Raw genomic sequence first — 115,343 nt, 5'->3', positions numbered from 1 at the left:
CCTACAGGTCCGCCGTCAAAACGGTGAATGATTGCTTCGAGCAGTTTTCTGTCCATGAGATCAAGCCCTTGCGGGTCGACCTCTAGCATGGCCAGCGCATTGCTGGCCGTAAGGGTATTGATAATACCTTCTGCCTTTACGTCGGCGTAATCGCGGACTCGCCGCAATAAGCGATTGGCAATGCGAGGGGTGCCGCGAGCACGCCTGGCTATTTCGAGGGCACCGTCGTCAATGCACTGCACGTTCAATAAGCTGGCACTGCGCTCGACAATATGTTGAAGATCGGCAGTGTTATAGAACTCGAGTCTGGAAACAATACCAAAGCGATCCCGCAAGGGGTTTGTGAGCATACCTGCCCGGGTCGTCGCACCTACCAGCGTGAAGGGCTGGAGGTCAATCTTGACGCTGCGCGCCGCAGGCCCTTCACCAATCATGATATCAATTTGAAAGTCTTCCAGCGCCGGGTAAAGAATTTCTTCGACGACGGGCGAGAGTCTATGTATTTCATCAATGAACAGTACGTCGTTTTTTTCCAGATTGGTCAGAATGGCGGCCAGATCGCCAGGACGTTCCAGGACTGGTCCTGAAGTCTGGCGCAGGTTTACCCCCATTTCGTGGGCCACAATGTGGGCCAGCGTGGTTTTCCCTAAACCGGGAGGGCCGAATAACAGTACATGATCAAGGGCTTCACTACGACCGCGAGCGGCCTGAATAAAGATTTCAAGCTGTTCACGAACACGGTGTTGCCCAACATAGTCGCTTAGGCGTTTAGGCCGTAAGGCGCGCTCTATAGACTCTTCGTTAGGAGAAAGCGGAGATGCATTCACCACACGAGTAGGGGCGCCCAGGCTAGCGAGAGAATCTGAAAGTATGGCCATGTTGCAGTCACTGATTGAATACACAGTATGGTACACCAAGCCAGCCCTCTGCGTGCAGTGTTCGCCAGGGAGCCGCTGATGCATAATAGGAGATTCTCTGTTTAATCCACGCTCGGGATTTATATTGTATGACACAGCAACGTCAACCCGCATATGATGCGATCGAACGCGCTTCACGGCGGTTACATGGGGTAGCGCACCGTACGCCCGTATTGACATCAGCCACCCTAAACCAGCTGTCGGGCGCTGAAATTTATTTTAAGTGTGAGAACTTTCAGCGCATGGGCGCCTTTAAGTTCAGAGGTGGTTTTAATGCAATTTCCTCCCTGAGCCCAGAGCAGCGCCAGCGCGGAATTGTCACTTTCTCCTCGGGTAACCACGCCCAGGCCGTGGCACTGGCCGCTAAGCTTCATGGCATCAGTGCTACCGTCGTAATGCCCAGCAACGCTCCGGCAGCAAAAAAGCCGCAACGCTGGCCTATGGGGCTACCGTCATCGAGTACGACAGGCAAACTGAAGATCGCGAAAAAATCGCGGCCTCATTGGTTGCAGAGCAAGGCTTCAGTTTAATTCCGCCTTTTGCTGACGCTGAGGTGATTGCAGGACAAGGTACTGCTGCTAAAGAGTTGCTTGAGGAGGCAGGGGGCTTGATCTGCTTTTTGTGCCTTTGGGGGCGGGGGCTATTGTCGGGCTCGCTAATTGCCGCGCACGCGTTAGCTCCGGGCTGCAAGGTATACGGAGTAGAGCCCGACGCCGGCAATGATGCTCAGCAGTCACTCCAGAGCGGTAAACTGGTTTCTGTGCAGGCGCCTCAGTCCATCGCTGACGGGGCTTTGACACCATCCCTGGCGCCACTGACCTTCGAGATTATTCAGCAGTTCGCAGCGGGCGTGCTGACGGTTGATGATCAGGCATTAATGAATTTAATGCGATTTTTTGCCGAGCGCATGAAAATGGTGGTGGAGCCTACAGGATGTCTCGGTGCGGCAGCAGCCCTTAGCCAGCAAATAAATATCAGAGGTTTGCGTGTGGGGGTAATTATAAGTGGTGGCAACGTTGATGTTGCCACCTTGGGGCGCTACCTAGCGCTTGGACAAGCTTTGTAAGGCCAGGCGGATGCCGTCCGACACACTGACGTCTTCAGCCAGCTGTTTCAGGGCCTTGTTAGCCTCGGTGCTGTTATAGCCCAATGCCAGCAAGGCGTTCAGGATATCGCTTCGGTCGGTATTGCCAGCACTGAGCACCGTAACGTCACCTGTGTCGGGTTCCAGCTTGCCGCGCAGTTCTAGCAGCAGGCGCTCTGCGGTTTTTTTCCCGATACCAGGAACGCTGGTTAGCAGGGCAGTTTCCTGTTGATTAATTGCCGCTGACAAGTCCTGCACACTTAAACCAGAAAGAATCGATAGTGCAGTACGGGCGCCAATACCGCTTACTTTTATGAGTGTTCTGAACGTGCTGCGTTCGGAGGGCGTAGCAAAACCATACAGAACATGGGCGTCTTCACGTACGCTGAGATGGGTAAACAAACTGACCTTCGAGTTGAGGTCTCCTAAACCATAAAAGGTACTCATCGGCACGTCAATGTCGTAGCCCACGCCATTGACGTCAATGCATACAGAAGGAGGCAGCTTTTCAATAAGTGTGCCGCTAATACGTCCGATCATAGTTTCCTCGTTAGCGTAATACGCGTCCAGCGCGAACACGTAATCCGCTGAAAGTTACGTGGCCACTTTGGGCCAACTGTGCAGACAGGGGCAGGTGATGGGCGTGACAAATGGCACATGCCAGGGCATCAGCTGCATCGGCTGCTGGCGCACCGTTCAGGCGTAATAAATGTTGAACCATGGCCTGAACCTGTTCTTTGTCTGCGTGTCCACGGCCAACAACGGTTTTCTTTACTTGCAAGGCCGTGTATTCATGAACAGGAAGATTGCTGTCGGCTAAGGCGCAGATAGCAGCTCCACGCGCCTGGCCCAGCAGTAATGTGGAATGCGGATTGGCATTCACGAAAACCTGTTCGATCGAGGCTTCGTCAGGGGAGTGCTGGGCGGCCACGTCTCGAACGTTGTCTAATATGACTTTTAAACGTTCGCCCAGGCTAAGCTCAGTCGGGACGACGATGGTGCCGCTGGCAACATACCCCAGAGAGGAACCGGAAACGTCAATAATGCCGAAACCAGTTCGACGCAAGCCGGGATCGATGCCAAGTATACGCATTAGTGGTAGAAGTGACGCGTGCCGGTAAATACCATCACCATATCGCGTTCGTTTGCGGCAGCGATGACTTCGTCGTCGCGGATGCTGCCTCCTGGCTGAATGACCGACGTTGCGCCTGCTTCGGCAACCACATCCAGACCATCGCGGAAAGGAAAGAAAGCATCAGAGGCCACTGCAGAGCCCTGGAGTGTAAGGCCAGCGTTTTCTGCCTTGATCGCTGCGATGCGTGCGGAGTCTACGCGGCTCATTTGTCCGGCCCCTACCCCTAATGTCATGCCGTTAGCGGTAAACACAATGGCGTTCGATTTTACATATTTGGCAACTGACCAGGCAAAAAGCAGATCTTGCATTTGTTGGCTGCTGGGTTGTTTCGCACTCACCACCTTGAAGGCCTCAACGTTGTCGCGGAAGGTATCCGGTGTTTGCACAAGCCAGCCACCGCCTACACGTTTAATGTTGAAATCGTTGTGGGAATTTCCTTCAGGTACCAGCAATACCCGTACATTTTTCTTGAGCGCTAAAATATCCAGTGCCTCGGGAGTGTAGGCAGGCGCAAGCAAAACCTCGAGAAATTGTGCACTGATTGTTTTTGCTGCGGCGGCATCTACCGTTTGATTCAGCGCGATAATGCCGCCGAAAGCCGACGTGGGGTCAGTTTTTAGTGCTTTCAGGTAAGCGGCTTCAGCCGTCTCACCGAGTGCTACACCACAAGGATTGGAATGCTTAACAATGACACACGCTCCGGCGTCGAAACTACGTACGCACTCCCAGGCTGCATCCGCATCGGCGATGTTGTTGTAGGAAAGCTCTTTGCCTTGAAGCTGCTGGTAATTCGCCAGCAAACCTTCAGCAACCTGGCCGTCAGTATAAAAAGCGGCATGCTGATGAGGGTTTTCTCCGTAGCGCAAGGCTTGCGACTGTTTTAGCTGCAAGTTCAAAACAGAAGGCCACTGCTTGCGGGCGGGCGTCTCCAGTTGCGCGGGCTCTGGCTGGCTCAGGCTGCTGAGGTAATTAGCAATGGCTCCGTCATAGGCAGCTGTATGGGCATAAACCTTGGTAGCCAGCTCAAGACGCAAGGCATACGACGTTACGCCGGCAGGGCTGTCAAGATCAGCCAATACACGTGCGTAATCAACAGGGTCTATAACAACCGTGACGCCGCCTTGTTCGGTACCGTGATTTTTTGCTGCGGCACGAAGCATGGCAGGCCCACCGATATCGATATTTTCGACGGCATCGGCAAAATGGCAGTCGGCGCGCGCGATAGTCTCACGAAACGGGTACAGGTTCACGACAAGCAGGTCGATGCGATCAATGCCGTGCTGCTCAATGGTGGCTAAATGCTTTTTGTCATCACGACGGGCTAACAGGCCACCGTGAATCTTAGGGTGCAAGGTTTTAACACGGCCATCAAGGATTTCGGGTGAGCCTGTGTGCTCAGCGACCTCGGTAACTGTCAGGCCTGCTTGTTGCAAAAGTTTGGCAGTGCCACCGGTAGACAGCAGCCGTACTCCGCGTTGGGCAAGGGCTTGGGCGAAATCGACGATACCGGTTTTATCAGAAACCGAGAGCAGAGCGGTCTGGATCTTCATGAGAATAAATGTCGTGTAAGTAAAAAGTTAGGGTTGAATATTATGCGATTGCAGCTTTTTACGCAGGGTGCTTCGAGTAATACCCAGCATTTCTGCCGCTTTTGATTGATTGCCTTGAGTGCGCTCCAGAGCGACCTCAAGTACAGGGCGTTCAACGCAACTGATAACCATCGCGAGCATGTCGCGCGGTTCGGATTCGCCAAGGTCAGCGAAATAGCGTTCAAGGCGATCTCTAACAGATTGCTCTAGTGGATTGATATTAGACATGTTCTTTTAAAAAAATGGCGTAACTAACAGAGATACAGCTGTTTAAGCCGCTACAGGCTCGTGAATAAAAGGCGCGTGGGCGTCTTGCTGTTCGAACCATTGCGATATGGTTTGAAGCTGTTCCTGCGTGCTTTCAATTTGGTTTACCGAGGCTAACCAAGCTTTGGCATCAGGGAGGTGGGCGAAATACCAGCCAATGTGCTTGCGTGCTGTGCGTACACCGGTGAATTCGCCATAAAACGAATAATGGTCTTCGAGGTGGTCCAATAGTAATGCTTGCAACTCGCCAAAAGTAGGCGGAGCAAGATAAGTGCCATGTTGCAGAAAATGGTCGACTTCTCGGAAAATCCAGGGTCGTCCCTGGGCGGCACGACCAATCATTATTGCATCGGCCTGTGTGTACTCTAGTACGTATTTTGCTTTTTCGGGACTATCGATATCCCCATTAGCGATGATTGGGATTTTTACGTTGGCTTTGACTTCTTTAATGTTTTCGTATTCGGCGTTACCCGTGTAAAAATCGCATCGCGTTCTGCCGTGCAGGGTAAGGGCGGCGATACCTGACTCTTGGGCCAGGTGGGCGATACGCAAGGCGTTGATTGAGTCGCGGTCCCAGCCAGTTCGGGTTTTCAGGGTAACAGGTATGCCATATGGCAAGCAGGCCTCGACCACACTTTCAAGTATTTCTGCAATACGGTTTTCGTCGCGCAGCAGAGCTGAACCTGAAACTACATTGCACACTTTCTTGGCAGGGCAGCCCATGTTGATATCAATGATCTTCGCGCCCTTTTCGATATTGAAAATGGCAGCCTCGGCCATCATGCCCGGATCGGATCCCGCAATTTGTACTGATACCGGCGCTGGCTCGCCTTCGTGGTTGATGCGCCTTGAGGTCTTGACGCTATTCCAGAGCCTGGGGTTGCTGGCAGCCATTTCTGATACAGCATGTCCTGCGCCAAGGGCTTTGCAAAGCCGGCGGTAAGGACGATCTGTCACCCCAGCCATGGGAGCAACGAAAACCGCATTGGGAAATGACCAGGAGCCAATATGCATGAGACCACTCATCCCCAATCAAGGGGCATTCCAAAGTAAGTTAGGTACGAGTACCTTGAAGTAAATGCCTAGCCAAGGGTAACCGAGCTATTTCGAGCACATCCATCGCCAATAGGCCAAGCCCGCAGGTATGTTGAACCAGCGGATTGGAAGTAGCAAAAATTCTGGGCAATACGTCGGTGACCGAAGCGGTCAAGCAGCGATCCAGTCGGCGCTTGTTGGCATAAAGCTCAAGTATTGAGCCTACATCAGATTGGGGCATGGCCAACCATGGCCGTAAGGCTTGGCTAAGCTGTGCAGCATCGCGAAGCCCCAAGTTTAACCCCTGACCTGCTACTGGATGCAAGGTTTGGGCTGCGTTCCCGATGGCGACCGTGTGGCGGGCAGGCAACGATGGCCCGGCATACATGCTTAACGGAAAGACGAAACGGTCACCTGCAAGCTTAAGCCTGCCCAGACGCGAACCAAAGGTTTGCAGCAGCTTTGCTTCAAAGTCGGCATTGTTCAAGGCCTCCAGTGTAGCTGTCTTTTCGGGAGGGTTGCACCATACTAAAGCGTAGAGGTCCGAAGCAGAGGGGTGTGGTAGCAGTGCGAATGGCCCATCGCTGGTAAAGCGCTCGTAGGCCCAACCCGTGCGAGGCCTGGAGCTGCGCAAGGTTGCCACCAGGGCATGCTGGTTATAGTCGCGCTGTATGCCTACCGGTTTTGCGCCATCAGAGAGAACTTTAGCCCTGCATGTGATCAGGCCTTCGCTTGTCAGTAAAGGATCGGCCTGTAGCGAAGCATCACCCTGGGGAAGTGCAGTGCTTAACAGGCACACACCGCTGGCTTGCAGCGCCGATCCGAGTGTTTTGAGAAGGGTGTCGTAACCCACTACGCCGCCCAGCCTGTCCACACCAAGTTCTGTTGCCGATATCAGGGTGCGCCCCAGTCGCCCTTTCTGGGACACATGGACCGTTGAGATTGATGCCGCTGCGCCAGGCCACGCAGCTACGCTTTTCAGTAACTGGATGCTGCCGTAATTTAACGCCAAAGCGCGCGGATCCAGTGCCTTACTGGCTTTGCTTGGTGGCGACGGTCTGGCAATCAAGGCAATTCGGTGAGGCGAAGGAGCGTGCCGCGCGAGCAGCAGTGCGAGGGCTGAACCCACAGGGCCGGCACCACAAATGGCAATGTCGAAGTCGGTTTGCGGCATAACGAAAAATAGTCACACGTAAAGTAGGGCGTTTGGGGATTGTAATGGATGCTTCTCGTTGGCATATTGATAACTCTGCACAGGAGGGCGTATATGGCCGAACAGCGAACAGTCTTTCGTTCAAAACTTATTGCTGCACTACTGGCTCTGGTAGGAGGGACCGTGGGCTTGCACCATTGGTATTTGCGACGCCGCTATGCATGGGCGGTATCCCTGGCCGCAGCGGGGCTGATTTTTGGGCATTGCTGGCTGAGCCGTGGTGGGACAGTGTTGCTTTCTGGATTTTAGGTCTGTTTTTCACTGTGGGAGCCGTTGAGTCGGTTTATCTGTGTTTGCGAAAAGACAGTGGCTTTAATCAGAAATATAACGCACACAGTTCCGGCCGCTCCCGGACTGGTATTGCCACAGTACTGCTGGCAATTGCTGCCACACTAGGTGGAGCTTCCATCTCTATGGCGTGGTTGGCGCATGTGGTGTTCAGAAGTTTCCACTACCTGGGCTGGCTCGAGGGACTTAACTACTGACTCCTTATGCCATCTTAAAGGCCGCTGCCGTTATGCCAGCAATGTTGTGGTTTTTCAACGCTCTCACACAAGGCGTAGCGTCTCTTCCTGCCTATCGGGTTGTGTAATTAATGCATGATGGTTAAAATATGGCCACTTCAACTTAAAAAGGACTGTGTGGTGAATCCAGACCCCGGTGAAAGTTTGAGCCAGCATTGGCTGGCAAACTCATAACCAGGCGCGTTCAGGCTTAGGCTAGTCCTACACACAGCTTTCACGCCCTGGTGGTTAAAACCATAGGGCGTGGTTATTGGTCGCGCATTCGTCGCTGACCAGTCATCCCGTCGTACTCCTATTTAGCTTATTGCGATTTTGCAGTAGTGGCGTGCGCATGCGCGTTTATTTAGTAAAGGGGATAGCGATGAAAATCTTCAATCTTTTCTTGCGTCGTGCGGGTGTGCAGCCCGCCATGGTGCGTCCCAGCACTGTTTCGGTTTCACGCTTATCCGTGATTTGTCCACGTAACGATATGGCTGCGGTACGAAAGCGCATCTACACCGGTTTTGAAGCAGCGGGTCTGCGGGTTACCAATTTAAGCGTAGATCACACTGACTCTCATGAAACCGCCAAGGCTTGCGTAACCATTAGCTGTCCTCCTGAAATGCGCTCGGTTCTCATGACTCAGGCCAGGCAGGTGCGAGATTACCCTGAAGTGCTTAATGTACAGTGGGAGCGCCGTCAGCGTAATGCATTAAACTAAGGGCTCGCTGTCTTTTGTGCTTGCTCTATGACTCTGCTTAATTGGCTGACACCCTGGGAATTTTCGCCAACACTCATTCTGATGTTTGTGGTCGGATGCATGTTGTTCTGGCGTGGTACGCGTTGCCATAAGGTTACGCGGCGCAGGCAGTTTCTGTTTTGGTTCGGCGTAGTGATGCTTTATTTGTCGCTACATACGCGTGTTGATTACTACGCCGAGCGTATGTTTTTTATCCACCGTCTGCAGCATCTGGTGCTGCATCATCTGGGGCCCCTGATCGTTATGGCGGCCTATCCAGGTCAAGTAATGCGGGCCGGCCTGCCAATGGCCTGGCGCATCAGGCTACGTGACTTCAGACGCAGCACGTCCGGAATCATTCTCGAAAAAACGCTGACCAACCGCTTCCTGATTCCGTTTTTATTTGTGTTTTTTGTGCTCATTTGGCTATTGCCGACGCCCCAGTTCTACTCAATGATCGATTGGCGCTTATATCGCCTCATGAACTGGTCGGTAGTGATCAGCGGTTTTCTGTATTGGAACTTAATACTCGATAGACGGCCTCATCCTCCTGCAGTGATGTCTGCCGGAGGCAGGATCATCTCGCCTATCATCACTATGGTTCCGCAAATTATCGCTGGAGCGATCATTACCTTCGCTGAATTCGATCTTTATCCCATTTTCGATTTATGTGGCCGGGCAATTACGTCAATGAATGCTCTCGAGGATCAAGCAATGGGCGGCTTGATTATGTGGGTGCTTGCAGGTCTCGTTGAGGCGTTTGGAGTTCTCTATGCTTTGGGTACACTGATGCGGCTGTCATCTAAAAACCGACTGTCTCATCCCGGCAAAAAAATCGACTTCCTGCGCAGCCACAGTCAGGTGTGGCCTCGTTGTAACTTGCCCGGAGAAAGCATGGCTATTTCGGTATCAAAGTTTTTACGGCTTACATTGCTAATGCTGTCGCTAACGACAGCATTACCGCCATCGGCCGGCGCGCAGCCAGTCGGAATTCCTACTATGGGTTCGGCCTCTGGTGCCGAACTCTCTCCATCGCTTGAGCGCACATTGGGCAATGCCATCATGGAGCAGGGCAGGCGTGATCCCACCTATATTGCCGATCCGTCAATTCTGCAATATTTAGGTGATGTGGGTCGCAGGCTTGCCCAATATGCTCCAGATACCCTGCAGCAAGAGATTAATGTGTTTGCTGTGCGCGACCCTTCAGTCAACGCCTTTGCGTTACCTGGAGGCTATATCGGCATTCATAGCGGTTTGATTGTCACGGCGCAGACCGAAGCCGAACTGGCTTCCGTCATTGCTCACGAGATCGGGCACGTATCTCAGCGACACGTAGCGCGCGGTATGACTCAAAGCTCCCAGACAGGCCACATCATGATGGCAGCCCTGGCCGGAGCCTTGCTGGCAGCCTTGTCTGGAAGCGGTGATCTGGCGATGGGTGTGGCAGCCTTCGGGCAGGCTGCAGCGGTCGACCGTCAACTGGGTTTCTCCCGTCAGGCAGAGCAAGAGGCAGACAGGGCGGGTTTTCAGATGCTTCAAAAGGCAGGTTACGATCCGGCTGGCATGGCCGCCATGTTCAAGCGCCTGATGGAGGGCTCCAGGCTCAACCAGGGGCCAGGTAATGTGTACGCCAGCACTCATCCTCTGTCGGTACAGCGCATGGGTGATATTGAAAACCGTATAGGCAGCACTGTCGTTAGCAACCCTCGTCAAGACCCTGAGTTCTGGTACGTAAGGGCGGCGTTAAGAGTGATTCAGGCGCGTGGTGGAATGGCCCTGCAAACTGCAGTCCAGACCTTGACTAGCGATGCTTCAGCCAAAGAGGGTGTAGAACAGTCCGCAGCCTGGTATGGCCTGGCCTATGCCGCATGGCAGCGTAAAGATTATCCCGCAGCCCATGAGGCACTGGAGCAGGCGCGAGGAGAGGGCGTATATGACAATGCAACTCTGGATTCACTGGCTATCAACCTTGCCCACGCTGAGTCGAGGCTAGACGAGGCTGCCAGCCTGGCTAGCGAAGCCTGGAAAGCCTGGCCTAACCATCAGGGCATAGCTTTGGCTTATGTTCAAGTGTTGCAACAGCAGGGAAATGACCAGCAGGCTATCGAGTTTTTGCGTGAGCGTAGCGCACAATGGCCGCAAGTCCCGCGATTTCAGCAATTACTGGCTCAAAGTCTTGAGCGCTTGGGCCAGCCCATCGCTTCGCGTAAGGCCATGGCTGATTACTACGTGATGGTAGGGGCTCTGCCCACCGCCGTAGAACAGCTGCAGCAAGCCCGTAATCGAAGCAGTGATTTTTACGAGCAGTCGCAGCTCGACGTACAAATACGAACGCTACGAGAACGACTCGAGTCTGAGCGTTTATTGCTTGAACGTTTTAGGTCCTGATAACCGACCTTTTAGCGCTTGGTGTCAAAGAAGTGGGCAAGCCGTGAGGGTAGCCAATTAATATTGCCTGGAAATGTTCCGGTGGTAAAGCCTACATGGCCGCCGTACGAGGGCTGATGCAGCAAGACTTGCGATGACGTATCGTTAAGGCTCGGCAGAGAGTTTAAGGGTACGAATGGATCGTTCTTTGCGTTGAGTACAAGGGTAGGTACAGCTACGTCTTTTAGAAACTGCTTGCTTGAGGCTTTTGTCCAGTAATCTAAAGCATGTTTGAAACCATGCATCGGAGCGGTATAAATGTCATCAAAGTCGCGTAGGGTACAGGCCTGACCTAAACGCAAAACGTCGATCATCCCGGGGAAACGACGTGATTTGTCGAAGATCTTTATCTTCATGCTACGCAAAAAATGACGGCAATAAACTCGGCGGCCAAAGCGGCTGTTAGAAAGAAGCTCTCCGCAGGCCACAAGGTCGGTGGGTACTGATATAGCTGCGCTGGCAGTGATCCAGTCGCAGTTGGCCCCCTGTTCGCCCAAATATTTAAGCATGGCATTGCCCCCAGTGAAACGCCGGCACAATACCAGCGTGCGTTGGGAAGGCGGCTACGTACCGAATCAAGGCAGAAAGCAATTTCTTCGCTATCGCCTGAGTAGTAAGCACGGGCCATTCGATTAGGAAAGCCTGAGCATCCCCGAAAATGAGCCACCACTACAACCCACCCCCGCGCCCGGAAGTACTGTGCAATAGCCTGGGCGTAATGGCTCCGGCTACTGCCTTCAAGCCCATGAAACAGTATCAGGGCTTGAGTATCGGCTGATTGCGGAAGGCTGGACCAGTCGTCGTCCTGCATCCATCGGCGGGCCGCTGTCTGGTTCAAGTGTGCGTCTCGTACTGCACTGGCACCATTAGCTAGACGGTCGGCAAACAGCCCCGGGCCTGTCCAGTCCAGATCAAGGAAGTCGCCGTCAGGGGTATCCACGCGTTCGCGTACGAAAGCAATACGGTGATGACGGGCAAAATAGGCGGCATAAATGGTCTGTGCGTGACCACCGGGCAGCCAGACAGGAACAGGGCAGGGAGATAAATCGATCTTAGCGGTCACGAATCGATTGAGGCATAAAATAGATAATTAAGTGGATGTGGGTAGTCGGCTGCGAAGGCTGGACTGATCGACTTAATGGCTATGCAGCTTCTCACCTTCTTTTAGTTTATAGGTGGCACTGCAGTAGGGACAGCTGCCCATACCTGTCTTGCTGATGTCGATATAAACGCGGGGGTGCATGCTCCATAATGGGGCATGAGGGCCAGGGCAATACACGGGTAGATCGTCCGCACTTAATTCGATGATATCGATTTGGGGAACGTTTTTTTCACTTGCGCTGCTCATTTGATGTCCTGTAACAAACAAGATTGTTTCTTAATTTCAAGCCCAATTGTAGCAAGCTCACCGTAGGAAATGCGCATCAATGCAGATTACATGCCCAGCTTTTGTGCATAGGTGACAAAGCCCCGCTAAACATTGCCATAAGTACTGTTAAGTGCGCTACCATTTGAAGCGAATGATTCTCAATGATTGGGAGTGTTTGCATCAGTGATCGAGCGCTTTAAGGCAGGTTTGGCCCACCGTTTGCCAACACCAGAGCAGCGGGGTGATTTTGCGTTGGGCTTTCGCGATCTGATGCCCACTCTGGTGGCGACCACCGTTTGGGGTTTTGTTACCGGCGTGGCCATGTTGAAATCGGGTTTGAGCGACTCCATGGCGACCTTAATGACGTTGCTGGTGTATGCAGGCTCTGCTCAGTTGACCGCGCTACCGCTAATCGAGTCGGGGGCGCCACTGTGGTTAATCTTCGCAGCGGGCTTTATTGTCAATATACGCTTTATTATCTTTGGTGCAGCCTTGCATCCCTTTTTCAGGCATATGGCATGGCGAAAACGGTTGCTGCTTGGTTACATCACGAGTGATATTGTTTTTGTCTTGTTTATGGGGCGTTATGCCGACAGTCCGGAGCGCCGCTCTTCAAAACATGTCTGGTATTTTTGGGGGTAGTGGTCCCCGGTTGGCTGTCCTGGCAGATATCGTCGCTGGCTGGCGTGTATTTTGGCTCCATCGTCCCAGACTCCTGGTCGCTTGAATATGCTGCTGTCTTGGCCTTGTTAGCTATTCTGTTGCCCTTGGTGGTGACGCGCCCGTTGCTGATTTGCTTAATGGTGGCAGGAGTCATCGGATGGTTCGGACAGTTGTTACCGCTACGGCTGGGTTTAGTGGCGGCAGTTATAGGCGGAGTGACCGCGGGCGTGGTAGCTGAACAACTGCAACGCAAAAGGAAAGCCCCATGAATGCCTATTGGCAGTATGATTGGTACCTGTTAGGTGCCATTGGGTTATTAACCCTCTGTAGTTTTTAACGCGCGCAGGCTACTTGCTATTTGGCGATTATCTGCCATTGCCTGATTCAGTGCGTCGAGCACTACGTTATGCACCTGTCGCTGCGTTAATTGCTATCATTGTGCCAGAGCTGCTGCCTTGGAAAGCGGGTACTGAACCTGTGTTCGATATCAGAATTATCGCCGCATTTGTTGCCGTACTGGTTTATATGCGTACACGAAGCACTGTGCTGGTTATTGTCTCCGGAATGGTCTCGCTTTGGATACTTAAGGCGCTCATCGGCTAGCTACATTATGCAACCCCATCGGTCTCAATCGCGAGACCGTCTTCGTAGGGCTGCATACACAGCCTTGTTGCAAACGCTCGGTAATTGCTAATATCGGGCTTAAAGCTTTTTCAATGAAAGAAACAAATACCTCTGAAGTAAATCATAGTTTTGCGGATTTCGGGTTACATCCTGACATTCTTGCATCGGTGCTGGCCGCCGGTTACAGCACTCCTACTCCCATTCAAGCTCAAGCGCTTCCGCCAGTTATGGAAGGGCGCGACGTCATGGGGGCGGCCCAGACAGGCACGGGTAAAACTGCTGCGTTTTCGTTGCCAATCTTGCACCGTTTAATGCCGATGGCTAACAGCAGCGCATCGCCTGCCAGACACCCGGTGCGTGCGCTCGTACTGACACCCACGCGCGAGCTTGCTGATCAGGTGGCAAATAGCATCGAGCTCTACGCCAAAAAGACGCCGTTGCGTTCAACGGTAGTATTTGGCGGTGTCGATATTGGCCCCCAGCGAGAACAATTACGTCGCGGTTGCGAAATTTTAATTGCAACGCCTGGCCGGCTGCTTGACCACATCGAACAACGTAACGTCAATTTATCCCAGGTGGGTATTTTGGTTCTGGATGAAGCCGATCGTATGCTCGATATGGGTTTCATGCCGGATCTGGACCGTATTGTCCGTTTGCTTCCCAAGCAGCGGCAAAGTTTGCTTTTCTCGGCTACTTTTAGTCCTGATATCCGCAAGCTGGCCTCCAATTTCCTGCAGAATCCTATCAGCCTGGAAGTCGCAGCACGTAATGCTACCGCCGAAAACGTCAGCCAGATTGCCTATCAGGCAAAGGGCGATGCAAAGCGTGCGGCCGTACTGCATATTGTTAAATCCAAAAAGCTGCGTCAGGTAATTGTCTTTACCAACACGAAGGCGGGCGCTGCGCGTCTGGCTCGTGAGCTTGAGCGTGATGGCCTGAAGGCCGAGTCCATACATGGTAATAAAAGTCAGCTGGAACGCATGAAGGTGCTGGATGCGTTCAAGGCTGATGAGCTCGAGGTTCTCGTGGCTACAGATGTAGCGGCACGTGGCCTGGATGTAGCGGGTGTGCCATGCGTTATTAACGTTGATCTGCCGTTTAATGCCGAAGATTACGTGCATCGTATCGGACGTACAGGCCGCGCCGGTGCCAGTGGGGAAGCCATCGCTCTGTATGCACCCGAAGAACTGCATTTGCTTGAGGCAGTAGAAAAGCTTATAGGTAATAAAATTACGCGGGGCGAGCTGCACGTTGCTCCCGCTCCGGCTCCGGTCAGGGCACGCCCGGCTCGTCGTTCATCTTATAGCCACAGTGGTTCTAAGCAGCCGATTGACGAATTCTTTTTAAAACCCTACGAGCCATCGGCAGGTGCCAATACTACGCCGCGTAGCAGCCGGCCTGCAAATGGCGGCACTAAAAAACGTTCGGTCGGGGTGTTATTGGGCGGCGGCAGCTACTAATGCCTTAAAGTCGCCAGGGCCGATGTTATGCTGAACCGGGGTTTCAGCAGCATGTTCCAGCAGGCGCTGTAAATGCTCGATATGGGGCAATAAGGGACCAAAAAACAAGGTCCCTTTTTTGTTTTGTATCAAGACAGTGGGGAAATTATCCACATCCTCATCGCCCAGTAGCTCTTCGTTTTCTTCAATATCTACCCATACAAAGCAATGTTGGGGGTGTAGAGCCGATAATTCGTCAAATTGTGGCTGGTAGGCTTTACAAGTGTTGCACCATGCAGCACAGTAACAAACGATGGTTAGTGAGTCGTCGGCTTGTTCTTGTAAGGTGAGGTGAAGCGAGTCTAACGAGTCGGGCAGGTTATATGTAGTCATGTCAGTAAATTAAGGCTTAAGGCAAGATTGCCTTTATCATAGCGCTGTCTAGTAAAAATAAAGCATATATCGCTATGGATGTGTACTCCTCTACTTATTCTGAAAACATCATTCAGCGCGTAGGCATCGCTTTGAAGCGGGCGGCCCTGTCACAGTTGCACCCTAAGATGTTGGCTGCACTGCTTTTGCCTTTGTTGATCGCACTGGCAGGTGCCTTTGTGCTGGTGTGGCTGTTCTGGACGCCCCTGAGCAACTGGTTGCTGGTGGTGCTTGGAGACGTAGGGCTTATCGAGCGCGCGGATCAGTGGATGATTGACGTGGGCCTATTCTCGCTTAAAGCCTATATCGTGCCCATTGTCGTCGCCTTGATAGTGTTTCCTTCGTCTGGGGTGCTGGGTCTGATTATTGCAGCTGTGTTTGTCATGCCCATTGTGTTGCAGCATATTCAGAAACGAAGTTATCCACAGCTTAGGCGGGCAGGTGAAAACTCTACTGTATTAAGCGCCACAAATGCCTGCTGGGTAGGTTTGTGTTTTGTCATTGGCTGGCTGGTGACTCTGCCTTTCTGGTTAGTCCCATTTCTCGGTGTGTTGTTACCCGTTTTTTGGTGGGCTTACGCTTTTACGAAAATATTGCGTATCGATTCAATGGTAGAGCATGCCACTAAAAATGAACGTATGGTGCTGCGTAAGCGATACCGTCGAGACTACTGGGCACTGGGTATCGTGATGGCTCTTTTAAGCTTGTTGCCGCCGGCCTGGCTCATAATGCCTGTATTCTCAGCGTTGGTATTTGGGCATTTTTCACTTAGGCAACTGGAATTGATTCGTTCGGAAATTCCCGCTGTAGTACCCCATGTCGAGCTAATTGAAAAGGATTAAGTCGTATGCCCATTTCTGTAGACCCTGTGCCCGCTATACGTTTGATAATTATTGGGGATGAAATCTTATCGGGGCGGCGCCAGGATAAACATTTTTCCAGCCTGGTTGAAATGCTGTCACAAAGAGGGATGCGACTTTCTGCAGCTGAAATCATTTCAGATGATCCCGTGGATATTACCGCTACGCTGAAACGCAGTTTTGCCACCAGCGATATTGTTTTTTGCTGTGGTGGCATTGGTGCGACACCTGATGATCAGACCCGTCAGTCCGCAGCCATAGCCCTTGATTTGCCGCTTGTCCTGCATCCTGACGCTGCAGCCTTGATTGCCGAGCGTTGTGCCGACAACGAGCGTGCGGGTCAAGGAAGCGCTGACATGTCATTGCCAGAGAATCAGCAGCGCCTACAAATGGGTATGTTCCCTGACGGCGCAGAAATTGTTCCTAATCCATTTAATAAAATACCTGGTTTTTATATTAAGAATCATACCTTTACCCCTGGTTTTCCAGTGATGGCATGGCCCATGATGCAGTGGACCCTGGACGAGCGCTATAAGCAGTGGCATCACCGCGAGCCTACGGTTGAACATTCATTTCTGGTTTTTGCGATGCCAGAATCCAGGATTACGCCCGCTTTGGAAGAGCTTGAGCTGAAATGGCCCGGAGTAAAAGCTTTTAGCTTGCCTAGTGTGGGCGAAGCAGGCGATCGGCCGCATATCGAGTTAGGGGTCAAAGGGGATGCGCAGGCGACGGTGCCAGCGCTGCGGTTTTTGCGGGATGAAGTGCTGCGTCTGGGCGGAGAACTCAGCGCAATATAAAATCACTTGATTGAACACAGGATATTTCATATTATGGAATTGTTGCGCCGCGTCAAATAAGACTATGTCAAGTATAACCACTCCTACTATTCCTACTGTTCCCGTCTCACCATTTGGTGCAGGGCTTATTACTATTCAGGTCCTCGAGCGTGCCATGATCCTGCTCGACGAGCTGGCACGGCAATCTGAACCTGTCGCGCTAAAAGACCTCGCCAAATCAACGGGACTCCACACCTCCACTACCCATCGAATTCTGAATGACCTGGTCGTGGGTCGTTATGTTGAAAGGGTTGATAGCGGACTCTATCGTCTCGGTATGCGTTTGCTAGAGCTGGGCTCCCTGGTAAAAGGCAGACTGAATGTACGTGCAGTGGCAATTGAGCCTATGCGTGAGCTGCACAAGGTAACAGGTCAGACAGTAAATCTGTCGCTACAGCAGGCTGACGAGATTGTCTACGTAGAACGTTCCTGGAGTGAAAATTCTGGTATGCAGGTGGTACGGGCCATTGGTGGCCATGCTCCTTTGCATTTAACCTCCACTGGTAAGCTGTTTTTATCCGAATGGGAGCCCAGGCAGGTTCGTGCCTATGTGATGCGTACCGGTCTGGCCGGAACGACCCGCAACAGTATTACGCAGGTTGTTGATCTTGAGCGTGAACTGGCTTTGGTGCGTCGCCATGGTTACGCCCGTGATAACGAAGAGCTGGAACTCGGGGTACGCTGTATTGCAGCGGGCATACACGACGATACCGGGAAATTGCTGGCAGGCTTATCACTGTCAGCACCGGCTGAACGCCTGCGTGACGACTGGATCCCGCTATTACAGAAAACCGCCAGACAGATATCCGAGGCGCTGGGCTACGACATGTAGCAGGTGCTTTGTTTTGTTTCATAAAAAAAGCGAGGTCACGTTGAACTCGCTTTTTCTTATGGGTGTCATATTCAGTGCCTATGCTGTGGGTAGCGTTGCCTCTGCTCTGTTGATTTTCCGAGCTTTCCGGTTGGCGAGCTATCCACGTACAAGCAATATAAGTATTTGATTACTTTAGTCTCTTTATAATCACAAACGAGTTGCTTCTAGCTAACTAAGCCTTGACCTAATGGCGCTTAACGGTAAAATTACCGTATGTTGCACCGCAACATAGAGGGTTCAGCCGTTGTGTAGCTTAATCGCTCAGCCTTCATAGTCGTTGTCCTTATTTTTGTTGTAGACATTATCAAGGGGTATTTTATGAGCTCATCACAACAGCCGTTTTTTGCAAACAACCAGGCCAATCTAAATAATATCGTCGCTGCTCAAAACCGTTTGTTTTCTGGTTTTGAACAGTTAGTTGACCTGAATCTTCAGGCGTTTAAGTCGTCTTTGGATGACATTGCGGAAAAAACTCAGCAAGTCGCTTCTCTAAATGACGTCGAGCAGGCTAATCAATTCGCTATCGGTCTTGCTAAGCCTTCATCTGATCAGGCCCTGCACTATGGCAAGCAGCTTTTCGATATCGTGTCTGGTGTACAGCGTGACCTGGGACAAATTGCAGAAGCACAAATTACTCAAAATCAACAGCAAATTACTCAATTGGTCGAACAGGCCGAAAAAAGCGCTCCTGCTGGTAGCGAAAGCTTTTTTGCGCTATTTAAAGCGAGTGTCTTGAATGCGACCAATGCCGCAGACGGAGTGGTTAAAGCCACGCGTCAGTTTACCGAGGCTACTGAGTCAAATGTAGCAGCGGCAAGCAGTGCTGCGGCTAATGTTAGCCAGCAAGCAGCGGGTGCGGTAGAGAAAACCATTGCTCGCGCAGCCACTGCGGCATCACAGCCTCGCACCGCTTCGTAGGTCGATACAAGATCCACAGCGCTGTCTGAGCGTAGTTTTTAAACGCCTCTTAATCATTGAATGATTAAGAGGCGTTCTTTATATTTGATTCAGTGCGTGTATGCAGTCATGCACCAGTTTTGGGCCTTGATAAATAAGCCCGGTGTAAAGCTGTACTGCGCACGCGCCGGCCTCGATTTTTTCTACGGCATCCTGCGCCGAGTTAATACCGCCAACGCCAATAACAGGAAAGCTGCTTCCCAACTGCTTTCGTAAGCCCCGTATGACTTCCAGAGATAATGCATGGACGGGGGGCCTGACAGGCCACCTTGCTCTTGAGCATGTGCTAAACCTTCTACTGAAGCGCGGCTTAGGGTGGTGTTAGTGGCGATCACGCCGTCAATATCGTTTTGGATTAAGACATCCGCAATGATCTTGACTTGTTCCTGACTAAGATCAGGTGCAATTTTGACGGCAATTGGTACATAGCGCTGATGCTGGTCGCTAAGCTGCTTGCGCTTTTCGTTCAGCGTAGCCAGCAGACCGCCTAATTGATCCTCACCCTGTAATTCGCGCAAATTCTGCGTGTTGGGTGATGAGATATTGATCGTAATGTAATCAGCATGCTCGTACACGCCAGCTAAGCCTAGCAGATAGTCTTCGACGGCGGCTTCCATGGGGGTTAGCGCATTTTTGCCAATATTCAAGCCTAGTATTCCACCGTTTTTTCGCCAGGCATTATCTTTTACGTTATCAAGAAAGATGTTCAGCCCGTCGTTGTTAAAACCAAAACGGTTAATCAGCGACTGTCGCTGAGGCAACCTGAATAATCTGGGTTTGGGGTTACCCGGCTGGGGAAGGGGAGTGACTGTACCTACTTCCAGGAAGCCGAACCCAAGGCTTCCGAGCGCGTCTATGTAGGCGCCGTTTTTGTCCAGACCGGCTGCTAGACCGACGCGATTACGACAGCTCAGACCCATGAGGCTAAAGGGGTTTGCTACGGGCGCCTTAGGCAGAAGTTGTTTGCCTAGCTTGCTTTGATGGACAGTATTAAGCCCTTTCAACGTGAACTCGTGTGCCCGCTCTGCGTCCATTGAAAATAATAATGGACGCACGACTGCATAGCTGCTTAATAAAATGGACATAAATTAAAAATAAATCAAAGGCTTGGGGCGGACCACTTACCTCGCTCTAAGAGCTGATACGGGATGAAGCGAGTTTTGTATGCCATTTTACGGCTTTCTTCTATCCAATAGCCTAGATACAGCCACGGCAGGCCTAAATTATGGCACATCTGTATTTGCCACAAAATGGCGTATGTCCCTAGACTTGCTTTGGACTCCGGGTTGAAAAATGTGTAGACCGCCGAGACCCCGTTATCCAGGAGATCAATAATTGCGACAATCTGTAGTTTGTGGTTTTCATCTCGAAACTCAATCAGCCTGGAGTCCACGTGACTTGAAAGCAAGAATTGCGAGTACTGCGACGCGGTATCCTCATCCATCCCCGATCCTGGGTGGCGCTTCTGCTGATAGCGGCGGTAAAGGACGTAGTGTTCGTCATTCCACTGCAGCGGTAAAATACGGCCTTGCATACCGGCCAAGCGTCTTAAAATACGGCGTTGGCTTCGATCGGCGCTAAAGTTGGCGACATCGATACGAATGGGAATGCAGGCCTGGCAGTCGTCACAATAGGGCTTATAAGTGAAGGTGCCACTACGTCTGAAACCTTGGTCTACAAGTTGGGAGTATGTTTTGGCATCGACCAGATGCGAGGGCGCCGCAACCATCGAGCGTGCCTGTTCGTTTTCCAGATAACTGCAGGCGTAGCTTGCTGTCGAATAGAACTGGATGGCTTGCGGCTTAATGTCGGTGGGATGACTCATTAATCCTCCATAAGACTCGTAAGGCTACGGTCTATTATTTATTATGGGATTGGTCGTCGATTGGGGCAAGGTCTCCGTTGGCCAAAAGTTGCCCTGGCTTCCAAACCGGAGAGGGTAGATTCTTGTGCTTTGCCAGAAGCTGATTAAATTGAGAACGAGGAATGGACTCCGCTCCCAAACTTGAAAGATGCCGGGTTTCCTGCTGGCAATCTACGTGCGAGATTTGATTCTTTTTCAGGAACTGCACCAAATAGTACAGGGCGACCTTGCTGGCGTCGGTTTGCGAGGCAAACATCGACTCACCAAAAAGAATCGGCCTATGCAAACTCCGTATAGACCACCGACCAACTTGCCGTTGCTCCATGTCTCGACACTGTGTGCGTAGCCTGCCTGATGAAGATTGAAGTAGGCGCGAATAATTTCAGGAGTTATCCACGTACCTTCGTTTCGAATCCGGGTAGCGGCACATTGCATAATGACGTGCAGAAAGCTGGTGTTGGTCAGTATCTGTGTGTCAGCATCGGCCAAATGTTCGTTCCTGGCTATTTGACGACAGCGCTTTGCCAGCGAACGCGACACCTTGAGGCTATTGCAATCGAGGACCATCCTGGGGTCAGGGCTCCACCACAAAATCGGATCTCCCGGGCTATACCACGGAAATATACCCTGATGATAGGCATCCAGCAGGCGGGCTAGGGACAGGTCTCCTCCTACAGCCAGCAATCCATCTTCTGAGGCAAGCGCTGTATCTGGAAAAGGCGTGTCTTTCTCTAAGAAAGCGATGCTGAATTCCATCATCCCTTCTTCGAAAGATCACCCGTGGCCAAGGCATAGTAATGAGGTTCGAATACCCCTTTTTTAAGTCTTCGCAATAGTGCTCCAAAGTGGTGCTGACGGTTCTGAAAGCCAGTTCGTCCCATGGAATCTCATCGGGTGATACAAACATGGTTTCAGAAGTTTCTGGTCCGGGGTTGAGCTCGTCATTACGCAGGTAGCCTAAGTAATAAAAGTGTACCTGTTGGGCGTAAGGGACATCAATAATCGTATAGAGGGGGCCTAAGTCGAGTTGCGCACCCGCTTCTTCATCCGTTTCGCGCAAAGCACCTTCAACAGTGGTTTCGTTGAGTTCCATGAAACCCGCGGGTAATGTCCACCATCCGTGCCGGGGATGAATGGCGCGTCGGCAAAGCAAGATTTTTCCTTCCCATATTGGCAATACACCCACTACATTTCTTGGATTCTGATAATGCACGGCCCCACAGCTTTCGCAAACGTCACGGACGCGATTATCGTCCGGGGGAATGAGGCGAGTTAAAGGGTGTGCACATTGACTGCAAAAGGCTTGAGCGCGTGGAGCAGGAAAATAAAAATTTGAAGGGGGAAGTCATGAGGGAAATTCTTTACGTGGTTACGCTGCAGGGCAAGGGTATCGGGTGAATGCGAGTTGCTGTGGCAGTTTGCTGTCTAGAGTAAAACAAAAGGGAGCACTGCGGGGAAAGTCCAGGCCTTTTCCTCCCCATAATAAGTGGGTGGCAGACAAATGCTCATTATGTTTTATGGGAAGCAACTCAAGAATATTCCGTCCGTCCCCGGTATGCAAATTTGCGCAAACCTGCTCTACGTCCTGGCTGGATACTAACGCTGTTCCAAGGTTCCCGTTTGCATACAGCTCGCCCAGATCGGTGAGCCACCATGACGAGACCGATGCGATAGGCTGTTGGGTATGAGTGTGAAGCCTGGTTTCATGATCAAGATAGGCAATATAGGGAGCCTTTTCTAGCTGCACATAGACGCGTTGCGGGCCATTCTGGAAATACCAGTTGCCCTGCTCATCTGCGGCATAGTTGCGGCTGATGAACTGCAACATGGTTGACGAGCTAACCACGGTATCGGGCGTGGGCTTACCGTGATCCGAGTCAAAAAGATGCCACTGACCACGCGCTGACAGATGTAGCCGATTATAAATGGCAGGAACGTTCGGCCATTTTTTAAGCGCAGCATGTACGAGTTTGTCCATGGGGTCTGGGTTCTTTGAGCATGTTCAGGGTATAGCCATCAGTATAGCGGAGTGCCAGGATGGTTTTCCGGTGTGTCACAATCTCAAGAAAATAACGTCCCCGTTTTAGCGAACGGGGACGTGTACATGGATTTAGCGGTACCCCTTCAGATCTAAAGACATTATGCGCGTTTAAACGGTTCTTTAACCTCTGCAGATACTTTCGATGGCCGTCCCTTGAATAACGCTCCGCTAAAAAGTCTGGGCGTTAACGTTGGCGGCCGACCAAGGCCACCACCATAGCTTTTGGTATTGATAATCTGTTCGATAAAGCCTACACCGATCCGCAAGCAGGTTATGCTGTGAATAATCCGAGCTCATGGCAAGGTCGCGGTCGCAGTGCGAAAATAAATGTTAGCTGGCGATATGGGAAGTAATCGCAGGCGGTAAGCTAAAGCTTTCGCGCACAAAAAAGCCGTTTTCATTAAAACGGCTTTTTTTAGTATCTGGAGGCGCAAGCCGGAATCGAACCGACCTACACGGATTTGCAATCCGGTGCATAACCACTCTGCCATTGCGCCAATTGTTGCATCACTTTAGTTGGCGATGCGCTTTTAAGCTGTTTGCGCTGACTTTTTTCAGCTTAGCGCTTAGCATTTGCATGCTATGGAACTTGCTGTTTTCTGTAGCTTGTTTTTTTAGCTTATATTATTTAGTTAAGCTCGCTGGTTTCACAAAAGTGCTTTAAAAAGACGATGGACCTAAGCGTGAATAACCAAAGAGGATGACTATAGCTGTATTAGAGTATTTTGGCAAGGGGAGGCACAGCGTTTTCTGTCGTTAGCGACACAGCATTCCAGAAAAAACCATTATTCAGCAAAGGATACAAGGGAGACAAGAATGAAGGCTTTTTTTCACGATGAGCAGTTGAGGCATCGACCATTGACTTATTTTTCTCGGGGCAAAATGCGTATACCGCAGGAAGTGCCTGAGCGGGTGCTTGAGTTGCGTAGCGCCTCCGCGCTTTCTGGCCTGATCGTAAGTGAACCCGCAGATGCAGGGAGTGAGCCCTTATTGGCTGTGCACACTTCAGATTATTTGCGTTTTCTCCAGGAAGCACATACAGATTGGAAAGCATTGCCCGATGACTGGGGTGAAGAGGTAGTGTCGAATATATTTGTTCGCACACCGCATGCGTTACGAGGTGTATTAGCCAGGGCGGCGTATTACCTGGCTGATGGCAGCTGTCCGGTGGGAGCGCACACATGGGAGGCTGCTTATTGGTCAGCGCAATGCGCAATTGCGGCAAGTCGTGAAGTGCTCGCAGGCGAGCGATTTGCTTATGCGGGATGCAGGCCTCCCGGGCATCATGCGCGTAAGGATGCGGCGGGTGGTTTTTGTTATTTGAATAACGCAGCGATTGTGGCCCAGGAATTACGTCAGCGATACCAGCGCGTGGTGGTGCTCGACACAGATATGCACCATGGACAGGGAATTCAAGAAATATTCTATGACCGGGATGACGTTTATTACATATCGATCCACGGTGATCCGGAGAATTTTTATCCCGTAGTGGCGGGTTTCGAAGATGAGCGAGGTGCAGGCAAAGGAGAGGGCTATAACCTGAATTTATGTATTCCTCATCATTCCAGCGAACGGGTGTTTTTTGAAAAACTCGAGACAGCTATGCATGCTATTGAGTCTTTTGGTGCTGACGCCCTGGTGCTGTCGCTAGGTTTCGATATTTATGAGCACGACCCACAGTCTTTGGTGGCGGTTTCTACTGAAGGCTTTGAGCGTCTGGGATCATCGATTCGGGCTTTAAACCTGCCCACCGTGGTGGTACAGGAAGGCGGCTATCATGTGGAGACTCTTGCCGAAAATGCGGTCAGCTTTTTTAACGGACTCCTTGCCCAGCGCACCTAGGCAGCGATAAGAAGCTTTTGGGGCGATGCGACCGTAGTGCCGTGTTTTTGAACAAAGCCTACAATCTGTTGCATTGCCCGGTCTTTTATATTGTTGCCGGAAATCAGGGCCTTATACCGTTTTTTGCGGGATTGCTTTTTTATAAGCGGGACTTGCACTTGGCAAGCTAAGCTGGATGTGTTCAATTATCATTATCTTTTTGTGATACAACCCGCGCTCATCGTCGGATGCCGCTTAAATTACTGCCTTCATGCTAACGCTATCCACTACTGTTTCTTTCCTACGTCGTATTTCAGTGATGTCCCTGATCGTCATATTGGCAGCGTGTGGCACCACGAAGTCGGTGCCCGAGGGCCAGTACCGTGTTCAGAAAGGTGACACCTTAACAAAAATAGCCCGTCAGCACGGTCAAAGCGTATCAGCGCTAATGAGCATGAACAGCATACGCAATCCAAATCAAATTAAGGCGGGGCAAGTACTGAAAGTGAAAGGCGGAGCTTCATCGACAGCGGCTCCGGCGGGGGGCAGGCAGTACCGCAGCTTTGCCTGCGCCACAGGCTTCGTCAGCTTCGGTGGCCGCGCCACGTAGTATCAACCTGGTGTGGCCTGCTGCGGGAACATCCAGGCGCGGGGTGTCGGCCTCGCATTCTCAGGGTGTTTATATTGCAGGTTCAGCCGGTGCTCCCGTTAAAGCCGCCGCGGCAGGTAAGGTCATTTACTCCGGCAATAGCTTGCGAGGTTATGGCAATATGCTGATTTTAAATCACGACGCTAATTTTTTAAGTGTCTATGCCCATAACCAAAAGCTGCTTGTCTCAGAGGGGCAAAGCGTGAAGCAGGGGCAATCTATCGCCGAGATGGGAAATACCGACACCAATGCCGTGCAGCTTTATTTCGAGTTGCGATATAACGGCAAACCGGTAGATGCGCTTCGCTATTTACCCAAGAAATAAAAAACCACCGCTATAAAGACGATTCATCAGGAGCAGCTTAGGGTCTGAGCCTGATGAATCGCCATATAGTGGTGGCGTACTACCTTAACGCTTTAGAGGACTACGAAGGGCTTTGGGTCTACAGCCGTTCGATGGCCAGGGCAATTCCTTGGCCTACTCCAATACACATGGTACACAATGCATAGCGGCCCTGTGTTCGTTCAAGCTGGTATAAAGCGGTGGTGACCAGTCGGGCTCCGCTGGCTCCCAGGGGATGACCCAGGGCAATGGCACCGCCATTTGGGTTCACGCGAGGATCGTCATCGGCGATACCCAACATGCGCAAGACGGCCAGGCCCTGGCTGGCAAATGCTTCATTCAGTTCAATCACGTCAAACTGATCGAGGCTCATGTTTAGCTGGGCCAGCAGTTTTTGGGTGGCCGGAGCCGGACCTATACCCATGATACGCGGTTCGACGCCAATAGTCGCCATTCCTAATACGCGTGCCCGCTTGCGCAGACCATATTTCTCGGCAGATTTCGAGTCAGCCAGCAGTAGCGCAACCGCACCGTCATTAATGCCGGATGCATTGCCGGCTGTCACGCTTCCTTCTGGGGAGACAACGCCGCGTAGTTTCGCGAGCGCTTCCAAGCTCGTGCTGCGCAGGTGCTCGTCATTGCGAACTTCGATAGGATCGGCGCGTCGCTGGGGAACCCAGACGGAAGTGATTTCCTTGGCGAAAATGCCTTCCTGTTGTGCAAGGGCGGCTTTTTCCTGACTGCGTAAGGCGAAGGCGTCTTGATCGGCGCGGCTGATTTTATATTCAGTAGCCACAGTCTCGGCGGTTTCCGGCATGCTGTCGACGCCATAAGCGGCCTTTAGAGCCTTGTTGACAAAGCGCCAGCCCATGGTTGTGTCCTCCATGGTCTGAGTCCGCGCAAAGGCGCTGGTGGCTTTGCCTACAACGAAGGGAGCACGGCTCATGCTCTCTACGCCTCCGGCAATAATCAGGCTGGCTTCTCCGGTGCGGATGGCACGCGCTGCGCTGCCGATGGCGTCCAGGCCGGAACCACATAAGCGGTTAAGGGTGGAACCGGCCACGCTGGTGGGCAATCCGGCTAGTAACGATGACATTCTGGCTACATTTCGATTGTCTTCGCCGGCCTGGTTTGCACAGCCGTACAGCACATCGTCAACGGCGTTCCAGTCTACATCAGGGTTACGCTCAATCAGCGCTTTAATAGGCACAGCACCTAGGTCATCAGTACGTACCTGCGAAAGTGCGCCACCATATTTACCAAAAGGGGTACGGATAGCATCACAAATATAAGCATCAGACATTAAACGGCTCCGGTTTGTGTTAGAGGCTCATAGCGCATGTGCACACCACTGAGCTTTTGTAGCTCGTCAAAGCTCAGATCGGCGAAAATCTGTCTGACGGCCAAGCCAGTATCAGTTACATCAATGATAGCAAGGTCTGTATAAATGCGATCTACGCAGCCTACCCCTGTGACGGGGTAAGAGCAGCTATTGACCAGTTTGCTTTCGCCTTTCTTGGTTAAATGCTCGGTCATCACATAGACTTTCCTGGCGCCGATAGCCAGATCCATTGCCCCACCGACGGCGGGAATAGCGTCAGGTGCACCTGTACTCCAGTTGGCTAGATCGCCAGTGACAGAGATTTGAAATGCGCCGAGCACACAGATGTCTATGTGGCCCCCCGCATCATGGCGAAGGAGTCAGCATGATGAAAATAAGCGCCACCATCCAAGAGTGTCACATATTGCTTTCCGGCGTTGATGAGGTCTTCGTCTTCTTCACCCTTGGCCGGCTCGGGACCCATGCCCAGAACACCGTTCTCGCTGTGCAACAGGACTTCCCGATCGGCCTCAAGGTGATTAATCACCATGGTTGGCATCCCGATGCCCAGGTTCACAATAGCACCTTCCGGGATATCAGCTGCTACAAGAGCGGCCATTTCATTTCGACTAAGCTTTTTCATTGGAATCTCCTGCGGAAGCAAGTGCTACAACCCGATTTACAAATAAGCTGGGCGTCACGATGCTTTCCGGGTCAAGTTCACCCAGCTCGACAATATCAGTGACTTGTACAATGGTGGTCTTGGCGGCAGTAGCCATGATAGGACCGAAATTGCGTGCGGTTTTTCTATACACCAGATTGCCCCAGCGGTCGGCACGATGCGCTTTGATCAGTGCAAAGTCGGCATGTAAAGGGGCTTCCAGAACATAGTGCTTACCGTCAATTTCACGTGTTTCTTTACCTTCGGCCAGCAAGGTACCATAGGCTGTTGGAGTAAAGAAGCCGCCTATGCCTGCCCCTGCAGCACGTATGCGCTCAGCCAGAGTGCCTTGAGGTACCAGTTCAAGCTCGATTTCCCGGGCATGGTAGAGTTCATCAAAAACATACGAGTCGCTTTGCCTCGGAAAAGAGCAAATTATTTTACGTACACGCTTTGCTTTTAATAGCGCAGCCAGCCCTGTATCACCGTTGCCGGCGTTGTTGTTGATAATGGTTAGGTTGCCGGCCCCATTATCGATAAGAGCGTCAATCAATTGAGCAGGCATACCGGCCAGACCAAAGCCACCAATCATAACGGTGGCGCCGTCGTGAACCGGAGCAACGGCCTCTGCCGCTGTCTGGCAAATTTTGTTAATCATTTTCGTTTCTCGCACATAGAGGCTATATCTACGATAGCCGCCGGATTAATGATAAAGGCAGTAGTGCTGCGGACGCCTTAGGTAGATTCTTTACTTACGATGATGAAAATATAGTAGGTATGAGCTTTTTTATTGTCAATAAAATAGAACGTACAGTGAGAATGCAGTCTTTTGTTCGTCCGTCTAACGGACGTTTTTGGTCTTGGCTTAGCGATGCCTTGCGTGATTTTGGCTTCATCGGAGAATAGAGGGGATGGGTATAAACAGTCAGTCTCCAAGCAAGTACACTCTCAGTATGCCGTTACTCTTTCTTTTTGATTGCTCTTGATCCCATGTCTTCAGCTCCCCGGCGCAGCGCCTCGCCCCATGCTCGTACACAAAGAACTGCACCCTCATCGAATGCAAGGCATAAGGCCATGCAGGCAAAGCCCGATACGGTGGGCACCTCAATGCTTATTGTGCTCAATAAGCCCTATGATGTGTTGACCCAGTTCACCGACGAGGCGGGGCGTAGCACCTTAAAAGATTATGTTGATGTGCCGGGCGTCTATCCCGCCGGACGGCTGGACCGCAACAGCGAAGGCCTGCTTTTGCTGACTAACGATGGCCGGCTGCAAGCCCGAATTGCTGAGCCTAGGTACAAAATGCCTAAAACATACTGGGTACAGGTTGAAGGGACGGTGCTTCCTGAGCATCTTCATTTGCTGGAAAGCGGGGTGAGGCTTAGCGATGGATTGACCTTAGCCTCAAAAGTCAGGCTACTTGATGAGCCTAAGCTTTGGCCGCGGAATCCTCCTGTACGATTTCGGGCGCAGATACCCACCTCGTGGCTGGAGCTCGTTATTACTGAAGGAAGAAACAGGCAGGTGCGTCGCATGACCGCTGCGGTGGGCCTACCAACCTTGCGTTTGGTACGTGTCAGTATCGGGCCGTGGTCGCTGGATGGGCTGCTTCCGGGTGAGTGGCGAAGAGATAGCGGGCTCTGAAACGAGGCGCAGCCCTATTTAGCATGGGGCTTAGCGCCGTCTGTCACGGCATACATGATATTCTTTCGCAACGGGGTGTAGGTCCCTGTTCTGCTTACGCCTGCCAGTACGGCGTCTCCTGTTATTCTTCAATTTGGACGTTTCCCCATGTCTACTTGCATGCTCAAAGCTCGCCTGAGCCGGAAATATAGTTTTCTCATGGCGGCGGCTTCCCTGGTTGCTTCTACCCCTGTCGCTGCCCAGACGTCGGCTCCTTCAGGGGCTCCCGATGCTGCATCTATAACGGCTGAGCCCGTTATCAGTACGCTTAAACCCGTGGTCGTAACCAGTACCCAAATCGAACGTCCAATTTTCGAAGTACCGGCCTCAGTTAATCTGATCGACGGCGCAATGATGCGCGAAGGCCAGATGCAGGTCAATCTGTCCGAAGGCCTGGGCGGTGTACCGGGCATGCTCATTCAGAACCGGCAGAATTTTGCTCAGGATCTACAGATTTCCGTGCGAGGTTTTGGCTCGCGCTCTACCTTCGGTGTGCGCGGAATTCGCTTGTATGTGGATGGCATTCCGGCCACGATGCCTGATGGGCAAGGACAGACATCCAATATTGATATCGCCTCCTTAGACAGGGTGGAAGTATTGCGCGGGCCGTTCTCAGCTTTATACGGTAATTCGTCCGGGGGAGTGATTCAGGCATTTACTGAGGATGGCAGCGGACCGCTGACGATTACCCCGAGCTTTACCATGGGCAGCGATAGCCAGTATCGCTATGGCGTGAAGGCCAGCGGTGCAACGGGCACCCAGGCTGGTGATATGGATTATGTTCTGAGCACCAGCCGCTACACCACAGAAGGTTATCGCGATCACAGTTCGGCTAGAAAGAACCTGGCGAATGCCAAACTGGGCCTGGAGCTTGATAACGACAGCAGGCTAACGGTGGTTCTCAATAGCGTAGATATCAGTGCGGATGATCCCCAGGGCTTAACGTACGATGAGTTCAGGAATAGCCCGCGCAACGCAGCGCCGAACGCCCTGACATTCAATACCCGTAAAACTGTCAAGCAGACTCAGGGTGGGCTTGTATACGAGCAGCGCATCAATGCCGATAATGACTTGCGCGTGATGGGCTATTACGGTCAGCGCAAGACCGAGCAGTTTCAGGCGATTCCGGTGTCAACCCAGGCTCCGGAAGGCCACGCCGGGGAGTCATTAATCTGGGCCGTGATTATGGCGGAGTCGATGCGCGCTGGACCTCACGTTTGTCCTTTGCCGACCGGCCCCTGACTGTGATTGCCGGGGTTGCCTACGATGCCTTGAAGGAAGATCGGCGAGGCTATGAGAATTTCACCGGCAGTGGCGCCACCGAACAGCTGGGCGTTAAAGGTCAGTTGCGGCGCAAGGAAAGCAACGAACTATGGAACATAGACCCCTATCTGCAGGCATCCTGGCAGTTTGCAGAGCAGTGGACGCTGGATGCCGGCCTGCGGTACAGCACTGTGCGTTTCAAATCGGATGATCGTTACATTACCGCTGGCAATGGCGACGACAGTGGCTCTGCTCGCTACAGCAAAGCGTTACCTATGGCCGCTTTGCGCTATCAGGCTACGCCGGGTCTTAATCTGTACGCCACGGCCGGACGAGGTTTCGAAACGCCTACCTTTAACGAAATCTCGTATCGCTCTGATCAGTTGCCAGGACTTAATTTTGACCTGCAGCCCTCGGTCAATACCAGCGTGGAAGTCGGCGCAAAGGCCAAGCTTGGCGATGGCCTCTTTACAGCCGCTGTATTTCAGACACGCACTGACGATGAAATAATCAATGCGGAAGCCAATGGAGGCCGCACTACTTATCGTAATGCCGGGCGTACCCGCCGCAATGGTCTTGAGCTTAGCTGGATGGGAGAGGTCGCGCCTCACTGGCATGGTGCCTTTGCCTACACCTTCCTGGATGCGAAATATCGAGATGATTTTTATAGCGGTGCCACAGAAGCTGCCAACCTGATCCCTTCGGGTAATCAAATCCCAGGCATTGCCAGGCAAGCCCTGTTCGCTTCGCTTGACTGGGCGCCTCCGCAGGGCTGGCGTGCAGGTGTGGAAGGTCGCTTATTAAGTAAATTTCATGTGAACGATGCCAACGATGAGGCGGCACCGGGCTATTTTACAGCGGCGGTGCATGCGGGCTATTTGTGGCAGCTGGACAGCTGGAAAGTAAATGCCTTTGCCCGGGTAGATAACGTTTTTGATCGTAACTACGCAGGCTCGGCTATCATCAATGCGGGCTTTCGCCGCTATTACGAACCAGCTCCGGGCCGGAACTGGATAGCCGGGCTTAGTGCTTCGTATCAGTTTTAAGTCAGCAGCCCGACGGGCCGACTATAAAAAAGCCCCGACGTTTGAGCGCCGGGGCTGAATATCAAATTACAGATGTACGATTAGCGGCTTTAGGGCAGGCTGTAGGCGATCACGTAATCGCCACGGTCAGGCGATTGTCGTGCGCCGCCCGCTGAAATAACCACATATTGTTTGCCGGTTTTAGGCGACTTGAAGGTGATGGGGCTGCCTTGGCTTCCAACAGGCAGTCGTTCTTTCCACACCTCTTTACCATTTGCGGTGTCGAAAGCTCGCAGATAGTAGTCCTGGGTACCTGCAAAGAACAGCAGTCCACCCTGTGTGGCCAGCGAGCCGCCCAGGGTGGGCATGCCCACTTCGAAGGGCAAGCCTATTTTGATGCCCATGGGGCCGGTGTCTTTCACGGTGCCAACAGGAACTTGCCAAGCGACTTGTTGAGTCTTCAGGTCCACGGCTGTCATGGTGCCAAAGGGCGGTTTTTGGCACGGAATACCCAGCGGCGACAGGAATCGATCCTTGATGACCGAGTAAGGCGTGCCGCCCAATGGTACTTGTCCCATGCCAGTGTTGGGGGCTTCGCCGCCGTCTGACATCTGATCGCCAGCCTGTTGTGGGACCATGCGTATCCACAGCCCCAGGCGCATGTCGTTCAGGAAGATGAGATCGTTGTTGGGGTCATGCGAAATCCCACCCCAGTTCATGCCACCCAGCGAACCGGGAAACGAGAGGGAAACGTCGGTATCGGGTGCCGTGAACAAGCCTTCGTAGCGCATGGCCTTGAAGTCATTGCGGCAAAGGAGCTGATCGAACAGCGTGGCGCCCCACATATCAGATTCGGTTAGTGTCTGCGTACCAATTTGCGGCATGCCTACAGAAACAGGCTGAGTCTTGGCGTAATCTTCGTTGGGGATGCTGGCCGGCAGCACCTCGCGTTCTTCGACTTCGGTCAGCGGTTGGCCTGTCAGGCGGTCAAGCACGAAAATTTGTCCAGCTTTGGTAGCTACCACCACCGCGGGCACTTTGCTTCCATTTGCTTCAGGGAAGTCGATGAGCGCTGGCGCCATGGGTACGTCGAAATCCCACAGATCGTTGTGCACAGTCTGGAAGTGCCATTTTTCTTTGCCAGTGCTAGCGTCAAGTGCCAGTATAGTGGCGCCATATTTCCTGTCGAGAGCGGTGCGAGTCGCGCCGTACAGATCCACCGAGGGTGACCCTAGCGGCAGGAACACGGTGTTCATGTCTGCATTATAGGAGATTCCAGCCCATACATTCGGTGTGGAGCGCTGGTAGGTGTCGTTGTCGCCCAAAGACGCATTGGGATCGTCGGCGCCCGGGTCAAAGTGCCAGCGCATTTCGCCGGTAATGACATCAAAACCCCGCACAACGCCACCAGGCATGTCTACCTGCACGTTATCGGCAATGCGTCCCCCGACCACCACGGTTGTGCCCGCTACGGTCGGAGCGGCCGTCATGGTGTAGAAGGCCTCGTTGGCGATGGGGCCAATGTTAGCCTTCAGGTCGACAATGCCGTTGTCGCCGAAGTCGTCGCACATCTCGCCATTGTCAGCATTAATGGCTACCAGACGTGAATCAATGGTGTTCATCAGCACGCGGCGCTGGCAACTGCTGTTGGCGGCCAGGGTGACGGGCGGGACCGGGGTAGAGCCGGGCACCGTCGGCTGAACCAAAGGAGCTTCCGCATCAAAATACGCCAATCCACGACAACGCTCCCAAACGCCGCCTACGTTAGCATTAAAGTCGCGTCTCCAAAGCTGTTCGCCGCTGTCAACATCTAATGCAATAACGTTATTCTTAGGTGTGCACAAAAATAGCTTGTCACCAATTTGCATGGGGGTCAGCTGGTCTTCAGCACCGGAACCCGTTGACTCGGGGATGTCGCCCGTTTGGAACACCCACGCCTGTTCAAGCTCATTGACGTTGCCGACATTGATTTGGTCCAGTGCGGCAAAGCGGCCAGTGCCAGCATCGTTACCGTAGTGAGCCCAGTTCTTTTGTTCCTGCTCTGGTGCGACAGCTATTTGGCGACTGGCCGGGGTTGTGGCAATAACTTCGGGGTGACTGCTGAACATAGAGCCAAAGCCCACTAGCCCCAGAATACCCAGTACAACACCAAGAAGGACACCGGGCTTGCCTGAAGCGCTGCTGCCTTCGGCCTTGCGCAGCAAGGGCAGGGTGATTGCGACTACGGCAGCCAGAAATGTCATGGCGAGCAAGCGTGAAATCAGGCCCCAGTAGTCCAGACCAACATCTGCCAGAGCCCAGACCACAGTGCCTGCGAAAACAGCCAGGAACAGCCACGCCCCGGTAGAGCGGCCACGCGCTATTTCTATGGCAGATGCACTGATCACAGCACCAGCGATCAAGAAGTACCAGCTGCCTCCGCGCGATATGAGTGTACCGCCGCCAATGACCAGAAACAGGCCGGCAGCAAGCAAACCAAGTGCTAAAACATAGAGCCAGATTCGGCCAATGCCCAGCTTGGGTTTAAGGGGTGAGTTCAATGGAATGCTCCTTTACTCGTGATTCGATAGTGGTAGCGTAACTTGTCTGAGCGCCTGCAGCCGGTCAATGACGTGCTGCTTTCGCCTTAACGCTTTTCCAACGTTGAAATTATAACTTTTTAGCGTTCAGAAAAAGGGCTCGCCGGCATAAAAGAGACGTTACGTTTTTTTGCAAGACATTTACCCTTGAACGATCAAAGTGAGCGTGCATTGTCTTCTCGGCCGAATTCTATTAACTTACAGAGTCAAGGTCAGGACACTAAAGATAAGGGGCAGCATAATGAAAGTTGGAATTATAGGTGCCGGAGCAGTAGGCAGTGCATGCCTGCTATCGCTTGTGACAGGACAGGTAGCACGGGAAATCGTCCTTGTGAACCGTACGCGTGCACGAGCCGAAGGAATGGTGGCGGATCTGCAGTACGGCGCAACCCTGGGGACAACAGTCGACCTGACTGCCGGCGACTATGCCGACCTTAAGGGCGCTGATGTAGTCCTGATTACTGCAGGTGTCAATGAAAAAGACGGTGGCGCGACCGATCGTGACGACACTGATGGCCGCCTGCGATTGCTTGAGGAAAATGCGAAAGTCTATAGGGACATCGTCCCGCAGATTGTTGCGGCTGCGCCTGACGCCGTGCTGCTGGTGGTAACGGACCCACCCGACCCGCTAGCCGAGCTGGCCTTGAATCTTGCCGGACACGACAAAGTCGTCAGCAGCGGAACTTTTCTGGATACCCAGCGTTTGAAGTTTCATGTGGCGCGCTATTTGGGCGTACATGCAAGCGCTGTAGAGGGACTCGTGCTTGGCGAACATGGCACCTCTCAGGTTTTTGTCTGGTCTAGTGTACGAATAGCAGGAATTCCGCTAATGGATGTGCTGGGCTACGGCGAAGAGCAGTGTGAGAAATTCCAGAAGGAAATAGAGGAAGAAGTACGTCATGCCAACATCACCATTATCGAAGGAACTGGCGCGAGTCAGTTGGGCATCGGTGTGGTGGCGGCACGGTTGACCCGGGCAATACTCTACGATGAACGATTGGTGCTGCCGGTGGGATCGCACGTTCCTGAGTACGGAACCACTCTTTCGGTGCCCAGTATCGTTGGCCGTCAGGGTATTGTGCGCAGGTTGACACCGCATTTGTCCGAGTCCGAGAAACAATTGCTCGCCGAGAGTGCCCGGAAAATCGCTCAGTCGATGAAGGATGCATGCTAGGTGATAGTCTGGCATGCCTGAGTTGTGTAGAAATTTTACGCCAGCTCTGCACTTTGTGTACGGGTCTGCCGTTATGTGAGTGAATGAAAGTTAATTTTGTCGGGCACAGTTCTTGCTATGATAAAGCAGCGCTATGCGCATTCGATCACTCATCAAGGAGTCAGCCGATGTCGATTTTCAAGAATATTTTGGCCAAGATTTTTCCTTCAGACAAACCGGAGGAAAATCCTGCCTCCACCTCTGCGGCCACAAGCTCAGATTCTATTAATCCCGCAGCTTCTGATGTTCCGCCTTCAACAGGCAGCGTAAACCCATCGGCCCAGCAAGAGGTAGCTCGAGCAGCGGCACAAAGGGTGGATGTCACGATGGTGCTTAGCGAAATGCAGTCCAAGCACCCGGAGCAGCTGAACTGGCAAACGTCAATTGTCGACCTTTTGAAATTGCTGGGTCTGGACAGCAGCCTTGCTGCACGCAAGCAACTTGCCGCCGAACTCGGTTACGCCGGAAGCACTGAAGATTCTGCCACTATGAATATTTGGCTGCATAAGGAAGTGATGCGAAAGCTTGCAGAAAATAATGGTCAGCTGCCAGCCGATTTAGGTCACAACGTCTAAACGGCTTATCTTGCCAGAAAGAAGCGCAGCAGCTGTGCCAGGCCCAACCTTCATCGGTTGGGCTTTTTTCCCCTATGGCTGATCGTCGTCGTTCTCGTTCTCGTACTCGGTATCGGCGAACATTTCACGCAGTGAGCGCGGCCGGTCTGCGATCGGAGCGAAACTCTCCAGACGTAGCTGTCCGTGCAAGACGGCTTGTTTTTCGTCATTGCTCTGGGGCAGCAAATGGAATGCTGTCATGCGTCGCTGGTTAAGCTGTCGCACATAGCGCATAAGGTGTTTCATAGTCATCTCGCGTTGAATTCAAATTCTACCCGTATTGCCTGGGCGAATCCAAGTGAGTCCATTAAGATCAGCAGATCCGGGGAATACATTTTTTCTAAGCCGCATTCGGGTGTTTTCTACAACCCGGGAAGCGCATATTTCTGTACGATGAGAAGCTGGCGTGTATTGGGTTGAGTGACGAACTATGTATAGAGCTGAAGGGTTAAGATCGCATTATGTGATCGGGCTGTCCATTGTCTCGATTCTTGCTGTGTTGTTGCTGGCTGCGATACATGCCGATTGGGGACGCAGGGACCCTCAGATGTGGGGGCCCTGGTGGGTGGTTCAATGGCTGCTTTGGCTACTGCGCTGGGCACCTTTCCTGTTGTCCTTGCGTTTCGGTTTTCTCAGCGTGTCTATGACAGCCTGCTCGGTTTCGGTGCCGGAGTCATGCTCGCAGCCAGTTCTTTCTCCCTGATTCTTCCGGCTCTGTCCGTAGCACAGGAGCAAGGCGCTGGCCCATGGGGCGCCGGTGCTCTTGTCGGAACTGGTATTTTGATTGGTGCGTTTCTTTTGCTGCTGATTGACAGGCTGGTCCCGCACGAGCATTTTGTGAAAGGTCGCGAAGGAGTGCAAGGGAAAAAGCTCAAGCGTGTATGGCTTTTTGTGCTTGCCATTAGTCTCCATAACCTGCCTGAGGGGCTGGCGATTGGGGTTGCGTTTGCCGGACCAGATGCCGTCGGTGCAAAGGCGCTCGCATTGGGGATATCAATTCAGGACATCCCCGAGGGCATGGTCGTTGCCCTGGCTCTGAGTGCAGTAGGCTACAGCCGCAGCGTTGCCGTTGCGGTAGCTGTTTTGTCGGGGCTGGTTGAGCCTTTAGCCGCTGTGCTCGGTGTGGCGGTCATTGGCTTGTCGTCCAACTTTTTGCCGTGGGGACTCGCCGGTGCAGCGGGGGCCATGCTGTTTGTGATCAGCCACGAAATCATCCCCGAATCCCATCGGCAAGGGCACGAAGCCTATGCGACGGTGGGTCTCATGCTCGGCTTTGTGCTTATGATGATTCTGGATACGGCGTTGGGCTAACAGGCTGGCTTTAGTTCCGCTCGTCAGTTCTAAACCAGCCGCTCAGGCTAAGACGTGGTTTGTTGGCGGGCAGTACGGCATGAGGAAACACATCGCTGCGAAAAAGCACCAAGCGGCCTGGCTGGGGCAATATGCGATGAATTTCAAGACTTGGGTCGTCGGGTGAATACAGGCAGAGTTCACCTCCATCTTCAGGACCCCAATTCCGGTTTAAATACAAAACCAGAGAGATACGCCGATGTGGGTTGCCCCGATGCTGATCCATATGCGTGGTGTATCCCTGCCCGACTGCATAGCGTGCAAAGTGGAATTCCTCGCTTTTCAGGCCGGTATAGAAGGCAGCGTTCAGTTCCAGGCGCAGTTTTCGGGCCCATTCTAGGAACTCGCTTGCGCTGGATGCGGGATCGCTATTGTCCAGCCACGAGATGGCATCCCCCGGATGCTGGCGACGGCAGCTGGGCTGTGCTCGTAACCCACGCGAGCAGGTTGAAAGCGATTGCTGGACCAGACTGTATTGCAATACTGAAATAGTCCTTCGTGCAGGGCGGGCTCGATTACATCGTCTGAGCATGCCCAGCTATGCTGGGAAAGCTGATCAAAAAGCTGTTTATGCGTCTCCATGGTGCCCTGTTTTCATGTTGTCTGGCCTGTTATAGATAATAAGTTTTTGGCTATGTGGGTGGGGCGGGGCTACTTGGAAAATCTTGCTGTACTACTTCAGATTCCGGGTGTTGCAGATGGCGTCTGGCGATATCAAGAAACGCTGCGCCCGCAGGTGTAAGAGCGTGCTCACGCGTGGCGGCAAGCACCATTTTTTGTGTGGGAAAACGGCCGAGCAAAGGTTTGCAGACAATGGCCTTGCCGTCGTAAGTGATATCGCTGTTTGGCCGGGTGACGAGTATGGATACGCCATGGCCATTGGCCACCATGGAGCGCACCATTTCCAGCGAGCTGGTCTCGGCCACGATATTAGGCTTGACGCCGTCGAAATCAAGAATAGAGAGAAAGTATTCCCGGCTATGGGGCAGATTGATCAGGATGAAAGGTTCCTGATCAAGTTCGGAGACGTGGACACTTTCCTGACCGGCCAAATAATGATCCAGAGGCAACAAGACATAAGGTACATGCTCATCAAGCAGATGCAGTGTGACGCGGCCAGCGATACCGGTGTCGTACATCAATGCCAGATCAAGCGTGTCGCGCTCGATACGGTCAAGCAAGGTTTCAGTATCGGCTTCAAATAGCCTGACTTTTATTTGTGGGTAAGCCTTTTGGCAGGCCCGCACCAACCCCGGGAAATACCTGGGGCCTAATGTAGAGAAGCACCCTATCTTAAGCTCGCCAGCGATATCCAATTCGCTTTTCTGGCTAAGGGCTTGCGCCTGCTGCAAAATACGCCGGGCACGCCTGTATCTTTTTACGCCGTCAGCGGTAAGTTGCATCCCCTGGGCATGCAAACGTACAAACAGCCGGGTTTGCCATAAGGTTTCGAGGGCGCTGATGGCGTTGGAAATCGAAGGTTGCGACACGTGTAAGAAGCGTGCAGCCTGTAGCGTGCCGCCCTGCTGGGCAGCGGCAACAAAATACTCTAGCTGGCGAAGTGAGAATTGAATCAAAATAATTAATTCATATGATCAGTTTTTAGTATTTTTAATTATACAGAACAGTGGCTAGTATTTATCTTCAATGTGCTGATTAGTTCAGTGTGCGTTCTACACCTCAACAGCGTTGCAGAATCAGGAGAATAGTATGGATGACGTACAGCGGCCGCTAACTGGCGTGCGTATCGCCGATTTCACACGGGTTCTGGCGGGCCCGTTCTGTACGGCGCTCCTGGGCGATCTGGGTGCAGAGGTCATCAAGATCGAGCCACCACAAGGCGATGATTACCGGGCAATCGGACCTATGAAAAATGGGGCCAGTGCATTATTTACGGTTATGAACCGAAATAAAAAAGTATCGCACTGGACCTGAAGCACCCTGACGGCCTCGCACTGGCGCGCCAGATTGCCGGGCAAGTTGATGTGGTGGTTGAAAATTTCAGGCCTGGTGTCGCCGATAAACTGGGTATTGGCTACGAAGCCTTGAAGGCCATTAACCCCAAACTCATTTACGTGAGTGTCTCTGGCTTTGGACAGGACGGGCCTGCAGCGCATCGGCCCGCTTACGACATCATTATCCAGGCCATGAGCGGGATGATGGATGCAACGGGCTTTCCAGATGGCCCGCCCACCTTGATCGGCGAGGCTATCTCAGATGTATTGAGCGGTTTGTTTGCTTCGTGGGGCACGTTGGTGGCACTGTACTCTCGCGAGCGTACGGGCTTGGGCACACACGTAGATGTTTCGATGTTTGATTCGACACTGGCCTTTGCCGCAACATCGGTATCACGGTTCGTATTTACCGGGCAGGACGCCCACCGCGTAGGCAACCGACATCCGTTATCGGCACCGTTCGGAGCTTACCGAGCCCGTGACGGATACTTCGTGCTGGCCATTCTGAATAACAAGCTATTTCATCAGTTTGTTGCATTCATTGGGCACCCGGAGTTTATTGACGATCCCCGTTTTGCCGACGATGTGGCACGTTCTGCACACGAACCCCAATTGCGCGCTTGTATTGAAAGCTGGGCAACGCAGTTCAGCGTAGAGGAAGTCTGCGAAATCCTTGAGACGGCACATATTCCGGTCGCTCCGATCTGGAACGTACGACAGGCCCTCGCGTCAGAGCAAAGTGTATACAGGGGCGTCTTGTCCCCGGTTGACGATCCTAACCTTCCAGGAATGAAGCTGCCTTCTCAGCCGGTCAAGTTCTCAGCCTATGACGGCAATCGCGTTACACGTGCGCCGGGGCTGGGTGAGCATACTGACGCGACTCTGGGGGAGTTGCTGGGCCTGGCTCAGTCACGCATCGAAGAGTTGCGTGCCGCTGGCGCTTTTGGAGCTGCGGGCTGAAGGCCGTGGACTGGGACTTATCGCCTGAGAGCTACAAGTTATTTCTGTAACCGTTTACCGATTATGTCTTCATATAGAGAGCGAACATGACAAAAAAACGTTTAGGTGTGACCGAGGAAGATCTGGAGATCGCCGCGGCAGTCGGGCGCTATGCCGAGACTGAGCTGGGGCCGTATGCGCAGCAGGTTGATGAGGACGAGATATCGACGGTGCGCTATGTTCCTGGCTTGGCAGCGTTAGGGGTAATGGGGATGAACTTGCCAGAAACGTGGGGTGGTCCGGGAATTAGTCCGGTTGCCCTGGTGCTGTCACTGGCAGAAATAGCGAAGCGATGTGCGTCCACAGCCTCGATGGTCGGCGCGCATTATCTGGCTACTGACTCGATTTTGCTGAGTGGTAACGACGACATCAAAAAGCGTTACTTACCTGATGCCGCCACAGGAGCGCGACTTGGTGCTTTTGCCTTGACTGAACCCAGAGCGGGTTCAAATCCGGCAGATATGTCGACCCGGGCTATACGCCAGGGTGAATCCTACCGGCTAAGCGGGGTGAAGCATTTCATCTCCAATGCTGATGAGGCGGACTTCATCGTTGTCTATGCAAAAACAGACACTCAGGCAGGTCACCGAGGCATTAGTGCCTTTGTACTCGACCGGAATTCGCCTGGTGTTCAAGTGTCTTCACATGAAAAATTGATGGGGATACGAGGAGGCCACGCTTTTGAACTGGCACTCGATTGTGAGGTTCCATCCGGGAACCGGCTCGGGGACGAGGGAACGGGTTTTCTTCTGGCCATGAAGGTTTTGGATAACAGCCGTCTTGATGTGGCGGCGAGCAGCTTGGGTATTGCAGAAGCAGCCTTTGAGGCAGCGGTCGAATGGGCCAGGCAGCGCCAGATAGGCGGTGAACCTTTATCGAGCAAGCAGGGCATTCAGTGGATGCTGGCAGACATGAAAGTTCGTCTTGAGGCAGCTTGGGGCTGACCCTGCAGGCACTTGCACTGCGTATGGAAGCTAAGCGCTTTACGCTTGAAGCGTCTATGGCCAAGTTGTATGCCTCGGAAGCGGCGGGTTTCATCACCGATACGGCGCTGCAGATCCATGGAGGCTATGGATTCAGCCGTGAGTTGCCGCTGGAACGTTATGCGCGCGACGCGCGCATTATGCGTATCTATGAAGGATCTTCGGAGATTCAGCGTACCGTTATTGCACGCTCGGTTCTTGGCTAAGGGGGGCGTGCATTACAGGTATTTTCCCTAGTTTTATAGGGGCGTGCCCTGATTGTGATTCTCAATCGTTGACAGCCAAAAGCTAATGTATATACTTTTACTGAGTCATATAAAAAAGCCCTGCTAATTAAAACAAGTGGTGCTGCATATTGAAAGCCGGTTTCACCGGTCTTGTGTATCGCCTAAATTGAGGAGTACAAGATGCGCTTTTTCCAAACCCTGAAATTATGTTTGGCTACGGCCTGTCTCGCTGCATTGGCCATGCCAGCCTATGCAGCAGACCAGCTCGATCGTATCAAGCAAGCGGGTGAGCTTGTGGTCGGCACTGAAATGCAGTTCGCGCCTTTCGATTTCATGGAGAACGGCAAGCAGACCGGTTTTAACAAGGATTTTTTGCTGAAGTAGGCGAGGCGCTGGGCGTAAAGATCCGCTTTATCGATCTGCCCTGGGCCAGTGTCTTGCCCGGTCTGGAAGCCAAGAAATTTGACCTGGTGGGCGGCCCGTTAAATGTGACGAAGGCTCGGATGGAGCGTTATACCTTTACGCTTCCGGTTGCGGACGGCACTGTCGCGTTTCTAAAAAGCGCCAAGAACACAGAGCTGACTGATTCCAGTCAGGTTGCAGGCAAAGTCATAGGTGCCGGTAGAGGGTCCTCTCAACTTGAGCAAACGAAGCAGTACGTAGACACGCTCTCGCCACGTCCAGAGATCAAGGAGTACATCGATAACAATCAGGCCTACGCTGACTTGGCTGCTGGACGTATCGTGGCAGTCGGTAACTCGATTACGAATATTGCTTATGTGGCACAACAGCGTCCCGAAATGTTTGCCGTGTTGCAGCCGCCGTTTGGCAATAAGGTTTATTTTGCCTATATGGGCCAGAAGACCGAGGACAGCCAGTCATTGCTTAAAGCGATAGATGAGGTGATTCTAGCCATGCACAAAGACGGCCGTCTGGCTGCATTGCAACAGAAATGGTTTGGCATGGAAATGGAAGTTCCCACTGAAACTTTCGTTCCTACCGTTTAAATCTGCCGAGGCCGCGGGGGCCCGCCGACGCATCGGCGCCCCGGGCAAACGCGGCTCCCAGTATTTGGCCTCTCATATCAATTACGTTTTGATTGAGATCGGGGCCCTTTAGCAAGAGCGTCCATGTTTGATTATCAGTCTGCTTTCGGGGCATTCCCCCTGCTGCTCCAAGCCGCGCAAATGACGATTTACGTCTCGGCGGTAGGGCTGCTGGTGGGCTTCATCATTGCAATTGGTGTGGCCAGCGCCTGCATGTCATCGGCGGCCAGTCTCAGGCACTTGGGAAACTTCTACGTTTTTTTCTTCCGCGGCGTCCCGCTCATCGTGCAGCTGATGCTTGCCTATTATTTTCTGCCGTTTATTGGTGTCAATGTCGCGCCCATTGTGGCGGCCATCATTGCTATTTCCTTGTGTGAAGGGGCTTATCTGGGCGAGATATTGCGGGGCGGATTTATGGGTATTCCACGCGGTCAAATGGAGGCTACCCAATTGTTGGGCTTCTCTCGCTTCAGTACGCTGACAAGAGTTCAGGTCCCCCAGGCTTTGAAGCTGACCACCCCCTCACTGATCAATGAAATGATTTTACTCGTCAAGGCCTCATCACTCATTTCTGTGGTGGGGGTAGCGGAAATCACACGCACGGCCCAAAACATTGTGGCCACCACGTTTACACCGCTTGAGATCTACCTTGCTGCAGGCTTCGTCTATTTAATTATTAATGGATTATTGTCCATCGCTGGCTATTTCGCTGAGCGTCGCTTCGGAAGGTCGTAGGACATGAATCTTAATTTCTCTGATATTGCTGATTATTGGCCGGATATCCTGAGCGGCTTTTTTATTACGATTGCCACGTGGATGGGCGCAGTGTTACTGGGTCTGCTGTTGGGGTTTTTTATAGCGGTATTGCAATTGTATGGCGGACGATGGGTACGCGGTGTTTTGCGCGTGTATATCGAAGTGCTGCGTACCACCCCCTTTTTGATACAGTTATTCATACTGTATTACGGCGGACCCAGTCTTGGCCTGGAACTAAGTGCCATGTCTGCAGGCGTATTTGCACTGGCCATTTATGGCAGCGCCTATTTTGCGGAGATATTTCGTGCCGGGTTCATATCGGTTTCCAAGGGGCAGCTAGAAGCGGCACAGTGTCTTGGGTTTTCGCGCCTGACGGTAGTGTGGCGGGTGCAGTTTCCGCAAATGCTGGTCATCATCACACCAGCCTTGATCAACATGGTCATTATTCTCAGTAAAGAAACATCGATTTTATCTATTGTGACTGTGCCCGAGCTTACTGCTGTGCTCACCCAAATTGGAACCGAGCAGTTCTTGTACATGGAGACTACGCTTATCTTGTGTGCATGCTATTTGTTGTTGGTCGCCATTACCCAGCGCTTTGGCCGTTGGGCAGAGCAGCGGGCGAGCCATTATCTGGCGCGTTAAGGCGCTGTATGCTTGTAGGAATGAAACAGGAGTCGCTATGAATACGAACACCACTCAGGCCAGCGGGGCATCTGAATATCTCATCGAAGCCCGTGCCGTCAGCAAGCATTACGGTCAGACTCAGGTGTTGAAAGGTATCTCGATGGGCGTGCGCAAGTCGGAGGTGACCTGCATTATTGGTCCTTCTGGCTCAGGAAAGAGCACCTTGCTGCGCTCCCTGGCATTTCTCGAAGAATATGACAGCGGAGACGTCCTGATTGAGGGTGAACTTCTTGGGTACGTTGACAAGGGCGGGCGTCGCGAGAAAGCGTCCCTGTCTGAACTCAATCGTGTGCGCCGTCATGTAGGTATGGTCTTTCAGCAATTTAACCTATGGCCTCACATGACGGCTTTGGGTAATGTGGCTGAGGCTCTGATCAGGGTCAAGAAGATGTCCCGTACGCAGGCTCGTGGAAAGGCTTACGCCATGCTCGAAAAAGTCGGGCTGGCGGAAAAAGCTGATAGCTATCCGATACGGCTGTCTGGCGGGCAGCAGCAGCGCGTGGCTATAGCCAGGGCGCTGGCCATGGAGCCGCATATCATGCTGTTTGATGAGCCCACGTCCGCACTTGATCCAGAACTTGTCGGTGAAGTTCTTCAAGTGATGAAGGATCTGGCGCGTGAGGGAATGACCATGGTGGTGGTGACCCACGAAATGGGCTTTGCAGCGCAGGTTGCTGACCGGGTGATCTTTATCGACAAAGGCGAGATAGCAGCGAGCGGCGCTCCAGAGGACATTTTTCATGATGCCGAGCAGCCCCGCTTAAAGCTGTTTTTGCAAAATTATTTCGATAGAAATGCCTTTTGGAGCCGGGATGCGGCTCCCACCGTCGATGAGGTCGTTGCCTGAGCTTTTGCTTATGAATTCCGGAGGCTCAAAACCTGAGCGCCAATCCACACATGTGAGTCTGATTTATGTTTCCTGATCTTAAGTCCCTGAGCACCACAGTGTCATGCCTGTTGCCGCAAGACGGCCTGCAGGCCTATTTGGGGATGCCAGCGGGCTGTGCAGTTCGGCTGATCCATCCATGGTGTTTCGCCCTGCAACGACCGAGCAGGTAGCCGACATTGTGCGGGCCTGCACTGCTGAGGGCCGGGCCCTGACGATTCAGGGAGGGCTTACCGGATTGGCTGGTGGCGCTGTGCCAGCTCCGGGTGACGTTGTTATTTCGTTAGCCCAGATGAATCGGCTCGAGGATTTTGATACCGTGGGCGGCACCGCGACCGTCCAGGCTGGGATGGTACTGGAAACACTATGTGCTTTGGTGGAAGAGCAGGGATGGTATTTTCCGCTGGATTGCGGTGCCCGCGGCTCGTGCCAGATAGGCGGAAACGTGGCAACCAATGCCGGAGGTAACCGTGTCCTGCGCTATGGAACAATGCGTGAGCTTGTGCTGGGGCTCGAGGTCGTACGGGCAGATGGCACTGTGCTTACCATGCTGAATCAGGGTTTGAAGAACAATACGGGTATTGACCTAAAGCACCTCTTTATTGGCTCGGAAGGGACGCTTGGTGTCATTACGCGCGTCGTCTTGCGCCTGTTTCCCAAACCAGAGCGGCGCTACAGCGCCTTGCTGGCATTGGATACCTTCGAGCAGCTTACAAAAATTCTTAAGCGCGCGCGAGGGTCACTTCCCGAGCTTTCGTCTTTTGAGGTGATGTGGAAAGACTACCTGCAGGCGGCTGCTGCGGCCCTCGATAAGACGCCGCCGTTTAATGCAAGTTTCCCCCTATACATTCTGCTTGAGACAGAAGGCAGGAACAGCCCTGAAGAGGCCGCAAAAATACAGGATTTTTTGGGCGAGCTGCTCGAAGCGGAGCTGGTGCAGGATATTATCGTTCCTCAAAATGAAGAGCAGGCGGCTCAGCTTTGGAAATTCCGGGATGCTATCGGTGAGATCTTGCGCGATATGCAGCCTTACGTGGCCTTTGACGTGGGTATTTCATTACCGGCTCTGCCCGCATTCATTGATTCAGTAACCGCAGAGCTTTCCCAAACCTGGCCGGAGGCTCGAAGCCTGCTGTTCGGGCACTTGGGCGATGGCAATCTTCATTTGTCCACGGGTCCGCACGCTCCTGAAAATATTGTTGCGGTCGAAGAGTTAGTCTATCGTGCGGTTCAGAAAGTGCAGGGCAGCATATCAGCCGAGCATGGTATAGGCAGGGTAAAAAAGGCATTCTTGAAATACAGCCGCAGTGAAAGTGAACTCGCGCTGATGCGTGAACTTAAACAGGTACTTGACCCCACCGGTTGTCTGAATGCCCAGCGAGTTATTGATACGCCCTGATCAGCCTAGAAGCTGTTCATTCAAGCTGGAGGGCGCTTTCAAGCCGTTTTATGTCTATAACCCTACTCGTTCTAAAAAGAGTTACCTTTTGCCTTAATGTTAGACGGTTAAGTCACACCCAGATCCAGGCATGGCTTAATGCTATAAAGGACGACATCAAGCGGGGCCGAAAAGCAGACCCGTGATTGCGTCTTTAAAGGTATATGAATGTCTGGTTTCAATGCAGCTTACGCAAAAACATTTAGATCAGGACGCCTAACCCTGGGGCTGATGACTCCGTTTGCTCAGTTGCGTGGGCAAATGGCGCATCCGGACGAGGCGCTGGAGTTGGCGGCGCTTGCAGACGATCTCAATTTTGCGGCGCTATGGGCGCGTGATGTTCCGCTGATGATTCCTCAGGGCCACGATAATATGGTCAGTGCCCTCGATGACCCTTTCTTGTGGCTGGCGGGGCTGGCGGGTGCTACGCAAAGAATTGCAATGGGCGCGGCGGCAATTGTGCTGCCCCTACGGCATCCTTTACATGTAGCCAAGGCAGCGCTGACACTGGATCGATTGAGTTCTGGCCGCTTTATCCTGGGGCTGGGTTCGGGCGACAGGCCTGAAGAGTTTGACCCGTTTGGCGCCGATCTTGAGTCGCGTAAAGAAGCCTTCAGCAACGGCTGGTCTTTGTTGCGAGCGGCGCTGTCCCCGATGGTTGAGGAACGTGCTTCATTGTTGGAGGCTACCGGAGGCTACGAGCTGATGGCGATTCCTGAATTCCGGATTCCAATGATGGCAGTGGGTTCGGCACGTCAGTCTATACAATGGATTGCCGAGCATGCCGATGCGTGGGCAACTTATCATAGGCTGGAAGAGCGGCAGCAGGGCCGTATCAGAATGTGGCAACAGGCGCTTGAGCAACGTGCAGAAGGAAGCCCAAAGCCTTTTGTGCAGTCACTACAGCTTGATTTGCTTCAAGATCCTGTTGCGGCGGCTGAACCCATAAACTTAGGGCTGCGATGTGGGCGGAATGCGCTTCTGGATTACCTGCGCCGTCTCGAGGCTTTAGGCGTAGGGCACGTTCTGATTAACCTGGCCAGAAATGAACGGCCCGTACGCGATGTGATACAAGAGCTTGGCGAAGAGGTGCTTCCCCTGCTTTAAGTCATGGTTCCTGTCTACTCTACCGCCTTGACCATATCTTCCAATACCTTCTTGGCATCACCAAAGACCATCATGGTTTTGTCCATATAAAACAGCTCGTTATCCAGACCCGCGTAGCCAGCGGCCATTGAGCGTTTATTTACAATAATGGTACGTGCCTTGTACGCTTCCAGAATGGGCATGCCAGCGATGGGCGACTGCGGATCGTTCTTGGCGGCGGGGTTGACGACATCGTTGGCACCTAAGACCAGCACCACATCAGTCTGGGAAAACTCACTGTTGATGTCGTCCATCTCAAAGACCTGATCGTAGGACACCTCGGCTTCGGCAAGCAGCACATTCATATGACCAGGCATCCGGCCAGCAACGGGGTGAATGGCGTACTTTACCGTGATACCCTGCTCGGTGAGCTTATCCGTGAGTTCTTTTAGCGCATGCTGTGCACGGGCCACGGCCAGGCCATAACCGGGCACAATGGTGACCGTATCAGCGTTGCTGAGCATGAACGCCGCATCATCTGCACTGCCGGATTTAACATTGCGCTGCTCCTGCGAGGCCTGACCGGCTACGCCTGCTTCTGCACCGAAGCCACCCAGGATTACATTGAAGAACGAGCGATTCATGGCTTTGCACATGATGTACGACAGAATAGCGCCTGACGAACCCACCAGTGAACCGGCAATGATCAGCATGGGGTTATTTAACGAAAAGCCGATGCCTGCCGCTGCCCAGCCCGAATAGCTGTTAAGCATGGATACCACCACCGGCATATCCGCGCCACCGATAGGGATGATGATCAGTACGCCCAGTACAAAGGCGATAACCGTCATGATGATGAACGGTGTCCATTGCTGTGTGGCAATAAACCAGATACCTGCAGCCACCATGGCAATACCCAAGAGCAGGTTCAGAATATGCTGGCCTGAAAAAACCACGGGTGCGCCTTGAAACAGGCGAAACTTATACTTGCCAGACAGCTTGCCAAAAGCAATAACCGAGCCCGAAAAAGTGATTGCCCCAACGAAGGTACCAATAAATAGCTCGAGGCGGTTGCCTAGAGGGATGCTGCCGTCAGGATTGGCAATGCCAAAGGCGGTAGGCTCACCGATGATGGCAATGGCAATGGCTACTGCAGCCAGGCCGATCATGCTGTGCATGAAGGCAACGAGCTCGGGCATTTTCGTCATTTCGACGCGCTTGGCCATGATTGTGCCAATGCTGCCGCCCACCAGTAAGCCTATTAGTACCCAGACTAAACCTATACCAGCCGCCCCTTCGCGAGCCAGACCGATGATCAGTACCGCTGTCGTTACAATGGCAATACCCATCCCTGCCATGCCGAATGCATTTCCGCGACGTGAGGTAGTTGGGTGTGAGAGCCCTTTCAGTGCCTGGATAAAGCAGACTGAGGCGATCAGGTAAAACAGTGTGACCAGGTTCATGGAGATCATTGTTGAGCTCCCTTGCGATCTTTCTTCTTGAACATTTCAAGCATGCGGCGAGTGACCAGAAAACCGCCGAACACATTGACGGCAGCCAGCGCCACGGCGAACACCCCCATATAGCGGGAGAGGCTGCTTTCAGTCAAGGCGGCAGCCAGCATGGCGCCCACGATCACGATGGCAGAAATAGCGTTAGTGACTGCCATCAGGGGCGTGTGCAATGCAGGGGTGACGTTCCAGACCACATGGAAACCGACGTAAATAGCCAGCACGAAAATAATGAAATTGATGAGAGTAGGGCTAACTACGTCCATTAGGCGCTCCTGGTGACGTGGCCATCTGTAGTGACCTGGCAGGCGACGACAATATCGTCGTCTTGGGGGATGGCAAGATTGCCCTCCGCATTGATGATCAGTTTCAAAAAATCCAGCACATTACGCGCATACAGCGCTGAGGCGTCTGTTGCCAGTAAAGCAGGAAGGTTTGACAGCCCGATCAGGGTAACGCCGTGTTTTTCTACAACGTGGTCTTTTTCGGAGAGCGGGCAATTGCCGCCACGCTCAACCGCCAGATCCACAATGACGGAACCGGGCTTCATGGCCTGGACGGTGTCGGCCGTAATTAACGTTGGAGCAGGGCGCCCTGGAATCAACGCCGTAGAAATCACGATATCAGCTTGCTTGCAGCGTTCTGAAACCAGCACGGACTGCCGGGCCATCCAGGACTCGGGCATGGCACGGGCATAGCCACCCACACCTTGGGCGATCTCGCGTTCTTCATCGGTCTCGAAAGGAACGTCAATGAACTTCGCGCCCAACGATTCCACTTGTTCCTTGGCGGCAGGACGTACGTCAGAGGCTTCTACGATTGCGCCCAGCCGTCGAGCGGTAGCAATGGCTTGCAGGCCGGCGACGCCTACACCGAGCACGACGACACGAGCGGCTTTGACTGTTCCGGCCGCTGTCATCATCATGGGCATGAGCCGGCCGTAATGATTCGCGGCCAACAGTACGGCTTTATAACCCGCCAGGTTGGCCTGCGACGACAAGACGTCCAGGCTTTGGGCGCGAGTCGTGCGTGGAGCAGCCTCTAGTGCAAAAGAGGTGAGTCCGGCGGATGCGAGCGCCCTTAGGCCTTCGGCGTTGTAGGGATCAAGCATGCCCACCAGAACCGAGCCCGATGTCATGTATGGCAGCTCATTGCTGTCGGGGGCGCGTACTTTTAATACAAGCTCAGTGCTAAAAGCTTGAGAAGCGTCGACCATTTGGGCGCCGGCTTGTTCGTATGCATCATCGCTGTAGCGAGCGGCTTCTCCTGCTGCGCGTTCAACGAAGACGGTGTGCTTGGCAGTGACGAGCTTTTTCACCGTTTCAGGTGTGGCTGCCACTCGGGTTTCCCCTGCCGCTGTTTCCTTTGGAATTCCGATTCGCATAGTTTTATGTTTAATGGTCAGAGTCGATGTGCAGTTAGAGTCCAAGCTCGCTCAGGCCCGGGTGGTCGTCGGGGCGACGTCCTTGATGCCAGTGAAACTTGCGATCCGCTTCGTGTATAGGAAGATCATTAATGCTGGCGTAGCGCAACTGCATTAAGCCTTGATCGTTAAATTCCCAGTTTTCGTTGCCATACGAACGGCACCAGTTAGCTGAGTCATCGCACCATTCGTAGGCAAACCGTACCGCAATTCTTGAACCTTCAAAAGCCCAAAGCTCTTTAATCAGCCGGTATTCCAGCTCTTTAGTCCATTTTCGCGTCAGAAAATCCACAATTTGTTGCCTGCCAGTAACGAACTCTGAACGATTACGCCACACGCTTTCTGAGGTGTAAGCCAAAGCAACGCGTTGCGGGTCACGGGTATTCCAGCCATCTTCTGCAAGACGTACTTTTTGTATTGCCGTTTCACGTGTAAACGGTGGCAGGGGCGGACGACTCTCAACATTTGCAACCATGTTCAACTCCTTTCTTAAGGGGGGCCAAACTATCCTAACGTAGATAAGGGCAATCGTGTTCGGCATACCATCCTGAATCTTCGTCTTGGCCAGTTTAACGATTGCTGGCGTGAATGGCAGGTATTGAATCCGTTGTACTGCGATTTTAGAGGGTGCTTTCGCAACTTCGGTATTGGGCACCGAAGCGTTCGGCTCTTTCCTGCACTTTGGCGGCAACCCCTTTTAGCCATGGCTTGCGGTCATAGCTGCGGTTGCGATAGCCCGTCCAGCCTTCGTGATAATTCAGATACTGCCCGTAGGCATCCCATTTGGACGTGCCATTCAGCCTTTGAGCCTTGCTCATGTACCAACCCATGAAATCCAGAGCATCGCCAAAGTTATCGCGGCTGACTAACCAGGCATTTGTCTCGCGCTTATAGTCAGCCCAGGTCTCGTCTTTAGCCTGAGCGTAGCCGTAGGCTGAGCTAACACGACCCCAGGGAATGAAGCCCAGGATATAGCGGCGCGGTGGCAGGGCGTCGTGCTTGAAGCTGGATTCCTGATACACCACAGACAGTGCTACCTGAGGCGGCACGCCCCATTTTTTCTGCGTTTTCTTGGCGGCCCGGTGCCAGCCGGACTTTTCGCGAAAGATCTCACAGATGTTTTCAGGGTTGCCGGGTGGCACGGTGGCGCAGCCGGTAACGAGCAGAAGTAAGGCCAGCATCGTAAAGATGCACAACTTCCTGCCAGGCAAGGCAGGAATAGCGAAGGCTGAAAATAGGGGCTGGGTTTGATGGCCTTGGTAAAATCGGTGCTTCGGTTGCGAATGGGCTGGGTGCAGGACTGTTGTGAATTTCATCTGAAATTTGCAGCATGTAAGTATTCAAGCTTCAATCTTAGCGTTTACGCTCCACATTGTGTTGGCCGCCCAGCCCATAGCAGCGATAAGTTATAGGCCCAGGCAGGATTTTTGAATCAAATCGTACTGCAAAAGCATGATGTCCACCTGCAAGTGGCTCTCTTGATAAAGAAGCTGTATGAAATGAGTTTTGAAAGGCTTTGTCTTTATAACCAAGTAGAAGGTTATATTTACATTTATAAATACAAATGCTTATCATTTGTGATTAAGATGGGGGAGCCACCTTTATTGGAGGGCGTCACAGCCGCCGCACCTATGCCGAGTTGACACGTTTTATGAAACGTCACCCCGGACGATCTGCACGCATGCGCCATACGTGGGTTTAGGCGCAGCCGGATCTACACGCGAGCAGCGCAGACAATGATCTTCAGAACGCTAATACACCGGGCGCATGTTTGTTGGCGCCTGTTCTCAGACTATTTTGTCCCTTGCTCACTTGAACTTCCAAACGGAGTTGTCCTATGTCTTATACATTGCCCCCATTGCCGTATGCCTATGATGCACTCGAGCCAAATATTGATGCGCAGACAATGGAAATCCATTACACCAAACACCATCAGACCTACATCAATAATGTGAATGCAGCCCTAGAGGGCGAAGGATTGGCATTTCCTCCAGTGGAAGAACTGGTGGCCGATATCAGTAGCCTGCCGGAATCAGTCCAAGCTGCTGTGCGCAACAACGGCGGCGGCCATGCCAATCACAGTTTGTTCTGGACGGTGATGTCGCCGGAGGGAGGCGGGAAACCATCTGGCGATATCGCCTCGGCGATTGAGAACGAACTGGGCGGTCTGGAAAAATTCAAAGAGGACTTCACCAAGGCGGCGCTGACACGCTTTGGCAGCGGTTGGGCCTGGTTGAGTGTAACGCCACAGAAGAAATTGCTTGTCGAAAGCACCGCTAACCAAGACAGCCCGCTTATGAACGGCAATACACCTGTTCTGGGCCTGGATGTCTGGGAACATGCTTATTATCTGAAGTATCAAAACCGTCGCCCCGACTACATTGCTGCTTTTTATAATGTCATTGACTGGCCCGAAGTTGAGCGCCGTTACCAAGCTGCGCTGGGTTAATTATCCACGGATTGCACCAGTCTTCTGTCAGGCTAAGGCCTGCAACCGCCTTGCCTGACAGAGAGATCATATTGATTCGAGGTAGCGGAGCAGGGCCTCACGATCATTAGCTGGCGCAATGACCCAGGATTGACGAAACAGGCTGCGCCCGCGTCTGAACATGTCCTCGTGCAGCAAAGCTGTGTTAGCTTCAGGCGCATTATCATGTTCGAAATTGGCGCCAGATAATCTCAATGCGGCTGCTGTATTGACTAAAAACCTATGAACAGGATTGGCTGGGGGGCAGCGGTGCTGGCCAAAAATCGTCTAGTAGCGATTGCTCCGGCACGTCATCAAAGAGACCTGGCGATTCTTCAGGCAGGCACTGAGGCAAAGCCAGGCATACCTTCTCTAGAGCAGCGGCGCCCGTACTACCTTCGGTTACGCGATCCCACCATAGTCTGTGTACAGCGCGTACCCGGACCGGAATTGACGGCAAGCCGATATGCTGCGCCATGGCCAGACGGTGCAATCCGCGATTGATCTTCAAAATACGGCCTTCGCTGGAGATGGCCACACCTAATGGGTCTTTGCCACGCGTTGGATCAAAGCCATTGGTGGCCATGTCGTCCAGGAAGCCGATATAAATGTTCAGATAAGCATGAATTTTTTCAGGCGTATTGAGGCATACACCTTGTTGATGAGACCTCCGTGGCTTGCCGCTTTCGATAAGAGCCATTAGTTCCTGGAAACGTTCGGTGCATTCTAGCTGATCGCGGTTTTTGTCCAGATCGCGTATCAGCTTATAACGTGAACCGAAGCGCAAGTCTTCCCGGCGCTGATCCCAAGTGCCGTTCCAAATGAAGGCAAGCGACGACGGACGTTTTTCAACGCTGCGCGGAGCATGTGCAGTGATTCGAATTAGCTTGCGTGGATCGACATGCAAGGTTAGAGCGGCGTCGCCCAGCACTTCCTCGACAATGTGGCGTGGCAGGCCGAAGGATTCAACGTGGTGTTTTCCTGCCTTGTTATGCATCCAGCGGTGAAAAGCCAGACGCCCTAGCGGGAATCCAGCGTATCGCTGAACAGCATGGCGGTAGCGCTCAGCCAGATGCGCAATCAGGACTCGACGTTTGATTTCGGGCGCTGCCAGCGGGGCTAATGCTATGTCTGCTCCGGGTCCTAGTATCCCTGATAAGCGGCTATCTTTGTATTCTATCCAGAGTTTGTGCATAGTTGGCAAGTGTCCTGTCACCGCATATAACAGCTGCTTGCTCTGTGACCGATAGGAAAAGGAGGTTTGCTGAACGACTCATGGCCGGATTGTATTGAATTGTTTTTTCAACCTTCGGACTCTTGCCGATGTCGCCAAGAATAGTTATCAGTAATCTTGTTTTGAATGGCAATTTGAAATGATACATTACTATACCATTTAATGCATTTATGTATGGATTCTGTAAAAGAGTACGTCGCGGCGCGAACGGGTTACCGGCTGCCTTAGCTGGCGCAGGGGGCTTTTTGTATTATTTTGGCGGGTTTGCGCAATGCGTATTGTACGTGTTGATGTGATTGAGTCCTGAGTTCTAAATAGCGCATACAGGTAACTCGTAGAAACGATGCGAAGTTAGACGTTTCACCGCGAAAGGCAAACACCTCGTCGTGCAGAGTTGCTATAAGTTCGTTAGTGGTGACGTTGCCTTCGGTTGCCAGTTCGGCCAGGGTATCCCAGAATAAGTTTTCCAGCTTAATACTGGTGACAACTTTAGAGATGCGCACCGAGCGGCTACGGGACTCGTACATGATGGGGTCGGCGTGAGAGTAGATGTGACACATATTGCCTCCAGAACGCCCTGGTCGAGCGATAGTTTTTTATATGTGCACATACGCTCGTCTTATGAACGTATGTGCATATCCATAGTAGCAAAACAACGTGCGGCTGATGGGTCAAAGTTCTTTTTGCGCCATGCTGTCGGCAATGAATTCTGCTTGCCGGATGGCAAGTGACACAATGGTCAAGGTCGGGTTTTCGGCAGCACTGCTGGTGAACTGGCTGCCATCTGAAATAAACAGATTAGCGACATCATGTGTTTGCCCATGCTTGTTGCAAACACCGTCGCTCGCGTTCTCGCTCATTCGGCAAGAGCCCAAATTGTGTGTTGAGGGATAGGGAGGCGTTTGAAACGAACGTTTGGCCCCCGCCGCTTCGTAAAGCGCCGTGCTTTGCTTGAAAGCGTGATTTCTCATGGCAATATCGTTGGGATGGTCATCGTAATGGACATTTGCCGCTGGCAATCCGTACTGATCTTTGGCCTCGGGGTCTAGGGTAATTCGATTGCTTTCCTGTGCCATGTCTTCTCCTACTATCCATAAACCTGCTGTATGGGTGTAGTCGTCCATGTACGAGGCGAATTCTTCGCCCCATGCGCCTGGATCAAGAAATGCAGCATAAAAAGCCAGGCCCAAACTAATGGTTTCCAGTTCGTAGCCGCCTACAAAGCCGCGAGAAGGGTCATGAATCGCTTCGTCTTGCACAATACCAGCCATCGTCGTGCCCCGGTACATATGTACAGGTTCATCAAAGACAGCGTAGACCGAACCCGTTGTATGGCGCATGTAGTTGCGCCCTACCTGACCAGAGCTGTTTGCCAGTCCATCTTTAAATTTGCCTGATTCTGACAACAGTAATAGACGTGGTGTCTCGATGGAGTTGCCGGCCACACAGACAACGCGGGCTGCTTGCCGTTGTTCTTTACCGTCTTTGTCAAAATAAACAACAGCGTTGGCTTTCCCATCGTTGCCGTGTTCGATTTGTGAAACGTGGCATTCGGAACGTAGCTCTAGCTTGCCAGTGCGCTCGGCATGGGGGATTTCGGTATAAAGCGTAGACCATTTAGCGCCCATCTTGCATCCCTGAAAACAGAAACCCTGCTGGGTACAGGCAGAGCGTTCGTCATTGACGACGCTGTTAATAGCCATGTGTCCGGTACTGACTTCCTTATAGCCCAGCTTAGTGGCCCCGTCGTACATAACCTTGAAATTATTATTACCGGGCAGCCCTGGCAAGCCATTGGTGCGGGTCACCCCCATTTTCTTTTCGGCACGTTCATAATAGGGCGCCATGTCGGATAGGCTAATAGGCCAGTCCAGCAGGTTGGCACCCTGAACTTCGCCATAAGTACTGAGCGCTTTGAACCCATGTTCAGGGAAACGTAATGATGCACCAGCCCAATGTGTGGTTGTGCCACCCACTGTCTTGCAGATCCAGGCGGGAAGATTAGGGAAGTCTTTGCTTAGACGAAATGAACCCGAGCTGATTCGATTATCGAGCCATGCTAATTGTGCAAATGACTTCCATTCGTCTTGAATGAAGGTGGCTGGGCTTTGTCGTGCGCCTGCTTCAAGTAATACAACACTAATGCCTTTCTGGCAGAGTTCATTGGCTAGTGTCCCGCCGCCCGCACCTGAGCCGATGATGACGACCACACTGTCGTCGGTATGTTCATACTCTTTCATAATGATCTCCTCAGCTGATTTTTTATATGATTTATATGACTTCTGGGGTTCTACAGTGATGGACTGGCGGCTTCAGACGGGTTTGGGAGCCAGGTCAGATCGCTAAAGCCACGCCTTAAATAGCCACCTTTGCTCCATGACTCACCTTCGTAGCCAAAATGCGCATAGGCCATTTCATTGTCATAGAGGGAGTGGATACATTGACCACGTATCATCTGAAAAAAAGGATCTGACTCCATGGTCTTTAATGCTGCCACCTGTTCGGCCGCTGTCGAACCTGCCCAGTCTCCTTGCGTAGCGGCATTCAGTTTGTCGATACCGTCAGTGACGAGTTTGTTATTTGCCGGGTCTGCACAGGCAGCGTCAATATCCTTGACCAGCACGGCATAGACGGCATCTGAGAGATTTTTGTGTGGATAAAGGCGTTTGGCCATGAGCAGAAGGGCATTGGCTTGTTCAGCGTTCAGATGCTGCGCTGTCAGAGCCCAGGACCTTGAGGGGGCCAGCACGGCAAGCATTGAACCGCTGCTTAAGAGCCCGGTCAGTACGATAGAACCCTTGAGAAATTGTCGTCTCCCGTTTTTTACATCACGCGCTTTAGGCAAAGAAATTATTTTTAGCGTGTCTTTCATGTTGTTCCTCCTGGAATAATTATTAATGGCTTGATGCCTTAGTAATGTCCCCCACTTTGCAGGACTTCAATCTTGTAGCCATCAGGATCAGTCAAGAAGAAGAAACGTGCTGCGTGCCCGTTTTGCTCAAGCTGCTTAATAGGCGTAGGTGAAAGACCCATCGACTCCAGAGCGGAGTGCGAGGCTTCAAGATTCTCCACTGAAAAAGCGACATGACCATAGGCAGTACCGTGCTCGTACGGCTCACTCTGGTTTTTGTTGTAGGTAAGCTCTATTTCTGCCGGGCTTTCTTCATTTCCCAAATACACAAGAGTGAAGGTAGGGAAATCAAGCCTGTGTTTTTCGTGCAGGCCAAGCGCATCGCGGTAGAACTTGATGGAGATGTCTAGATTCGAAATTCGAATCATGGTGTGTATAAGTTTTGCCATTCCGGCTCCCTGAAAATAATGAGCATTGTTGTCATTATTGTGCTCTGACAGGGGAGCCGGTGGTAATAGCCTAGTGCTACATGGCTAGGGATTAACCCTTTGGGTTGAAGCTGATTTTAAAGCTGACCATTCCCGATACCCCTGCGCACGTAGCGTGCAGGCTGGGCATTCTCCGCAGCCGTAACCCCAGTCGTGCAGAGAGTCACGGGTGTTTAGATAACAGGTGTGGGTGTCAGTCCGTACTAACTCGACGAGTGCCTGGCCGCCAAGTTGTTGGGCGAGTTCCCAGCTGTCGGCCTTGTCCATCCACATCAATGGGGTTTCGAGTGTCAGGGGGCGATCAATACCCAGGCTCAGCGCCACCTGCAAGGCTTTGAGAGTATTATCGCGACAATCCGGGTAGCCGGAGTAATCTGTCTGCGACATCCCTCCTACCAGTACGTCGAGCCCACGCCTATAGGCCAAGGCGGCGGCCAGGGTGAAAAACAGCAGATTGCGTCCTGGCACGAAGGTATTAGGCAAACCATCGGCTTGCATGGCAATGGCCACGTCGTCAGTCATGGCCGATGTGCCTAACTGTCCGAGTACATTCACATCCAACAGGTGATCATCGCCCAAACGCGAAGCCCAGTCGGGTTGCAGTGCAGGCAGGTTGCGGCGAAGTGTAATGCGACAGTCAAGTTCAGCCTGATGGCGCTGGCCGTAATCAAAACCAATCGTTTCTACATGACCGTAATGCGCCAACGCCCAGGCCAGGCAAGTAGCGGAGTCCTGGCCGCCGGAAAACAAGACCAGGGCACGGCGCTGGGGTTGCCAGGGTATCGTCATGCCTCAGCCAACGTGGCTTCACGCTGTTTCATGACTCGGATGATGGCGTTCAGGGCAACGCCGTACATGGGCACGAACAACAGCAGGCTGACGGCCAGTTTGATTACGTAGTCCACGACGGCGATTTCTCCCCAGTTTGCAGCCATGAAGGGGTTACTGCTACGCCAAAAGGCGATGCTGAAGAAGGCGGCCGTATCCAGCGCCTGTCCGAACACAGAAGCTGCCGCCGGAGCTACCCACCACTGTATATGGTTACGACGCATACGGTCGAACACTTGCACGTCCAGTAGCTGACCCAGCACATAAGCAGCAAAACTGGCAAAGGCGATGCGGAACACGAAACTATTGAATTCGCCCAGTGTGCCAAAGCCATTGAACTGGCCCTCATGGAACAGTACCGACACAATGTATGAGGCTATCAATGCCGGAATCATTGCTCGCGCGATCACGCTGCGGGCTTCGCTTTTGCCAATCAGGCGAACCGTCAGGTCTGTGGCCAGGAAAACAAAGGGGAAACTGAAGGCTCCCCACGTGCTGTGAAAGCCGAACAGATTGATAGGCAACTGCACGAGATAGTTGCTGGAGATGATGATGGCGATGTGGAATGCGACCAGCAGGGCAAGATAGAACGATACCCGGGATTGCGGGACAGGTGTCGAGGTCATAATGAGCCTTTTTAGTGGATGGGGTTAGGGAACCCATGGAACAAATGTGAGCGCCGTATTATACGGCGAAAGAGGGGCATTCTACCATCTCGATAAATTCTGGCTATTACGCCAGGAGTGTACGAGGCCTTACATCTGGGTAGGCCTGACTACTCTAGCCTCATCCGCCTACCATCCAGACAATCGCACTAGCCGCCAGGTACGGCCCAAAGCGCAGCGATTGTTTGCCGTTGTAGCGGCCCGAACTGACAGCCGCCACGATAATGCCCAGCAGGCAAGCCAGACTTAGCACCCAAAGCACATCGGGTAGTCCGAGCCAGGCGCCGATGCCGCTGGCGAGCTTCGCGTCGCCGCCACCCATACCGTCCAAACCTCTAAGCTCTCGATAAAAGACATTTAGCAGCCACATGGCGGCGTAGGTAAGGCAGGCTCCAATGGTTGCGCTGTATAACGAAATGGGAATCCATTGGGCCCAGGAAAGAAGCAAGCCCAATCCGATCAGGGGTATCGTCAGCGTGTCGGGCAAGAACCCCGTATCGTTGTCAATTAAAGCGGCTAAGGCCAGCAGAGTGCAGGCGATGCTGATTGCTATCGTTCGGGGAGTGGCACCGTATTGTATTAGTATCCATAAAAAAGCAGGCAAAAGGCAAGGCACACCACGTGTTTTCGGCGAGCTGAGCTGTCGATTTTCCGTCTGGATAAAGCCAATGCCAAACTGGACGAAAGCAAGCTGCGATCGGGAGCCTTGTCTTCGTGGATGCCCACGCGATAAAAGAAGGCGATGCGAAGCACCAGATACCCTATGCCCAGGCCGATGACGAGCATAGCCAGCGTGGCGATAGGCAAGTTTGAGGTAATGGAGAATGGCATGCACGGCACCAAGACGAATGAATCTAAAACGGGTTCAGTAGAGAATGATCCGGTTTTTATGTTGCAGCCGTATGAATGACGGGTCAGCGACGGAGAAGGGCGTGATGGGGTGAGCTATTCTGTCTGGTGTGCCGCTTTGAAGAAAGCAGGGTGGGCTGCTCATGATGCCCCTGTGTCGTGTGTGTGTTGCCTGACATGCAGGCCAGAGACCATGAGCAACCCGACTATGATTCTAACAACAAAATTTATGAGGTTTCAATAACTCAATGGCATAATTTTGTTGTTTTAATGCGTATTTTTTAAAAGCACGAAAAACGTCTCCCTGACTTCTTATTGTCATCTTAACGTGATATGGAAATCGCCACTTAGACCGCGATTCAGCACATTTCTTCAAATACTAAACAGCTAAAAAACCTCCCGATAATAATAAATCTATCTGCAATAGAGTTATCCGAACATGGTGGGTAAACAAATCTAGTTGATGTGCTCTGGAGGCTGAAATGAAGGCCCGATCTATTGGCGCCCTGTCGGCGCGTTGTTCCCTATCGAAAAATCAGGCCGGTTTCTCGTTGATCGAGATCATGGTCGTTGTCGTCATCATGAGCATCATGGCGGTGCTGATTGTTCCCAACCTAATGGATAGACCCGATCAGGCACGTGCCACGGCGGCGCGTCAGGATGTGGCATCCATCATGCAGGCCTTAAAGCTATACCGCTTAGATAACGGCAGCTATCCGGACAATGAACAAGGGCTTAGCGCACTGGTCGTAAAGCCTAGCACCGGAAGGACGCCCAACAACTGGCGCTCATACCTCGAGCGCTTGCCTGACGATCCCTGGGGCAACCCCTATCACTATCTAAATCCGGGCAACTATGCCGATATCGATGTGTTTTCGCTTGGTGCCGATGGCGAGCCCGGTGGCGAAGGCAATAATGCCGATATCGGCTCCTGGCAACTCTAGCCATGGCCTGGCGAGTATCGGCGCGCGCCCCTCAACAACGAGGGATGGCTGCCCTTAGCGCCTTGCTCATTGTTGCTATCGTCGCCACCATGGCGGCCGGTATCCTGGCCCGGCAGACGGGCTACGTTCGCTCGGTACAAACTGAACAAAATCGTGTGCAAGCACGTTGGTTGCTGCGGGGCGGCGTAACGTGGGCTAAAACGATTATTCAAGTAGCGGCGCAACGTGAATACGCGACCCGTCCAGATGGCATCTGGAACCAACCGGTACTAGGGTTGGCGGTGGCGGCCCCGGGTGATACACGCTTTGCCGCCTTCTCTGGCGAAATCACCGATGAACAAGGCAAATTCAATCTGCGCAACCTCGAATGGGGCGGTGAAGTCGTGCCCGGTGAAATTGACGCCTTTCGTCGCCTCTGCAGTCTGCTGCAAATTCCGCCAGTCACAGCCGATGCCATCATGCGGCGTATTGTGCTGTCATTTTCCGGCTCAGATAGCCCGCCCGTCGGTAATGCCGCAAATCTGGCACAGTACGAGGCCTCTCTAGTGGCGGCCCAAACACTGGGCTTTGCTACCGGCCTGCCCACGCGTGCACAAATGAATTTACCGCGCACCTTAAATGATCTGTTGGGTGTCGAGGGCGTAAATCACGAATTTATTGCGCGGCTGACACCGCACGCCACCATTCTTCCCTCCCGCACCTGGATCAATGCCAATACCAGCAGCCCAGAAGTTCTGGCCGCTCGCGTCCCCGGGCTATCACTCGAAAAGGCACGGCAGGTTATCAGGCAGCGCGATCAGGGGCAATGGATTATCCACCAGGGCGATTTTATCAATCGCTTGCAAATGCCCGAACTACACCGCCTGAGCCTTCCCATTGCATCGCAAAGCAGTTGGTTTTTAGTTAAGGGCGTGGTCGAGCACCAAGGGGTGGTCAGTATCATGACAGCGCTTGTGTACAACGACCGACAAACCAGTCCAAGAACAGTCTGGCTGCGAGAAGGCGCATGAAAGTCGATACGCTTCGCCTTAGGCTGCCCAGTATTCACGACCTGACGTCCACTGCAGTCACCGCGTTTGCCTATAAGCAGGCCGGTGTCTGGCACGTGGGCGAACCGACCTCGCTCACCACGATCTTGTCGCAATACCAGCCGCGACTGCTGGAAGTGGGTCTACATCCTGCAGACACAACCCTCGTCACCACAAGCATGCCGCCCCTGTCCGAAAAACACCGTCGCACGGCGGTCTTGGCTCAGATCGAGCCCTTAGCGCTTGACGACGTTGATCAGTTGTCCATTGCTTATGGGCCGCGCTCGCCCTCTGGCGACGTGACGTTGGCGTGGCTGCCTCGCGAAAGCCTGGCCTATGTTCATGATGTCTTGCAAGGGCAGGGGGTCGTGCTGCCCGCGCTGCGCTTTTACCCGGCCCCCTTTTTCTGGCCTTGTCCGACACCGGCCAAACCAGCACACTTATTGATCAATGGACGGTAGTGCGTAAGGGTAGCGATAGCGGCTTTATTCAGCCAGTGTCATTTAACGATGGCGCAGCGGCTAATCCACAGACAAAGGCGCCAGATCAAAACTCGGCTGACATGCTTTGGGCAGGGCAGGTGCCATCGTGGTTTCTAGCCTTTCAGTCTGCGCAAGCCGGTGCGGTGCAGGGGCGCAAAGGCTGGGGTATAGCCGGTATTACCGCAGTTCTGGCCGCCTTGATATGGCTAATCGGTTTGAATGTTTACGCCTCAAGGCTGGCCGAACAGGGTACGCAACTACAAACGCAAATGCGCGCACGGGTGAAGTCGGTGTTTCCCGAGATTCCCATTGTGATTAATCCGTTGCAGCAGGCCAAACAACAGCGGGACTTACGGCTAAGCGGCCTTAGCGACGCGCAATCTCCCCCGTTTCAACACATGCTGCGCGTATCGGCGAAGCTGTTAAACGAGTTGACCGGGCAGGTCGAACTGCTGCGTTACTACAATGGAAAACTACACATCGAATTACGCGGGGGAAGCCTGCCATCCGATGAGCGGCTAGGGGCACTGGCGCAGCAGGCCGACGCCGCCGGTCTGATTATTGAATCCAGCCCATCGGGCTGGGTCGTGTCGGCGCACGCAGATACCGACACCAACCCTGATCCGGGCACGGCTACTGTGTCATCGGCTACGTCCGGGGGCGCGGATGATTCCCCGCCTACGTAAACATTATCGCGTCATTGACACTCGTGCGCGAAGCTTGGGCGCACCGCTGCTGGCGCAGTGGCAAGGTTTTTCAACCCGCGAACGCCATCTTTTACGCCTGACCCTACTTGCTGTTGTTTTGGGCGCAGCCTGGATACTGCTGCTTAAGCCAGCGCTGCAAACCATACAGCGCTGGCAGACTGAAATACCTCGCTTGCAGACTGAAATACCTCGCTTGCAGGCCCAGGCGCACGAGCTGGAAAGCATTTTGCAAGATGTCGCTCCTGTTGCACAGCAGCCGGTCCAGCTTGCATCGGCTGATGAGGCCATGGCAGCGCTTAACGCGACACTGGAGGCCGCCGGTTTGGCCGAAGTCAGCACATTGACCGTGTTGGATTCACCCGAGTCGGCTCTCAACGATCAACCCCGCTCTGGCATGCAGTACCGCTTGCAGGTTTCGGTTGCTCCGGCCTATCAGGTGATTGCCTGGTTGATGTCCACGCCAGAGTCACTGGGCATAAATGTGCTGGATATTCAGTTAAGGCGCGGCGCGATGTCGCCCGCCGATGTATCGGGTCGTGTAAGTGGTCATGTAGAACTGGCCATGCCTGCTTTCAATAACGTGAGTAACTGATGCGAACAAGTCCTTATGCCGCCTCTCCCCGCTTAATGCGTCCGGTGACGGTGGTTTTGTGCTTCATCCTTACAGGCTGTGTCGCTCCGGCGATTAACGAAAAACCCTTTTTGCGTGAGGGCATGTATGTGCCCTCATCCACAAGCCAAAATAACGGCTCAGACGCGATGACTGCACCGGTAGCCGAGCCCGCCGCCGATACCACCCGGCACGTAATTCGGTCCACCAGCAACCGGGGCGCTAACCGCCATGCGGCAGCTGCACAAGCTCCATCCAATAACGACGAACCAGGCGTGTCGCTGAACTTTGTTGATGCCGACCTGCAAGTGGTATTACGTGCCCTGGCACGCTTTACCGGGCGTAATTTTCTGGTCGACCCCAGGGTCACGGGAAATTTAACCCTGGTATCCGATGGCGAGGTCAGCGAGCGCACGGCCTACAACATGCTGTTGGGCGCGCTTCGCATGCAGGGTTTCACCATCGTTGATGTCGACGGCGTCAGTCGCGTCGTGCCCGCAGCCGATGCCAAAGCCCAAGGTGGCGCAGTCAACCCGTCCGTGGACGAGGTCGGTGGCATAGCCACTCGTACCTTCAGGCTCAGCTACGAAAGCGCTGAAAAACTGGTACCGGTCTTGCAGCCCATGATTGCCGGCGAGGGGTCTCTTACGGCATACCCCGGCAACAACACATTGGTCATCACCGACCACACTGATAACCTCAATCGCATTGCACGCATCATTCAAAGCATCGACACACCAACATCGCTCGATACCGACGTGATTAAAATCCATAATGGCGTGGCCGTTGATATTGCGGCAATGGCTTCCGATTTGCTTGAAGGAGGCGGGCAGGGCACCGACACGCTGGCGGTCATGGCCGACCCGCGCTCAAATAGCGTGGTCATCCGTTCCAGCAGCCCCGAACGCACCGAGCTTGCCCGCAACCTGATTATCGAGCTCGATAACGTCCAGACCGACCCCGGAAACATGCATGTGGTCTACCTGCGCAATGCACAGGCAACGCATCTGGCGACTGTACTGCGTGGGGCGTTAACAGGCGAATCCCCCACCAGCGCACTGACGGGCGGCGATTCAGTACGAGCGGCCCTGGGATCAGGGGGCATGCTTGGCGGTGCGGGTGCCGAAGCCAGTGGTTCTAGTGCCAACGGTGGGGGCCTGGGCAGTTCATCGCTGGCAAACAGCGGCACCAGCGCTATCGATGGCGACCAGTCATCGGCTTTTTCCGCTGGGGGCGTAACCGTACAAGCCGATGTCAGCACCAACACCCTGATTATTTCAGCACCCGAACCCATCTATCGCAGCTTGCGTAAAGTCATCGACCTGCTTGATCAGCGCCGAGCCCAGGTATTGGTCGAAAGCATGATTGTAGAAGTCACAGAAACCGACGCCTCCGAGCTAGGTGTGCAGTGGATGACGGGCAACGGACGACTTTTCGGCGGGGCCGGTTTCGGGGGCTCGGGGCTTAATGCCAATGCCAGCACCACACTTGATGTACTGCCCTCGGGACTAAACATTGGCGTGATCGATGGCTCGGTTAATTTACCCGGAGTCGGTGAAATTCTAAATCTTAAGGTGCTGGCTCGTGCACTCGAAACCAAGGGCGGGGCCAACATATTGTCCACCCCCAACTTGCTAACCCTGGATAACGAACAGGCTTCAATCATGGTGGGCAAGACGGTCCCATTTATTAGCGGTCAGTATGTCACTGACGGTGGCGGGGGCAGCAGCAATCCTTTCCAGACTATCCAGCGCGAAGACGTAGGCCTGAAACTGAACATACGCCCACAGATATCCGAAGGCGGTACGGTCAAGCTGGATATCTATCAAGAGGTCAGCAGCCTCGATAACACCGCCTCGGGCAGCATGGGCGGCGTGGTCACCAACAAACGTGCCCTGGATACCAGTGTACTGTTGGATGACGGCCAGATCATGGTGCTGGGCGGACTGCTTGAAGACACCGTGCAAAGCAGTACCGAAGCGGTGCCCGTGCTGGGCTCCATCCCCATACTGGGTGCCTTGTTTCGCTACGAGAGCCGCCAGCGCGTCAAAACCAACTTAATGATTTTCCTGCGCCCCTATGTGGTGCGTAACGTCAACGACGGTTATGGCCTGACAGTCGATCGCTATAACTTCATGCGTCGCGCACAATCGCGGGCCCAACCAGCCAAACATCCCTTATTGCGCGACATATCAACACCCATCCTGCCCCCCATTGACCTTCCGCTCGCTCGTGCCCGCAGCAGGCCCTACGACCTGCGCCCGGAAAACTGGGATCAAACCCAGGGCCAGAGACCACCCTTAACTCACAGCAGCACCGAACTGCGGCAACTGCCTCGCCCTGCGGGCGACACCGATTCCGAACCTGTCGTCCGCACGCGTTTACCGACAGGCGTTAACTTAGCGTCACACCCTGAAGCCTTCCATGGCCAAGTCAACAGGCCAGTCAGTGTGGTGCAATTTGCCGAAGTGGCTGAGCTGCAGGATGCCACGCGCATCGCCCAGCGTGTTCGCATCAGCGGGCTTGATGCCTATGCCGTCAGCGGTCCGGGTGGGGCAAGCTATGTCGTCCGTGTAGACGTGGCACGCGACCCCACCATTTTGGATAACGCCACCCAGCTGATACGCGAGCTGGGTTATCAGCCCGAACTGGTGGTTACGCCATGACAAGCTCACACGCGTCAATCGCCGCCACCGAATGGACACCATTGCCCTTTGCATGGGCCAGGGCGCAACGCATCGTTGCCAGCCGGCTCGACGACGGCCAAATTAGCATCAGCACCAGCCCGAAAACGCCGGGCTGGGCACTGAGCGAGGTTATGCGCCGCTACCCCCAGGCACACTTGCAAAACACCACCGAAACACAGGTCGAAGCACTATTGGCAAGCACCTATGCACGAGAAGGCGACGTGGCCTCGGTGGTCGGTGCCGCCGAAAACGATCTCGACCTCGACCGGCTCATGCAAGACATTCCGGAAGTCACCGACCTGCTCGACGCCACCGACGGTGCGCCAGTCATAAAAATGATCAATGCGCTGCTCACTCAGGCCGCACGCGATGGTGCCAGCGACATTCACTTCGAGGTGTTCGAGACCCATGCCAGCGTCCGCTACCGGGTTGACGGGCAATTTCGTGAAGTCGTCGCGCCGCGCAAGGCCCTGCATGCCGCCTTAATCTCGCGCATCAAAATCATGGCCCATCTGGACATCGCCGAAAAACGGCTGCCCCAGGATGGTCGCATCGGCTTGCGCGTGGGCGGTAAAGCCATCGACGTTCGCGTCTCTACCGTACCCACGGCACACGGCGAACGCGTGGTGCTGCGCTTACTGCTTAAAGATGCCGGGCGCCTGCAATTGGCCTCGCTGGGCATGGCACCCGAAGTGCAAGAAGGTTTGACAAAACTGATACGTCAGCCCCACGGCATTGTACTGGTCACCGGACCCACAGGTAGCGGCAAAACCACCACCCTGTACTCGGCGCTGGGGCAGTTGGACAAAAGCACCAACAATATCATGACCGTAGAAGACCCCATCGAATACGACTTGCCGGGCATTGCCCAGATTCCGGTCAACGCCAAAATCGGAATGAGTTTTGCTGTGGCCTTGCGAGCTGTCTTGCGCCAGGACCCCGACAACATCCTGATTGGTGAAACCCGCGACCTGGAAACCGCGCAAATTGCCATTCAATCCTCGCTGACCGGGCATGGTGTACTCACGTCGGTACACACCAATAATGCGGTCTCGGCGGTGACGCGGGTGGTCGATATGGGGGTGGAGCCTTTTCTTCTGGCCTCCACACTGCTGGGGGTACTTGCCCAGCGACTGGTGCGCTGCTTGTGCACCGATTGCAAACAGCCAGAGCAAAGCCCCGATGGCCGTCAGTTATACCGTGCCGTGGGTTGCCCAGCCTGTGCCCAATCGGGTTACCGCGGACGCACTGGCGTGCATGAGCTGTTTGTGATCAATAACGACCTGCGCCGTCTGATCAACCAGCAGGCCGATGAACAAACCCTGCTGGCCGCTGCCCTGGAAGGAGGCATGCGTACCATGCGCGAAGATGGCCAACGCTGGGTCGATGCCGGCATCACCACTCAGGAAGAAATCCTGCGCGTAACTCGTGATGCCTGACACCAAGGCTAAGCATTCAGGATAAATACCATGGCGATATTCCGATACGAAGCGGCCGACGAAACCGGCAAACTGCTGCAGGGCAGTGTGGAAGCCGACTCACCACGTGCCGTGCGCGGGTGCTACGCAGCCGCGGCCTGACCCCTTTAGAAATTAACGAACAGGCCAGTGCCAGCGTATCGTGGTTTAGCCCCCGCATGTCTGATAGTGAGCTCACCTGGGCCACCCGCGAACTCGCCAGCCTGCTTAGCGCCAGCTTGCCACTAGAGGCCGCCTTAATGGCCACCATCGAACAAGCCGAGAAAAAGCACATCGCCCAGTCCCTGCTCGAGGTCTGCAACCATGTGCGTGGCGGCATGCGTCTGGCCGATGCGCTGGCGCAGCGTCCCGGCGACTTTCCCGACATCTACCGGGCTCTGATCAGTGCCGCCGAAGACGCTGGTGATCTGGCCCGGGTCATGGAGCAATTGTCCGACTACCTTGAAAGCCGTGGCACCTTGCGATCCAAGCTAATGACCGCCCTGATCTACCCTGTGATTGTTTCAATCGTGGCCGTGGGCATCGTTATCTTCTTGCTGGCCTACGTGGTCCCGCAGGTAGTCGGTGCTTTCACACAAGCCCGCCAAGACCTACCCTTATTAACCCAGCTCATGCTCGACCTAAGCGACTATGTACAACACTGGGGGCTGCTGACTGGCATCGTGCTGATCGGGGCCTTTAGTGGGTGGCGCCGACTATTACGCAACCCGGAACGCAAACTGGCCTGGCACACGCAGGTATTGCGCCTGCCCTTGCTGGGCAAATTCGTGCTGGGCTTAAACACCGCCCGCTTTGCCTCGACCCTGGCTATTTTGCTCGACGCAGGAGTGCATCTGGTACGTGGACTGGAGGCCGCCCGCGACACCCTGGGCAACGAATGCTTGCGGGCCGGGGCCATGGACGTGGTCAGCCGCGTGAAAGAAGGCTCAACCCTGGCTGCCGCGTTGCGCGCCCAAAAGATTTTCCCCTCAACACTATGCCACCTGGTGGCCAGCGGCGAGAAAACCGGTGCGCTGGCACCCATGCTAAGCCGCGCTGCACAAAACCTATCGCGTGATTTAGAACAACGAGCCACTCGCCTGACGGCCCTGCTAGAGCCATTAATGATTTTAGGCATGGGCGGCGTTGTCATGGTGATCGTGCTGGCCGTCATGATGCCCATCATGGAAATCAATCAAATGGTCCAGTAAAACCGTCGTTTAGCCCCTAAAAGCAGCAGAAATTCGTTGAAACTTCATGTGTTTGTCACAAAACTGAAACCTTAACTCCCGAGTTTAATTAACAGTATTGCCATCTTAAACACGCACAATGACCACGTCGATCAGAAGATCGGCTAACGCAAAAAATTAGCTTTCAATTTCAAACAGCGTAATCGGCTGCGTTATTTTCCTTTCGTATTGTCGTAAGTGTAAAAGGAGTTTTACCGTGAACAAAAGTTTTCAACTGAAAATGGTTTCGGCTGCTTTGGCTTTAGGCATGATGGCCGCCGCAAGTGCAGTAACTGCACAATCCGTCGTTGTAGGTGGTGGTGCTACGTTGCCCGAGTTGTTGTACAAGGACGGCTTGTTGCCATCCGACTTCAGCTACACCGGTACAGGCAGTGGCGCGGGTAAAAAGGCTTTCTTAGACAACAACCCGCAGGCGACTGAGGGCAGATACTTTAAGAACGAACTTGCTCCAGAAGATGTAAAACCTGACTGGCCTGCGTCACAGTCTGTGCATTTTGCGGGTAGTGATTCGGTTTTAAGTCAGACTGAGTTGGGCGCTTATGTAATGAGCAATCAATCTTCTTGGGGGCGTTTAATTCAGATACCCGCTGTGGCTACTTCGGTAACCATTCCTTTCAACATGCCCGGTACAGGTAATGTAAAGCTGAGCCGTGATTCCATGTGCAAAATTTTTGCAGGTGTTGCCCTCAATTGGGAAGACCTTCCAGAGACGGAGCGCGACGATCGTACAGGTGCACTTAAGCCTGTATACAGACTTGATAGCAGTGGTACCACTGAACTGTTCACACGTTACTTAACTAACGCTTGCGCTGATATCACCATAGGTAGCAGCACGTTGAAAAACAACGGTAAGTTTTCCACCGTATCAGATTTCAAAATGCTGTTCGTGAACAATACAGTCCCAGCTACTTTTGTAGGTGCTGATGGCAGCGGTGGTGTAGTTACTCAGGTAACCAGTACTGATGGCAGCATTGGTTACGTTAGCCCTGACTACACCCAGGCTGACTTGAACAACGGCTTGAAAGTAGCGGCAGTTGCCAATGCTTCGAATATTGCTGAAATGCCAGTAACACAGAAGGTTATCGACGCATTGGGTACAGCATCGGCTCCTGAAGGGTCTGCTAGCTTTAACCCATTGGCTTGGGTTCCTACCTTTGACGTTCTTCCTACAGCTGGTTACCCCATCGTGGGTTACACCAACCTGCTGATTAATCAGTGCTACGAAGACAAAACTGTAGAAGCCAAAGTTAAAGGTTTTGTGACTGAGCTAACCGGTACTGGTAAAGACGTGATTATCGAAAATCATGCTTTCATCCCTATGCCACAAGACTTCAAAGACGCCATTCTCGCGACCTTTGTAACGGGTGATAGCAATAACCTGGATATCGGTAATTGCGCCCCAGGTGTTGGTCGCCCGTAGTAATCAAGACCTTGCTAGGTAGTCACAAAGCATAGTCTGCAAAAGTAGTAGTCACATCCGGTCAGCGTCCTTTTCCTTAAGGGGCGTTGACCATCAATACAGAATTTTGGCGGCAAGGCAATTAGGTCTGTCGCTCCACCTTTTCGCTATAAAGGCAGTCGGCCATGGTGTCCAGTCAAACGCAAGCGCAGCAAGTCGTAAAAGACTTTCAAGGCATAAGCTCTGAAAACAACAACCCCTTGCTTGTTAAAGAAATACCCGCTGCAGCCGCCTTAAAACCGCTGGCGGCGGCGCTTGCTGTATTGGCAATCACGGGCGGCAGCCTGCTGTCACCCACTGTACAAGCACAGGCACGACCTTTTAGTGGTAGCTGGATGGCTGGCAAAGGCGCAGCCACAGGCCAGCACGGGGCGAACAGGCTGCCTGGCGGCAGCACGGCAGCGCGACAGCAACAGCAAGCACGTCAAAAATTGAACCGGTCGGTAGAAAACCTGGGCAGTGCCGCGGCAGCGATTGCGGCGCAACAGGCGGCACAGTCGGCGGCGCGAAATACAGCGCAAAGTGCGGCGTCGGTGCTAGATGGATTGACTGAAGGTGGTTTAAAAGTTGACGCCACCCGACCATTAAGCGAAGCCTGGATCAATGCCAACGCTCCTGTGCAAACACAAAATGGTGAGCGTACTAATGTAGCGATTGAGCAAACCGGCGACAAAGCCATTCTTAACTGGGAAACGTTTAACGTTGGTCGCAACACGACGGTAGATTTCAAGCAACAAGCCAACTGGGCAGCGCTTAACCGTGTCAACGACCCCAATTCACGTCCTAGTCAGATACAAGGCCAGATCAAGGGCGATGGCACGGTGATGATTGCCAACGCCAACGGGGTTGTTTTTAGCGGCAGCAGTCAGGTCAACGTGCGGAATTTGGTGGCGGCTGCCGCCAACATCAGCGATGATCAGTTTCGCGATCATGGACTGTATGGCGCAAATAACGCCGCCACTTTTACCAACGCAAACGGCAAAATTGAAGTGCAGCGCGGCGCGCAGATCACGACTCACGTCCCCACCTCGGCCACGCAAGGTGGGGGTTATGCACTACTGCTGGGGTCTGACATCCATAACGACGGTCAAATCACCACCGCCAGCGGACAAACCACCTTGGCGGCTGGCGATAATTTTTTCATACGTAAAGGGGTAGGTACCGAAGGTAATAAACAGTCCACCACCCGTGGAAACGAGGTTGCAGCGCACCTTAAAACAGATAGTCTGAGCAGCGGCAAAGTGCTTAACACAGGCCTGATCACCGCCGCCACAGGCGACATCACCCTGACTGGGCATGACGTAACACAAGCCGGGGTCGCTGTTGCAACGACCTCAACTGCGATACGCGGCACCATCCATCTGTTGAATAGCGCCAGTGACAGCGATGGTCGGGTAACACTGGCCCAAGGCAGTACCACCGCCATTGTGCTGGATGAATCGATCACCTCAGGGCTGGATAGCCAGCGTGATGCCGCGTTGCAAGCATTGGATGGCGGCAGTTTAAGCGGCAGCCATAACCTAATGGCCACTGGCAACTTCGATAACCTAAGCACGGCCTGGGATCGCAGCGACTTATCACGCATTGAAATCGTCTCCGGCAACACTGCCGAGTTTCAGGGCGACTCCCTGACCCTGGCGACTGGCGGGCAGATCGTCGTGGCCGCTAAAAAGCGCACCTTGATCGACACCGGCGCCACGCTGGATGTGTCAGGTGCTGTGGGCGTGCGCATAGCCATGGAAAGCAATAACCTGAACATCAACGTGCAGGGTAACGAGCAGCGCGATGCTCCCATCAACCGCGACAGCGGCACACTCAACAGCAACGATTTATGGATAGACCGCCGCACGCTGGTGCATGTAGCGGCGGGCACCAACGGCTACGAATCCGACCGTTGGTACACCGCCGGTGGTTTGCTGGAAGTTAGTGGTTACCTTGGAACCCAAGGCCACAGCACTGGCGAATGGATGGCGCAGGGCGGCACGATTATGGCTACCGGCGGCGAGCTGATTACCCGCGCCGGGTCCAGTATTAATCTCTCTGGTGGTACGCTGGATGTGCAAAGCGGCTACCTGCAGCAAACCTGGCTGCGCGGTGCGGATGGCCGCTTATACGAAGCCTCCCGCGCACCGGGTGATCTGCTGTATGAAGGCCTCTACCGTGGCTACGAAGACAAACACGTACGCTGGGGTGAAACTGCCACCCGCACTTTTTATAATCCTTTAATTGGTCCACGCCAGCGCTTCGAGCAAGGCTACACCGTAGGGCGCGATGCCGGACGGTTCATAGTCTCTACCGCCAACGCGGTATTGGAAGGTGACATCATCAGCGATGTTTACCAAGGGGCGCGCCAAACAGAAAAAGCCAATGCGGCATTGGCCGATGGTTATTACCAATCACAAAACGCCGTTGCCCGTCGTGGCCAGTTATGGGTAGGGCGTTTCACGCCCGTTTACGATAAAAATACGGGCAGGCTGCGTTACGGCGAAGCCACTAGTGCGCTAAAAGACGTTATTTTGGGGCAAGTCGATAATATTGCGGACGTGTTAACGCTGGACGAGGTTTTACCCGAAGAACGACAAAACTCGCTCTATTTAGATGCCGACACACTGAGCAGCATGAACTTGGATGAATTCAAGATTCTGGCCCAAGACAGTATTCAGGTACAAGGCGCCTTAATGGTGAATCATGGCGGTCATATCGGTCTCCATGCGGGTGCAGTAGACGTGATGGCCGATCTGACAGCCCACAGCGGCAGCATCAGCCTGGGTAATATTGTGCAGGGCTATGCATCTAACCTGGGGTTTCATGACGCGGCGATTTCCGCCAGTGATGGCTTGGATGCCGAATCGGTCACCGTTCACGACAACGTCGTGCTTAACGCCGCTGGCCTTTGGGCTAACCTGAATTTGAATCCCGACCACGCGGCCGTGCAACCCTTTATCAATGGTGGCAACATCGCCATTCGTAGTCGTGGCGCGGTGACGCTCAATGCGGGTAGTCTGATTGACGTGACCTCGGGGGCAGCCATGATACAGCAAGGCCGTTTAATAGGCGGCAAGGGCGGTAATGTCACTCTGGCGGCTGGTGAACAGTCGACTCGTCCATCTATGCTCACGCTAAACGGCGATATTCAGGGCTATGGGGTCAACGGTGGGGGCGAATTGCATATTGCCTCGGGCATGGCGGTGGGCATAGGCTCGGGGTTTTTAACTGAAGAGGGGTGCTTAAGGCAGGCGAAACCTTAAAGCTGGGTTTAACGCTGCTGGAAGATATTGAGCTAGGTTTAGGTGGTGTATTGCCTACTACCTATCGGTATGAGTCTAACCGTATTAAAGCCGGTGAGCCTGTATTAGCTCAGCTTGCGACAGACTTTGGTGGGCCGATCACCTTGTTAGCCGACTGGAATATTCCGTTGGACACGGGAGAGCCAGGTAGAGCTTGGCTTTGGGGGTATGTAATAACGGCTAAAGATCCAAGCGGTAAGGAACAATCATTTAGACCCTTCGCTGGAAGTCAGGCCGATCCAAATGTAGTTATTCCTAAAGGTTGGACTCTTGTCAGCATAAATAATGGGGGTTTCCCTCTAGATGGTAGTTATGTGTTGCCTGTGGGAGTATTTCCGACCGAAGGCATAGAAACGTATAACACCTACACTAAAAGTTTGACCGCTGGCACGGTATTGACGGCCGAGCTGTTGCAGGAAATGGACAGCACTAAAGTGGTGATCTCTGCGGGTAGTCCGTTGAATCCCGGCACACAGTTGAACCGTGATGTACGCGTGGGGGCTTTTACACAGCTTGATCCTGCATTGTTTCAGCGGGGATTTTCAAGTTATAGCGTTGCGGGAGCTCAAGGGCTTTCTGTCGCTTCTAATACGCATCTTGCAGTAGAAATGCCTGTGTTGCGACCAGAAACAGGGGCATTCAGCTTAGTGAATAAAGCCGATGCATTGTCGCTATGGACGCCATCGTTGTATGTAGAAAACCCAGGCAGTCGTCAATTGAGTCAACGCCGTGGAGCTAGTTTAACACTGCATGCCGGAGCCGAACCCAGTTATGCGGGCGTTTTTGCCAAGCCTGGGAATGTGACGGCCTTGATTGATTCGAATGCTACTGTTTCAGTGGACCCAGGGCAAAGCATTGCCATCGGCAGCATTGGCCAACTGACCGTAGCGGGGCATTTACAGGCCAAGGGCGGCAATATTAGTCTGACAGAGCTTTACGCTAATCCCTCGGCAGTTTCTGGCGGGGAGCCCCATGCGCGTTCTATCTTGATTAGTGGTGAACTGGATGTGTCGGGTGGCTCGGCTGTCAGTAAGCAAGTGCTACCTAGTGAGGTTTTGCCCTATGGTTTGGTTTACGCTGCAGGCAGTATCGTGGTGGGCGGCACGATTGATGAAGAACAGGGCGATGTGATTGCCCCGCATTTGTTTGTGGAAATTACCGATAGCGCTCATCTGGATGCCAGTGGCGCTGCTGCCGAGTTTGCTATGCCAGGGGCTAAGCTGGATCGGCACTACAGCCAGGGCGGTGCCATCAGTATTACGTCTAATAACGGCGTGGCGCTGGATGGCCAGCTCAGCCTGCATGCCGGGGGCGGTACGGCCGCTGCGGGTGCGCTGGCTGTGGGGCTGGGTTCCCCCGCTTATGAAAATGTAATTGCTACTGTGTTAGCGCCCCGGGAAATGATGCTTTACCAGTCGGCGGAGGACAAGCCGCAGACGGTAGCGGGTGCTTATGGCGTGGCGCATTTGGCTGCTGATGACTTAATGGCAACGGGGGCAGACACCATTGCCTTGTTCAGCGATGGCCTGATCAGTTTTGATACCCAAGATATGCTAAACCTGCAAGCGCGCCAAAGCGTGCGGCTGTATGCAAATTCCTTAGCCTTGACTGAGAATGCGGCCAGTGATGCCCGTATAAACATTAGTGCGCCCTATGTACGCTTGGCAGGGGCGGTGGGGCCCAGCCCCGGCAGTTATGGCAACAGTTATAGAAAGGCATTGGTAGACGGCGGACGGTCAAGTCGCTCCGATGATGTCAGCGCCCATTTTATGGTCAACGCCAATCTAATTGATCTGCGCGATTATTTAACTTTTGGTACTAACTCTCTGGTTGATCGTAATCAAATCGATCGCCGGGGTTTTGAGCTGGTGAGTTTAAACAGTGATGGGGATATCCGTTTTCTTAAAGGTCTACGTACGCCGGTTGGCTCGACCAGCACCCAGATTCAAACGCCTAAAAGTCTGACCCTGTCAGCACAGCAAATCTATCCGGGCACGAATGCCGTAGCCAATGTGATTGCAGGTTTTGGATGGGAAGGCAGAGAGGTAGGCAGTTCTTCCTATGCCTTATTTGATCCAGACAGCATCTTGACTATTAAACGTCCTGATAGCGTTTTAAATAGTGAGCTACCGGCCATGCCGCTGTCGGTGTTTGGTTCCTTAACGCTAGGTGCCGCCACGGTGAAACAACAGGGCGTCATACGAGCTCCGCTGGGAACCATAGGCTTGGGTATGGCTAGCGCAGCTGGTGGGCGCACGCGTCAGTTGAACCTGCATCCAGGTAGTCTGACATCCGTCAGCGCACAAGGGCTGATCATGCCCTATGGCGGAACGGCCGATGGTATTGCATACAACTACAACGGTGCGCCTGTTTTCCTGCAAGGGGCCGCAAACAGCTTGAACAGCGGTGTGTTGCTGACCTCGGGGCTGATTGATGTGCAGCAAGGCGCGGTACTGGATTTGTCTGGCGGGGGTGAGCTAACAGGGGCTGGTTTTGTGTCAGGTCGCGGTGGTTCTACCGATGCGCGCTTCCATCCGCTCATGCAGATTGGGGCCGATGGCACGTTGATCACGCCGTTAGCGGGACTGGATAGCAACCCCGTTTACGCCATTGTGCCCGGTATATCGGCTTATGCACCGCTAGACGGTGAAGCGGGTGCCAGCGCGCCCTTGGTGGGGCAAACTATTACCGTTCCAGACGGGGTGCCGGGTTTGAAGGCTGGCACTTATAGCTTGTTGCCCTCTACCTATGCCTTGCTGCCTGGCGCCTTCCGTGTGGAATTAAATGGCAATAATGCGTATCCACAAGGCGCAAGCCCCATGGCGATGCACAATGGCTCCTGGATAGCGGGGGCCAGTTTGGGCATTGCCCATACCCCGGTTAGTGACGCCTTGCCGCGTAGCGTGATTTTAACGTCAGCCGATGTGCTGCGTAGCTACTCGCAATACAACGAAACGTCTTATGCAGAATTTGTACTGGCTGATGCTGCACGTCAGGGCATAGGGCGCGGTGCCTTGCCAGCCGATGGTAAATCACTGCATTTGATTTTTAATCCCCAAGCGGCAGATGTTGCCACCCAGCAAGCCTTTAAATATGCAGGTACGGCCCTGTTCAATGCAGACCAAGGTGGTTATGGTGGGGCCTTATTGATTCGGCAAACTTCGGATACGCGTTCGGAACAAAGGACCGTGGAAATCTTGCCGGGTACGCAGATGGAGACAGGTCATGACTTTAATGGCTTGTCCTTGCACGCCGCGGATTTGAATGCCGTGAAAGCACACGGGTTAATCATAGGTGGGGCGCTGCGCAATGACTACGGACAAGGGGGAACTACATCACGATTGGCTCTACGTCCGGCGGGAGTAGCCCTAGTAATATTGTGATTCGATCCGGTGCGATACTTCAGTCGCCGGAAGTGTTTTTGATCACCGCAGAGCGCAGCGGCGGTGGCATCAGTATTGAGGCTGGTGGTGGCATCAATACGCTGGGCCAGGGTGCGGTGGCCTTTGATTCGCTGGACGGCTATGTTTATCGCACGAATGAAATGGACGTGCTGGCGGTGTCCAATGGCTGGCTGGACATGCAGGCCCCTGCCGCACCGACTACCGCACCTGTTGGCAAAATCGACATCGGTGCTTGTACGCTGAGTATCGACTGCATTCGATCTGCTGAACTGTATTCCGAAGGTACCATTGCCATTGCCACCAATAAGCAAATTGAGCTGGCCGAATCGGCCCGTTACGGTACACGTAACCTGTCTTTGGCAGTGGGTGGGGTGAATATTGGGACTCAGGAGGTGTTGGCAGCGGCCCAGTTGCGTGGTGTCTTGCCAACTGGTCTGACGCTAAACCAGGATGTACTGAATCGTTTGTTGCAGGGCGACCAGCAGTACGGCGCACCGGCCCTGGAAAGCCTGATTTTAACCGCCCGTAATGGTCTGAACTTTTTCGAGACTGCCACCTTAAGTACCTTGGGTGCCGATGGGGTCTCCAGCTTGCAAAATCTGGTGCTTAACACGCCGGCCATTTTTGGTTACGGTGCGGCCGATGACGTGGCCCTGATTCAAACCGGCAACCTGATCTGGAACGGTACGGATGTCGCACCGCCTGCACCGCTGGTCACTGGGCCGGGCACTGGTTCAGGAATCTTTAAGGTGCAGGCCGACACCATCGAGTTCGGCTACGCCGACCGCACGCAGCCTGACCCTTTGGTGGAGCACGACCGCTTGATGCTGGGCTTTGCCCAGGTGGATTTGACCGCTCGTGAACGGGTCACCAGTAACCATACTGGCAGCCTGTCGGTGTACCAGTCACGTGACGAGCATGTGGTGGGCGAGGGCTTTGCGTATCAGGGCGGTAACTTAAGCATTCACAGTCCCTTAATCAGCAGTGAAGCGGCTGCAATTTTGGCGATCACCGCGGGTGGTGACGTGGTGCTCGACGGTGGGTTGACCGGTGCGCAGCGCCCTGGTTCCGATGTGCTGGGTGGCACGTTAGCCATTACCGGGCGAAATCTATTCGTTGACACCGCGATGGTGCTGCCTAGTGGCAGTCTGTCATTGACTGCACAAGACGATTTGCAATTGGGCGATCTGGCCTACCTGGATGTGTCAGGCCGTACCGTGCCCATGTTTGATCAAACCCAATACAGTTGGGGTGGTGAGGTCTCCCTGGACAGTCTGGGGGTAGCATTATTCAGTCGGCAGGCTCAACGATTGACCTCTCGGCTCAGAATAATGTTGCAGGCCGCTTAACGGCCATTGCCTTGTCAGATGAAGACGTCGACGCGGGCACGGTAGCTTTACAGGGCCAGATTCTGGGCGGGGCCAGTGGCGATTACGACGCGGGTGGCACTTGGGTACCGTATCTGGGGGCTGGCATTGACTTGCGTGCCCAGCGCCTGGGTAGCGGAGCGCTAACGACCTTGTTTGCCGAGCTAAACAGCCGCCTGAATGCGGGTGAGGTTTTTGGGGCGCGTAGCTTCCAGTTTAAAACCGGCAGCCTGACCATAGGCAATGAGCTTAAGGCCAATCAGGTCAATGTCTCCATCGATAACGGCAGCCTGACCGTGGCCGGGCGTATTGACGCCAGTGGCGAGCGGGTGGGGACCATCCGCTTGGCGGGAAAACAGGGTTTAACTCTGGGCAATAACGCCGTGCTGGATGCCAGCGGCACGCTGTTGCGCGTAGACAGTTATGGCAAAATCATCGACAGCCCGAACCGCGCCATCGTGGAATTAAATTCTGGACTGGGCACACTGCAGTTGGCCCATGGTGCAAGCATCAACCTAAGCCACGGCACCGACGATGCCCGGGTTAGGGCCGGTACCGTGCAGCACGATGGGGCCGCACTGGGCACACTGGAATTGAATGCGCCACGGCTGGGTAGCAGTGGCTCAAGCACGGACACTGATGCCGCCACGTATGGCGACATGGCCATACAAGTAGACCCCGGCGTTGTTGTGCAGGGAGCCAAGTCCATTGCGGTTCAGGCCGTGCAGCGCTATGACGATGCCCCCGATGGTGCGGCGGGCCAATACGTTAATGGTGATGATTATCAAGTGATCGATCAGGCTTACCTGCAAGACAAGCATGGAGACAGTACCGCATTTATCGATAACGCTCTGGTCAACAGCCAGCTGCTGAACACTCGATTGGCTGGATTGAATAACAACAGCTACCGCGATGTGCTGCACCTGCGCCCTGGCGTGGAGATTGTCAGCAAAACACCCGAAGGGCATTTGGTGGTACAGGGCGATCTGGATTTATCAGGCTTTAGGTACAACAGCCTGAATCCGGCCATCAAGGCCGCCTATGTGGCCAATAGCCAGCCCGGCAGTGCGGCCTACGGTTCTGGTGAACCCGGCGCCTTAAGCCTGCGCGCTGGCGGTCATCTGGATATATACGGCAGCGTCACCGATGGCTTTGTGCCGGTGGACACCACGGTAGATACCGATGGATGGGTGCTGGTCGAAGGGGTGCAACCTTTTGGGGGCGATGTCGTGGTCCCCCGTTATGACATTGAGTTACTAGCTGGCACCACACTTCCCCAAGGCAGCACCTTAAACTATGATTTGCCTTCAGGCTTATTGGATAACCTGACATTACCCGCAGGAACAGTGCTGCCGGTGGACATCACCTTGGTCGATGGCAGCACCATCGCCGCCGGAACCACATTGGCAACGCCCGCCACGGTAAGCAATCTGCACTGGCCCCAAGGTGTGCCACTACCGGTGGTTGTCACCCTAAAACAGACGTTAATGTTAAAGCTGGGGGCTTTGATACCGGCGAACAGTAAACTAAAGCTCAAGCCAGCAGCGGGTGAGTTAGTTGTACCGCTAAACAATAATGGACGGAAAAACTGGGCGGTTGCTTCGATGTTACCAGCGGGGGCTCAATCCTGGAGCATGCGCTTGGTGGCAGGGGCAGATACCACAGCGGCAGACACACGGGTCTTGCAGCCCTATGCTCAAGGGCGTGTGGTGTTAGCAGATACCCATTACTCACTGGAAGAAATATGGACGGGAGGTACCGATGGTACTGGCATGGTCTGGGCTCCAGGCGGTATGGGAGAGGTCGGAACTCCTGTATCAGAGGCTGATCTATGGTGGTGCGATATGGGGATGTGTATGCCTGCACCGAAACAGTATCAATGGGTCTGGGCACCAGGTGGCATGGGAGAGGTCGGAGCACCTGTCTCAGAGGCTGATTTATGGTGGTGCGATATGGGGATGTGTGAACAAAAAGAGGTTAGTCCCGAGCCTGAGTTAACTGCCGTTAACACTATGGCACAGGGCTTTAGTGTTATCAGAACGGGTACTGGCGATTTGGATTTCATCGCGGCAGATGACATCATCATGCGTTCGCCCTATGGGGTATATACCGCTGGAACAGATTCGCCACGCGAAGGCCAATTTGCAGGCAATGAATTCTACCGACCTCGCGGTCAGGCTTCTGATGATGGCTCCTTGCTGGGCAGTCAGGGCGGAGATTACGAAGCATTGGCACAAAGTTTGTACCAGGCGTATTACCCCCAAAGCGGTGGTAACGTCAAGATTGCTGCCGGTGGTGATTTAATCGGCAAGGTGCAGGGTGCGGCCTTGGGCAATGCTGGCAGTGCTGCCGTGGGTAATTGGTTGTGGCGACAGGGTACAGGCTCAGGCAGTGACGCCGACTATGTACCTGCCGCATGGTGGATTAACTTTGGTGCCTATACCATTGATCCCTACGAGTCAACTGCGGCCAATAAATTTCCGCAGATGACGGGCTTTACCGGTATAGGTGCTCTGGGCGGCGGTAATGTCTATATAGATGTGGCGGGTCAGGCTGGCGAGGGTTCGGCGCTAAGCACTACCTCCTTTGATAGCAATGCATTGGTGATAGCAGTAGGCAGCGCGGGGCGGGTTCTAAGCGATGGTAGCATGGCCTTGACCGGTGGCGGCGATGTAACGATGCGGGTAGGTGGCGCACTCAATGCACTGAATAAACAGGCAATCAACACATCAAACCTGAATTCTTTGCGACCCAGGCACGATCTGCAAGGCGCGCTGATCAACTTGCGTGGTCATTTATCATTGAGTGCATCAGCACTGGGTGCAGTGGTTCCTTTATACGGTTTTGAGCAAGACAGCGCCGAGGTTCGCGCCTACGATCCCTATGGTTACACCAAGACCAATGCCATGGGTGGTTTGGTGCTGGTGCCTGGCGACAGTACCTTTAGCTTGGCCTCACAGGGTGATCTCGTGCTGGGCGGTGTGGGTGATCCAGGGCGGGTAGCCTTGCGTAATGCCACGCCCTTTACGATAGATGGCGCACCGTTCCAAGGGGGCTTGTCCAGCTTTTCTTTATGGACAGACCATACCGCCATTAATTTGTTCTCAGCAGGGGGGATTTAACGCCTGGCACCCAAATTGCTGAGACATCTTCCACAGGAAGCGGGCTGTTTATGGGGCGTGACTATTCCGCCACCGATGGCCGTTTTGTTTATCCATCAAGGCTTTCAGTGGTGGCGGCTACAGGAAGAATTTTCCTGGGTGAGTCGGCGCTGGGTTCATCGCCTCAACAGAATTATCCAGAGTATTCATTGCTACTGGCGCCTCATTCGCAAGGCGAAGGCTCACTGTCGGTACTGGCGGGCGATTCGATTTATGGCGGACGCTATGTGATTAACCGTTCTGGTGCGGTGATGTCAGCGACTTCCTCGCCTTTTAACCCAGCATTTTTGGGCACAAGCAGTGGGACGAAGGTAGAGACGACCAATTACGCCGAGGAAGGTATAGGCCGTGGTTATGAGAATATGACATTCCCGTTGTTCGTGTTTGGTTCAGGCAGCAATGCTGGCACAGCAGTCAATGTGTCCGACCCAGGGCGCTTCTATGCGGTGGGGGGGATATTGTTGGTTTGATGACCGGACAGGAAATTGTATTTGGCGGTTTGACGGTGCGCCCTGACGCTCGTTGGTACGAGGCGGCAGGTGCCGTTTATCTCAAGGCAGGTGGTGACATTGTAGGCTCGGGTAATTTGTTAGGTTCCACGACTGCTGTGCCCGCTGTTGTTGGTAATGTGTTGTTTGGCGATAGCATAGCTACCGGCAACCTGATCGTACACAGCAACGAGACCGATGTCTCACTCGTGCAGGCAGGCGGCGATATCATTTACAGCAGCTTCACCATTGCCGGACCGGGCACCTTGGAAATAACGGCAGGCGGTGATATCCGTATGGACGATCAGGCCAGTGTTACCAGCGTGGGTCCGGTGCAGGCCAGTGATCTGCGCCCGGGTGCATCAATTGTGATGCAGGCCGGCTTGGAACCCACATTGATGGCACAAAACTTTAACGACTTTGTGAACCTGTATGTGAATCCAGACAACCAAGCGACGAAAAACGAAGGGGACAGTCTGGCAGGCCAGCCCGGTAAAGTGGTGCATACGTATCAGCAGGAGTTGGTGGACTGGATGGCGGATCGTTATGGTTTTGGAGGCTCAGCCGAAGAAGCGTTGGCCGTATTTAGCACCTTGACACCCGAGCAGCAGCGTATCTTTGCACGACAGATATATTTTGCCGAGCTGCGTGCCGGAGGGCGCGAATATAACGATGCAGATGGCCCCCGATTCGGCAGCTACTTGCGTGGCCGCAATGCCATCGCCGCCTTGTTCCCGGCGAATTCAACCTCAGGCACACCCAATGTGTACCAAGGTGACATTACTTTATACGGGGGCTCTGGCATCCATACTCGCATGGGCGGTGACATCCAGACACTAACACCCGGAGGCCGCCAGTTGTTTGGTGTAGAAGGCGTCGCACCGCCTTCTACCGCAGGCGTGATTACGCAAGGCTTCGGCCACATTCAGATGTATACACTAGGCAGCATTTTGCTGGGTCAAAGCCGCATTATGACCACCGCCGGTGGAGACATCTTGGCCTGGGCAGCGCAAGGCGACATTAACGCTGGTCGCGGTTCCAAAACCACGCTGGTCTACACCCCGCCACGCCGAGTCTACGACCAGTGGGGCAACTTGATGCTCTCGTCAGACGTTCCCAGCACAGGCGCCGGACTCGCCACCCTGGACGAAGGCGACATGGACCTGATCGCACCCGAAGGCACGATTGATGCTGGCGAAGCCGGAATCCGCGTATCGGGCAACGTCAACATCGCCGCTTTGCATGTCGTTAACGCCGCTAACATTCAGGTTCAAGGCGATGCGGTCGGAATACCCGTGGCAGCGGTAGTCAACACCGGGGCCTTGGCATCAGCCAGTTCAGCCTCATCCGCTGCCGCCACGGCAGCCCAAGAGACGGTGCAACGTGTTCGTAACGAAGCCCGCCAGAACCAGCCTTCTATCTTCAGCGTACAGATTCTGGGTTTTGGAGGCGAATCAATTGGGCTGGACTAAGATCAATATTACAAATGTTTTTGTATTAGTAAGTCGACGTGTGTGTGTGCGCCTGGCAAGTAGGCCAGAGGTGGTAGCATGAAGTTTAATGGCTACCGCCTACTTAGGCCGGTAGGCTTCAATGTGCGCTCTTTACATTGTGGGGCGTTTGAATAATGTCAGACTGACTTTGAGGCTTGACTCAGTCGTGCTCTTATTACTTTTCCCATCCCCAATTGTCCGAATTTGCGACGACGAACATAGTTGCGCAGATCGTCAAACTTATTGATGCATAGTTCGAATAATGATGTGCATCACGCTCTGATATTCGGGGGAGGAGGATTGAACTCAGCGTTTCAAGGGTGGTTTGCTGCTTCTTTAGTGAGGCGTAGAGTATTGGGGATTCGGTCAAGGAAAAGTGTTGAACCTTTCCTTCAGCGATGATTTCTTCGAGGCTTTCCGCTTCAGCTTTCAGTAAGTCGGATTTGCTTTTATGTAAGGCGACGAATGGAGCCAACTTCTGTTGAAGTAAACTAGTCCATTCTGTGGATCGAGAGGGGTCAATTCGCGATCGAAGTTGTTCCACCAAGTCACAAAAATAGGGGTCATGAGTCAACATGCACTCCTGATAGGTGTTAGGTTCTTTAAGATACTGCCATTCAAAGGCCTGCCTGAAATTCGGACCCAAAAAACCTTTCTGAGTGGGCTCAAGATCAAACTCGACCCTGCTTATTTGATAAAGGCGACTTGAAATATTAAGCCCTGACTGCCAAGCGAGCTGGCCCTTGAGTGCATAGAACACTATTTCTGCGCACTCATGGAGTACATGCCGTAACGGGCGTTGCCATGTGCCGGAAGAGCGCTGAATATCAAAGTTATCTACGAATTCGACAATCTCACTCAGCGTGCTTCTGGCCAAATTGGCTAATTCAGTCAAATTCGCCTTATGAGCCTGCCGACTTGCTCGTAAAGCTTCGAGATAGATTTGATGATGCTCTGCTAGATGTGCGCGATAGTCATTGTGTCGACTCAAGGCGGCAGAGCGGCTTTGAGACTTGGTATAGGCGGCACTGATGATCGATACGATCAGCGCCCCCATCGCCATGTAATCCGAAATTAAAAAGTCTGGCATCGTTGGATCGAAGAGATATGAAATTGGACCAATATTTATATAACATACACGTCGGCAGTATCCATTACATAGTGTCGTTTCATGCGCTAAAGACCAATATTGCTATCTCTCACGGTAGTGGTGTCAAAAGAACCCCAACGCAACAGCAGCCAGGACACAATCAACCAATGTGACTTCTGCGAATAGGCAGGCCCTCTAGGATTTCCTACAGTGAATCGCATCACACCCACTGACAGGAAGCCCAGCATATGGCTGTCTCCAAAACCGACTTCGATTCTCCCTGGAAAGAGGCTCTGGAGCAATACTTCCCTGCCTTCATGCAACTCCTGTCGTCAGCTGGTTTACAAATTCGGCACATTGCCACCTGACGTTCAAAAACGACTCAGCCATGCCACGTCGGCAGAACGGGAGGCATGATCCTTAAATTTGTTGGATGCCAAGACTTTAGACGACGTCTTTACGCACTAAGGGGGTAATGGCGCTCGCTACCCACAATGCTTAAAAAGCACACAAAGCGCCAGCCAAAGTCAGCGTTCGCATCCTCATCGTAGCCATCCCCTCGGACTTTGCCGAGCAAGCGCTTCGGGGAGCGCCGCGATTCAGGAAAAAGCAGGAAACAAGAGAGCGCTGTTCGAAGCGCGCAGCGCAAGTTCGCGAACGCCTGCTTTCTGGCTGAATCAAGGGCAGTGCGCAGCACCGCTCAACGCTAAGTCCACACGGAATTGTGCAAGACGAGGCCACCACAGAGCGCTAAGCTGGCACAGAAAGGGGCGAACAGACGGGGAAGTAAGTTACTCCAGGCTAAGCACATAACGTATGCTTTCTGGGCTGCCATTAGCCGTATTTTGCTTTAAGGTAATCTCAACGCCACTGGCTTCTTCCGTGCTTACCGGGCTGGGCAGCTGTACCCAGCCCTTGCCCGGCTCCCAGGCACGCATATCGAACTCGACTACCTGTTCCAGCACGGCCACCCGGCTGTCTGCTTGAGCCGATTTTAAGGGCCAGACGCTGGATGACGGCCCGGCAGCCCGGTATAAGGTTCCATCACTGACCCACCATTGCACTCGCTGCCATTGCCCAGGCTGCGCCGCCGCAGCTCGAAAAACTTCCAGATGAAAAGGCAGTTGTTGGCTACGACGCACTTGCAAGGCCGGTGGCAACAAGGGTTTGAGGGGGAGTTGGCTACCTGAGCGGCAGGAGGTGTAGCGGTTGTTTCTGCAGGGCCGGAACCACCGGCTTCGCTTTGCGAGATAACGGTGCGTGGCAGTTCTACGGTGGCCCGCAGGGCAATATCTTGCTGCAACTGTTGCAGGGCACGTATCTGGCGTGATAGGTGACTGCTGCGCTGTCTTAGCTGCTCGTCGGCGCGCGAGGCGCTGTCCAGCCCCTGCCACGAGATGAGGCTGATGATTGCCATAATCATGATTGCGATCATGACTTCAACTAGAGTGAAGCCAGTTTGGTGGCGACGGTGTAGGCGAGGCATACGCTTACTCGGGCAGTAGGGTGGCTAATGTTGCCAATGAATGATCGGGTTCGTTGCGTGTGTACACATCGATCACAACCCGTCGCAAACCTGTACCTGCCACTGTTGTTTGCGTGGTGCAGACAAAGGCGTCGTCAGGCGGGCAGGGACGCGGCGAGATGTCGTCCGATAACGCAATGCCGCTTATTTGCAGTTCTGCCAGATGGCTTTCTGCAGCGATCAGTGCCAGAGTTTTTTCCTGAAGTAAGGCATTAGTCGTAATAGCCGTGCTGGCGGCGCGCGTGATAGAGGCCAGCGCAATAGCCACGATGGCAAGGGCGACCAGTACTTCTAGCAGTGTGATGCCGTGTTGGCTTGCGTGGGCTTTGGGCGTCGATACAGAACGGGAAGGTGTCATGGCTGCGGTACCTGATGCACATGGTAGGCGCCGGTGGCATCGCGGCGTAGCCTAACGTGGTTCGAGCCATCAGACAGGGTGATTTGCCAGGGTTCTGCCATCCATTCCGAGGTCAACACAATGGGATGAGAGGGCTTGATCTGTATGGCCTCAGAGTGCCATCTGCGTGGATGCAGTTTTTCGTCACGTTCGAAGTGATCAAGCTCGCCCGCTGTCGTTACATGCGGCACCACGCTAGAGGGCGTGGACACCCAGACACCACGTGTAAATCGGTAGCCCTTGGCATCGGCATGCCAGGCAATCAGCCGGCCATCGGCCCGTACTTCATTTTGCGCCAGGCTAAACAGCTCTGCCAGTTGTTGGGCATCGTGGCGCAGCGCTTTGTCAGTTTGCGGGCTTAGGTTCAGGCCGATTGCTGAAATAGAGATGCCGATAATCACCACCACGATCATGATTTCTATCAGTGAAAAACCTTGTTGTGCGTGCTGGGCTGATTGAGGGGGCCGGGGAGTCATCGTCATGGCAAAGATGGACGCATAATGTGAATTCCTGTGGTTTACCCCTCATCCTAGCGATTCAATATGATGCTGACATGAATTTTTCACCTGTGTTTGTTATCAAGGAGTATTGCCATGGCGAAAGAAAGGGATAACGATGAAACGGTACACGGAATTCTCACCGGCTAAAGTCGTATTAGTGGCGGCTTTGCTAGCAGTAGCAGGGGGCATAGGTTTTTGGGGTACCAAGCTAAGCCAGCCTTTGGCTTTTGCAGAGCCATCCGCAGTCGGTCAGATTGCGGCGGTCGATCCGGCGGTGCCGGTGCTGGCCGCCTGGTTTCAGCCCGGCGATCTGCGGCTTGATATTGAGGTCAAGGGTTTGATTCATTCCACCGTGCGCGAAGGTGCAGTGGTGCTGGCTGTTAATTCACAGCCGCCTCAAGCCTATATGGTGGGCGATGAGCTGACTCGCTCGGTGGTTCTAAGTGCTGTCGGGCCCGATGGAATCTGGATCAACAAGGCGGGCCAGGCAGTGCATTTTTCCGTGCCTCAACATCCCGTTGATACGCATATTGCTGTAACGACGGGGATTCAGCGGGCCCGCTAACACATCAGAGAGTGCAATTTATCGGGAGTTTAATTAACCTTATTGTTATACACGCTAACTAGACTGTAGGTTTCGTCCAAGGTGCTGCCTGTTTACTGCTGCTCCTTGCATGCTGTGCAAAAAACTCACAACACAGCGCTTCGGATGAGAGGCAGTCATGTATACAGAAACTAGTCGTTGCGTATCACAAAAGAGCAGTCTCGCAGGCCGGCTTGTGGGTCGTTCTCCGGCCGTCATGCCGCAGCTTGTTCGCCGCAGTACCTCTTGTCTTAGCGACCTCAGCAGGTTGCAAGATTGCTTGCTTGAGCACTATGTTGATTTAATCGATCAGCTAACCCGTCGATTCGGCTGCGCCGACATTGCGGCTGAAACCGTACATGAACTTTGGCTTCGGTTAAACGATTCGCCTCTAGGCAAGCTTCCACCCTTGCGCAGCCCCCGAGCCTACCTGTATCGCATGGCTGTGCATACAGGAATAGATAAGCTGCGTTCTAGTCAGCGCTATCAAAACCTTTACTTTCACTATGATGATCAATTCCATGACCGTGCGGACCCCTTAGCCCGCGTAGAGGACATTGTTGCCTGTCGTGCCTTACTTCGAGTACTAGATGAAATTATTCACAGCTTGCCCAATAGACGCCGCGCCATATTTGTGGCCGTGCGTGTCGAGCAGATGGAGCGACGCGAAGTGGCGGCGATGTTTGGAATAACCGCCCGAAGCGTGGCACATGAATTGCGGCATGCTGAAAAGTTTTGCATCGAGCAAATGCTGAAGCGCTCTTTTGCCCCGTATTACGCCAATTGAAGTTGTTCTTTAGTGGCGGCAATTGGATTAGTTAACGACCATATCACTGGGAGGGGGATGGCGACAAGAATAGGTATGTTGGAACTAGACAAGAATCTGTCACGCGTAATTGACCGGGCTCGTAACGAGCCTGTGCAAGTGTATAAATATTCCAAGCCATGGGTTTGGATTTTGGCGCACTACCGATGGGGGCCGGAGTCAGGCATAAACAAGATGGTTCCTGTGTACCATCCCATACGGCATGTCAATAATTCAATGGATAACACCTTAAGGCAAAACTACTTAAGCCTCAAAAAAATTGATGGGGATCTCAATCTGCAGTTCCCTGCCGAGTTCGTTATCCGGTGTGTGGTGCTACAACTGATTTACAACGTGCAAGATGAATCTAGTCTGCAAGAATGCATAGGGTGGAACTTATTGTTTCGATGGTTCATAGGACTAGATCTGCAACGCACTTTGACGGCTGATAGCGGGCTGGACGTCAGTATTAGGCAAATTGTCAAAAACGAAACGGCAGTGGCTCTACTTTACAAAATCATTATGGTCATCAAGCCTTACCTGGATATCGAGAAAGACGAGTTCAAACCCAATTTTTCCCCCTAATATCCTGGATGCTACGGTATCCCTCGCTGGCAGTCTTGGTCGATGGTGACGGTCTCTATGAAGCTCCAGCAAGAACCCCTTGACTGCATTGCAGATGCATCCGTTATGGCTCGCCGAGAGCTTGGCACAGGTGCTATTCGTTGAATACCTCTAGCAAGTTTTTCTCGGTCTCAGCCATCAGGTGTGCGGCAGTGCAGCCTAAGGCTTTTGAGATCCGTAGAATGATGACTAGCGTAGGCATATGTTCACCGCGTTCGATCTTTCCCATGTGTGATCGATCGATGCGGGCTAAGCTCGCGAGAGTATCTTGTGCCATATTTAATTCAGTCCTGGCGGTACGAACTGCCGAACCAAAAGCTTTGGCAGGCGCAGGTTCGAATGTAGTGGATCCAGGAGGACGACCTGGTTTGAGTAGACGCTTTTGCATAGACTAAAGCGTCGCTTAATAGAACAAGAAAAACCACGGTAAATTTACCGTATTTGTCATTTTTTTCTAAAACCGACGGTTTTTTGCTGTTCTATCTTAGCAGCGCGAACTCGGGTGCGATGACGCTCGACCTGCGGGCGAAGGCAGAACCGCAGTTTGGTGCTTTATTTGCTGAAAAGGTTCATCTCGAATGCCCTGAGTCGACGTTAGGCCGAAGAAATAGCCTCTTGCCAAATCGGTCGGCTATTTTCATGGAAGGCTTGTCGATATGCTTGTGGAAAAAATAGGCAAAGAAGTAGGTGCCAGAGAATACGGCGACCAGAGATATAAGCAAAGAATAGAGGTTCTTTCCCATTTCGAGAAATATATAATTGCCTGCGATGGCCAGAATAAAGGGGTGCAGAAGGTATACCGAAAAAGACAGCTTGCCGAGCCAGGCAAGCAATTTGGTGCCCGCACCAGGCTGAGGGCTGTGCCGGCCAATGCCGCCTGTTAGTACGGCTATTAGTATGCATAAAGACCCGATGGCAGGGTAGATGATGGAAGGATCGGCATCCTGAGCAAATGTATGGAGGAGATCAGTGAGTGCTCCCAGCCAGCGATAGGAGGAGCTGGTTTCGTAGAAGCCAATCAGATAACAGCCCAGAACAAGTAAAGATATTGATAGCAGGGCCAAGTGCCACCTTGGCAGCTTTCTGACTGAACTGAAATTGATATGCGCCAGCGCTGCGCCAAAGAAAAACAGACTATAGATGCTAAAGCTTTTGGGCAAAGAAAGCAGGTAGCAGCCCAGGCCAATGCAAATGGTGATTAGCGAGTTTCTGTACTCTCCTAGCAATGCATAGAGCCCAAAAATCAGAAACGAGCCGTAGAGTTCTATCGAGATGGTCCACAAGACATAATTAAAGTTGCCGTCACCAAACAACATGCTCTTGTACAGAGCTGATTTGAGCATCTGGGTAAAGCCCAGACTCGTATCAGGAAAATCGAGAAAGGCGCTAACACCCTCCGGCGCCGAAGGAAATACATTGAAAATAATGCCCAGATAGCCGATACAGACCGCAGCCCCCACCGGCAGCCCCAGCCTCAGGTAGCGTTTGCTTGCAGCAACATACACATAGGTGTCATCAAGCGGTGCTTTCTTGATGCAGGCGGAACATAGCACGTAGCCGCTGAGCAAAAAGAATAAAAGTACAGCTGAACCGCCGCGGTAGAAAAACGTGAAAGGGGAGTTGAAGATGCTCAGGGCAAGTGTAGAGGCATTGCTGTCGGCGAGGCCATAGTGAATCTCGCTGTAATAGAGCAGAAGTACGTGAGAGAAAATGACACTTATAGCTGCCAGTCCACGCAGTCCGTCCAAAGTGCTTGAATGCTTAGTATTGGCTTTGGTCATCAGGGCGGTACGGGGTCCTCAGGATAAAAACAATAAGTCAATGATAACAAACCCCTGGAACAGATGTATGTGTACTGTTTTTTCTATAAACGACGATGGCGAGGCAGATTAAAGCGCGAGGATTTTAAGTGCGCTTTGCTTCACCCGCCGCCTCACTAAATAAGGGGAATTTCTATGACACGGAAATTCCCCCTGTTGTGTTAATCATCTTGCTGAGTCTTGCCGTCGACGCTCGATTAAAGAGTGTCTGGATCGAGTCGGTTTCCGAAAAATCAGTCACCATCCGTTTGTGCGGAGGTTACTGGGTTGAGGACGCTCCGGGCGCTGTCGGAGCACCTGGAGCAGCAGGGTCTGCGGGGGCGGCACCTGGAGCAGCGGGAGCGCCCATACTTCCTGATGCGGCCGGACTACCCATTGTGTCGCTATCCATAGGCTCATCGGATTTTGGCGGCTCATACGCTGGCATGTCTTTCAACCGGTCTTTTGTGTAGCCCGAAAGCATGAACTTGCCGCCGTTTTCTGTAATCTCGTCGAATGGGATAGCGACGTTATGCTCACCCATTCCCAGAAAGCCGCCGGCTCCGACGATGAAAGATGTCATTGCCCCATCAGCGGACATAGTAATGTCAGTGATATTGCCGACCTTCTCATCGTCTTCGTTGTAAACCGATTGACCAATCACATCGCTTTTGACACTCCAGTCAGTGCCCGGAGTCGACATAGTAGCGCTGTCGCTACTGCTTGCCGGTCCCGCTCCGGCGGCCCCGCTACCCGCAGCATTGTCTTGCGCATAGCTTAACGGTGCCAGCGCAAGCGGTAACGAGCACAATGCAGTTATGAGTATTTTTTTCATGGGTATCTCCTGAAAATTAACGAAGGTGTGCTGAAGCTAGCAAGTATCGTGCCCGACGGCAGGGCAACTGATAGCAGGCAAAGCTTTGCTGACCCTGTGCTAGACTTCACCGAATACGGCTTGTGCTCAGCTTGCTCTCGTTAAAGGGCCGCGTAATCGTCGCCCTTATCGCCTTATCAATTGGAAGATTTCTTATATCCAACGGTTGAAGATTATGCACCTGACTCCCCGACAGTTTCTATATCTGGCAAAGTGTTCATATCAGGCATGGAGCGACGACTACGCTTCAAGCATGGGTGCAGCCATCGCGTTCTATACCGTATTTTCCATTGCTCCGCTGCTTATTATTGTCATCGCTGTTGCTGGCTTTATTTGGGGTGAAGATGCTGTGCGGGGCGAGGTTATCCAGCAGCTTGGCGGTCTGGTCGGTCAGGAAGGAGCCGAAAGTGTGCAGGCGCTTATTCGAAGCGCAGACAGGCCGGCGCAGGGCATTACAGCGACGCTCGTTAGTGTAGTGATCTTGCTTGTCGGGGCGACGCGGGTTTTTGCCGAACTGCAGAGTGCGCTCGATCGTATCTGGAAAGTGCCCGCCCTGCAAAGCACTGCGGGATGGTGGCGGATGCTGCGAGCCCGGCTGCTATCGCTGGGGCTGGTTCTGGGCATGGGTTTTCTGCTTTTGGTGTCTTTAGTGATCAGCGCCGGCCTGGCAGTCCTGGGCGGTTGGACGGCAGGGCTTCTTCCTGGCTGGGAGGTACTTCTGCAGGGGCTGAATGCACTCGCCTCGCTCGCGATTTCCACGGTACTGTTTGCGGTCATTTTCAAATACATGCCCCAAGCTTCTATCGCATGGCGCGACGTTTGGATTGGCGCCATCGTAACTGCAGTCTTGTTCGAGATTGGCAAGGTGCTGATCGGTCTCTATGTGGGCAAAAGCTCTACTGTTTCATCGTTGACTGCGGCAGGGTCTCTGGTCATAGTGCTGATCTGGGTGTACTACGCAGCGCAGGTATTCCTGTTGGGGGCAGAATTCACGTGGTTCTATGCTAATCACCATGGATCGAGACGCAAAGGGGCAGGACAGACCTCCCTTTCTAACTCAAATAAGTCTGCTTCGTCACTGTGAGGCCGCCATGAACGAAATCCCCCCGCCGGTACGCGAAGCGTTATCGCACCTGGAGAGCATGGAAAAACCGCATTGACAGCCACCAGGCCCCCGCTTACTCTGCGAAAACGTGCTGCAAACGACCAACAATCGAAAAAATCGAGGGAGACACGATGAAATTCAAACAGTTACTCAAATTTCTGGTTGTTGGGACTGCGTTCTGCGCGGGTGCAGCACATGCCCAAGTCAGCGTAATGTTGCCCGCCAACCCAGGCGGGGGTGGGACTCCACAGGACGACAGGCTTTCCAGGCCATGAAACAGGCGGATATCTATACCGGAACTGTGAATTTTTCTAATAAAGGCGGTGCGGGCGGCACCATCGGACTATCCGATTTTCAGCGCTCGCAGCAAGGCAAGCCCGATGCGCTGGCAGTCTTCGGTGCTATCACGGTAGGTGCCATCACGCTGAACAGCTCTCCCGTCGACCTAAGCAAATTCAAACCAGTGGCACGCCTGACCGCTGAATATCTGGTGCTGGCGGTCAAGGAAGATTCCCCCTACAAAACACTCGAAGACTTCGTCGCCGCGCTCAAAAGCGACCCCGGCGCGACAGCCGTTGGTGGTGGCTCTGCAGGTGGCGTCGACCACATCGCATTGGCACTCCTGGCACAAAGCGCCGATGTACCAGTGCCCTCGTTGAACTATATCCCTCAGACAGCTGGCGCAGATACTGTTATCGGCATCGTCAATGGCACCTTGCAAGCCGGCATTTCAGGCATTTCAGAATTCCAGCAGTTTGCCGAGGAAGGACGCATACGTATATTGGGGATCACTACAGCCGAGCGCATGAAAGGCCTGGAAGACATTCCTACGTTCAAAGAAGCTGGGTATGACGTGGAAATCGCTAATTGGCGTGGTATTTTAGGCTCGGTCGACATGCCTGAAGCTAATTATAAAGAATGGGTAGAGCGCTTTAGCCAACTGGATCAAAGTGATGCATGGCATGCCGTGCTTGAAAGGCAGGGCTGGGATGCCTATTTCTTGCCAGGTGAGGAATTCGGCGAATTCATCGTCAGCGAAAGTAGCCGCATCAATCAAATTCTCCAGGACGCAGGGCTGAGTAAGTAAGCCCAAGACAACGGTGAAGGAATGCCGATGAACCTATTGCGCACAGGTCCGTGGTGGCTGGGGCTGGCTGTGATGTTTCTGGGGGCGGTATGTCTCTATGCTTCAACCGAACTGGCAGTTACTGCACAATATGCGGCCATCGGCCCAGGCATGTTCGTTCTCGCTGTGGGCCTGGGCCTGGTAGGGCTGGGTGTGCTGATACTGATTCAGATCGCTCGTGGTGAGGTCTTCGAAGCTGACGAGGCAGAGAATGCAGCGCCTGGCCAGGCAATGGGCAAACGTGCCTTTTTTACGGCTTTGCTGGCGGCCGCGCTGCCCGCCCTGATTATTGAGATGCTTGGGCTACCCGTGACCGCGATGTTGTCATTTATGCTGGTAGCGCGTGCCTTCGGTTCCAAACGCCTGTTGTCCGATCTGATTGTGGGATTTGTGCTGGCCAGCTCGGGCTGGTTTCTGTTTGGCTGGCTCGGTCTTCAGTTGGGCGGGTTCTTTCCCTTGGCGGGTTTCTAATGGACACATTGCTACTGCTGCTTCATGGCTTTGAGGTTGCGCTGACTCCCGCCAACCTCATGTGGGCCTTTGTCGGGTCCGTATTAGGGACAGCGATCGGCATTCTTCCAGGAATCGGCCCTGCACTGACCATTGCGCTGTTATTGCCGGTCACAGTATCGGTAGGGCCGGTCTCGGCCTTTATTATGTTTGCTGGGGTGTTGTACGGCGCTATGTATGGTGGATCCACGACGTCCATCCTTATCAATACGCCTGGTGAAGCAGGGTCGATGATGACCGCGCTGGAGGGCAATAAAATGGCTCGGGCGGGCCGCGGTGCCGCGGCACTGGCTACGGCGGCCATTGGTTCTTTTGTGGCTGGTACCATTGCCACCTTAATGTTGACGTTCGCAGCGCCAGTCGTTGCTGAGTTGGCATTTCTGCTTAAGCCAGCCGACTACTTTGCATTGACGGTTCTTGCTTTTACCTCGGTGGCCGTGGTTATGGGCGCATCGCGGGTGCGAGGATTTGTATCCCTGTTCATTGGCCTGGCATTGGGCGTTATCGGCATCGACGCCATGACCGGTCAGCCACGCATGACATTCGGTATTGCTGCCCTGCTTGACGGCGTGGAGCTGACGGTTGTGTTGGTGTCTGTCTTTGCCGTAGGAGAAATTCTCTATGTTGCCAGCCGCTACGTACAGGGGAAGGACGATATTATTCCGGTCAAGGGTAAAGCGTTCATGACGCGAGAAGACTGGCGCCGTTCCTGGAAGCCCTGGTTGCGTGGTACGGCCATTGGCTTTCCTATTGGTACGATTCCCGGCGGCGGATCCGAAATCCCGACAATGCTCTCGTATACGCTGGAAAAGAAGTTATGCCGGCACAAAGAAGAGTTCGGTAAAGGTGCTATCGAAGGGGTGGCCGGGCCGGAGGCTGCTAATAATGCCTCAGCCGCTGGCATTCTAGTGCCACTGCTTACGCTGGGGTTGCCTACTTCCGCTACAGCGGCTATTTTGCTGGCAGCGTTCCAGAATTACGGTTTGCAGCCTGGACCCTTTTTATTTACCAGCAACCCTGAACTGGTCTGGGGCCTGATTGCTTCCTTGTATATTGGTAATTTTATGCTGCTGGTGCTGAACCTGCCTTTGGTCGGTATATGGGTGAAGCTATTGCAGATCCCCCGGCCGCAGCTGTATGCCGGCATTCTGGTTTTTGCGATGATGGGGATCTGGGGTGTATCTGGCTCGGTGTTTGACCTGGGCATGATGGCCGCGCTGGGCGTGGTCAGCTATGTGATGCGCGTGTATGGTTTTCCCATTCCACCGTTATTGATCGGGCTGATTCTCGTGCCGCTGGCCGAAAATCAGCTTCGCACGGCCATGGCGGCGGGGCAGGGGCGGCTGTCGGTGTTGGTTGATACGCCAGTTTCGATCACTTTCCTGCTGCTGGCCTGTATGTTCCTGTTCGTTCCGGTATTGCTGAAACGGTTAAAGTAAGATCACGCTTCACTGTTACCAGGGAACCATGTTCTGTTCCGGTGCATCCCAAGTATAAAAATCGGCTTATGGCTATAACATTACAGCGCGTGTTCAATGTTCGTCGGGCAGAGGTTTTGCCGGTGGTCTTGGCGATGTTGTTTTTCTTTTGTGTGCTGACTGCGCTCATGATGCTGCGCCCCGCGCGCGAAGCGCTGGGCATGCGTGGCGGGCTCGATACCGTGCGCTGGCTGTTTGTCGGTACGGCACTCGTGACGTTGCTGGTCAATCCGATATTTGGACTGCTGGTCAGTCGATTTCGCCGGATTGTGTTTATTTCTTTTACGTACTTGTTCTTCGCGTTCAGTCTGGTGGTCTTCTACTTGCTGATTGCGCTGTCGCCTGAGGCGATTGGCGTAATCTCCGGCCAGGTGTTTTATGTCTGGTTCAGTGTCTTTAACTTATTTTCGTCCATGGTTTTTTGGGCACTGATGTCCGATAGGTTTTCGTTAGAGCAGAGCAAGCGTTTCTTCGCACTGATTGCCGTGGGTGGAACCCTGGGCGCTATCTTTGGTCCCTGGCTGGCGACCATGCTGGCAACACCATTTGGTACGCCCGCCTTACTGTTGGTATCCAGTGGTTTTTTGATGTTGGCATTATGTGCGGCCGGTGTGCTCGTTCATATCCAGCCCGCACAAACGATATCTGGAAAAAACGGCTGTGCGGCCGTTCAGCCCGCAGCCGATGAGCGTGTTATGGGCGGAGGGGCCTGGGACGGTATCAAGGCGGTATGCCAGTCAAGGTATTTGGCGGGCATCGCAGCCTACGTGATTATCCTGGCGATTATGGCTACTTTTCTTTATTTTACGCGTCTGCAGATGGTGGCGGCGTTGGGTGATGAAATGGACAGTCGCACCACGCTATTTGCCCAAATCGATCTGATCACGCAAATAGCTACGCTGGTGATTCAGGTCTTGGTGTCGGGTCATTTAATGAAGCGTTTGGGTGTTCATATTACCTTGGCTTTGCTTCCGGTTACTGTGCTCTTCGGTTTTATCGGTCTTGCAGCCGTGGGTTCGCTGGCTGCCCTGATCGTTTTCGAGTCGGCGTTCAGAGCGGTGCAGCGCGCCGTTATGCGTCCGGCCAGAGAAACGCTGTTTACCGTGCTCAGCTCTGAAGATAAGTACAAGGCCAAGGCTTTTGTTGATACCTTCATTTATCGAGCGGGCGACGTGGCTGGCGCTCAGTTGGAAGGTGCGTTGGGCCGCCTGGGCATGGGACTCGCGGCAGTGGCCAGTGTTGCAGTGCCGCTGGCTATCGTCTGGGCAGGGCTTGCGATTTGGCTGGGCCGCACACAGCAAAGAATCGCTGTTTCTAATTTGCCCGAATAAGTCCTTATGGATTTTTCTACATCACATTTACATAGACAAAGGATATTCAAAATGATTTCTCGTCGTGATTATTTGAAGCTATGTATGGCGGCTGGCACAGGCGCGATGTTTAGACCGAGCCTGCTGTGGGCAGATGAACAGCCCGGAGCATTGATTACACGTCCTATTCCTTCTTCCGGGCAACAGCTACCCGTTGTAGGGCTGGGTAGTTCTGCAACATTCTCCAGCGCAGCAAGTGGGGCTGATATCGATGCCTTGAAACAGGTGTTTCGTGCTTTGGTCGAACAGGGAGGGGCGGTTTTTGATACGGCGCCCAGTTATGGTGAGTCCGAAGCCGTGGCAGGAAGAATTGTCAATGAACTGAATATCAGCGACAAGGTGTTCTGGGCGACCAAGCTTAATGTTGCCGGTTTCGGCGGTGGCAAAGCGGATATCGAACAGGCAAAGGCCCAGATCGAAGCATCGTTCAAGGCCATCGACAAGCCCGTTATCGACCTGATTCAGGTACACAACCTCGGAGACCTGCCCACCCAACTGCCGCTTTTGAAGGCTCTGCGCGATGAAAAGCGCATCCGCTATATGGGGGTGACTACCACGTTCCCCCGACAGTATGATCAACTGGAAAACGTGATGCGCGACGAGCCTCTCGATTTTATCGGTGTGGATTACGCCATCGATAATCGCGTTATGGAAGAACGCATATTGCCGCTGGCGGCGGATCGGGGCATTGCAGTGTTGGTGTACGCGCCCTTTGGCCGCAACCGCCTATGGAGCCTGGTGAAAGGGCACGAGGTACCGGATTGGGTTGCCGAGCTGGGAATCCGCTCTTGGGGACAGTTCTTCCTGAAGTTCGTGATCTCTCATCCGGCCGTCACCTGCGCAACGCCCGCCACGAGCCGTGCCAGGAATATGGTGGACAACATGGGCGCTGCATTCGGCGATTTGCCGGATACTGGTATGCGTAATCGCATGGCGCAGTACATAGAGTCACTTTGATTTTTTTGGCCGGCATGCATCGTGTCGTCGCTCTTATATTCATAGCTGAGGTAAATCGTGTCGAATGTTAATGCCGGTTCATTGGAAGGGGCTACTCCTATATTGTCGGAGCGCGATCAGCGAGGAAACACCATTCGACTTACCTTGGCGCAGGCATTGGCCGGTGCTAATTCAGTGGTGGTCTTTGCTACGGGTTCGATTGTGGGCCACATGCTCGCTGCAGACAAGACATTGGCAACCTTGCCTATTTCCATTTTCGTGGTCGGCATGGCCGCATGCATCTTGCCCATGGGCGGAATCGCCCGGCGTTATGGTCGCCGGGCTGCCTTTCTGACCGGAGCGGGATGCGGCGTGCTGGTCGGATTGCTGTCGGCAATGGCCGTTGTGCTGGCTTCGTTCTGGCTATTTTGCCTGGCGACATTCTTTGGAGGCGCCTATGCGGCAGTCGTTCTGTCCTTTCGCTTTGCCGCTACCGATGGCGTAGAGCCGGAAATGCGGGCTCGCGCCCTTTCGTTTGTCATGGGGGCGGGGTAGCCGCTGGCGTCATCGGACCGCAGCTTGTCACCTATACCATGAACCTGTGGCAGCCCTATATGTTCGCCGTCACTTTTCTTGTGCAGGCAGTGGTTGCAGCGGTATCAGCAGTCGTATTGCTTGGCGTCAGGTTACCGACGCTGGCACCGAAGGGGTGGCCGGAGGACGTCCCTTATCAATGATTGTGCGCCAGCCGCGTTTTATTACGGCAGCCATCTGCGGTGCGGTTTCCTACATGCTCATGAATTTCTTGATGACGGCGGCTCCGCTAGCGATGCAGATGTGCGGCCATCCGCAAGAGTCTGCCAATCTGGGCATGCAATGGCATGTCATTGCCATGTACGCACCCAGCTTCTTTACGGGGCGGCTGATCACCCGGTTCGGAGCGGGCCGTGTAGTGACGTTAGGCTTGCTCCTGATCGGCCTGGCGACGGCGGTGGGATTGACGGGCATTGACGTCCGCCATTTCTGGCTCTCGCTCATCTTGCTGGGGATAGGCTGGAACTTTGGCTTTATTGGCGCTTCGGCGCTGGTGCTTGAGTGTCACAGGCCTGAGGAGGCCACGCGCGTTCAGTCCTTCAACGATTTTGTTGTTTTTGGGACCATGGCTGTGGGGTCGTTCGCCTCGGGAAGCTTGCTGGCATCGTACGGATGGGACACAGTGCTTTGGGTGTCACTTGTGCCGCTGGCGCTCGCCGTGGCGGCGCTGGGGGCGGCTGCGTGGCGGCGGCCTGCGCTACCCGTTAACTAGGCCGTGTTCTCGAGATCGGCCAAAATCGGACAGTTGGGCCGGTCGTCACCGGCGCAGCATTCGATCAGCGTTTGAAGCGTACCGGCCATTTGTTCCAGGCTGTCTATCTTCTCGCGCAGCTCAGTAATGTGAGCTGTAGCGATACGTTTTACCTCAGCGCTCTGGCGCGATTTGTCGCGCCAGAGATCCAAAAGCTCACTGATCTGTGCCACCGGAAAGCCTAGATCACGACCTCGGCGGATAAACTGCAGCATATGCACGTCAGACGCAGAATAGTGTCGATAACCTGACTCCCGACGATTGGCCGGGGGAATCAGGCCGACCTGCTCGTAATATCGGATCATTTTGGCCGAGACGCCCGAGGCTTTTGCCGCTTCTCCAATATTCATTGCAATATCTCCTTTCCAGTTATGCCGTCTGCCCTTGAGAGTACTCGGCGGTTTCTTCTATAGGCGGGCGAAACCCGCGCAAGCGCAGTGCATTACCCAGAACGAAGACACTCGAAAGCGCCATTGCCCCCGCTGCGAAGATTGGCGACATGAGGATCCCCAAGGCCGGATAAAGCGCACCCGCCGCCACCGGAATCAGGGCGGTGTTGTAGGCGAAGGCCCAGAACAGATTCTGACGAATGTTGCCTATCGTTGCGCGTGACAGTGCAATGGCGGTAGGTACACCCATGAGGTTCCCCGACATCAATACCACGTCGGCCGCCTCGATGGCGATATCCGTGCCGGTGCCCACGGCAAGGCCCACATCCGCTTCGGCCAGCGCGGGCGCGTCGTTGATACCGTCGCCCACGAATGCCAGTCGTCCGTGCTCGGCCTTTAGCTTGCGCACGGCCTCGACCTTGCCTTCCGGCAGGACCTCGGCAACCACTTCGTCAATTCCAAGCTGGCGCGCAATGGCTTCTGCCGTGCGACGGTTGTCGCCCGTGATCATGGCGACCTTCAGGCCAAGTTTATGCAGCGCAGCGATGGCCTGGGGCGTTGTTACTTTGATGGGATCGGCGACCGCGACAATCGCAGCCAGCCGGCCACCAATGGCGGCATAAAGTGGCGTCTTGCCTTCGTTTCCCAGACGCTCGGCAGTTTCCGAAAAAACATCAACGTCGAGTCCCAGCTTGCGCATATAGCGGTCTGCCCCGACGTCAACCTGTTCTCCGTTGACGTATGCTTTCACGCCGAAGCCGGTGATCGATTCGAAGTTTGAAACATCTGGAATGACTATACCTTCATTACTGGCTGCCTCGACGATGGCGCGCGCGATAGGGTGCTCGGATTTCGCCTCGACAGCGGCGATCCGGCCTAGCACTTCCTCGCGCTTGAAGCCTTCAGCGATGTTCAGATCGGTTAGCGTTGGCCGTCCCTCGGTCAGCGTGCCGGTCTTGTCGACGGCGACGACCGTTGCATCTTTCAGCAGCTGCAATGCTTCGCCCTTACGGAAAAGAACGCCAAGTTCCGCACCGCGCCCGGTGCCCACCATGATTGAAGTCGGTGTCGCAAGCCCCATGGCGCAAGGGCAAGCAATGATCAGGACAGCCACGGCATTGACGAGCGCAAAGGTCAATGCAGGCTGCGGCCCGAAGACAATCCAGACGAGAAAGGTTAACGCGGCGGCTGCCATGACGGCAGGCACGAACCACATGGTTACTTTGTCTACCAGAGTCTGGATGGGCAGCTTGGATCCCTGCGCCTGTTCGACCATGCGGATAATCTGCGAAAGTACGGTTGCGCCACCCACTGCCGTCGCGCGGAAAGACAGTGCTCCCTTTTGATTGACGGTGCCTCCGACCAGCTTGCTGTTCATTGTTTTTGCAACCGGAATGGGCTCGCCGGTGATCATGGACTCATCGACATAACTTTGACCCTGCGTCACCTTACCGTCGACAGGAATTCGCTCCCCGGGGCGTACCTCGAGAATGTCGCCGGCCGCGACGTCGGTGATGGGAATTTCGACCACGGCCCCGTCACGCTGGACGCGTGCGGTTTTTGCCTGCAGGTTGACTAATCGCTTGATGGCTTCGGAAGTGCGGCCTTTGGCGCGTGCTTCCAGAAAACGGCCTAGGAGGATCAGCGTGACGATGACCGCAGCTGCTTCATAATAGACATTCACTGTACCTGCTGGTAGCAGTGATGGCGTGAAGGTGGCGACCAGGGAATAGGCATAGGCTGCGAAGGTGCCGACCGCGACCAACGAATTCATGTCGGGCGCCAGACGAAAAAGCGCTGGAATGCCCAGCCGGTAAAAGCGAAGGCCCGGCACAGCCAGCACCAGTGTCGTCAGCGCGAACTGAATATACCAGTTCCATTGGGCGCCTATGGTGTCCAGGATCAGTTCATGCATGCCTGGAATCAGGTGCGAACCCATTTCCAGCATAAAAACCGGCAATGTCAGAACAGCAGCAAGGGTCAGATCGCGTTTGAGCGCTGCACGCTCAGCGTCTTTGCGCTCGTTTGCAGCGTCATCGTCGGCGGATGCGCCAGCGTCTATGGCTTGCGCTGTATAGCCTGCCGCGGCAATCGCGGCAACCAGAGTGTTGGGATCGGTGCTGCCGCGTACGTGGGCGCGCTCGGTGGCCAGATTTACTGTGGCCTCAACAACGCCGGGGACGGCTTTGAGCGCTTTCTGGACACGGCCCACGCAGGATGCGCAGGTCATGCCGGCCACCGTCAAGTCGATGGCTGTGGCCGGCACGCTATAACCGGCGGCCTCAACCGTATTGACCAGAGTCTGACGGTCAACGGGAGCAAGTACCTTGATGTCAGCTCGCTCGGTCGTCAGGTTGACAGTGACCGAATCAACGCCTGGGACCTTTCCGAGGGCTTTTTCCACGCGGCCTACGCACGAGGCGCAGCTCATGCCTTCGATAGGCAGGCTGATCGTGGTTGCCAAGATGCTTTCTTGATGGGTTAGGGCGCTCAAGATCCTACCTCCTTATCATTCAGTTTAACTAGATTAAGAGAAGGATATAGCTTCCCATCGTGGGAAGGTCAAGACATCTTTGCTAGATCTACGTGGATACCTGTCTTTGAAAATGAGCTTGGGTTAACCTCTTTACCCCGGGAAGCTGGTTAGGTATCCAGCTTCCCGGGCTTAGTCTAAAGAGATTTTTTAACACCACTTACATGCAGGAAGGTTTTAGAAGCGTAATTAGCTGCTTAGCTTCAGCGTACCTGTCATGACGGCCCAGTGGCCGGGGAAGGAGCAAAAGAAGGCGTAATTTTCGCCTGCAGTCAGCTTGGAAACATCGAAAGTGACTGAATCGGACTCGCCGCCGCCGATGATTTTGGTGTGCGCAATAACGCGCTCGTCGTCGGCCTTGACGTAATCGTTATCCAGGCCAGCAGCCATGCCTTCAGTAGCTACTGCTTGCTTGTCGGCCTCTGTTGTCAATACCCAGTTGTGACCCATGGAAGCCTTGGGCAGTTGACCAGAATGAGTAAGATTGACGGTAAATTCTTCGCAAGTGTTATCCACTGTTATTTCTTTGGTGTCGTATTGCATGGCATCGGTGGAGTCAACCGTGATTTCGCAGTTAGCGGCCAGAGCGGGCAAGCTCATGATTGACAGTAGCGCGGCAAAAGTGACTTTAGCTAACATAATAATTAATCTCCAGTAGCAAAAACCGAAAAGCAGTGAAAAAAGCAATACTGTTAAACAGGGGAGAACAGTATCGTATGTACACAGTGAACCATAAAAACTCGTGGCGTGTCTTGAGCGGCATCAAGGTTATACATACTTTATTAAAGAATCGAAATAAGATCCAGATACGATATGAATCAAGATCAGTGCTGGCTCTAAGGTTACCGCTGCAACCACTGTAGATACGCCGAGCGAGTCACCTCTGACACTGAATCCAGCACTTTCTGATGATTGACTTGATGCCGCATTAGCAGCCGTGCATCGGCGACGGCGCGAGATTTGCAGAACCAGTGGCAGCTGTGCTGCAGCAGGTATAGTTCTGCCGAGAGGTGGTAGGCGCGGCTCTTTGCGTCCCAGCCGCTATCGTTGTCCACAACGTGGCGCAAGCCAGTCGCGTGGATGTGCAGCAGTTTGCGGAAATCTCGCGTGACAGCAGGCAGAAAGCGCTCGATGTAAGGCACGCAAAGCGAGAGTGTACTCATGCCGGCCGCTTGCAGGTTTTCCTTCTGCATGGCATCGGCGAGCGACTGAGCCTGCGCCGCCACGGCGCGCTCAGTCTGGCTAAGCATATCCAGCACCTGAAGCTGGCGGGATTCAGGCTCTTCACGGATGGCGCGAGTATAGCCTTCCGTCAGTGTTTCCATGTGGCGCTCAAGCTGCAGGCTAGCTAGGTGCCGCCCCAGCAAGGCAATACGTGCACGCTGGTAACGTACGCGCAATATTTGCCATCCGAGGAAAGCCAACAAGAGAATTATTACGATGTCCATGCTTGCGTTCTTTTATTGTCCGACTGGAGTACAGCATACAAAACAAAAAGGCCCAAACCGAAATTTGGGCCTTTTTAGGAATTTGGAGCGGAAAACGAGACAACCGCTACTTCACCAAAATACTTGATTCAACAGGGCTTTTGATACACCTCGGTTGAAAACCGTACTGAATTATGTACTGACTGAATGGCTTTGGCAAGAAGCATAGGCGCGTTGAAGCGCGGCGCTGATATGCGTTCACTGTCATAATAGGTTCATCTGGAGCTCGGACAACCTCGCTTTGCCACGGACCGATATTCTTATGAGCGTTTCACCTTTAGCCCCGTTCAAGCACACTACCTTTCGCGCACTCTGGACTGCCACCCTGGCGTCCAACCTGGGCGGTCTCATCCAGACTGTGGGTGCAGCCTGGATGATGACTACCATTTCCTCTTCGGATGATATGGTTGCCTTGGTGCAGGCGGCAACCACACTGCCGGTCATGATTTTTTCACTCGCGGCCGGGGTATTGGCTGATAGTTTCGAGCGTCGCAATATCATGCTGGTGGCACAAATATTGATGATGGTGGTATCGACGGCCCTCGCCATCTTTGCCGTCGCGGGGCTGCTTTCGCCCTGGCTGCTGCTGGCCTTCACATTTTCCATCGGCTGCGGCACGGCATTGCACAACCCGTCGTGGCAAGCGTCAATGGGGGACCTTGTCCCGCGCGAGGACCTTCCCGGTGCCGTGACACTGAACAGCATGAGTTACAACCTTATGCGCAGTATCGGCCCGGCCGTGGGCGGTCTGATTGTGGCGCTTGCTGGCGCCGCATTTGCCTTTGCGGTGAATGCAGTCAGCTATATTGCCCTGATCAGGGTGCTGGCACGCTGGAAGCCGCAACGCGCAGTCAACCCGCTGCCGCGCGAAACTTTTGGCAGCGCTTTATCAGGGGGATTGCGCTACATCGCCATGTCGCCCAACCTGTTGAAGGTCATGGGCCGTAGTTTCATTTTCGGGTTTGCAGCGGTTTCGGTTTTGGCCTTGCTGCCATTGGTGACGCGTGACCTGGTGACTGGTGGCGCTTTTTCGTACGGCATCATGTTAGGCTGTTTCGGGATGGGGGCTATCGGTGGAGCTTTGCTGAATGACCGGGTGCGTGATCGCTGGGGCAACGAAACCATCGTGCGCGCCACTTTCCTGGTCTTCGCACTGAGCGCGGTGGCGCTCGCGCTGAGCCGCCAGATGTGGCTGAGTTGCCTGATCGTACTGCCTGCCGGCGCCTGCTGGGTATTGACGCTATCGCTGTTTAACGTGACCGTGCAGCTATCCACGCCGCGTTGGGTGGTGGGGCGTGCTCTGGCGCTATACCAGACTGCAACATTCGGCGGCATGGCGGTAGGAAGCTGGGCTTGGGGTCTAAGTGCCGAAGCCTATGGGACGGATGGAGCGTTGCTCGGATCAGGTGCAGTGCTGGTCTTTGGTGCGGCTATAGGGCTGCGCTACGTATTGCCAGAGTTCAGCAAGCTTAGCCTTGATCCGGCTGATCGCTTCAACGAACCCACCTTGCTGCTGGATTTGCGCGGACGCAGTGGTCCCATTATGGTCATGGTTGATTATGAAATTGCGCAGAAAGACATCGAAGTCTTTCTTTCTCTTATGGCGCAGCGGCGCCGTATCCGTCTGCGCGATGGTGCGCGGCAATGGTCGCTGCTGCGCGACCTGGAGCGCCCGAGCGTCTGGACCGAAAGCTATCATGTGCCCACCTGGGTTGAATATGTGCGTCATCATCAACGCCGCACGCAGTCGGACGCCGAGGTATTCGACCGCTTGCTATCTCTGCACCGGGGCAAAAAACCACCCTATGTGCACCGCATGATTGAGCGTCAGACCGTACCCATTCGCGATGATATGCCGTTGAAACAGCATACGGAATTACCGTAGACAAGCAACAGCGATCCCGGCGCCAGATCAAACCGGTGGTGCCAATAAACAGTAATCAAGGTGCCATATCGATCTGGTCGATCGACAACGCCGCTAATTGCTCTTTAATTGAGCCGGTATGATATAAGGCTCGAAATCGCCCTGGGGCCCTCAGAACTGGGTCAAATACTGCTCTCTTTCCCAGGGGTGGACTGCCGTGCGGAAGGCATCCCATTCCTGCATTTTGGCCGATAGGAACCGCTCCAGCGCATGCTTACCCAAGGCCTGGGTCAATATTGCATCCTGCTTGAGTTCTTCCAGCGCCTCATACAGGCTCGATGGCAGACTCACAATACCGAGCCGCAATTTCTCCTCAGCACTCATGGTGAAGATGTTCTGGTTGACTGGCTCAGGCAGCGGCAGCTGATTGCGTATACCATCCAATCCCGATACCAGCATCATCGCAAGCGCCAGATACGGGTTGGCCGACGGATCGGCATTGCGCACCTCGATTCGTGTGCTGGGACCGTAGCTGGCCGGGACCCTGACCAGAGGGCTGCGATTTCTTGCTGACCAGGCCAGATAGCACGGTGCCTCATAACCCGGCACCAGGCGTTTGTAGGAATTCACCGTCGGATTGGTAATTGCTGCAAACGCCCGCGCATGTTTGAGAATGCCGGCCAGATAGTGCTTGGCCGTCACACTGAGGCGATGCGACTCTTCATCGCTGGCGAACACATTTTCATCACCGCGGGTCAATGACTGGTGACAATGCATACCCGATCCATTGACACCAAAAAGCGGCTTGGGCATGAAGGTGGCGTGCAGACCATGTTGTTTGGCGATGTTTTTGACCACCAATTTGAAAATCTGAATCTGATCCGCAGTTCTGACAGCATCAGCATATTTGAAGTCAATTTCATGCTGACCCGGCGCCACCTCATGGTGGGAGGCCTCTACTTCAAACCCCATGCTATCCAGGGAGAGCACAATATCCCGCCGACAATTCTCGCCCATGTCCGTCGGCGCCAGATCGAAGTATCCGCCCTGATCGTTCAGCTCCATCGTGGGACGCCCCGCAGCATCAGTTTTGAACAGGAAGAACTCCGGCTCCGGACCCACATTCATGGCCGAAAATCCCATGGCTTTCATTTCGGCAATCGCTTTTTTCAGGATGCTTCGCGGCGCACCTCTAAATGGGGTGCCATCAGGCCGATAGACATCGCAGATCAGCGCTCCGATTTTTCCCTTTTCTGTTCCCCAGGGATAAATCAGCCAAGTATCCAGGTCGGGATACAAGTACATGTCCGACTCTTCGATACGTACAAAGCCTTCAATCGACGAGCCATCGAACATCATCTTGTTGTCGAGTGCCTTGGGCAACTGGCTGACCGGAATTTCGACGTTTTTGAACGCACCGAACAAATCTGTGAACTGCAAACGAATAAAACGCACGTTTTGTTTACGCACATCCGAGATGATTTGATCTATGGACCATGTGGCTCCCATTTTCGCTCTCCTTGCAAGCGTGTTTTGACAGGTCCAGAGTAACAATCGAAAAGATGAATGGCTGTAGACTTAATGGCGCAAGATGTGTGCTTTTTCCGGCTCGCCGCTGCTCCGGACACATCGTATTCTCCTTCACATACGGTTTCTGCCGGGCCGGTCATCCACACATGGCCGGAGGACGCCCACTGTATGGTCAAATCACCCCCAGGCAGGTGTACACACACAGGCACATCACGCCGGATCTTGCCATTCAGACAAGCCGCCACCACAGCGGCACACGCTCCTGAGCCACATGCCTGGGTCATTCCCGAGCCGCGCTCCCAAACCCGGTAATCCATCTCCTGCTGATTGCGCACCGCCACCACGCCAACATTCACACGCTCGGGAAACCAATGTGCTTGTTCGATCCGCGGGCCCCACTCTGCCAGCGGGACGGTTGCCACTTCTTCGACAAACAGCAAGGCATGTGGGTTTCCCATAGACACACACGTCAGCCTAAAGTGATCAGTCCCAATCTCAAAGGGCTCATCAATGGTCATGGCATCGGCAATACCCAGCATAGGCACATCGGCTTTGAGAAGGCTGGGGTCGCCCATGTCCACCTTGACCCAGGAGTAGCGTGCGCTGTGCCTGATCAGCTCAACTTGCACCACACCACCTCGGGTTTCGATTGAAAACTGGTCCGTATCGATCCACCCTTCATCCTTGAGCAGTTTGGCAACGCAACGCAAGCCATTCCCGCAGGTTTGCCCCTCAGACCCATCTGCATTGAATATGCGCATGCTGAAATCTGCATGCGAGGCAGGTCCGATCAGAATCAGACCATCTGAGCCGATTCCGAAATGAACATTCGATACTGCTTGCGCCAGGGCCGACCAGTCTGCATAGATATCCGGTCTGCCCAGCACATTGAAAAAAACGTAGGCATTGCCCAACCCATGCATCTTGACAAATCGCATGCTCTTTCCCCTGCTCAAAATTCAAATGAGACCCGTTCCAGACGCCCACGCATGGCCTGCATCACACGCACCTCTTCCTGCCTGGTGGCCGCCTCATAGGTCACCGAAAATCGCGCATACGGTCCGACCTCATCCCAAGGCACACTGGAAATCAAATGCTCCCGAATCAGGTAATCACTGAATTGCGCTGCCGAATCAAATCTCACACCGCCCCGAACCGCACGTGGAATGCGTGCATACAAAAAAACGAGGCTCCCGGCGGCTGTATACGAAACCCGCTGGACCTCAGTACCTCGCATAACAAATCATGGCGACGTGCGTATTTTTGTGCTGTCTGCCTAGTGATCTCGGGATGGGCCAATGCGTAGGCAGCCGCCTTTTGTATGGGGATGAATTGGCCAGAATCCGTGTTGTCCTTCACCGTAGCAAAGGCTTTGATGATCTGTGCATTGCCCGCCATGAAGCCGATTCGCCATCCTGTCATGTTGAAAGCCTTGGATAATGAGTGCAGTTCAACACCTACTTGCTTAGCGCCCCGCGTGGCCAAAAAGCTGAGCGGTTTCACCCCATTGAACACCAGAGCCGCATACGCAGCGTCATGCACCACCAAGGTGCCGTGTTGTTGGGCAAAGTCCACGACCTGCTCAAAAAACGCGCCGGAGGCCAGCGCCCCTGTGGGGTTATTCGGATAGTTCAAGTACAACAGCTTGGCCCGCTGCATATCTTCTGGTTTCAGCTCGCTTAAGTCCGGCAGGAAGCCCTGTTCTTCATGCAACGGCAAAGAAACAACGCGGCCACCGTAATAGGCCCCGGACGTCGCCAGTACCGGATAGCCCGGGAGGGCATTAGAATCACATCTCCCGGGTTGATGAACGCAGCCGGCAGCATGGCCAACGCCGATTTGCTGCCCACCACCGGAATAATCTCGGTTTCCGGGTCGAGGTCGGCGACCCCAAATTCTTCGCGCATATAGGCTGCAGCCGCACGCTTGAACGTCAATATCCCGTTGTCGGCATAAAAACGGTTTTCAGGTTTGGCGGCCTCGTCCTGCAAGATGCGTACCACCGCGGGATCCGCCATCGCATCCGGTTCCCCCACACCCAGATCAATCAACTCAATGTCCGGATTCGCCTGCAGGGCTTGCCGCTTGGCTTGCTTGATCATCTCAAACTTGTACATACGTGTATCACGCCCAAACCCTTGGCCACCGATACGCTCTGCAAATGCTGCCTGAATCATGTTCTCTCTCATACTCACGCACTCCTGTTCAAACCTGTCAGGTAGCGGTGACAGGCCTGAGCCGCTTCCTTTCCTTCCTGTATGGCCCAGACAATCAGGCTTTGCCCGCGCCTGGCGTCCCCGGCCACGAAAACCCCTTTCACAGGTGTACTGTAGCGATGGGCACCTGTGTCGCTAGCTCGGACACGCACGTCGTGATTGATGCCCAGGGACTCGAACAAAGCCGGCTCCGGACCCTGAAAGCCAATTGCCAGTAGCACCAGTTGCGCCTTCCACAACCGCTCAGTACCTGGAATGGCTTGCCGCTGTGCGTCCAGCACAACACTGCGAACATGGCTGACCTGCCGTGGCGTCTCACTCAGAAAAGCAACGGCCGACGTCGAAAAGGCGCGCGGATCCCGCTGAAAACGGATCGCAGCCTCGCGTTGCCCGGGTTCCAACTTGTGAATCACTGGATATTCCGGCCACGGATTATCTGGTCCGCGTTGATCCGGCCGCTGCGTGTAGATATCAAACTGGACCAGACTTCGGCAGCCTTGTCGCAACGCTGTGGTAATGCAATCCACTGCAGTATCTCCTCCGCCAATGATGACCACATCGCGTCCGTTCGCCGAAATAAATTGCTCATCTTGCAAACCGGAGCCCAGCAGACTCTTCGTGTTGCCGGTCAGGTAATCCATGGCAAAATGTACCCCTTCCAGGGCTGTGCCGGACACGGACACATCACGCGGCACGGTTGCTCCGGAACACAGCAAAACCGCATCGTATTGACCCGCCAGATCTGTGATCAACACATCCCGACCCACTTCGACACCGATTTGAAACTGAATCCCTTCATCTCTCAATAACTGTACGCGACGGTCCACAACAGACTGCGGCAACTTTGTCTTGGGGATGCCATAGGTCAGCAGTCCCCCCAGGCGGTCAGCCCGCTCAAACACCGTGACCGCATGGCCCCAGCGATTCAACATCGACGCCGCAGCCAAGCCAGCCGGCCCCGAACCGATCACAGCCACGCAACGGCCCGAACGGGCTCTGGGCGGCTCGGCTGTGACCCAGCCTTGCTGAAAAGCACGATCAATAATCGACCGTTCAATGTCCTTGATCGTGACCGGTGTATCCACCAAGGCAGCCACACATCCCGCTTCGCAAGGCGCGGGACACGCTCGTCCCGTGAACTCCGGAAATGGATTGGTGAGACTCAGCCGTTCATAGGCTTTGCGCCACTGCCCGTGATAGACCAGGTCATTCCATTCCGGAATCAAGTTGTAAACGGGGCACCCTGTCGTCATGCCCCCCAATACACTACCGTCCTGACAAAACGGTACTGCACAGTCCATGCATCGTGAAGCTTGAGCCTGCAGCGCTTCATCTGCAGATAACAAGACAATCTCTTCCCAATCCCGGATACGCGTTGCGGGATCTCGATAGGGCATGCCCTGTCGCCTGACCTCAAGAATACCCGTCGCTTTTCCCATGCGCGCTCTCCCATCAAATAGACTGAATCATCAATACCTTGCGTGGTCCGGCAGTCGCATCAAGCACACGCTTGTACGCAGCGGGCATCAAACGGTAGATCTGTCCCACACTTTCCGACCAGTTCTGCAATAGCTCTCTGGCACGCTGACTTCCGGTACACGCAAGATGGTTGTGCAGCAATGTGTTCACCCGGACAATATCTTCATCGTCAAGGTCCAGCAATGGTGTCAGCAACATGCCGTCGAGCTGACAACGCTGCCAAGTGGCATCCGCCTGCGGTGCATGAAGATAGACAAGCCCGCCAGACATTCCGGCAGCAAAATTCTTCCCGATTTGTCCCAGAATAACTGCGACGCCTCCTGTCATGTACTCACAGGCATGGTCGCCTACGCCCTCTACCACCAGGTGCGCACCACTGTTGCGCACTGCAAACCGCTCTCCGGCCTGCCCACAGATATAGCCTTGCCCGCCGGTGGCCCCATAGAACGCGCAATTTCCCACAATGGACTGCTCATGCGCAGAATAGCTGGCTGCCCAGGGCGGCAGGATGACCAGCTTGCCCCCCGACAAGCCTTTCCCTACGCCATCATTGGCCTCGCCCTCAAGCATCAAGGTTATTCCCCTGGGGACGAATGCGCCAAAACTTTGTCCTGCGACACCGCGGAAATGCAGGCGAATATGATCATCGGGCAAACCGGACGGGCCACAATGACGCGTTAACTCACTACCCAATCGGGTTCCCACCGCGCGATCCTCATTGTCAATTAGCAATTCGGCCTTGACCGGCTCACGACGTTCCCAGGCCTTGCGGCACAGAGGCAACAGCACCCGCGCATCCAGTGTGTCGTCCAGCCCATGCATCTGTACGCGCATCGAACGTCGTGGTCCGTGAGCAGCATGCAACAAGGCCGTGACATCCAGCTTGCGCGCCCGGCCTGCACGAGACGGATCCGCAACGAGTAAGTCCGTGCGTCCAATAAGTTCATCCAGACGTCTGATACCCAACATGGCCATGTGTTCGCGCACATCCAGGGCGATCATGTGCAACAAATTCACCACATGCTCCGGAGTGCCTGTCATTTTCGCTCGCAACAGCGGGTTTTGGGTTGCAACGCCCACAGGGCACGTATCCAGATGGCAGACGCGCATCATCACACAGCCCAAGGCCACCAGCAACAGGGTGGAAAAACCAAATGTTTCAGCCCCAAGCAGGGCGGCAATGATCACGTCCCGACCAGACATCAGCTTGCCATCGGTCTCCAGCACAACCCGGTCCCGCAAACCGTTCAGCACCAGAGTTTGCTGTGTTTCGGCCAGTCCCAGTTCCCAGGGCAAGCCCGCGTGTTTGATGCTACTGCGCGCTGCCGCACCCGTTCCTCCGTCATAGCCGCTGATGACGATCGCGTCCGCCTTGGCCTTGGCCACACCGGCGGCAATCGTCCCGACTCCGGCTTCGGCCACCAGCTTGACGCTGATACGGGCGCGCGGATTACTGTTTTTCAGATCAAAAATCAGCTCGGCCAGGTCTTCAATCGAATAAATATCGTGGTGAGGCGGTGGCGAAATCAATTCGATGCCTGGCGTGGATCCCCGTGTATGAGCGATCTCCACCGTCACTTTGTTGCCCGCAAGTTGCCCGCCTTCACCCGGCTTGGCTCCTTGGGCAATTTTGATCTGAATTTCATCCGCACTGACCAGGTAGGCGCTGGTCACCCCGAAACGGCCCGTGGCCACTTGCTTGATGGCACTGTTTTTGGAATCTCCATTGGCCAAGGTCGGGTAGCGCGACGGGTCCTCTCCACCCTCACCAGAGTTGCTGCACGCCCCTAGACGATTCATGGCGATGGCGATGGCTTCGTGTGCCTCCTGGCTGATGGCGCCAAAAGACATGGCTCCAGAACGGAATCGCTGCAAAATTGCTGCTTCAGGCTCCACCTCTTCAACAGGAATCGGTTTCAGCGCCTGTCTAAAAGTCAAGACTCCGCGCAAAGCAATGCGGGATGCCGTCTCGTTGTGCATGCTGTCACAATACTCACGATAAATTTGCATGTCTCCTGAACGGCTGGCTCGTTGCAGGCTGTGGATTGTTTTCGGGTTATACAGATGCGGCTCTCCCTCAGCACGCCACTGCATATCCGAGCCACCCCGCAAAGGCTGCGGCGGATTGGTATAAGCTGTCGCATGCCGGACTCGCACATCAGTCTCGATGTCGTCCAGATGCAGGCCACCCACCTGCGACGCTGTCCCCGGGAAATATGACTCGATGACATCGGCATGCAGCCCGACCGCATCAAAAACCTGAGCTCCCATGTAGCTTTGCAACACTGAAATGCCCATTTTCGACATTATCTTGAGCAAACCTTTGTCGATCGCCCGGTGATAGCGCTCAATTTCTTGCTCATCGGCATACAGGGCATGAACCAAATAGGGACACACGGCATTAGCACCGTACCCTAACAACACGGCCATGTGGTGCACTTCTTGCGGCTCGGCAGAGACCACCACCAGACTGGTCTTGCTGCGCAGCCCTTGCCGGATTAAATACTGATGGACTGCCGATACCGCCAGCAATGAGGGAATGGCCACCTGCCGTGCGCTGACTCCTCGGTCATCCAGAATCAGTACTGTATGGCCATTTTCCACAGCCTGTGCCGCACAGTATTGCAAAGCATGCAATGCCTGTTCAAGATGCATTGCTCCACCTGCGCGAGCGACTGGTACCAGCAGCGACAACGAGGCCGCCGCAATGCCGTGTGTTTCAACGTTTGCAATTCGCTGCACGTCGTCCAAGGTCAACATAGCGCTTGGCAAACAGATCTTCCGGTAATCGTCCGGTTTCGGCGCTAGAAGATTGCCCTCACCGCCCAGCAGCATCTCCACCGACGTCACGCGCTGCTCACGTACTGCATCAATAGGCGGATTCGTGACTTGAGCAAAACGCTGCTTGAAATAATCGAACAAGCATCTCGGATGTTCGGACAGCACTGCCAGGGGCGTGTCATATCCCATGGAGCTGATCGCCTCATGGCCGTTCTGCGCCATGGGTGCCAGCACTTTATCGAGCACTTCATGGGTAAGCCCAAAGTACTGTTGCCAGTTCGACCAATCAGGATGATGGCGCAGGCTATTCCCGGTCTCACAGACCGTGGCAGACAAGCGGGGAACATCGACGACGACACGCTGTACCCACTCACCATAGGGGCGAGTGCGTGTCACCTGGGCTTTGATAGCATCGTTCAGCAATAAACACTGCGTCTGAAGATCCACCCAAAGCATTTGCCCTGGCCCCAGACGGGACTTTTTGAGTACGCGGTGCTCGGCAATGTCAAACACCCCGACTTCGGAGGCTGCATATACATAGTTGTCGTGGGTGAGGGTGAAGCGCAAGGGTCTCAAACCATTGCGGTCGAGGCACGCACCAACGCCCAGCCCATCGCTGTACATCATGGCGGCCGGCCCATCCCAGGGCGCCATCACATGACTGTGAAACCGGTAAAACGCCCGCAGTTCCGGCTCCATCTCGAGATCATGCTGCCAAGGCTCAGGGATCAGCATCATCATGGCGTGCGGCAAAGACCAGCCCGACATGACCAACAATTCCAGCACATTATCAAACATGGCCGAATCACTGCCATGGTGGTCGATCACGCCTTGCAGCACAGCCGGGGCATCGGCAAACAAGGTGGATTGCAGCCCTCCTTCCAGCGCGGTGATGGCATTGACATTGCCACGAATCGTATTGATTTCACCATTGTGCAGTGACAGCCGATTCGGCTGTGCCCGAGACCAGCTTGGAAAGGTATTGGTACTGAAACGGTTGTGCACCATCGCAAATGGCGATACGTACAGGGGGTTCTGCAAGTCCGTGTAGAAAGCCGCCAGCTGTCCCGGCAGCAACAGCCCTTTGTAGACTATAGTGCGACACGACAGACTAGGAATATGGAAGTCCGGATCGCAGACATCCTTTTCCAGACGACGCCTGAGCGTGTATAGGCTCCGCTCAAGCTGCGTTTCAGTCAATCTGTCGGCAGGCTCCGCAGCCAGAAAGACCTGACGAATCCAAGGGCGTCCTGTCCGCGCACTCTCATGCAACCCGAATTCATCAACCGGGACATCCCGCCACCCCAGCGTACGCAACCCCAGTCGCTTTGCCGCATCAACAATCTGCGCTTCGCACTGACGACGCGCCGCCTGATCGGCAGGCATGAACACCACGCCTACACC

At 53.8% G+C, this 115,343-nt stretch carries 93 protein-coding genes, 1 tRNA gene and 15 pseudogenes (2 of these 109 running past the window's edge); 54 read left to right on the top strand and 55 right to left on the bottom strand.

Annotated elements, in window-relative coordinates:
- A protein-coding gene (gene ruvB / locus L1889_RS10655) for a Holliday junction branch migration DNA helicase RuvB (RefSeq protein WP_238665104.1) crosses the window boundary here: on the bottom strand, positions 1–878 show its 5' portion. 184 nt of this gene lie to the left of the window's left edge; only the first 878 of its 1,062 coding nucleotides appear in the window; its start codon is at positions 876–878; the stop codon falls past the left edge of the window.
- Positions 879–1,006: 128 nt separating this feature from the next.
- Here ruvB and L1889_RS10650 point away from each other — a divergent pair.
- Positions 1,007–1,983: pseudogene (locus tag L1889_RS10650) on the top strand (threo-3-hydroxy-L-aspartate ammonia-lyase).
- On the opposite strand, the gene ruvA reads toward L1889_RS10650, so the two are convergent.
- Genes ruvA through L1889_RS10620 form a run of 6 tightly spaced genes read right to left on the bottom strand, consistent with a single transcriptional unit; the run spans position 1,960 to position 7,201 of the window.
- Positions 1,960–2,541, bottom strand: coding sequence for a Holliday junction branch migration protein RuvA (gene ruvA, locus L1889_RS10645; protein ID WP_238665103.1), 582 nt, complete (start codon positions 2,539–2,541; stop codon positions 1,960–1,962). The pseudogene L1889_RS10650 and the gene ruvA sit on opposite strands and share 24 nt — an antisense overlap.
- A 10-nt stretch (positions 2,542–2,551) precedes the next feature.
- Positions 2,552–3,094, bottom strand: a complete 543-nt coding sequence (gene ruvC / locus L1889_RS10640) for a crossover junction endodeoxyribonuclease RuvC (RefSeq protein WP_238665102.1) — start codon at positions 3,092–3,094, stop codon at positions 2,552–2,554.
- Entirely contained in the window at positions 3,094–4,686 is a 1,593-nt protein-coding gene (gene purH, locus L1889_RS10635) for a bifunctional phosphoribosylaminoimidazolecarboxamide formyltransferase/IMP cyclohydrolase (RefSeq protein WP_238665101.1), read from the bottom strand. The genes ruvC and purH overlap by 1 nt, the downstream gene beginning before the upstream one ends.
- Positions 4,687–4,713: 27 nt before the next feature.
- Positions 4,714–4,953: a helix-turn-helix domain-containing protein gene (locus L1889_RS10630; protein WP_238665100.1), complete on the bottom strand. Its 240-nt coding sequence runs from the start codon at positions 4,951–4,953 to the stop codon at positions 4,714–4,716.
- A gap of 42 nt (positions 4,954–4,995) precedes the next feature.
- Positions 4,996–6,006: a tRNA dihydrouridine synthase DusB gene (gene dusB / locus L1889_RS10625; RefSeq protein ID WP_238665099.1), complete on the bottom strand. Its 1,011-nt coding sequence runs from the start codon at positions 6,004–6,006 to the stop codon at positions 4,996–4,998.
- Positions 6,007–6,046: 40 nt separating this feature from the next.
- On the bottom strand, positions 6,047–7,201 hold the full coding sequence (locus L1889_RS10620; protein WP_238665098.1) for an FAD-dependent monooxygenase: 1,155 nt from the start codon (positions 7,199–7,201) through the stop codon (positions 6,047–6,049).
- Positions 7,202–7,245: 44 nt separating this feature from the next.
- Here L1889_RS10620 and L1889_RS10615 point away from each other — a divergent pair, with 44 nt between their 5' ends.
- The 3 genes from L1889_RS10615 to L1889_RS19425 all read left to right on the top strand — a co-directional run bounded on the left by L1889_RS10615 (position 7,246) and on the right by L1889_RS19425 (position 10,870).
- A complete protein-coding gene (locus tag L1889_RS10615; protein ID WP_238665097.1) occupies positions 7,246–7,725 on the top strand; it encodes a hypothetical protein in 480 nt (159 codons plus the stop codon).
- Positions 7,726–8,125: 400 nt separating this feature from the next.
- Entirely contained in the window at positions 8,126–8,464 is a 339-nt protein-coding gene (locus tag L1889_RS10610; RefSeq protein WP_238665096.1) for a hypothetical protein, read from the top strand.
- Positions 8,465–8,491: 27 nt separating this feature from the next.
- Positions 8,492–10,870 carry a cytochrome c oxidase assembly protein gene (locus tag L1889_RS19425; RefSeq protein WP_505483616.1) on the top strand — a complete coding sequence of 793 codons (2,379 nt, stop codon included), beginning with the start codon at positions 8,492–8,494 and terminating at the stop codon, positions 10,868–10,870.
- Positions 10,871–10,881: 11 nt separating this feature from the next.
- Here the strand turns inward: L1889_RS19425 and L1889_RS10595 are convergent.
- Both L1889_RS10595 and L1889_RS10590 read right to left on the bottom strand, forming a co-directional pair.
- Positions 10,882–11,972, bottom strand: a pseudogene (locus tag L1889_RS10595) (YheT family hydrolase).
- A 72-nt stretch (positions 11,973–12,044) separates the two neighbouring features.
- Complete coding sequence (locus L1889_RS10590; protein WP_238665095.1) at positions 12,045–12,257, bottom strand: zinc-finger domain-containing protein; 213 nt, start codon at positions 12,255–12,257, stop codon at positions 12,045–12,047.
- A gap of 291 nt (positions 12,258–12,548) precedes the next feature.
- On the opposite strand from L1889_RS10590, the pseudogene L1889_RS10585 reads away from it, so the two are divergent.
- The 3 genes and pseudogenes from L1889_RS10585 to L1889_RS10575 all read left to right on the top strand — a co-directional run bounded on the left by L1889_RS10585 (position 12,549) and on the right by L1889_RS10575 (position 15,025).
- Positions 12,549–13,210, top strand: a pseudogene (locus L1889_RS10585) (AzlC family ABC transporter permease).
- Positions 13,207–13,544 (top strand): annotated as a pseudogene (locus tag L1889_RS10580) (AzlD domain-containing protein). Before L1889_RS10585 ends, L1889_RS10580 begins: the two co-directional pseudogenes overlap by 4 nt.
- Before the next feature lie 113 nt (positions 13,545–13,657).
- A complete protein-coding gene (locus L1889_RS10575) occupies positions 13,658–15,025 on the top strand; it encodes a DEAD/DEAH box helicase (protein WP_238665094.1) in 1,368 nt (455 codons plus the stop codon).
- Here L1889_RS10575 and L1889_RS10570 read toward each other — a convergent pair.
- Complete coding sequence (locus L1889_RS10570; RefSeq protein ID WP_238665093.1) at positions 15,002–15,397, bottom strand: thioredoxin family protein; 396 nt, start codon at positions 15,395–15,397, stop codon at positions 15,002–15,004. The genes L1889_RS10575 and L1889_RS10570 overlap by 24 nt on opposite strands.
- Positions 15,398–15,471: 74 nt before the next feature.
- Here L1889_RS10570 and L1889_RS10565 point away from each other — a divergent pair, with 74 nt between their 5' ends.
- From L1889_RS10565 to L1889_RS10550, 4 genes are all read left to right on the top strand, one after another.
- Positions 15,472–16,278: an EI24 domain-containing protein gene (locus L1889_RS10565; RefSeq protein ID WP_238665092.1), complete on the top strand. Its 807-nt coding sequence runs from the start codon at positions 15,472–15,474 to the stop codon at positions 16,276–16,278.
- Between the two features lie 11 nt (positions 16,279–16,289).
- On the top strand, positions 16,290–17,093 hold the full coding sequence (locus tag L1889_RS10560) for a competence/damage-inducible protein A (RefSeq protein ID WP_372871750.1): 804 nt from the start codon (positions 16,290–16,292) through the stop codon (positions 17,091–17,093).
- 64 nt (positions 17,094–17,157) lie between these two features.
- A complete protein-coding gene (locus L1889_RS10555) occupies positions 17,158–17,964 on the top strand; it encodes an IclR family transcriptional regulator (RefSeq protein WP_372871459.1) in 807 nt (268 codons plus the stop codon).
- Positions 17,965–18,324: 360 nt separating this feature from the next.
- Entirely contained in the window at positions 18,325–18,924 is a 600-nt protein-coding gene (locus L1889_RS10550) for a phasin family protein (protein ID WP_238665090.1), read from the top strand.
- A gap of 78 nt (positions 18,925–19,002) precedes the next feature.
- On the opposite strand, the pseudogene L1889_RS10545 reads toward L1889_RS10550, so the two are convergent.
- The 6 genes and pseudogenes from L1889_RS10545 to L1889_RS10520 all read right to left on the bottom strand — a co-directional run bounded on the left by L1889_RS10545 (position 19,003) and on the right by L1889_RS10520 (position 23,365).
- Positions 19,003–20,048: pseudogene (locus L1889_RS10545) on the bottom strand (quinone-dependent dihydroorotate dehydrogenase).
- Between the two features lie 14 nt (positions 20,049–20,062).
- A complete protein-coding gene (locus L1889_RS10540; protein ID WP_238665089.1) occupies positions 20,063–20,788 on the bottom strand; it encodes an arginyltransferase in 726 nt (241 codons plus the stop codon).
- A gap of 34 nt (positions 20,789–20,822) precedes the next feature.
- Positions 20,823–21,583, bottom strand: a pseudogene (aat, locus tag L1889_RS10535) (leucyl/phenylalanyl-tRNA--protein transferase).
- 55 nt (positions 21,584–21,638) lie between these two features.
- Positions 21,639–22,091: pseudogene (locus L1889_RS10530) on the bottom strand (NUDIX hydrolase); the annotation flags it as partial.
- Positions 22,092–22,196: 105 nt separating this feature from the next.
- Positions 22,197–22,805 (bottom strand): DUF2946 family protein, encoded by a 609-nt coding sequence (locus tag L1889_RS10525; RefSeq protein ID WP_238665088.1) that lies wholly within the window; start codon positions 22,803–22,805, stop codon positions 22,197–22,199.
- A gap of 486 nt (positions 22,806–23,291) precedes the next feature.
- Positions 23,292–23,365: transfer RNA gene (locus L1889_RS10520), tRNA-Cys, on the bottom strand.
- 319 nt (positions 23,366–23,684) lie between these two features.
- Here L1889_RS10520 and L1889_RS10515 point away from each other — a divergent pair.
- The 3 genes from L1889_RS10515 to L1889_RS18805 all read left to right on the top strand — a co-directional run bounded on the left by L1889_RS10515 (position 23,685) and on the right by L1889_RS18805 (position 25,663).
- The gene (locus L1889_RS10515; protein ID WP_238665087.1) at positions 23,685–24,710 is read left to right on the top strand and encodes a histone deacetylase family protein; all 1,026 of its coding nucleotides are present in this window, start codon (positions 23,685–23,687) and stop codon (positions 24,708–24,710) included.
- A gap of 250 nt (positions 24,711–24,960) precedes the next feature.
- Entirely contained in the window at positions 24,961–25,299 is a 339-nt protein-coding gene (locus L1889_RS18810; protein WP_308217623.1) for a LysM peptidoglycan-binding domain-containing protein, read from the top strand.
- Positions 25,253–25,663 (top strand): peptidoglycan DD-metalloendopeptidase family protein, encoded by a 411-nt coding sequence (locus L1889_RS18805; RefSeq protein WP_308217622.1) that lies wholly within the window; start codon positions 25,253–25,255, stop codon positions 25,661–25,663. The genes L1889_RS18810 and L1889_RS18805 overlap by 47 nt, the downstream gene beginning before the upstream one ends.
- A gap of 118 nt (positions 25,664–25,781) precedes the next feature.
- Here L1889_RS18805 and pcaF read toward each other — a convergent pair whose 3' ends face one another.
- From pcaF to L1889_RS10495, 3 genes and pseudogenes are all read right to left on the bottom strand, one after another.
- Complete coding sequence (pcaF, locus tag L1889_RS10505; protein WP_238665086.1) at positions 25,782–26,984, bottom strand: 3-oxoadipyl-CoA thiolase; 1,203 nt, start codon at positions 26,982–26,984, stop codon at positions 25,782–25,784.
- Positions 26,984–27,645, bottom strand: a pseudogene (locus L1889_RS10500) (3-oxoacid CoA-transferase subunit B). Before L1889_RS10500 ends, pcaF begins: the two are co-directional and overlap by 1 nt.
- The gene (locus tag L1889_RS10495) at positions 27,632–28,321 is read right to left on the bottom strand and encodes a 3-oxoacid CoA-transferase subunit A (protein ID WP_238665085.1); all 690 of its coding nucleotides are present in this window, start codon (positions 28,319–28,321) and stop codon (positions 27,632–27,634) included. The pseudogene L1889_RS10500 and the gene L1889_RS10495 overlap by 14 nt, the downstream one beginning before the upstream one ends.
- A gap of 332 nt (positions 28,322–28,653) precedes the next feature.
- Between L1889_RS10495 and L1889_RS10490 the strand changes: the two genes are divergently transcribed.
- Positions 28,654–29,307: a pseudouridine synthase gene (locus L1889_RS10490; RefSeq protein WP_444329661.1), complete on the top strand. Its 654-nt coding sequence runs from the start codon at positions 28,654–28,656 to the stop codon at positions 29,305–29,307.
- Between the two features lie 198 nt (positions 29,308–29,505).
- Positions 29,506–31,655 (top strand): annotated as a pseudogene (locus L1889_RS10485) (TonB-dependent receptor family protein).
- 89 nt (positions 31,656–31,744) lie between these two features.
- Here the strand turns inward: L1889_RS10485 and L1889_RS10480 are convergent.
- Entirely contained in the window at positions 31,745–34,174 is a 2,430-nt protein-coding gene (locus L1889_RS10480; RefSeq protein WP_238665083.1) for a membrane-bound PQQ-dependent dehydrogenase, glucose/quinate/shikimate family, read from the bottom strand.
- Between the two features lie 280 nt (positions 34,175–34,454).
- Here L1889_RS10480 and L1889_RS10475 point away from each other — a divergent pair, with 280 nt between their 5' ends.
- Entirely contained in the window at positions 34,455–35,387 is a 933-nt protein-coding gene (locus L1889_RS10475) for a malate dehydrogenase (protein WP_238665082.1), read from the top strand.
- A 167-nt stretch (positions 35,388–35,554) separates the two neighbouring features.
- Positions 35,555–36,001 (top strand): DUF3597 domain-containing protein, encoded by a 447-nt coding sequence (locus L1889_RS10470; RefSeq protein WP_238665081.1) that lies wholly within the window; start codon positions 35,555–35,557, stop codon positions 35,999–36,001.
- A 72-nt stretch (positions 36,002–36,073) separates the two neighbouring features.
- Here L1889_RS10470 and L1889_RS10465 read toward each other — a convergent pair whose 3' ends face one another.
- Complete coding sequence (locus L1889_RS10465; RefSeq protein WP_238665080.1) at positions 36,074–36,286, bottom strand: hypothetical protein; 213 nt, start codon at positions 36,284–36,286, stop codon at positions 36,074–36,076.
- 207 nt (positions 36,287–36,493) lie between these two features.
- Here L1889_RS10465 and L1889_RS10460 point away from each other — a divergent pair, with 207 nt between their 5' ends.
- Positions 36,494–37,351, top strand: coding sequence for a ZIP family metal transporter (locus L1889_RS10460; RefSeq protein ID WP_372871748.1), 858 nt, complete (start codon positions 36,494–36,496; stop codon positions 37,349–37,351).
- A gap of 10 nt (positions 37,352–37,361) precedes the next feature.
- On the opposite strand, the gene L1889_RS10455 is transcribed toward L1889_RS10460, so the two are convergent.
- Both L1889_RS10455 and L1889_RS10450 read right to left on the bottom strand, forming a co-directional pair.
- A complete protein-coding gene (locus tag L1889_RS10455; protein ID WP_238665078.1) occupies positions 37,362–37,871 on the bottom strand; it encodes a 2OG-Fe(II) oxygenase in 510 nt (169 codons plus the stop codon).
- A 151-nt stretch (positions 37,872–38,022) separates the two neighbouring features.
- On the bottom strand, positions 38,023–38,967 hold the full coding sequence (locus L1889_RS10450; protein ID WP_238665077.1) for a LysR family transcriptional regulator: 945 nt from the start codon (positions 38,965–38,967) through the stop codon (positions 38,023–38,025).
- 133 nt (positions 38,968–39,100) lie between these two features.
- Here L1889_RS10450 and L1889_RS10445 point away from each other — a divergent pair.
- The 8 genes and pseudogenes from L1889_RS10445 (at position 39,101) to L1889_RS10410 (ending at position 47,474) form a co-directional block, all read left to right on the top strand.
- Positions 39,101–40,305: pseudogene (locus tag L1889_RS10445) on the top strand (CaiB/BaiF CoA transferase family protein).
- 86 nt (positions 40,306–40,391) lie between these two features.
- Positions 40,392–41,533: pseudogene (locus tag L1889_RS10440) on the top strand (acyl-CoA dehydrogenase family protein).
- Positions 41,534–41,734: 201 nt separating this feature from the next.
- Positions 41,735–42,561: pseudogene (locus L1889_RS10435) on the top strand (transporter substrate-binding domain-containing protein).
- Between the two features lie 123 nt (positions 42,562–42,684).
- Positions 42,685–43,335, top strand: a complete 651-nt coding sequence (locus L1889_RS10430) for an amino acid ABC transporter permease (protein ID WP_238665076.1) — start codon at positions 42,685–42,687, stop codon at positions 43,333–43,335.
- A gap of 3 nt (positions 43,336–43,338) precedes the next feature.
- Complete coding sequence (locus L1889_RS10425) at positions 43,339–44,001, top strand: amino acid ABC transporter permease (RefSeq protein WP_238665075.1); 663 nt, start codon at positions 43,339–43,341, stop codon at positions 43,999–44,001.
- 37 nt (positions 44,002–44,038) lie between these two features.
- Complete coding sequence (locus L1889_RS10420; RefSeq protein ID WP_238665074.1) at positions 44,039–44,890, top strand: amino acid ABC transporter ATP-binding protein; 852 nt, start codon at positions 44,039–44,041, stop codon at positions 44,888–44,890.
- 103 nt (positions 44,891–44,993) lie between these two features.
- Entirely contained in the window at positions 44,994–46,328 is a 1,335-nt protein-coding gene (locus L1889_RS10415) for an FAD-binding oxidoreductase (protein WP_238665073.1), read from the top strand.
- A gap of 207 nt (positions 46,329–46,535) precedes the next feature.
- Positions 46,536–47,474 (top strand): TIGR03571 family LLM class oxidoreductase, encoded by a 939-nt coding sequence (locus L1889_RS10410; RefSeq protein WP_238665072.1) that lies wholly within the window; start codon positions 46,536–46,538, stop codon positions 47,472–47,474.
- 14 nt (positions 47,475–47,488) lie between these two features.
- Here L1889_RS10410 and L1889_RS10405 read toward each other — a convergent pair whose 3' ends face one another.
- The 5 genes from L1889_RS10405 to L1889_RS10385 all read right to left on the bottom strand — a co-directional run bounded on the left by L1889_RS10405 (position 47,489) and on the right by L1889_RS10385 (position 51,568).
- The gene (locus tag L1889_RS10405) at positions 47,489–48,925 is read right to left on the bottom strand and encodes an NAD(P)(+) transhydrogenase (Re/Si-specific) subunit beta (RefSeq protein WP_238665071.1); all 1,437 of its coding nucleotides are present in this window, start codon (positions 48,923–48,925) and stop codon (positions 47,489–47,491) included.
- Positions 48,922–49,230: an NAD(P) transhydrogenase subunit alpha part 2 gene (locus L1889_RS10400; protein ID WP_238665070.1), complete on the bottom strand. Its 309-nt coding sequence runs from the start codon at positions 49,228–49,230 to the stop codon at positions 48,922–48,924. The genes L1889_RS10405 and L1889_RS10400 overlap by 4 nt, the downstream gene beginning before the upstream one ends.
- Positions 49,230–50,348 carry a Re/Si-specific NAD(P)(+) transhydrogenase subunit alpha gene (locus tag L1889_RS10395; protein ID WP_238665069.1) on the bottom strand — a complete coding sequence of 373 codons (1,119 nt, stop codon included), beginning with the start codon at positions 50,346–50,348 and terminating at the stop codon, positions 49,230–49,232. Before L1889_RS10395 ends, L1889_RS10400 begins: the two co-directional genes overlap by 1 nt.
- A 34-nt stretch (positions 50,349–50,382) precedes the next feature.
- Positions 50,383–50,862: a nuclear transport factor 2 family protein gene (locus tag L1889_RS10390; RefSeq protein WP_238665068.1), complete on the bottom strand. Its 480-nt coding sequence runs from the start codon at positions 50,860–50,862 to the stop codon at positions 50,383–50,385.
- Between the two features lie 145 nt (positions 50,863–51,007).
- On the bottom strand, positions 51,008–51,568 hold the full coding sequence (locus tag L1889_RS10385) for a transglycosylase SLT domain-containing protein (RefSeq protein ID WP_372871452.1): 561 nt from the start codon (positions 51,566–51,568) through the stop codon (positions 51,008–51,010).
- 656 nt (positions 51,569–52,224) lie between these two features.
- On the opposite strand from L1889_RS10385, the gene L1889_RS10380 reads away from it, so the two are divergent.
- Entirely contained in the window at positions 52,225–52,836 is a 612-nt protein-coding gene (locus tag L1889_RS10380; RefSeq protein ID WP_238665067.1) for a superoxide dismutase, read from the top strand.
- A gap of 259 nt (positions 52,837–53,095) precedes the next feature.
- On the opposite strand, the gene L1889_RS10375 is transcribed toward L1889_RS10380, so the two are convergent.
- From L1889_RS10375 to L1889_RS10335, 9 genes are all read right to left on the bottom strand, one after another.
- A complete protein-coding gene (locus L1889_RS10375; RefSeq protein WP_238665066.1) occupies positions 53,096–54,049 on the bottom strand; it encodes a hypothetical protein in 954 nt (317 codons plus the stop codon).
- Positions 54,050–54,312: 263 nt separating this feature from the next.
- Entirely contained in the window at positions 54,313–54,648 is a 336-nt protein-coding gene (locus L1889_RS10370) for a ribbon-helix-helix domain-containing protein (protein WP_238665065.1), read from the bottom strand.
- Positions 54,649–54,759: 111 nt separating this feature from the next.
- Complete coding sequence (locus L1889_RS10365) at positions 54,760–56,328, bottom strand: GMC family oxidoreductase (protein ID WP_238665064.1); 1,569 nt, start codon at positions 56,326–56,328, stop codon at positions 54,760–54,762.
- A gap of 50 nt (positions 56,329–56,378) precedes the next feature.
- Positions 56,379–56,960 (bottom strand): tat (twin-arginine translocation) pathway signal sequence, encoded by a 582-nt coding sequence (locus tag L1889_RS10360; protein WP_238665063.1) that lies wholly within the window; start codon positions 56,958–56,960, stop codon positions 56,379–56,381.
- Positions 56,961–56,998: 38 nt separating this feature from the next.
- A complete protein-coding gene (locus L1889_RS10355) occupies positions 56,999–57,388 on the bottom strand; it encodes a VOC family protein (RefSeq protein WP_238665062.1) in 390 nt (129 codons plus the stop codon).
- An 84-nt stretch (positions 57,389–57,472) separates the two neighbouring features.
- Entirely contained in the window at positions 57,473–58,216 is a 744-nt protein-coding gene (queC, locus tag L1889_RS10350; RefSeq protein ID WP_257793891.1) for a 7-cyano-7-deazaguanine synthase QueC, read from the bottom strand.
- Positions 58,213–58,881, bottom strand: a complete 669-nt coding sequence (locus tag L1889_RS10345; RefSeq protein ID WP_238665061.1) for a 7-cyano-7-deazaguanine/7-aminomethyl-7-deazaguanine transporter — start codon at positions 58,879–58,881, stop codon at positions 58,213–58,215. The genes queC and L1889_RS10345 overlap by 4 nt, the downstream gene beginning before the upstream one ends.
- A 160-nt stretch (positions 58,882–59,041) precedes the next feature.
- Positions 59,042–59,524 carry a prepilin peptidase gene (locus tag L1889_RS10340; protein WP_238665060.1) on the bottom strand — a complete coding sequence of 161 codons (483 nt, stop codon included), beginning with the start codon at positions 59,522–59,524 and terminating at the stop codon, positions 59,042–59,044.
- Positions 59,500–59,751, bottom strand: coding sequence for a hypothetical protein (locus L1889_RS10335; protein WP_238665059.1), 252 nt, complete (start codon positions 59,749–59,751; stop codon positions 59,500–59,502). The genes L1889_RS10340 and L1889_RS10335 overlap by 25 nt, the downstream gene beginning before the upstream one ends.
- Before the next feature lie 500 nt (positions 59,752–60,251).
- Between L1889_RS10335 and gspG the strand changes: the two genes are divergently transcribed.
- The 15 genes and pseudogenes from gspG to L1889_RS10260 all read left to right on the top strand — a co-directional run bounded on the left by gspG (position 60,252) and on the right by L1889_RS10260 (position 83,572).
- Entirely contained in the window at positions 60,252–60,713 is a 462-nt protein-coding gene (gene gspG / locus L1889_RS10330; RefSeq protein ID WP_238665058.1) for a type II secretion system major pseudopilin GspG, read from the top strand.
- A gap of 2 nt (positions 60,714–60,715) precedes the next feature.
- Positions 60,716–61,723, top strand: coding sequence for a type II secretion system minor pseudopilin GspK (gene gspK / locus L1889_RS10325; RefSeq protein WP_238665057.1), 1,008 nt, complete (start codon positions 60,716–60,718; stop codon positions 61,721–61,723).
- Positions 61,720–62,202 carry a hypothetical protein gene (locus L1889_RS10320; RefSeq protein WP_238665056.1) on the top strand — a complete coding sequence of 161 codons (483 nt, stop codon included), beginning with the start codon at positions 61,720–61,722 and terminating at the stop codon, positions 62,200–62,202. Before gspK ends, L1889_RS10320 begins: the two co-directional genes overlap by 4 nt.
- Positions 62,154–62,909, top strand: a complete 756-nt coding sequence (gspL, locus tag L1889_RS10315) for a type II secretion system protein GspL (RefSeq protein WP_238665055.1) — start codon at positions 62,154–62,156, stop codon at positions 62,907–62,909. Before L1889_RS10320 ends, gspL begins: the two co-directional genes overlap by 49 nt.
- On the top strand, positions 62,890–63,522 hold the full coding sequence (locus L1889_RS10310) for a type II secretion system protein M (RefSeq protein ID WP_238665054.1): 633 nt from the start codon (positions 62,890–62,892) through the stop codon (positions 63,520–63,522). Before gspL ends, L1889_RS10310 begins: the two co-directional genes overlap by 20 nt.
- The gene (gspD, locus tag L1889_RS10305) at positions 63,522–66,206 is read left to right on the top strand and encodes a type II secretion system secretin GspD (RefSeq protein WP_238665053.1); all 2,685 of its coding nucleotides are present in this window, start codon (positions 63,522–63,524) and stop codon (positions 66,204–66,206) included. The genes L1889_RS10310 and gspD overlap by 1 nt, the downstream gene beginning before the upstream one ends.
- Entirely contained in the window at positions 66,203–67,666 is a 1,464-nt protein-coding gene (gene gspE, locus L1889_RS10300; protein WP_238665052.1) for a type II secretion system ATPase GspE, read from the top strand. The genes gspD and gspE overlap by 4 nt, the downstream gene beginning before the upstream one ends.
- 30 nt (positions 67,667–67,696) lie before the next feature.
- Positions 67,697–68,895 (top strand): annotated as a pseudogene (gene gspF, locus L1889_RS10295) (type II secretion system inner membrane protein GspF).
- Positions 68,896–69,130: 235 nt separating this feature from the next.
- Positions 69,131–70,354, top strand: a complete 1,224-nt coding sequence (locus tag L1889_RS10290) for a substrate-binding domain-containing protein (protein WP_238665051.1) — start codon at positions 69,131–69,133, stop codon at positions 70,352–70,354.
- A gap of 164 nt (positions 70,355–70,518) precedes the next feature.
- The gene (locus tag L1889_RS10285) at positions 70,519–73,641 is read left to right on the top strand and encodes a filamentous hemagglutinin N-terminal domain-containing protein (protein WP_238665050.1); all 3,123 of its coding nucleotides are present in this window, start codon (positions 70,519–70,521) and stop codon (positions 73,639–73,641) included.
- Positions 73,617–77,063: a hypothetical protein gene (locus L1889_RS10280; RefSeq protein ID WP_238665049.1), complete on the top strand. Its 3,447-nt coding sequence runs from the start codon at positions 73,617–73,619 to the stop codon at positions 77,061–77,063. Before L1889_RS10285 ends, L1889_RS10280 begins: the two co-directional genes overlap by 25 nt.
- Entirely contained in the window at positions 77,060–78,433 is a 1,374-nt protein-coding gene (locus L1889_RS10275; protein WP_238665048.1) for a hypothetical protein, read from the top strand. The genes L1889_RS10280 and L1889_RS10275 overlap by 4 nt, the downstream gene beginning before the upstream one ends.
- Before the next feature lie 11 nt (positions 78,434–78,444).
- Complete coding sequence (locus L1889_RS10270) at positions 78,445–81,573, top strand: hypothetical protein (RefSeq protein WP_238665047.1); 3,129 nt, start codon at positions 78,445–78,447, stop codon at positions 81,571–81,573.
- A 50-nt stretch (positions 81,574–81,623) separates the two neighbouring features.
- Complete coding sequence (locus tag L1889_RS10265) at positions 81,624–82,082, top strand: hypothetical protein (protein ID WP_238665046.1); 459 nt, start codon at positions 81,624–81,626, stop codon at positions 82,080–82,082.
- Entirely contained in the window at positions 82,082–83,572 is a 1,491-nt protein-coding gene (locus tag L1889_RS10260) for a filamentous hemagglutinin family protein (RefSeq protein WP_238665911.1), read from the top strand. The genes L1889_RS10265 and L1889_RS10260 overlap by 1 nt, the downstream gene beginning before the upstream one ends.
- 196 nt (positions 83,573–83,768) lie before the next feature.
- Here L1889_RS10260 and L1889_RS10255 read toward each other — a convergent pair whose 3' ends face one another.
- The 5 genes from L1889_RS10255 to L1889_RS10235 all read right to left on the bottom strand — a co-directional run bounded on the left by L1889_RS10255 (position 83,769) and on the right by L1889_RS10235 (position 87,087).
- Positions 83,769–84,683, bottom strand: coding sequence for a hypothetical protein (locus tag L1889_RS10255; RefSeq protein ID WP_238665045.1), 915 nt, complete (start codon positions 84,681–84,683; stop codon positions 83,769–83,771).
- Between the two features lie 791 nt (positions 84,684–85,474).
- Positions 85,475–85,654, bottom strand: a complete 180-nt coding sequence (locus L1889_RS10250) for a hypothetical protein (protein ID WP_238665044.1) — start codon at positions 85,652–85,654, stop codon at positions 85,475–85,477.
- Between the two features lie 23 nt (positions 85,655–85,677).
- Entirely contained in the window at positions 85,678–86,169 is a 492-nt protein-coding gene (locus L1889_RS10245; protein WP_238665043.1) for a PulJ/GspJ family protein, read from the bottom strand.
- 4 nt (positions 86,170–86,173) lie between these two features.
- A complete protein-coding gene (gene gspI / locus L1889_RS10240) occupies positions 86,174–86,566 on the bottom strand; it encodes a type II secretion system minor pseudopilin GspI (RefSeq protein WP_238665042.1) in 393 nt (130 codons plus the stop codon).
- Positions 86,563–87,087 (bottom strand): prepilin-type N-terminal cleavage/methylation domain-containing protein, encoded by a 525-nt coding sequence (locus tag L1889_RS10235; protein WP_238665041.1) that lies wholly within the window; start codon positions 87,085–87,087, stop codon positions 86,563–86,565. The genes gspI and L1889_RS10235 overlap by 4 nt, the downstream gene beginning before the upstream one ends.
- 133 nt (positions 87,088–87,220) lie before the next feature.
- Between L1889_RS10235 and L1889_RS10230 the strand changes: the two genes are divergently transcribed.
- The 3 genes from L1889_RS10230 to L1889_RS10220 all read left to right on the top strand — a co-directional run bounded on the left by L1889_RS10230 (position 87,221) and on the right by L1889_RS10220 (position 89,078).
- Positions 87,221–87,670, top strand: a complete 450-nt coding sequence (locus L1889_RS10230) for a type II secretion system protein N (protein WP_238665040.1) — start codon at positions 87,221–87,223, stop codon at positions 87,668–87,670.
- 157 nt (positions 87,671–87,827) lie between these two features.
- Positions 87,828–88,475, top strand: coding sequence for an RNA polymerase sigma factor (locus tag L1889_RS10225; protein ID WP_238665039.1), 648 nt, complete (start codon positions 87,828–87,830; stop codon positions 88,473–88,475).
- Positions 88,476–88,550: 75 nt separating this feature from the next.
- Positions 88,551–89,078 carry a transposase gene (locus L1889_RS10220; RefSeq protein WP_238665038.1) on the top strand — a complete coding sequence of 176 codons (528 nt, stop codon included), beginning with the start codon at positions 88,551–88,553 and terminating at the stop codon, positions 89,076–89,078.
- Positions 89,079–89,211: 133 nt separating this feature from the next.
- On the opposite strand, the gene L1889_RS10215 is transcribed toward L1889_RS10220, so the two are convergent.
- The 3 genes from L1889_RS10215 to L1889_RS10205 all read right to left on the bottom strand — a co-directional run bounded on the left by L1889_RS10215 (position 89,212) and on the right by L1889_RS10205 (position 91,751).
- A complete protein-coding gene (locus L1889_RS10215; protein ID WP_238665037.1) occupies positions 89,212–89,505 on the bottom strand; it encodes a helix-turn-helix domain-containing protein in 294 nt (97 codons plus the stop codon).
- Positions 89,506–89,686: 181 nt separating this feature from the next.
- Complete coding sequence (locus L1889_RS10210) at positions 89,687–90,865, bottom strand: acyltransferase family protein (protein WP_238665036.1); 1,179 nt, start codon at positions 90,863–90,865, stop codon at positions 89,687–89,689.
- Between the two features lie 331 nt (positions 90,866–91,196).
- Positions 91,197–91,751: a PRC-barrel domain-containing protein gene (locus L1889_RS10205; protein ID WP_238665035.1), complete on the bottom strand. Its 555-nt coding sequence runs from the start codon at positions 91,749–91,751 to the stop codon at positions 91,197–91,199.
- Between the two features lie 214 nt (positions 91,752–91,965).
- On the opposite strand from L1889_RS10205, the gene L1889_RS10200 reads away from it, so the two are divergent.
- From L1889_RS10200 to L1889_RS10170, 7 genes and pseudogenes are all read left to right on the top strand, one after another.
- Complete coding sequence (locus tag L1889_RS10200) at positions 91,966–92,874, top strand: YihY/virulence factor BrkB family protein (protein WP_238665034.1); 909 nt, start codon at positions 91,966–91,968, stop codon at positions 92,872–92,874.
- Positions 92,875–93,166: 292 nt separating this feature from the next.
- Positions 93,167–93,982 (top strand): Bug family tripartite tricarboxylate transporter substrate binding protein, encoded by an 816-nt coding sequence (locus L1889_RS10195; protein ID WP_238665033.1) that lies wholly within the window; start codon positions 93,167–93,169, stop codon positions 93,980–93,982.
- A 27-nt stretch (positions 93,983–94,009) separates the two neighbouring features.
- On the top strand, positions 94,010–94,492 hold the full coding sequence (locus tag L1889_RS10190; RefSeq protein WP_238665032.1) for a tripartite tricarboxylate transporter TctB family protein: 483 nt from the start codon (positions 94,010–94,012) through the stop codon (positions 94,490–94,492).
- Positions 94,492–95,970: a tripartite tricarboxylate transporter permease gene (locus L1889_RS10185; protein WP_238665031.1), complete on the top strand. Its 1,479-nt coding sequence runs from the start codon at positions 94,492–94,494 to the stop codon at positions 95,968–95,970. The genes L1889_RS10190 and L1889_RS10185 overlap by 1 nt, the downstream gene beginning before the upstream one ends.
- A 68-nt stretch (positions 95,971–96,038) precedes the next feature.
- Entirely contained in the window at positions 96,039–97,340 is a 1,302-nt protein-coding gene (locus L1889_RS10180; RefSeq protein ID WP_238665030.1) for an NTP/NDP exchange transporter, read from the top strand.
- Positions 97,341–97,391: 51 nt separating this feature from the next.
- On the top strand, positions 97,392–98,336 hold the full coding sequence (locus L1889_RS10175) for an aldo/keto reductase (protein ID WP_238665029.1): 945 nt from the start codon (positions 97,392–97,394) through the stop codon (positions 98,334–98,336).
- A gap of 81 nt (positions 98,337–98,417) precedes the next feature.
- Positions 98,418–99,621, top strand: a pseudogene (locus tag L1889_RS10170) (MFS transporter).
- Here L1889_RS10170 and cueR read toward each other — a convergent pair.
- From cueR to L1889_RS10150, 4 genes are all read right to left on the bottom strand, one after another.
- Positions 99,618–100,010, bottom strand: a complete 393-nt coding sequence (gene cueR / locus L1889_RS10165; RefSeq protein WP_238665028.1) for a Cu(I)-responsive transcriptional regulator — start codon at positions 100,008–100,010, stop codon at positions 99,618–99,620. The pseudogene L1889_RS10170 and the gene cueR sit on opposite strands and share 4 nt — an antisense overlap.
- A 19-nt stretch (positions 100,011–100,029) precedes the next feature.
- Positions 100,030–102,543, bottom strand: a complete 2,514-nt coding sequence (locus tag L1889_RS10160) for a heavy metal translocating P-type ATPase (RefSeq protein ID WP_257793890.1) — start codon at positions 102,541–102,543, stop codon at positions 100,030–100,032.
- A 228-nt stretch (positions 102,544–102,771) separates the two neighbouring features.
- Entirely contained in the window at positions 102,772–103,221 is a 450-nt protein-coding gene (gene azu / locus L1889_RS10155; RefSeq protein ID WP_238665027.1) for an azurin, read from the bottom strand.
- Between the two features lie 203 nt (positions 103,222–103,424).
- Positions 103,425–104,030, bottom strand: coding sequence for a hypothetical protein (locus L1889_RS10150; protein ID WP_238665026.1), 606 nt, complete (start codon positions 104,028–104,030; stop codon positions 103,425–103,427).
- Between the two features lie 301 nt (positions 104,031–104,331).
- Between L1889_RS10150 and L1889_RS10145 the strand changes: the two genes are divergently transcribed.
- Complete coding sequence (locus tag L1889_RS10145; protein ID WP_238665025.1) at positions 104,332–105,954, top strand: MFS transporter; 1,623 nt, start codon at positions 104,332–104,334, stop codon at positions 105,952–105,954.
- A gap of 150 nt (positions 105,955–106,104) precedes the next feature.
- Here the strand turns inward: L1889_RS10145 and glnA are convergent, their stop codons facing one another.
- The 6 genes and pseudogenes from glnA to gltB form a co-directional block, all read right to left on the bottom strand.
- Positions 106,105–107,442 carry a type I glutamate--ammonia ligase gene (gene glnA / locus L1889_RS10140; protein ID WP_238665024.1) on the bottom strand — a complete coding sequence of 446 codons (1,338 nt, stop codon included), beginning with the start codon at positions 107,440–107,442 and terminating at the stop codon, positions 106,105–106,107.
- Complete coding sequence (gene dapF / locus L1889_RS10135; RefSeq protein ID WP_238665023.1) at positions 107,421–108,401, bottom strand: diaminopimelate epimerase; 981 nt, start codon at positions 108,399–108,401, stop codon at positions 107,421–107,423. Before dapF ends, glnA begins: the two co-directional genes overlap by 22 nt.
- Before the next feature lie 14 nt (positions 108,402–108,415).
- Positions 108,416–108,607: a hypothetical protein gene (locus tag L1889_RS10130; RefSeq protein WP_238665022.1), complete on the bottom strand. Its 192-nt coding sequence runs from the start codon at positions 108,605–108,607 to the stop codon at positions 108,416–108,418.
- Positions 108,604–109,481 (bottom strand): annotated as a pseudogene (locus L1889_RS10125) (aminotransferase class I/II-fold pyridoxal phosphate-dependent enzyme). The gene L1889_RS10130 and the pseudogene L1889_RS10125 overlap by 4 nt, the downstream one beginning before the upstream one ends.
- A 173-nt stretch (positions 109,482–109,654) precedes the next feature.
- Positions 109,655–111,118 carry a glutamate synthase subunit beta gene (locus L1889_RS10120; RefSeq protein WP_238665021.1) on the bottom strand — a complete coding sequence of 488 codons (1,464 nt, stop codon included), beginning with the start codon at positions 111,116–111,118 and terminating at the stop codon, positions 109,655–109,657.
- A gap of 13 nt (positions 111,119–111,131) precedes the next feature.
- A protein-coding gene (gltB, locus tag L1889_RS10115; RefSeq protein ID WP_238665020.1) for a glutamate synthase large subunit crosses the window boundary here: on the bottom strand, positions 111,132–115,343 show its 3' portion. Its footprint extends 270 nt past the window's final position; 4,212 of the gene's 4,482 nt are visible here — the last part of the coding sequence; its start codon lies beyond the right edge, outside the window — the gene reads right to left on this strand; it ends in the stop codon at positions 111,132–111,134.

The organism is Paenalcaligenes niemegkensis (genome assembly GCF_022230885.1).
Classification (GTDB): domain Bacteria; phylum Pseudomonadota; class Gammaproteobacteria; order Burkholderiales; family Burkholderiaceae_B; genus Paenalcaligenes; species Paenalcaligenes niemegkensis.
The sequence above is the reverse complement of the archived record's forward strand: the minus strand, read 5'-3'. Positions and strand labels throughout refer to the sequence as shown.

Coding starts and splice junctions, on each gene's coding strand:
- L1889_RS19425 (WP_505483616.1), top strand. CDS start 8,492: ATGACTCTGCTTAATTGGCTGACACCCTGGGAATTTTCGCCAACACTC.
- L1889_RS10615 (WP_238665097.1), top strand. CDS start 7,246: ATGGATGCTTCTCGTTGGCATATTGATAACTCTGCACAGGAGGGCGTA.
- gspD (WP_238665053.1), top strand. CDS start 63,522: ATGCGAACAAGTCCTTATGCCGCCTCTCCCCGCTTAATGCGTCCGGTG.
- L1889_RS10465 (WP_238665080.1), bottom strand. CDS start 36,286: ATGAAACACCTTATGCGCTATGTGCGACAGCTTAACCAGCGACGCATG.
- queC (WP_257793891.1), bottom strand. CDS start 58,216: ATGACGATACCCTGGCAACCCCAGCGCCGTGCCCTGGTCTTGTTTTCC.
- L1889_RS10395 (WP_238665069.1), bottom strand. CDS start 50,348: ATGCGAATCGGAATTCCAAAGGAAACAGCGGCAGGGGAAACCCGAGTG.
- L1889_RS10225 (WP_238665039.1), top strand. CDS start 87,828: ATGTATACAGAAACTAGTCGTTGCGTATCACAAAAGAGCAGTCTCGCA.
- ruvC (WP_238665102.1), bottom strand. CDS start 3,094: ATGCGTATACTTGGCATCGATCCCGGCTTGCGTCGAACTGGTTTCGGC.
- pcaF (WP_238665086.1), bottom strand. CDS start 26,984: ATGTCTGATGCTTATATTTGTGATGCTATCCGTACCCCTTTTGGTAAA.
- L1889_RS10490 (WP_444329661.1), top strand. CDS start 28,654: ATGTCTTCAGCTCCCCGGCGCAGCGCCTCGCCCCATGCTCGTACACAA.
- L1889_RS10620 (WP_238665098.1), bottom strand. CDS start 7,201: ATGCCGCAAACCGACTTCGACATTGCCATTTGTGGTGCCGGCCCTGTG.
- L1889_RS10555 (WP_372871459.1), top strand. CDS start 17,158: ATGTCAAGTATAACCACTCCTACTATTCCTACTGTTCCCGTCTCACCA.
- gspI (WP_238665042.1), bottom strand. CDS start 86,566: ATGACACCTTCCCGTTCTGTATCGACGCCCAAAGCCCACGCAAGCCAA.
- L1889_RS10335 (WP_238665059.1), bottom strand. CDS start 59,751: ATGCCATTCTCCATTACCTCAAACTTGCCTATCGCCACGCTGGCTATG.
- L1889_RS10195 (WP_238665033.1), top strand. CDS start 93,167: ATGAAACAGGCGGATATCTATACCGGAACTGTGAATTTTTCTAATAAA.
- L1889_RS10410 (WP_238665072.1), top strand. CDS start 46,536: ATGTCTGGTTTCAATGCAGCTTACGCAAAAACATTTAGATCAGGACGC.
- L1889_RS10405 (WP_238665071.1), bottom strand. CDS start 48,925: ATGATCTCCATGAACCTGGTCACACTGTTTTACCTGATCGCCTCAGTC.
- L1889_RS10260 (WP_238665911.1), top strand. CDS start 82,082: ATGACCGGACAGGAAATTGTATTTGGCGGTTTGACGGTGCGCCCTGAC.
- L1889_RS10245 (WP_238665043.1), bottom strand. CDS start 86,169: ATGCCTCGCCTACACCGTCGCCACCAAACTGGCTTCACTCTAGTTGAA.
- dapF (WP_238665023.1), bottom strand. CDS start 108,401: ATGCGATTTGTCAAGATGCATGGGTTGGGCAATGCCTACGTTTTTTTC.
- L1889_RS10390 (WP_238665068.1), bottom strand. CDS start 50,862: ATGGTTGCAAATGTTGAGAGTCGTCCGCCCCTGCCACCGTTTACACGT.
- gspG (WP_238665058.1), top strand. CDS start 60,252: ATGAAGGCCCGATCTATTGGCGCCCTGTCGGCGCGTTGTTCCCTATCG.
- L1889_RS10470 (WP_238665081.1), top strand. CDS start 35,555: ATGTCGATTTTCAAGAATATTTTGGCCAAGATTTTTCCTTCAGACAAA.
- L1889_RS10365 (WP_238665064.1), bottom strand. CDS start 56,328: ATGAAAGAGTATGAACATACCGACGACAGTGTGGTCGTCATCATCGGC.
- L1889_RS10265 (WP_238665046.1), top strand. CDS start 81,624: ATGGGGCGTGACTATTCCGCCACCGATGGCCGTTTTGTTTATCCATCA.
- L1889_RS10205 (WP_238665035.1), bottom strand. CDS start 91,751: ATGAAAAAAATACTCATAACTGCATTGTGCTCGTTACCGCTTGCGCTG.
- L1889_RS10360 (WP_238665063.1), bottom strand. CDS start 56,960: ATGAAAGACACGCTAAAAATAATTTCTTTGCCTAAAGCGCGTGATGTA.
- L1889_RS10380 (WP_238665067.1), top strand. CDS start 52,225: ATGTCTTATACATTGCCCCCATTGCCGTATGCCTATGATGCACTCGAG.
- L1889_RS10575 (WP_238665094.1), top strand. CDS start 13,658: ATGAAAGAAACAAATACCTCTGAAGTAAATCATAGTTTTGCGGATTTC.
- L1889_RS10610 (WP_238665096.1), top strand. CDS start 8,126: ATGAAAATCTTCAATCTTTTCTTGCGTCGTGCGGGTGTGCAGCCCGCC.
- L1889_RS10320 (WP_238665056.1), top strand. CDS start 61,720: ATGAAAGTCGATACGCTTCGCCTTAGGCTGCCCAGTATTCACGACCTG.
- gspK (WP_238665057.1), top strand. CDS start 60,716: ATGGCCTGGCGAGTATCGGCGCGCGCCCCTCAACAACGAGGGATGGCT.
- L1889_RS10255 (WP_238665045.1), bottom strand. CDS start 84,683: ATGCCAGACTTTTTAATTTCGGATTACATGGCGATGGGGGCGCTGATC.
- L1889_RS10570 (WP_238665093.1), bottom strand. CDS start 15,397: ATGACTACATATAACCTGCCCGACTCGTTAGACTCGCTTCACCTCACC.
- L1889_RS10120 (WP_238665021.1), bottom strand. CDS start 111,118: ATGGGAAAAGCGACGGGTATTCTTGAGGTCAGGCGACAGGGCATGCCC.
- L1889_RS10425 (WP_238665075.1), top strand. CDS start 43,339: ATGAATCTTAATTTCTCTGATATTGCTGATTATTGGCCGGATATCCTG.
- L1889_RS10145 (WP_238665025.1), top strand. CDS start 104,332: ATGAGCGTTTCACCTTTAGCCCCGTTCAAGCACACTACCTTTCGCGCA.
- L1889_RS10345 (WP_238665061.1), bottom strand. CDS start 58,881: ATGACCTCGACACCTGTCCCGCAATCCCGGGTATCGTTCTATCTTGCC.
- L1889_RS10220 (WP_238665038.1), top strand. CDS start 88,551: ATGTTGGAACTAGACAAGAATCTGTCACGCGTAATTGACCGGGCTCGT.
- L1889_RS10475 (WP_238665082.1), top strand. CDS start 34,455: ATGAAAGTTGGAATTATAGGTGCCGGAGCAGTAGGCAGTGCATGCCTG.
- L1889_RS10235 (WP_238665041.1), bottom strand. CDS start 87,087: ATGACGATGACTCCCCGGCCCCCTCAATCAGCCCAGCACGCACAACAA.
- L1889_RS10430 (WP_238665076.1), top strand. CDS start 42,685: ATGTTTGATTATCAGTCTGCTTTCGGGGCATTCCCCCTGCTGCTCCAA.
- L1889_RS10200 (WP_238665034.1), top strand. CDS start 91,966: ATGCACCTGACTCCCCGACAGTTTCTATATCTGGCAAAGTGTTCATAT.
- L1889_RS10630 (WP_238665100.1), bottom strand. CDS start 4,953: ATGTCTAATATCAATCCACTAGAGCAATCTGTTAGAGATCGCCTTGAA.
- L1889_RS10355 (WP_238665062.1), bottom strand. CDS start 57,388: ATGGCAAAACTTATACACACCATGATTCGAATTTCGAATCTAGACATC.
- azu (WP_238665027.1), bottom strand. CDS start 103,221: ATGTTAGCTAAAGTCACTTTTGCCGCGCTACTGTCAATCATGAGCTTG.
- L1889_RS10185 (WP_238665031.1), top strand. CDS start 94,492: ATGGACACATTGCTACTGCTGCTTCATGGCTTTGAGGTTGCGCTGACT.
- L1889_RS10495 (WP_238665085.1), bottom strand. CDS start 28,321: ATGATTAACAAAATTTGCCAGACAGCGGCAGAGGCCGTTGCTCCGGTT.
- cueR (WP_238665028.1), bottom strand. CDS start 100,010: ATGAATATTGGAGAAGCGGCAAAAGCCTCGGGCGTCTCGGCCAAAATG.
- L1889_RS10590 (WP_238665095.1), bottom strand. CDS start 12,257: ATGAGCAGCGCAAGTGAAAAAAACGTTCCCCAAATCGATATCATCGAA.
- ruvA (WP_238665103.1), bottom strand. CDS start 2,541: ATGATCGGACGTATTAGCGGCACACTTATTGAAAAGCTGCCTCCTTCT.
- L1889_RS10175 (WP_238665029.1), top strand. CDS start 97,392: ATGATTTCTCGTCGTGATTATTTGAAGCTATGTATGGCGGCTGGCACA.
- L1889_RS10400 (WP_238665070.1), bottom strand. CDS start 49,230: ATGGACGTAGTTAGCCCTACTCTCATCAATTTCATTATTTTCGTGCTG.
- L1889_RS10540 (WP_238665089.1), bottom strand. CDS start 20,788: ATGAGTCATCCCACCGACATTAAGCCGCAAGCCATCCAGTTCTATTCG.
- L1889_RS10525 (WP_238665088.1), bottom strand. CDS start 22,805: ATGGACAAACTCGTACATGCTGCGCTTAAAAAATGGCCGAACGTTCCT.
- L1889_RS10230 (WP_238665040.1), top strand. CDS start 87,221: ATGAAACGGTACACGGAATTCTCACCGGCTAAAGTCGTATTAGTGGCG.
- L1889_RS10310 (WP_238665054.1), top strand. CDS start 62,890: ATGATTCCCCGCCTACGTAAACATTATCGCGTCATTGACACTCGTGCG.
- purH (WP_238665101.1), bottom strand. CDS start 4,686: ATGAAGATCCAGACCGCTCTGCTCTCGGTTTCTGATAAAACCGGTATC.
- L1889_RS10565 (WP_238665092.1), top strand. CDS start 15,472: ATGGATGTGTACTCCTCTACTTATTCTGAAAACATCATTCAGCGCGTA.
- L1889_RS18810 (WP_308217623.1), top strand. CDS start 24,961: ATGCTAACGCTATCCACTACTGTTTCTTTCCTACGTCGTATTTCAGTG.
- dusB (WP_238665099.1), bottom strand. CDS start 6,006: ATGCATATTGGCTCCTGGTCATTTCCCAATGCGGTTTTCGTTGCTCCC.
- L1889_RS10150 (WP_238665026.1), bottom strand. CDS start 104,030: ATGGACATCGTAATAATTCTCTTGTTGGCTTTCCTCGGATGGCAAATA.
- L1889_RS10370 (WP_238665065.1), bottom strand. CDS start 54,648: ATGTGTCACATCTACTCTCACGCCGACCCCATCATGTACGAGTCCCGT.
- gspE (WP_238665052.1), top strand. CDS start 66,203: ATGACAAGCTCACACGCGTCAATCGCCGCCACCGAATGGACACCATTG.
- L1889_RS10515 (WP_238665087.1), top strand. CDS start 23,685: ATGAAGGCTTTTTTTCACGATGAGCAGTTGAGGCATCGACCATTGACT.
- glnA (WP_238665024.1), bottom strand. CDS start 107,442: ATGGGAGCCACATGGTCCATAGATCAAATCATCTCGGATGTGCGTAAA.
- L1889_RS10215 (WP_238665037.1), bottom strand. CDS start 89,505: ATGCAAAAGCGTCTACTCAAACCAGGTCGTCCTCCTGGATCCACTACA.
- L1889_RS10180 (WP_238665030.1), top strand. CDS start 96,039: ATGGCTATAACATTACAGCGCGTGTTCAATGTTCGTCGGGCAGAGGTT.
- L1889_RS10190 (WP_238665032.1), top strand. CDS start 94,010: ATGAACCTATTGCGCACAGGTCCGTGGTGGCTGGGGCTGGCTGTGATG.
- L1889_RS10415 (WP_238665073.1), top strand. CDS start 44,994: ATGCCTGTTGCCGCAAGACGGCCTGCAGGCCTATTTGGGGATGCCAGC.
- L1889_RS10420 (WP_238665074.1), top strand. CDS start 44,039: ATGAATACGAACACCACTCAGGCCAGCGGGGCATCTGAATATCTCATC.
- L1889_RS10385 (WP_372871452.1), bottom strand. CDS start 51,568: ATGCTGGCCTTACTTCTGCTCGTTACCGGCTGCGCCACCGTGCCACCC.
- L1889_RS10550 (WP_238665090.1), top strand. CDS start 18,325: ATGAGCTCATCACAACAGCCGTTTTTTGCAAACAACCAGGCCAATCTA.
- L1889_RS10375 (WP_238665066.1), bottom strand. CDS start 54,049: ATGCACAAACTCTGGATAGAATACAAAGATAGCCGCTTATCAGGGATA.
- L1889_RS10285 (WP_238665050.1), top strand. CDS start 70,519: ATGGTGTCCAGTCAAACGCAAGCGCAGCAAGTCGTAAAAGACTTTCAA.